Annotated in this window: 124 protein-coding genes, 4 tRNA genes and 2 pseudogenes (2 of these 130 running past the window's edge); 37 read left to right on the forward strand and 93 right to left on the reverse strand. The window is 39.2% G+C overall.

Features of this window, described 5'->3' with window-relative positions:
- Positions 1-183, reverse strand: partial view of a protein-methionine-sulfoxide reductase catalytic subunit MsrP gene (msrP, locus tag NYR60_RS06560; protein ID WP_279466263.1) — the 5' portion only. 774 nt of this gene lie to the left of the window's left edge; 183 of the gene's 957 nt are visible here — the first part of the coding sequence; it begins with the start codon at positions 181-183; its stop codon lies off the left edge, out of view.
- 87 nt (positions 184-270) lie between these two features.
- Here msrP and NYR60_RS06565 point away from each other — a divergent pair, with 87 nt between their 5' ends.
- Entirely contained in the window at positions 271-855 is a 585-nt protein-coding gene (locus NYR60_RS06565; protein ID WP_279466265.1) for a sigma-70 family RNA polymerase sigma factor, read from the forward strand.
- A gap of 257 nt (positions 856-1,112) precedes the next feature.
- Here NYR60_RS06565 and proS read toward each other — a convergent pair whose 3' ends face one another.
- Entirely contained in the window at positions 1,113-2,828 is a 1,716-nt protein-coding gene (gene proS / locus NYR60_RS06575) for a proline--tRNA ligase (RefSeq protein ID WP_279466269.1), read from the reverse strand.
- A 191-nt stretch (positions 2,829-3,019) separates the two neighbouring features.
- On the opposite strand from proS, the gene recG reads away from it, so the two are divergent.
- The 5 genes from recG (at position 3,020) to mrcB (ending at position 10,795) form a co-directional block, all read left to right on the forward strand.
- The gene (gene recG / locus NYR60_RS06580) at positions 3,020-5,101 is read left to right on the forward strand and encodes an ATP-dependent DNA helicase RecG (RefSeq protein WP_279466271.1); all 2,082 of its coding nucleotides are present in this window, start codon (positions 3,020-3,022) and stop codon (positions 5,099-5,101) included.
- Between the two features lie 126 nt (positions 5,102-5,227).
- Positions 5,228-5,509, forward strand: coding sequence for a DNA-directed RNA polymerase subunit omega (rpoZ, locus tag NYR60_RS06585; protein WP_012263402.1), 282 nt, complete (start codon positions 5,228-5,230; stop codon positions 5,507-5,509).
- A gap of 97 nt (positions 5,510-5,606) precedes the next feature.
- Positions 5,607-7,313, forward strand: a complete 1,707-nt coding sequence (locus NYR60_RS06590; RefSeq protein WP_279466274.1) for a RelA/SpoT family protein — start codon at positions 5,607-5,609, stop codon at positions 7,311-7,313.
- A 129-nt stretch (positions 7,314-7,442) separates the two neighbouring features.
- A complete protein-coding gene (gene menB, locus NYR60_RS06595; RefSeq protein WP_279466275.1) occupies positions 7,443-8,300 on the forward strand; it encodes a 1,4-dihydroxy-2-naphthoyl-CoA synthase in 858 nt (285 codons plus the stop codon).
- 86 nt (positions 8,301-8,386) lie between these two features.
- Positions 8,387-10,795, forward strand: coding sequence for a penicillin-binding protein 1B (gene mrcB / locus NYR60_RS06600; RefSeq protein ID WP_279466276.1), 2,409 nt, complete (start codon positions 8,387-8,389; stop codon positions 10,793-10,795).
- A 111-nt stretch (positions 10,796-10,906) separates the two neighbouring features.
- Here mrcB and ykgO read toward each other — a convergent pair whose 3' ends face one another.
- Complete coding sequence (gene ykgO, locus NYR60_RS06605) at positions 10,907-11,032, reverse strand: type B 50S ribosomal protein L36 (protein WP_279466279.1); 126 nt, start codon at positions 11,030-11,032, stop codon at positions 10,907-10,909.
- A gap of 9 nt (positions 11,033-11,041) precedes the next feature.
- A complete protein-coding gene (locus NYR60_RS06610) occupies positions 11,042-11,311 on the reverse strand; it encodes a type B 50S ribosomal protein L31 (RefSeq protein WP_279466281.1) in 270 nt (89 codons plus the stop codon).
- 219 nt (positions 11,312-11,530) lie between these two features.
- Between NYR60_RS06610 and rpe the strand changes: the two genes are divergently transcribed.
- The 16 genes from rpe (at position 11,531) to NYR60_RS06690 (ending at position 20,774) form a co-directional block, all read left to right on the forward strand.
- Positions 11,531-12,205, forward strand: coding sequence for a ribulose-phosphate 3-epimerase (gene rpe, locus NYR60_RS06615; RefSeq protein WP_279466284.1), 675 nt, complete (start codon positions 11,531-11,533; stop codon positions 12,203-12,205).
- Between the two features lie 265 nt (positions 12,206-12,470).
- The gene (gene acpP / locus NYR60_RS06620; protein WP_005599419.1) at positions 12,471-12,704 is read left to right on the forward strand and encodes an acyl carrier protein; all 234 of its coding nucleotides are present in this window, start codon (positions 12,471-12,473) and stop codon (positions 12,702-12,704) included.
- 194 nt (positions 12,705-12,898) lie between these two features.
- Positions 12,899-12,974, forward strand: a tRNA-Lys gene (locus NYR60_RS06625).
- A gap of 23 nt (positions 12,975-12,997) precedes the next feature.
- Positions 12,998-13,073 (forward strand) — tRNA-Lys (locus tag NYR60_RS06630).
- A 34-nt stretch (positions 13,074-13,107) separates the two neighbouring features.
- Positions 13,108-13,183, forward strand: a tRNA-Lys gene (locus NYR60_RS06635).
- Between the two features lie 108 nt (positions 13,184-13,291).
- Positions 13,292-14,326 (forward strand): endolytic transglycosylase MltG, encoded by a 1,035-nt coding sequence (gene mltG / locus NYR60_RS06640; RefSeq protein WP_279466286.1) that lies wholly within the window; start codon positions 13,292-13,294, stop codon positions 14,324-14,326.
- Position 14,327: 1 nt separating this feature from the next.
- On the forward strand, positions 14,328-14,954 hold the full coding sequence (gene tmk, locus NYR60_RS06645) for a dTMP kinase (RefSeq protein ID WP_279466288.1): 627 nt from the start codon (positions 14,328-14,330) through the stop codon (positions 14,952-14,954).
- A gap of 2 nt (positions 14,955-14,956) precedes the next feature.
- Positions 14,957-15,940, forward strand: coding sequence for a DNA polymerase III subunit delta' (locus NYR60_RS06650; RefSeq protein ID WP_279466290.1), 984 nt, complete (start codon positions 14,957-14,959; stop codon positions 15,938-15,940).
- Positions 15,940-16,803 carry a DUF3883 domain-containing protein gene (locus tag NYR60_RS06655; protein ID WP_279457362.1) on the forward strand — a complete coding sequence of 288 codons (864 nt, stop codon included), beginning with the start codon at positions 15,940-15,942 and terminating at the stop codon, positions 16,801-16,803. The genes NYR60_RS06650 and NYR60_RS06655 overlap by 1 nt, the downstream gene beginning before the upstream one ends.
- 94 nt (positions 16,804-16,897) lie before the next feature.
- Positions 16,898-17,140 (forward strand): type II toxin-antitoxin system ParD family antitoxin, encoded by a 243-nt coding sequence (locus NYR60_RS06660; RefSeq protein WP_279466293.1) that lies wholly within the window; start codon positions 16,898-16,900, stop codon positions 17,138-17,140.
- Positions 17,088-17,417 (forward strand): type II toxin-antitoxin system RelE/ParE family toxin, encoded by a 330-nt coding sequence (locus tag NYR60_RS06665; protein ID WP_279466294.1) that lies wholly within the window; start codon positions 17,088-17,090, stop codon positions 17,415-17,417. The genes NYR60_RS06660 and NYR60_RS06665 overlap by 53 nt, the downstream gene beginning before the upstream one ends.
- 9 nt (positions 17,418-17,426) lie before the next feature.
- Positions 17,427-18,215, forward strand: a complete 789-nt coding sequence (locus NYR60_RS06670; RefSeq protein WP_279466295.1) for a TatD family hydrolase — start codon at positions 17,427-17,429, stop codon at positions 18,213-18,215.
- A gap of 29 nt (positions 18,216-18,244) precedes the next feature.
- Positions 18,245-18,769 (forward strand): DUF1523 family protein, encoded by a 525-nt coding sequence (locus NYR60_RS06675; protein WP_279466297.1) that lies wholly within the window; start codon positions 18,245-18,247, stop codon positions 18,767-18,769.
- Positions 18,770-18,834: 65 nt separating this feature from the next.
- Positions 18,835-19,533: a UDP-2,3-diacylglucosamine diphosphatase gene (lpxH, locus tag NYR60_RS06680; RefSeq protein ID WP_431831740.1), complete on the forward strand. Its 699-nt coding sequence runs from the start codon at positions 18,835-18,837 to the stop codon at positions 19,531-19,533.
- Positions 19,530-20,321: a glycosyltransferase family 2 protein gene (locus NYR60_RS06685; RefSeq protein WP_279466299.1), complete on the forward strand. Its 792-nt coding sequence runs from the start codon at positions 19,530-19,532 to the stop codon at positions 20,319-20,321. The genes lpxH and NYR60_RS06685 overlap by 4 nt, the downstream gene beginning before the upstream one ends.
- Positions 20,322-20,384: 63 nt before the next feature.
- Entirely contained in the window at positions 20,385-20,774 is a 390-nt protein-coding gene (locus tag NYR60_RS06690; RefSeq protein WP_279466301.1) for a YbaN family protein, read from the forward strand.
- 3 nt (positions 20,775-20,777) lie between these two features.
- Here the strand turns inward: NYR60_RS06690 and xerC are convergent, their stop codons facing one another.
- The 9 genes from xerC to glyQ form a co-directional block, all read right to left on the reverse strand.
- Positions 20,778-21,695, reverse strand: a complete 918-nt coding sequence (gene xerC, locus NYR60_RS06695; protein WP_279466303.1) for a tyrosine recombinase XerC — start codon at positions 21,693-21,695, stop codon at positions 20,778-20,780.
- A 90-nt stretch (positions 21,696-21,785) separates the two neighbouring features.
- Positions 21,786-22,073 (reverse strand): DUF5377 family protein, encoded by a 288-nt coding sequence (locus NYR60_RS06700; RefSeq protein WP_279445432.1) that lies wholly within the window; start codon positions 22,071-22,073, stop codon positions 21,786-21,788.
- 62 nt (positions 22,074-22,135) lie between these two features.
- A complete protein-coding gene (gene glyS / locus NYR60_RS06705) occupies positions 22,136-24,205 on the reverse strand; it encodes a glycine--tRNA ligase subunit beta (protein WP_279466304.1) in 2,070 nt (689 codons plus the stop codon).
- 3 nt (positions 24,206-24,208) lie between these two features.
- Positions 24,209-24,559: a hypothetical protein gene (locus NYR60_RS06710; RefSeq protein ID WP_279466305.1), complete on the reverse strand. Its 351-nt coding sequence runs from the start codon at positions 24,557-24,559 to the stop codon at positions 24,209-24,211.
- Positions 24,537-24,746, reverse strand: a complete 210-nt coding sequence (locus NYR60_RS06715; RefSeq protein ID WP_279466307.1) for a hypothetical protein — start codon at positions 24,744-24,746, stop codon at positions 24,537-24,539. Before NYR60_RS06715 ends, NYR60_RS06710 begins: the two co-directional genes overlap by 23 nt.
- Before the next feature lie 341 nt (positions 24,747-25,087).
- Positions 25,088-25,459, reverse strand: a complete 372-nt coding sequence (locus NYR60_RS06720; protein WP_279466310.1) for an endonuclease domain-containing protein — start codon at positions 25,457-25,459, stop codon at positions 25,088-25,090.
- Positions 25,435-26,460, reverse strand: a complete 1,026-nt coding sequence (locus NYR60_RS06725) for a PDDEXK nuclease domain-containing protein (RefSeq protein ID WP_279466312.1) — start codon at positions 26,458-26,460, stop codon at positions 25,435-25,437. The genes NYR60_RS06720 and NYR60_RS06725 overlap by 25 nt, the downstream gene beginning before the upstream one ends.
- 23 nt (positions 26,461-26,483) lie before the next feature.
- Complete coding sequence (locus NYR60_RS06730) at positions 26,484-27,095, reverse strand: DUF1349 domain-containing protein (protein WP_279466314.1); 612 nt, start codon at positions 27,093-27,095, stop codon at positions 26,484-26,486.
- A gap of 71 nt (positions 27,096-27,166) precedes the next feature.
- On the reverse strand, positions 27,167-28,075 hold the full coding sequence (gene glyQ, locus NYR60_RS06735; protein WP_275218268.1) for a glycine--tRNA ligase subunit alpha: 909 nt from the start codon (positions 28,073-28,075) through the stop codon (positions 27,167-27,169).
- A 191-nt stretch (positions 28,076-28,266) separates the two neighbouring features.
- On the opposite strand from glyQ, the gene NYR60_RS06740 reads away from it, so the two are divergent.
- From NYR60_RS06740 to torD, 3 genes are read left to right on the forward strand one after another with little or no spacing between them, the layout of a single operon-like run.
- Positions 28,267-28,887: a pentahemic C cytochrome gene (locus tag NYR60_RS06740; protein WP_279466316.1), complete on the forward strand. Its 621-nt coding sequence runs from the start codon at positions 28,267-28,269 to the stop codon at positions 28,885-28,887.
- A gap of 9 nt (positions 28,888-28,896) precedes the next feature.
- A complete protein-coding gene (torA, locus tag NYR60_RS06745) occupies positions 28,897-31,380 on the forward strand; it encodes a trimethylamine-N-oxide reductase TorA (RefSeq protein ID WP_279466317.1) in 2,484 nt (827 codons plus the stop codon).
- Positions 31,380-31,979 (forward strand): molecular chaperone TorD, encoded by a 600-nt coding sequence (gene torD, locus NYR60_RS06750; protein ID WP_279466319.1) that lies wholly within the window; start codon positions 31,380-31,382, stop codon positions 31,977-31,979. Before torA ends, torD begins: the two co-directional genes overlap by 1 nt.
- Before the next feature lie 42 nt (positions 31,980-32,021).
- On the opposite strand, the gene NYR60_RS06755 is transcribed toward torD, so the two are convergent.
- The 6 genes from NYR60_RS06755 to NYR60_RS06780 are packed head-to-tail and all read right to left on the reverse strand — an operon-like array spanning position 32,022 to position 37,423.
- Positions 32,022-32,873 (reverse strand): ATP-grasp domain-containing protein, encoded by an 852-nt coding sequence (locus NYR60_RS06755; RefSeq protein ID WP_279466321.1) that lies wholly within the window; start codon positions 32,871-32,873, stop codon positions 32,022-32,024.
- Between the two features lie 55 nt (positions 32,874-32,928).
- Positions 32,929-34,035 (reverse strand): ABC transporter substrate-binding protein, encoded by a 1,107-nt coding sequence (locus NYR60_RS06760; protein WP_279466322.1) that lies wholly within the window; start codon positions 34,033-34,035, stop codon positions 32,929-32,931.
- Positions 34,036-34,043: 8 nt separating this feature from the next.
- A complete protein-coding gene (locus tag NYR60_RS06765; RefSeq protein WP_279466323.1) occupies positions 34,044-34,475 on the reverse strand; it encodes a pseudoazurin in 432 nt (143 codons plus the stop codon).
- Positions 34,476-34,484: 9 nt separating this feature from the next.
- Positions 34,485-35,252, reverse strand: coding sequence for an ABC transporter ATP-binding protein (locus tag NYR60_RS06770; protein WP_279466324.1), 768 nt, complete (start codon positions 35,250-35,252; stop codon positions 34,485-34,487).
- Between the two features lie 15 nt (positions 35,253-35,267).
- Positions 35,268-36,305, reverse strand: a complete 1,038-nt coding sequence (locus tag NYR60_RS06775; RefSeq protein WP_279466325.1) for a FecCD family ABC transporter permease — start codon at positions 36,303-36,305, stop codon at positions 35,268-35,270.
- Positions 36,306-36,307: 2 nt separating this feature from the next.
- Positions 36,308-37,423 (reverse strand): ABC transporter substrate-binding protein, encoded by a 1,116-nt coding sequence (locus NYR60_RS06780; RefSeq protein ID WP_279466326.1) that lies wholly within the window; start codon positions 37,421-37,423, stop codon positions 36,308-36,310.
- A gap of 215 nt (positions 37,424-37,638) precedes the next feature.
- Here NYR60_RS06780 and NYR60_RS06785 point away from each other — a divergent pair, with 215 nt between their 5' ends.
- Positions 37,639-38,832 (forward strand): cupin domain-containing protein, encoded by a 1,194-nt coding sequence (locus tag NYR60_RS06785; protein ID WP_279466327.1) that lies wholly within the window; start codon positions 37,639-37,641, stop codon positions 38,830-38,832.
- Between the two features lie 187 nt (positions 38,833-39,019).
- Here the strand turns inward: NYR60_RS06785 and rplS are convergent, their stop codons facing one another.
- From rplS to rpsJ, 33 genes are all read right to left on the reverse strand, one after another.
- The gene (rplS, locus tag NYR60_RS06790; protein WP_111748911.1) at positions 39,020-39,370 is read right to left on the reverse strand and encodes a 50S ribosomal protein L19; all 351 of its coding nucleotides are present in this window, start codon (positions 39,368-39,370) and stop codon (positions 39,020-39,022) included.
- A 25-nt stretch (positions 39,371-39,395) separates the two neighbouring features.
- On the reverse strand, positions 39,396-40,151 hold the full coding sequence (gene trmD, locus NYR60_RS06795; RefSeq protein WP_279466331.1) for a tRNA (guanosine(37)-N1)-methyltransferase TrmD: 756 nt from the start codon (positions 40,149-40,151) through the stop codon (positions 39,396-39,398).
- Positions 40,152-40,207: 56 nt separating this feature from the next.
- Positions 40,208-40,735 carry a ribosome maturation factor RimM gene (gene rimM / locus NYR60_RS06800; RefSeq protein WP_279466333.1) on the reverse strand — a complete coding sequence of 176 codons (528 nt, stop codon included), beginning with the start codon at positions 40,733-40,735 and terminating at the stop codon, positions 40,208-40,210.
- A 33-nt stretch (positions 40,736-40,768) separates the two neighbouring features.
- Positions 40,769-41,017, reverse strand: coding sequence for a 30S ribosomal protein S16 (rpsP, locus tag NYR60_RS06805; protein WP_005625134.1), 249 nt, complete (start codon positions 41,015-41,017; stop codon positions 40,769-40,771).
- A gap of 240 nt (positions 41,018-41,257) precedes the next feature.
- Entirely contained in the window at positions 41,258-41,641 is a 384-nt protein-coding gene (gene rplQ, locus NYR60_RS06810) for a 50S ribosomal protein L17 (protein ID WP_115587763.1), read from the reverse strand.
- Between the two features lie 35 nt (positions 41,642-41,676).
- The gene (locus NYR60_RS06815) at positions 41,677-42,666 is read right to left on the reverse strand and encodes a DNA-directed RNA polymerase subunit alpha (RefSeq protein WP_279466335.1); all 990 of its coding nucleotides are present in this window, start codon (positions 42,664-42,666) and stop codon (positions 41,677-41,679) included.
- A gap of 67 nt (positions 42,667-42,733) precedes the next feature.
- Complete coding sequence (rpsD, locus tag NYR60_RS06820) at positions 42,734-43,360, reverse strand: 30S ribosomal protein S4 (protein WP_279466338.1); 627 nt, start codon at positions 43,358-43,360, stop codon at positions 42,734-42,736.
- A 28-nt stretch (positions 43,361-43,388) separates the two neighbouring features.
- Positions 43,389-43,778: a 30S ribosomal protein S11 gene (rpsK, locus tag NYR60_RS06825; protein ID WP_005599323.1), complete on the reverse strand. Its 390-nt coding sequence runs from the start codon at positions 43,776-43,778 to the stop codon at positions 43,389-43,391.
- Between the two features lie 16 nt (positions 43,779-43,794).
- Positions 43,795-44,151 (reverse strand): 30S ribosomal protein S13, encoded by a 357-nt coding sequence (gene rpsM / locus NYR60_RS06830; RefSeq protein WP_005599322.1) that lies wholly within the window; start codon positions 44,149-44,151, stop codon positions 43,795-43,797.
- A gap of 136 nt (positions 44,152-44,287) precedes the next feature.
- The gene (gene rpmJ / locus NYR60_RS06835; RefSeq protein ID WP_005599318.1) at positions 44,288-44,401 is read right to left on the reverse strand and encodes a 50S ribosomal protein L36; all 114 of its coding nucleotides are present in this window, start codon (positions 44,399-44,401) and stop codon (positions 44,288-44,290) included.
- A 25-nt stretch (positions 44,402-44,426) separates the two neighbouring features.
- Positions 44,427-45,749, reverse strand: coding sequence for a preprotein translocase subunit SecY (secY, locus tag NYR60_RS06840; protein ID WP_279445451.1), 1,323 nt, complete (start codon positions 45,747-45,749; stop codon positions 44,427-44,429).
- 3 nt (positions 45,750-45,752) lie between these two features.
- Positions 45,753-46,187, reverse strand: coding sequence for a 50S ribosomal protein L15 (gene rplO, locus NYR60_RS06845; RefSeq protein ID WP_279466340.1), 435 nt, complete (start codon positions 46,185-46,187; stop codon positions 45,753-45,755).
- Positions 46,188-46,191: 4 nt separating this feature from the next.
- Positions 46,192-46,371, reverse strand: coding sequence for a 50S ribosomal protein L30 (gene rpmD / locus NYR60_RS06850; RefSeq protein ID WP_005599315.1), 180 nt, complete (start codon positions 46,369-46,371; stop codon positions 46,192-46,194).
- A 6-nt stretch (positions 46,372-46,377) separates the two neighbouring features.
- Complete coding sequence (gene rpsE, locus NYR60_RS06855) at positions 46,378-46,878, reverse strand: 30S ribosomal protein S5 (protein ID WP_005625147.1); 501 nt, start codon at positions 46,876-46,878, stop codon at positions 46,378-46,380.
- A gap of 14 nt (positions 46,879-46,892) precedes the next feature.
- Positions 46,893-47,246, reverse strand: coding sequence for a 50S ribosomal protein L18 (gene rplR / locus NYR60_RS06860; RefSeq protein WP_005625149.1), 354 nt, complete (start codon positions 47,244-47,246; stop codon positions 46,893-46,895).
- A gap of 14 nt (positions 47,247-47,260) precedes the next feature.
- Positions 47,261-47,794 (reverse strand): 50S ribosomal protein L6, encoded by a 534-nt coding sequence (rplF, locus tag NYR60_RS06865; protein WP_279466341.1) that lies wholly within the window; start codon positions 47,792-47,794, stop codon positions 47,261-47,263.
- A 16-nt stretch (positions 47,795-47,810) separates the two neighbouring features.
- Positions 47,811-48,203 (reverse strand): 30S ribosomal protein S8, encoded by a 393-nt coding sequence (gene rpsH, locus NYR60_RS06870; protein WP_005619408.1) that lies wholly within the window; start codon positions 48,201-48,203, stop codon positions 47,811-47,813.
- Between the two features lie 36 nt (positions 48,204-48,239).
- Positions 48,240-48,545, reverse strand: a complete 306-nt coding sequence (gene rpsN, locus NYR60_RS06875) for a 30S ribosomal protein S14 (RefSeq protein WP_005625153.1) — start codon at positions 48,543-48,545, stop codon at positions 48,240-48,242.
- An 11-nt stretch (positions 48,546-48,556) separates the two neighbouring features.
- Positions 48,557-49,096, reverse strand: coding sequence for a 50S ribosomal protein L5 (gene rplE, locus NYR60_RS06880; protein WP_047977345.1), 540 nt, complete (start codon positions 49,094-49,096; stop codon positions 48,557-48,559).
- A 17-nt stretch (positions 49,097-49,113) separates the two neighbouring features.
- Entirely contained in the window at positions 49,114-49,425 is a 312-nt protein-coding gene (rplX, locus tag NYR60_RS06885) for a 50S ribosomal protein L24 (protein WP_005599300.1), read from the reverse strand.
- A 10-nt stretch (positions 49,426-49,435) separates the two neighbouring features.
- A complete protein-coding gene (rplN, locus tag NYR60_RS06890) occupies positions 49,436-49,807 on the reverse strand; it encodes a 50S ribosomal protein L14 (RefSeq protein WP_005619403.1) in 372 nt (123 codons plus the stop codon).
- Positions 49,808-50,072: 265 nt separating this feature from the next.
- Positions 50,073-52,043 carry a leucine-rich repeat domain-containing protein gene (locus NYR60_RS06895; protein WP_279466343.1) on the reverse strand — a complete coding sequence of 657 codons (1,971 nt, stop codon included), beginning with the start codon at positions 52,041-52,043 and terminating at the stop codon, positions 50,073-50,075.
- Between the two features lie 457 nt (positions 52,044-52,500).
- Positions 52,501-52,755 (reverse strand): 30S ribosomal protein S17, encoded by a 255-nt coding sequence (gene rpsQ, locus NYR60_RS06900; protein ID WP_010945713.1) that lies wholly within the window; start codon positions 52,753-52,755, stop codon positions 52,501-52,503.
- Complete coding sequence (gene rpmC, locus NYR60_RS06905) at positions 52,755-52,946, reverse strand: 50S ribosomal protein L29 (protein ID WP_005599295.1); 192 nt, start codon at positions 52,944-52,946, stop codon at positions 52,755-52,757. Before rpmC ends, rpsQ begins: the two co-directional genes overlap by 1 nt.
- Positions 52,946-53,356 carry a 50S ribosomal protein L16 gene (rplP, locus tag NYR60_RS06910; protein WP_005599294.1) on the reverse strand — a complete coding sequence of 137 codons (411 nt, stop codon included), beginning with the start codon at positions 53,354-53,356 and terminating at the stop codon, positions 52,946-52,948. The genes rpmC and rplP overlap by 1 nt, the downstream gene beginning before the upstream one ends.
- Positions 53,357-53,369: 13 nt before the next feature.
- Positions 53,370-54,077 (reverse strand): 30S ribosomal protein S3, encoded by a 708-nt coding sequence (gene rpsC, locus NYR60_RS06915; RefSeq protein ID WP_005599293.1) that lies wholly within the window; start codon positions 54,075-54,077, stop codon positions 53,370-53,372.
- Positions 54,078-54,095: 18 nt separating this feature from the next.
- A complete protein-coding gene (gene rplV / locus NYR60_RS06920; protein ID WP_005599292.1) occupies positions 54,096-54,428 on the reverse strand; it encodes a 50S ribosomal protein L22 in 333 nt (110 codons plus the stop codon).
- Between the two features lie 10 nt (positions 54,429-54,438).
- Positions 54,439-54,714 carry a 30S ribosomal protein S19 gene (gene rpsS, locus NYR60_RS06925; RefSeq protein WP_005539416.1) on the reverse strand — a complete coding sequence of 92 codons (276 nt, stop codon included), beginning with the start codon at positions 54,712-54,714 and terminating at the stop codon, positions 54,439-54,441.
- A 27-nt stretch (positions 54,715-54,741) separates the two neighbouring features.
- Positions 54,742-55,563 carry a 50S ribosomal protein L2 gene (gene rplB, locus NYR60_RS06930; protein ID WP_279466346.1) on the reverse strand — a complete coding sequence of 274 codons (822 nt, stop codon included), beginning with the start codon at positions 55,561-55,563 and terminating at the stop codon, positions 54,742-54,744.
- Positions 55,564-55,583: 20 nt separating this feature from the next.
- Positions 55,584-55,889 carry a 50S ribosomal protein L23 gene (gene rplW / locus NYR60_RS06935; RefSeq protein WP_279445462.1) on the reverse strand — a complete coding sequence of 102 codons (306 nt, stop codon included), beginning with the start codon at positions 55,887-55,889 and terminating at the stop codon, positions 55,584-55,586.
- Positions 55,886-56,488 carry a 50S ribosomal protein L4 gene (gene rplD, locus NYR60_RS06940; RefSeq protein ID WP_005599282.1) on the reverse strand — a complete coding sequence of 201 codons (603 nt, stop codon included), beginning with the start codon at positions 56,486-56,488 and terminating at the stop codon, positions 55,886-55,888. Before rplD ends, rplW begins: the two co-directional genes overlap by 4 nt.
- A gap of 15 nt (positions 56,489-56,503) precedes the next feature.
- The gene (gene rplC / locus NYR60_RS06945; RefSeq protein ID WP_005599280.1) at positions 56,504-57,130 is read right to left on the reverse strand and encodes a 50S ribosomal protein L3; all 627 of its coding nucleotides are present in this window, start codon (positions 57,128-57,130) and stop codon (positions 56,504-56,506) included.
- Positions 57,131-57,155: 25 nt separating this feature from the next.
- Positions 57,156-57,467, reverse strand: coding sequence for a 30S ribosomal protein S10 (gene rpsJ / locus NYR60_RS06950; protein WP_001181005.1), 312 nt, complete (start codon positions 57,465-57,467; stop codon positions 57,156-57,158).
- Between the two features lie 416 nt (positions 57,468-57,883).
- Here rpsJ and NYR60_RS06955 point away from each other — a divergent pair, with 416 nt between their 5' ends.
- Both NYR60_RS06955 and fumC read left to right on the forward strand, forming a co-directional pair.
- A complete protein-coding gene (locus NYR60_RS06955) occupies positions 57,884-58,528 on the forward strand; it encodes a TfoX/Sxy family DNA transformation protein (protein ID WP_279466347.1) in 645 nt (214 codons plus the stop codon).
- Positions 58,529-58,692: 164 nt separating this feature from the next.
- A complete protein-coding gene (gene fumC / locus NYR60_RS06960) occupies positions 58,693-60,087 on the forward strand; it encodes a class II fumarate hydratase (protein ID WP_279466348.1) in 1,395 nt (464 codons plus the stop codon).
- Between the two features lie 113 nt (positions 60,088-60,200).
- Here the strand turns inward: fumC and NYR60_RS06965 are convergent, their stop codons facing one another.
- Entirely contained in the window at positions 60,201-61,268 is a 1,068-nt protein-coding gene (locus NYR60_RS06965; protein ID WP_279466350.1) for an MFS transporter, read from the reverse strand.
- Positions 61,269-61,287: 19 nt separating this feature from the next.
- Entirely contained in the window at positions 61,288-62,856 is a 1,569-nt protein-coding gene (gene murJ, locus NYR60_RS06970; RefSeq protein ID WP_279466351.1) for a murein biosynthesis integral membrane protein MurJ, read from the reverse strand.
- Between the two features lie 372 nt (positions 62,857-63,228).
- On the opposite strand from murJ, the gene rpsT reads away from it, so the two are divergent.
- Complete coding sequence (rpsT, locus tag NYR60_RS06975) at positions 63,229-63,492, forward strand: 30S ribosomal protein S20 (protein WP_005619152.1); 264 nt, start codon at positions 63,229-63,231, stop codon at positions 63,490-63,492.
- A 57-nt stretch (positions 63,493-63,549) separates the two neighbouring features.
- Here the strand turns inward: rpsT and trkA are convergent, their stop codons facing one another.
- The 4 genes from trkA to selA are packed head-to-tail and all read right to left on the reverse strand — an operon-like array spanning position 63,550 to position 69,504.
- Entirely contained in the window at positions 63,550-64,926 is a 1,377-nt protein-coding gene (gene trkA, locus NYR60_RS06980; RefSeq protein ID WP_279466352.1) for a Trk system potassium transporter TrkA, read from the reverse strand.
- A 48-nt stretch (positions 64,927-64,974) separates the two neighbouring features.
- The gene (rsmB, locus tag NYR60_RS06985) at positions 64,975-66,273 is read right to left on the reverse strand and encodes a 16S rRNA (cytosine(967)-C(5))-methyltransferase RsmB (RefSeq protein ID WP_279466353.1); all 1,299 of its coding nucleotides are present in this window, start codon (positions 66,271-66,273) and stop codon (positions 64,975-64,977) included.
- Positions 66,274-66,286: 13 nt separating this feature from the next.
- Positions 66,287-68,122, reverse strand: a complete 1,836-nt coding sequence (selB, locus tag NYR60_RS06990; protein ID WP_279466355.1) for a selenocysteine-specific translation elongation factor — start codon at positions 68,120-68,122, stop codon at positions 66,287-66,289.
- Positions 68,119-69,504 carry an L-seryl-tRNA(Sec) selenium transferase gene (gene selA, locus NYR60_RS06995; protein WP_279466357.1) on the reverse strand — a complete coding sequence of 462 codons (1,386 nt, stop codon included), beginning with the start codon at positions 69,502-69,504 and terminating at the stop codon, positions 68,119-68,121. Before selA ends, selB begins: the two co-directional genes overlap by 4 nt.
- A 66-nt stretch (positions 69,505-69,570) precedes the next feature.
- Here selA and NYR60_RS07000 point away from each other — a divergent pair.
- Both NYR60_RS07000 and mioC read left to right on the forward strand, forming a co-directional pair.
- Positions 69,571-69,665: transfer RNA gene (locus NYR60_RS07000), tRNA-Sec, on the forward strand.
- A gap of 15 nt (positions 69,666-69,680) precedes the next feature.
- Positions 69,681-70,124 (forward strand): FMN-binding protein MioC, encoded by a 444-nt coding sequence (mioC, locus tag NYR60_RS07005; protein ID WP_279466359.1) that lies wholly within the window; start codon positions 69,681-69,683, stop codon positions 70,122-70,124.
- A 69-nt stretch (positions 70,125-70,193) separates the two neighbouring features.
- On the opposite strand, the gene NYR60_RS07010 is transcribed toward mioC, so the two are convergent.
- From NYR60_RS07010 to yiaK, 6 genes are all read right to left on the reverse strand, one after another.
- Positions 70,194-71,651, reverse strand: a complete 1,458-nt coding sequence (locus NYR60_RS07010) for an FGGY-family carbohydrate kinase (RefSeq protein WP_279466361.1) — start codon at positions 71,649-71,651, stop codon at positions 70,194-70,196.
- A 143-nt stretch (positions 71,652-71,794) separates the two neighbouring features.
- Positions 71,795-72,781, reverse strand: coding sequence for a TRAP transporter substrate-binding protein (locus NYR60_RS07015; protein WP_279466362.1), 987 nt, complete (start codon positions 72,779-72,781; stop codon positions 71,795-71,797).
- A 71-nt stretch (positions 72,782-72,852) separates the two neighbouring features.
- Complete coding sequence (locus tag NYR60_RS07020; RefSeq protein ID WP_279466364.1) at positions 72,853-74,130, reverse strand: TRAP transporter large permease subunit; 1,278 nt, start codon at positions 74,128-74,130, stop codon at positions 72,853-72,855.
- Positions 74,127-74,609: a TRAP transporter small permease gene (locus tag NYR60_RS07025; protein WP_279466366.1), complete on the reverse strand. Its 483-nt coding sequence runs from the start codon at positions 74,607-74,609 to the stop codon at positions 74,127-74,129. The genes NYR60_RS07020 and NYR60_RS07025 overlap by 4 nt, the downstream gene beginning before the upstream one ends.
- 70 nt (positions 74,610-74,679) lie before the next feature.
- Positions 74,680-75,141 carry a YhcH/YjgK/YiaL family protein gene (locus NYR60_RS07030; protein WP_279466367.1) on the reverse strand — a complete coding sequence of 154 codons (462 nt, stop codon included), beginning with the start codon at positions 75,139-75,141 and terminating at the stop codon, positions 74,680-74,682.
- Positions 75,142-75,222: 81 nt separating this feature from the next.
- Positions 75,223-76,221 carry a 3-dehydro-L-gulonate 2-dehydrogenase gene (gene yiaK / locus NYR60_RS07035; protein WP_279466368.1) on the reverse strand — a complete coding sequence of 333 codons (999 nt, stop codon included), beginning with the start codon at positions 76,219-76,221 and terminating at the stop codon, positions 75,223-75,225.
- A 229-nt stretch (positions 76,222-76,450) separates the two neighbouring features.
- On the opposite strand from yiaK, the gene NYR60_RS07040 reads away from it, so the two are divergent.
- On the forward strand, positions 76,451-77,002 hold the full coding sequence (locus NYR60_RS07040; RefSeq protein ID WP_279466369.1) for an RBBP9/YdeN family alpha/beta hydrolase: 552 nt from the start codon (positions 76,451-76,453) through the stop codon (positions 77,000-77,002).
- 65 nt (positions 77,003-77,067) lie between these two features.
- Here NYR60_RS07040 and nagA read toward each other — a convergent pair whose 3' ends face one another.
- The 6 genes from nagA to NYR60_RS07070 are packed head-to-tail and all read right to left on the reverse strand — an operon-like array spanning position 77,068 to position 82,218.
- Positions 77,068-78,213 carry an N-acetylglucosamine-6-phosphate deacetylase gene (gene nagA, locus NYR60_RS07045; RefSeq protein ID WP_279467976.1) on the reverse strand — a complete coding sequence of 382 codons (1,146 nt, stop codon included), beginning with the start codon at positions 78,211-78,213 and terminating at the stop codon, positions 77,068-77,070.
- 50 nt (positions 78,214-78,263) lie between these two features.
- Entirely contained in the window at positions 78,264-79,067 is an 804-nt protein-coding gene (gene nagB / locus NYR60_RS07050) for a glucosamine-6-phosphate deaminase (protein WP_279466370.1), read from the reverse strand.
- A gap of 49 nt (positions 79,068-79,116) precedes the next feature.
- Positions 79,117-79,995 (reverse strand): N-acetylneuraminate lyase, encoded by an 879-nt coding sequence (gene nanA / locus NYR60_RS07055; protein ID WP_039198256.1) that lies wholly within the window; start codon positions 79,993-79,995, stop codon positions 79,117-79,119.
- A gap of 20 nt (positions 79,996-80,015) precedes the next feature.
- Positions 80,016-80,888: an N-acetylmannosamine kinase gene (locus NYR60_RS07060; protein WP_279466371.1), complete on the reverse strand. Its 873-nt coding sequence runs from the start codon at positions 80,886-80,888 to the stop codon at positions 80,016-80,018.
- 9 nt (positions 80,889-80,897) lie between these two features.
- Complete coding sequence (locus NYR60_RS07065; RefSeq protein WP_279466372.1) at positions 80,898-81,587, reverse strand: N-acetylmannosamine-6-phosphate 2-epimerase; 690 nt, start codon at positions 81,585-81,587, stop codon at positions 80,898-80,900.
- A gap of 37 nt (positions 81,588-81,624) precedes the next feature.
- Complete coding sequence (locus NYR60_RS07070) at positions 81,625-82,218, reverse strand: SGNH/GDSL hydrolase family protein (protein ID WP_279466374.1); 594 nt, start codon at positions 82,216-82,218, stop codon at positions 81,625-81,627.
- Positions 82,219-82,469: 251 nt separating this feature from the next.
- Between NYR60_RS07070 and menD the strand changes: the two genes are divergently transcribed.
- Positions 82,470-84,176, forward strand: a complete 1,707-nt coding sequence (menD, locus tag NYR60_RS07075) for a 2-succinyl-5-enolpyruvyl-6-hydroxy-3-cyclohexene-1-carboxylic-acid synthase (RefSeq protein ID WP_279466376.1) — start codon at positions 82,470-82,472, stop codon at positions 84,174-84,176.
- Positions 84,176-84,949, forward strand: coding sequence for a 2-succinyl-6-hydroxy-2,4-cyclohexadiene-1-carboxylate synthase (menH, locus tag NYR60_RS07080; protein WP_279466378.1), 774 nt, complete (start codon positions 84,176-84,178; stop codon positions 84,947-84,949). Before menD ends, menH begins: the two co-directional genes overlap by 1 nt.
- Before the next feature lie 61 nt (positions 84,950-85,010).
- Here menH and NYR60_RS07085 read toward each other — a convergent pair whose 3' ends face one another.
- Positions 85,011-86,123 carry a transferrin-binding protein-like solute binding protein gene (locus tag NYR60_RS07085; RefSeq protein ID WP_279466379.1) on the reverse strand — a complete coding sequence of 371 codons (1,113 nt, stop codon included), beginning with the start codon at positions 86,121-86,123 and terminating at the stop codon, positions 85,011-85,013.
- 120 nt (positions 86,124-86,243) lie between these two features.
- Positions 86,244-87,773 (reverse strand): YifB family Mg chelatase-like AAA ATPase, encoded by a 1,530-nt coding sequence (locus NYR60_RS07090; RefSeq protein WP_279466381.1) that lies wholly within the window; start codon positions 87,771-87,773, stop codon positions 86,244-86,246.
- A 205-nt stretch (positions 87,774-87,978) separates the two neighbouring features.
- Here NYR60_RS07090 and NYR60_RS07095 point away from each other — a divergent pair, with 205 nt between their 5' ends.
- Complete coding sequence (locus tag NYR60_RS07095) at positions 87,979-89,145, forward strand: FAD-dependent oxidoreductase (RefSeq protein ID WP_279466382.1); 1,167 nt, start codon at positions 87,979-87,981, stop codon at positions 89,143-89,145.
- A 104-nt stretch (positions 89,146-89,249) separates the two neighbouring features.
- Here the strand turns inward: NYR60_RS07095 and NYR60_RS07100 are convergent, their stop codons facing one another.
- From NYR60_RS07100 to NYR60_RS07135, 8 genes are all read right to left on the reverse strand, one after another.
- The gene (locus NYR60_RS07100; RefSeq protein WP_279466383.1) at positions 89,250-89,807 is read right to left on the reverse strand and encodes a DUF5358 domain-containing protein; all 558 of its coding nucleotides are present in this window, start codon (positions 89,805-89,807) and stop codon (positions 89,250-89,252) included.
- A gap of 22 nt (positions 89,808-89,829) precedes the next feature.
- Positions 89,830-90,984: a UDP-N-acetylglucosamine 2-epimerase gene (gene neuC, locus NYR60_RS07105; protein WP_279466384.1), complete on the reverse strand. Its 1,155-nt coding sequence runs from the start codon at positions 90,982-90,984 to the stop codon at positions 89,830-89,832.
- The gene (locus NYR60_RS07110; protein ID WP_279466385.1) at positions 90,984-92,246 is read right to left on the reverse strand and encodes a cytidylyltransferase domain-containing protein; all 1,263 of its coding nucleotides are present in this window, start codon (positions 92,244-92,246) and stop codon (positions 90,984-90,986) included. The genes neuC and NYR60_RS07110 overlap by 1 nt, the downstream gene beginning before the upstream one ends.
- A 51-nt stretch (positions 92,247-92,297) precedes the next feature.
- Entirely contained in the window at positions 92,298-93,335 is a 1,038-nt protein-coding gene (neuB, locus tag NYR60_RS07115) for an N-acetylneuraminate synthase (protein WP_279466386.1), read from the reverse strand.
- A complete protein-coding gene (locus NYR60_RS07120; RefSeq protein WP_279466387.1) occupies positions 93,328-93,960 on the reverse strand; it encodes an acetyltransferase in 633 nt (210 codons plus the stop codon). Before NYR60_RS07120 ends, neuB begins: the two co-directional genes overlap by 8 nt.
- Positions 93,961-94,070: 110 nt before the next feature.
- Entirely contained in the window at positions 94,071-95,417 is a 1,347-nt protein-coding gene (locus tag NYR60_RS07125) for a hypothetical protein (RefSeq protein WP_279466389.1), read from the reverse strand.
- A 5-nt stretch (positions 95,418-95,422) separates the two neighbouring features.
- Complete coding sequence (locus tag NYR60_RS07130) at positions 95,423-96,598, reverse strand: DUF6716 putative glycosyltransferase (protein WP_279466390.1); 1,176 nt, start codon at positions 96,596-96,598, stop codon at positions 95,423-95,425.
- Positions 96,599-96,600: 2 nt separating this feature from the next.
- Entirely contained in the window at positions 96,601-97,812 is a 1,212-nt protein-coding gene (locus NYR60_RS07135; protein WP_279466392.1) for an alpha-2,8-polysialyltransferase family protein, read from the reverse strand.
- A gap of 379 nt (positions 97,813-98,191) precedes the next feature.
- Here NYR60_RS07135 and NYR60_RS07140 point away from each other — a divergent pair, with 379 nt between their 5' ends.
- Entirely contained in the window at positions 98,192-99,856 is a 1,665-nt protein-coding gene (locus NYR60_RS07140) for a bifunctional metallophosphatase/5'-nucleotidase (protein WP_279466395.1), read from the forward strand.
- 355 nt (positions 99,857-100,211) lie between these two features.
- On the opposite strand, the gene vapC is transcribed toward NYR60_RS07140, so the two are convergent.
- On the reverse strand, positions 100,212-100,610 hold the full coding sequence (gene vapC / locus NYR60_RS07145; RefSeq protein ID WP_279466397.1) for a type II toxin-antitoxin system tRNA(fMet)-specific endonuclease VapC: 399 nt from the start codon (positions 100,608-100,610) through the stop codon (positions 100,212-100,214).
- Positions 100,610-100,840 (reverse strand): type II toxin-antitoxin system VapB family antitoxin, encoded by a 231-nt coding sequence (gene vapB, locus NYR60_RS07150; protein WP_279466398.1) that lies wholly within the window; start codon positions 100,838-100,840, stop codon positions 100,610-100,612. Before vapB ends, vapC begins: the two co-directional genes overlap by 1 nt.
- A gap of 74 nt (positions 100,841-100,914) precedes the next feature.
- On the opposite strand from vapB, the pseudogene NYR60_RS07155 reads away from it, so the two are divergent.
- Positions 100,915-101,088 (forward strand): annotated as a pseudogene (locus tag NYR60_RS07155) (HigA family addiction module antitoxin); the annotation flags it as partial.
- A gap of 389 nt (positions 101,089-101,477) precedes the next feature.
- On the opposite strand, the gene NYR60_RS07160 reads toward NYR60_RS07155, so the two are convergent.
- From NYR60_RS07160 to rplL, 11 genes and pseudogenes are all read right to left on the reverse strand, one after another.
- Entirely contained in the window at positions 101,478-102,842 is a 1,365-nt protein-coding gene (locus NYR60_RS07160) for a nuclease-related domain-containing protein (protein WP_279466400.1), read from the reverse strand.
- 75 nt (positions 102,843-102,917) lie between these two features.
- Positions 102,918-103,196: a hypothetical protein gene (locus NYR60_RS07165; protein WP_279466402.1), complete on the reverse strand. Its 279-nt coding sequence runs from the start codon at positions 103,194-103,196 to the stop codon at positions 102,918-102,920.
- A 14-nt stretch (positions 103,197-103,210) separates the two neighbouring features.
- The gene (locus tag NYR60_RS07170; RefSeq protein WP_279466404.1) at positions 103,211-103,435 is read right to left on the reverse strand and encodes a hypothetical protein; all 225 of its coding nucleotides are present in this window, start codon (positions 103,433-103,435) and stop codon (positions 103,211-103,213) included.
- Positions 103,425-104,393, reverse strand: a complete 969-nt coding sequence (locus tag NYR60_RS07175; RefSeq protein ID WP_279466405.1) for an ATP-grasp domain-containing protein — start codon at positions 104,391-104,393, stop codon at positions 103,425-103,427. Before NYR60_RS07175 ends, NYR60_RS07170 begins: the two co-directional genes overlap by 11 nt.
- A gap of 57 nt (positions 104,394-104,450) precedes the next feature.
- The gene (locus tag NYR60_RS07180; protein ID WP_279466406.1) at positions 104,451-104,609 is read right to left on the reverse strand and encodes a hypothetical protein; all 159 of its coding nucleotides are present in this window, start codon (positions 104,607-104,609) and stop codon (positions 104,451-104,453) included.
- Positions 104,610-104,875: 266 nt separating this feature from the next.
- A complete protein-coding gene (rpoC, locus tag NYR60_RS07185) occupies positions 104,876-109,147 on the reverse strand; it encodes a DNA-directed RNA polymerase subunit beta' (protein WP_279466407.1) in 4,272 nt (1,423 codons plus the stop codon).
- Positions 109,148-109,273: 126 nt separating this feature from the next.
- Positions 109,274-113,302, reverse strand: a complete 4,029-nt coding sequence (rpoB, locus tag NYR60_RS07190) for a DNA-directed RNA polymerase subunit beta (protein WP_279466408.1) — start codon at positions 113,300-113,302, stop codon at positions 109,274-109,276.
- A gap of 295 nt (positions 113,303-113,597) precedes the next feature.
- A complete protein-coding gene (locus NYR60_RS07195; RefSeq protein WP_279466410.1) occupies positions 113,598-114,023 on the reverse strand; it encodes a hypothetical protein in 426 nt (141 codons plus the stop codon).
- Positions 114,024-114,204: 181 nt separating this feature from the next.
- Positions 114,205-114,615: pseudogene (locus tag NYR60_RS07200) on the reverse strand (HipA N-terminal domain-containing protein); the annotation flags it as partial.
- Between the two features lie 4 nt (positions 114,616-114,619).
- On the reverse strand, positions 114,620-114,892 hold the full coding sequence (locus tag NYR60_RS07205) for a helix-turn-helix domain-containing protein (RefSeq protein WP_279466412.1): 273 nt from the start codon (positions 114,890-114,892) through the stop codon (positions 114,620-114,622).
- A gap of 164 nt (positions 114,893-115,056) precedes the next feature.
- Positions 115,057-115,343 carry the 3' portion of a 50S ribosomal protein L7/L12 gene (gene rplL / locus NYR60_RS07210; RefSeq protein ID WP_015674252.1) on the reverse strand. The gene runs 82 nt beyond the window's last position, so only the last 287 of its 369 coding nucleotides appear in the window; its start codon lies beyond the right edge, outside the window; its stop codon occupies positions 115,057-115,059.

Raw genomic sequence — 115,343 nt, forward strand, 5'->3', positions numbered from 1 at the left:
TGTTAAATTCGTTTTGGCAACAGCTTTGAAATCAAGTTTTTTTGACTGAGCGGACTGTTCAGCTGAGAAAGCGATTTGGGGCAAACTTAAACCGGCAATACCAAGCCCCATTGCTTTGATAATTTGACGACGCTGATTAAAAATATCTTCCGGCGTAACATCATTGTGGGTTAATCTCTTCATAATCATCTCCTTTGTTGTATAATCGTTTGTCCTAAAAACCATAAAAATAATTACACAAAAATAAATTTTTTTATAAAAGGAAAAACAATGTCAAAAATTGAACAATTAAATTCAATTTCTCCACAAAGAATTGAAGAAATTCGTTTACAAATGCTTAAATTTGCCACACTTCAAATAAAGGACCCTGATCTTGCTGAGGATGTCGTGCAAGAATCACTTGCGAGTGCTTATAAAAATGCACACTCATTTCGTGGTGAAGCGGCTTTAAAAACTTGGATTTTTGCAATTTTAAAAAATAAGATAGTTGATTTAATTAAATATCGAAAACGTACTGTTAATGTTTCTGAGCTTGTTGAAGAAGAAAGTCCTAATCAATTTTTTGACCATACCGGTTATTGGGTTTCAGAAACCTACGAGCCAAAAGAATGGGAAGATGTAAATCAGATAAGTTATAAGAAAGAATTTTGGGCGATCTTCGACATTTGTTTAAATAACCTACCTGCACAACAGGCTCGCGTATTTATGATGCGAGAACATTTGGAAATGAGCAGTGAGCAAATCTGCTTAGAATGTGATATCAGTATTACCAATTTACATGTTATTTTGCACCGAGCGAGGCTACAGCTACAGGCTTGTTTAGCAAAAAATTGGTTTGAAGGAGAAAAATTATAATGAATTGCGAGCATGCCTCCGAATTAATTTCACTAAGCTGTGAAAAAAAGTTAAATGTGAAAGACAGTGTTCAGCTACAAGTCCATCTATGGCTTTGCCCTAAATGCCGTTATTTTAAACAAAACAATGATCAATTAAGAAAAATAGTAAAAGACTACTGCCAATATACCGGAACAGAAACAAAAAACGATAAAGACTCCTAACAAAAAGACCGCTTGCATCAACACAAGCGGTCTTTTTTCATCTATTTTTGCTCATTATGCTTTTACATTTTCTTTTAAGAAAGCTAAAAGCTGATCTTTAGCAATCATTTGTTTCTCACCGGTGCGGCGATTCTTATATTCAATTTCGCCGTTTGCGAGATTTTTCTCACCGATAACCACCATATGTGGTACACCGATTAATTCCATATCGGCAAACATTACACCCGGACGCTCTTTACGATCATCGAAAATCACATCCACACCTTGAGCTTTTAAGGTACGATATAACTCTTCCGAGAATTGTTGTACGATTTCCGATTTGTGCATATTCATCGGCACAATTGCTACTGTGAACGGTGCGATTTCATCTGATGGCCAAATAATACCGCGATCATCGTGGTGCTGTTCGATTGCCGCTGCCACCACACGTGTTACACCGATACCGTAGCAACCCATGGTCATCACAAGCGGTTTACCGTCTTCACCTTGAACGGTCGCTTTCATTGCTTCCGAGTATTTGGTACCAAGTTGGAAAATATGCCCTACTTCAATACCTCGTTTGATTTGTAGCACGCCTTTTCCGTCTGGGCTTGGGTCGCCTTCCACTACGTTACGTAAATCCGCTACTTCTGGCATTGCCGCATCACGTTCCCAGTTCACATTGAAGTAATGTTTACCGTCAATGTTTGCACCACAACCAAAATCTGACATAACCGCTACTGAACGGTCGATAATCGCAGGAATGTTAAGGTTAATCACGCCAAGCGAGCCTACACTTGCACCGATTTTCGCTTTGATTTCTGCTTCATCTGCAAATTCAAGCGGATCAGCCACTAACGGATGTTTTTGTGCTTTGATTTCATTTAATTCGTGGTCGCCACGTAACACTAACGCCACAAGCGGTTGTTCTTCGGTTGCGCCTTTTACGATTAACGTTTTTACCGTTTTTTCAATCGGTAAATTGAATTGCTCAACTAATTCGTTAATCGTTTTCGCATTCGGCGTATCGACTAACTGCATTTCTGCCGTTGGTGCTTGACGCTCGCCCACGGCTACCGCTTCCGCTAATTCGATATTCGCTGCGAAATCCGATTCAGTTGAAAACACCACATCGTCTTCACCGCTTGACGCTAACACTTGGAATTCGTGTGAAGCTGAACCACCGATTGACCCTGTATCCGCCTGTACCGCACGGAAATCTAAACCAAGACGAGTGAAAATATTGCTATACACTTGGTACATTACATCATAAGTTTCTTGTAATGACGCCTTGTCCACATGGAAAGAATAGGCATCTTTCATCACAAATTCACGTGAACGCATCACACCGAAACGTGGACGCACTTCATCACGGAATTTAGTTTGAATTTGGTATAAATTTAACGGAAGTTGTTTGTAAGAAGACACTTCACGGCGAACTAAGTCGGTAATTACTTCTTCGTGAGTTGGTCCTAATACGAAATCACGGCTACCACGATCAACAAAACGCAATAATTCCGCACCGTAATCGTTCCAACGACCTGATTCTTGCCATAATTCCGCCGGTTGCACCACAGGCATTAACACCTCGATAGCACCACCTTTATTCATTTCTTCACGAATAATGTTTTCTACTTTTTTCAACACCTTGATCCCGGTCGGCAACCAGTTATATAAACCTGAAGCCATCGGACGAATCATACCGGCACGTAGCATTAATTGATGGCTTACCACCTGTGCATCATTCGGCGTTTCTTTAAGGGTCGAAAATAAATACTGACTTGTACGCATTGTTATTCCTATTGTTATTTTAAATATCGAAAAATGGGATCTATTTTAAAACAAAAGCGGTCGAATTTTTAGAGATTTTCGCCATTTGCAAAAAATTAATGAAATCCGACCGCTTGATTTGTACATAAAAACAGTATTTGTTATATTAGCCCAATCGAAAACAAGCGGTCGGATTTAATCAAAATTTTACTATGAGCGAACAATTACTAGACGGTGTGCCACTTACCGCCCTCTCCGGGGTGGGTGCGGCAATTGCGGAAAAACTTAGCCGAATCGGCATTAATAACGTGCAAGATCTGTTATTTCATTTGCCTTATCGCTATGAAGATCGCACCCGAATTACACCAATTATTGATGTACGTCCGGAAAGTTTTTCAACCATCGAAGGCATCGTGCAACTCACCGAAGTGCAATTCGGTCGCCGTCCAATTTTATCCACCGTGCTTTCTGACGGCACCAGTAAAATTACGCTGAAATTTTTTAATTTTAATGCGGGAATGAAAAACAGCCTGACCGCCGGCACACGTGTAAAAGCTTTTGGCGAAATCAAACGTGGGCGTTTTATGGCGGAAATTCATCACCCTGAATATCAAATTATTCGCAATAATCAACCGCTTGAACTTGCCGAAACGTTAACACCGATTTACTCCACAACAGAAGGTTTAAAGCAAAATTCGTTACGTAAACTCACCGAACAAGCGTTAGCGTTATTGGATAAAATCAAGGTTGGTGAGCTGTTACCGGACGAATACAATCCGCATAAATACAGCTTAAAACAGGCATTGCAATTATTACACCGCCCGCCACCAAGTGTTTCTGCCGAACAGTTGGAAAAAGGTGATCATCCGGCACAAAAACGACTGATTTTTGAAGAATTATTGGCACACAACTTGGCGATGCAGCAAGTGCGAGTCGGAGTCAATCAGCTTACGGCTACGCCGCTACGTTATCAAACCGATCTCAAAAGTCGTTTTTTGGCGAGTTTGCCGTTTAAACCGACCAACGCTCAAAGCCGTGTGACGGCGGATATCGAGCAAGATTTAGCCAAATCTTCGCCAATGATGCGTTTAGTACAAGGCGATGTTGGCTCGGGTAAAACGTTAGTCGCGGCACTTGCCGCCTTGCTTGTAATTGATAATGGCAAACAGGTGGCGTTAATGGCACCGACTGAAATCCTTGCCGAGCAGCACGCCAATAATTTTGCCAACTGGCTACGCCCGTTCGGGATTGAAGTCGGTTGGCTTGCCGGTAAAGTGAAAGGCAAAGCTCGTACTGCACAGCTGGAAGCGATTAAAAACGGCGAAGTACAGATGATTATCGGCACGCACGCCCTCTTCCAAGAAAGCGTGGAGTTTCATAACCTTGCATTAGTGATTATTGATGAACAACACCGTTTCGGTGTACATCAACGCTTAACCCTACGTGAAAAAGGGGCAAAAGACGGCATTTATCCGCACCAGCTGATTATGACCGCTACACCAATTCCTCGTACTTTAGCGATGACGGTCTATGCTGATCTGGATACTTCGATTATTGATGAGCTACCACCAGGGCGAACGCCGATTACCACCGTGGCGATTTCGGAAGACAGACGCGATGAAATTGTCCGCCGTGTGTATGCCGCCTGCAAAAATGAAAAACGCCAAGCCTATTGGGTTTGTACCCTAATTGATGAATCGGAAGTCTTGGAAGCACAAGCGGCGGCAGCGATTGCCGAAGATTTACAACGAGCCTTGCCGGATTTACGTATCGGCTTGGTACACGGACGAATGAAACCGCAAGAAAAGCAAGCGATTATGGCGGAATTTAAAGCGGCAAACATTGATTTATTGGTTGCCACAACGGTAATTGAAGTGGGGGTTGATGTGCCGAATGCCAGTCTAATGATTATCGAAAACTCCGAGCGTTTAGGGCTTGCTCAACTACATCAGTTACGAGGTCGTGTCGGACGTGGTGCAACCGCTTCGCATTGCGTGTTACTTTATAAACCACCGCTTGGCAAAATCTCAAGTAAACGCTTACAAGTGTTACGTGACAGCCAAGACGGTTTCTATATTGCCGAAAAAGATTTGGAAATTCGTGGCACCGGTGAAATTCTCGGCACAAAACAAACCGGTATGGCGGAATTTAAAGTAGCGAATTTAATGCGAGATCGCAAAATGATTCCATTGGTACAAAACTATGCCAAGCAAATTATTCAGCAAAACCCACCGCTTGCAGAAGCCCTAATTCGCCGCTGGCTTAGCGAGCGTACCGAATATAGTAATGCTTAACCACAGGCGGTTTGATTTAACAAAGTTTTTGCAAATCTAACCGCTTGCATTGTAAGCAGATACGAATTTCTGTATAATCTGTCGTCTTTTTATAAACGAAATTCGCAAAAACTCTGGAGTAATAAAATGGCTCGTGTAACCGTACAAGAAGCAGCAGATAAAATCGGCAACCGTTTCGACTTAATTTTGACCGCGGCACGCCGTGCAAGACAATTACAACTTCACGTTCGTGAACCACTTGTGCCTGAAGAAAATGATAAACCTACCGTTATCGCATTACGTGAAATCGAAAAAGGTTTAATCAATGGTCAGATTATGGATCAATTAGAAAATAATGATGCGATCCAACAAGAAGTTGCTGAACAAGAAGCGATCTCTTTCTTAGCAGATGTACAAGCTAACGCTTAATATTTAATTGAAAATTTGAAATGGATAATTGAAAATGGGATATAAATCTCTCATTATTAATTATCCATTTTTTAATTCTATTTTCTCGAGGTGTATTGTGTATCTTTTTCAACCGCTAGATAACATAATTCAGGGCTATTTACCTGCTGATAAAATCGAGTTGGTAAAACGTGCTTTTGTGATCGCTCGTGATGCACACGAGGGGCAAACTCGTTCGAGTGGTGAGCCTTATATTACTCATCCTGTGGCAGTCGCATCAATTATTGCAGAAATGAAACTTGACCACGAAGCGGTCATGGCTGCACTTTTACACGATGTGATTGAAGATACACCTTACACGGAAGAACAACTTGCCGCCGAATTTGGGGCGAGTGTAGCGGAAATCGTGCAAGGCGTTTCCAAGCTGGATAAATTAAAATTCCGTACTCGCCAAGAAGCACAAGTTGAGAACTTCCGCAAAATGATTTTGGCGATGACCAAAGATATTCGGGTGGTGCTAATCAAACTGGCTGACCGTACTCATAATATGCGTACGTTGGGTGCGTTACGTCCGGACAAACGTCGCCGCATTGCCAAAGAAACCCTTGAGATTTATAGTCCGTTAGCACATCGTTTAGGCATTGAGCATCTTAAAAATGAATTAGAAGATCTCTGTTTCCAAGCGATGCACCCTCATCGCTATCGTGTGTTACGTATGGCGATTGATATGGCGCGTGGTACTCGCCAAGATCTGATTTCAACCATTTCACACGAAATTCAATCACGTTTAGACGAAGCCGGTATCAAAGGACGTGTGTATGGGCGAGAAAAACACCTCTACTCGCTTTATGAAAAAATGCGTCAACGTGACCAACATTTCCATTCCATTTTAGATATTTATGCGTTTAGAGTGGTAGTCGAAAGTGTAGATAATTGCTACCGTGTGTTGGGGCAAATGCATTCACTTTATAAGCCACGTCCGTACAAAATTCGTGACTATATTGCTGTACCGAAAAGTAACGGTTATCAGTCTTTACATACCTCAATGATTGGACATAAAGGCGTGCCGATTGAGGTACAGATTCGTACCGAAGATATGGATTTAATGGCGGAACTCGGCGTGGCGGCACACTGGCGTTATACCGAAGATCAAGCGACTGCAACCAGCGTACAGCAAAAAGCACAACAATGGCTGCGCAGTATTATCGAGCTGCAACAAAGCGCCGGTAACTCGGATGAATTTATTGAGAACGTTAAATCCGACCTTTTCTCCGATGATATTTATGTGTTTACACCTAAAGGTCGTATTGTAGAATTGCCGGCAAAAGCAACCGCTATCGACTTTGCTTATGCGGTTCACTCGGACATTGGCGACCGTTGTGTCGGTGCGATTGTGGATCGCAATCCGTATCCGATTTCACAGCCATTACAATCCGGACAAACCGTTGAAATTATTACTGAACAAGGCAAACGCCCGAGTCCGTCTTGGTTAACATTTGCCGTCAGTTCAAAAGCCCGTTCGAAAATACGTTCTGCACTTAAACATTTAGAAAATGTGGAGCATATTGCAGACGAATCAGAAAAACCTGAATATTTAGAAGTTGATATCGAGTTAGAAATCAAAGATCAGCCAGGTGTATTGGCAAGTTTAACTAATGCAATTGCTTCAATGAATAGCAATATCGGCACAGTAGAAAGTCGTCCGAACGGCACAGGTAATTATCAGGTTAAAATGCGTATTTCCGTCACAGATAATGCCCATCTCTATGTCGTTATTCAGAAATTAACGAAAGTAAACGGCGTTGTTCGTGTGGCAAAATCCTAACTATCTCTAAACATAAGCGGTAGATTTTTGTAAATTTTTTACAAAATTTGACCGCTTATTTTCTCGTTAATCCCTCTCAATTCGGCTATAATTGCCCGAATTTTTTATATACATTAAAAAGGAACTCCAATGTTATATCCAAGTGAAGAATTTCTTTATGCACCAGTTACATGGGTAGATCATAGCGAAGGTTACACTGACATTCGTTACCACAAATCAACCGATGGTATTGCTAAAATTACCATTAATCGTCCTGAAGTCCGTAACGCATTCCGTCCACAAACAGTTAAAGAAATGATCCACGCATTTGCTGATGCTCGTTATGATGAGAAAATTGGTGTAATCGTTCTAACTGGAGAAGGCGAATATGCTTTCTGTGCGGGTGGCGACCAAAAAATTCGTGGCGACTACGGCGGTTATAAAGATGACAGTGGTGTACATCACTTAAACGTGTTGGAGTTCCAACGTGATATTCGTACTTGCCCGAAACCGGTTGTGGCAATGGTCGCAGGTTATGCGGTAGGTGGCGGCCACGTATTACATATGATGTGTGACTTAACCATTGCGGCAGATAATGCAAAATTCGGTCAAACCGGTCCGAAAGTGGGTTCATTCGACGGCGGCTGGGGTGCAAGCTATATGGCGCGTATCGTAGGTCAGAAGAAAGCACGTGAAATCTGGTTCTTATGTCGTATGTACGATGCGCAAGAAGCGTTAAATATGGGCTTAGTAAACACGGTTGTGCCTTATGCGGATCTTGAAAAAGAAACGGTGCGTTGGTGTCGTGAAATGTTACAAAACAGCCCGATTGCATTACGTTGCTTAAAAGCAGCATTAAATGCAGACTGTGACGGTCAAGCCGGTCTTCAAGAATTAGCAGGCAACGCAACGATGTTGTTCTATATGACGGAAGAAGGTCAAGAAGGTCGTAACGCTTTCAACGAAAAACGTGAACCTGACTTTAGTAAATTTAAACGTAATCCATAATAATTATATAATTTATAGCCTCTCTCAAAAATGAGAGGGGCTTTACCAGCGGTCTAATTCGCTCACTTTTTTGCAAAGAATTTTCTATGTCAAATACCCAAACTGAACCTCAAACGTCAGAACAAGAAGATATACAACCAAAGAAAAAACCTTTCTTTATTCCGACTTGCCTCAAATTAGGTCTTATTGGTGCTTGCTTTGCAGCATTTTATGGGATCTACCTTGATGGGCGTATTCGCACCAAAATGGACGGTCAGGTTTGGCAATTACCGGCTGAAGTATATAGCCGAATTGAAAGTATCAGTATTGACGATAAACTCTCTCTTGAAGCAACCAAACAAGCGTTGCTTGATAACGGCTACCGCCAAGTTTCTCAAATCGCAACGCCTGGCGATTTTAAAATCGAAGACAATAAATTAGTCTTATTACGCCGTGCATTTCCATTTCCCGAAACACCGGAAGCACAACGTATTTTACGTTTACACTTTGAAAATAATAAATTAGCGCATATTGAAGACTTAGTACAAAGTAAGCTGATTGATGAGTTTCGTCTTGATCCGAAATTAATTGCGATGCTACATTCGGGCAATGATGAAGAACGTCAGGCATTACGTTTACAGCAATATCCGTACTTCCTCATTCAAGCATTAATCCTGACAGAAGATAAACGATTCTATCAACACGATGGTATCAGCCCGTTGGGTATTGCACGTGCATTAATGGCTAATTATCAAGCTGGCAGAACCGTGCAAGGTGCGAGTACGTTAACGCAACAATTGGTTAAAAACTTATTTTTAACCAGTGAAAAAACCATTGTCCGTAAAGTGAATGAAGCATTAATGTCGCTGATTTTAGATTTCCGCTATGATAAAAACCGTATTCTTGAAACCTATTTAAACGAAATTTATCTAGGTCAAAACGGAAGTTATCAGGTACATGGATTTGCCTTAGCGAGCCAATTCTATTTCGGTCGCCCAATCCAAGAAATTACCCCGTCACAAATGGCGTTATTAGTTGGTATGGTAAAAGGACCTTCCCTCTATAACCCTTGGCGTCATCCTGAGGCAGCTTTGGAACGCCGTAATGTGGTATTAAAATTATTACTGGAAAACCAAGCAATTACCCAACCAGAATATGAATTACTGGTCAAACAACCGCTTGGCGTTAAAGAGAAAGGGACAATTTATCGCCAACAACCAGCATTTATGCAGGCATTAAACCTTGACCTTAAAGCGGAGTTAGGCGAAACCAAATATGCACAGCTTTCCGGTGCAAAAATTTTTACCACTTTAGATAGAAAGCAGCAACGTTCTGCTGAACAAGCAGTCATTGACGGATTAGAAAAATTAGAAGAATCTGATAGTAAAATCAAAGACTTACAGTCTGCGATTGTAGTTGCAGAATATAAAACCGGGAAAGTTCGTGCAATTGTGGGTGACCGTTTAACCCAATTTGCCGGCTTTAACCGAGCAATTCAGACTAAACGCCAAATTGGTTCATTGGTTAAACCGTCAATTTATGCGATTGCCCTTTCTGATCCAAAGAATTTTCGCCTGAATACACCAATTCAGAATAGACCTATTACCATTTATACCAAAGGTTCTGCACCTTGGACACCGAGAAACTACGATAAACGCTTTAGTGGATCAGTCATGTTAATGGATGCGTTAGTTCGCTCGTTGAATATTCCAACCGTGAATATCGGTATGAAAGTCGGTTTAAAGAAAGTGATTGCGAAGCAAAAAGAAATGGGCTGGGATAAAGCGGATATTCCGGCATATCCATCAATGTTATTAGGGTCGTATTCAATCTCGCCTTATGACGTGACAAAATCATATCAAGTTTTGGCAAATAACGGTTTAAAAACGCCATTAACCACAATTGAAGCGATTATGTCACACGATGGTAGTCCACTCTATCAACGTAATATTGAAGAAGTTAGCCAGCAAGTGTTGCCTCAGGAAGCGACTATCCAGACCTTGTATGCGATGCAACAAGTAGTAGAACGAGGTACGGCACGTAGCTTACAAAATGAATTTGCACATTTACGTTTAGCCGGTAAAACCGGGACAACCAATAATGCACGTGATACGTGGTTTGTTGGAGTGGATGGCGAAAACGTGACAACCGTATGGCTAGGTAAGGATAATAATACCGATACCAACTTAACCGGTTCAAGCGGTGCATTATTTGTCTATAAACAATATTTGGAACGAGCATTACCGACCGCCTTTAAATTACCAAAAGCAAACACAATGCAATGGGTAGGGATTAATGGCTACGGTACAATTAATTGTGATCCGAATCGCCAAATTCCAATGTGGCGTGATCGTGGGCAACATTACTGTACTAACGCCGGCAATGTTGTAGAAGCAACTAAACCAACGGTATTAGAGGCAATTTCACTCGATAAATCCAAAACGGAAAATACCAAAGCAGAAGTTGCTGAAGATCAACAAGCCATTCCAACTGAAGAAGTAGCACCAACTGAATAATAAGCGGTTAGAAAATTAAAGTTTTTGCTACATTTAAATTAAAAAACGCATATTCAATTCTTATTGAATATGCGTTTTTCGTTTTCTGATTTCAAAGTAATCCAATATAAATTAACGCTGACGAGCTTTGAAACGTGGATTGGCTTTGCAGATCACATAAAGTTTGCCTTTACGACGTACAATCTGGCAATCCGGATGACGGCTTTTTGCCGTTTTCAATGAGTTTAAAATTTTCATTCCATTTTCCTATTTTTTTGCAGTTAAGCCAGCCATACCTTTAAAGCGTTCATTAAAGCGACTTGCTCTACCTTCCGTATTCGCTTCTCGGCGTTTACCCGTATACACAGGATGTGAAGCAGATGAAGTATCTAGCGGATAAAATGGGTATTCTTTACCATCTTCCCAAACCATTGTCTTAGTTGTAACCGCACAAGAACGAATAACCCAACCGATTTGTACTGAACCGTCATAAAACAATACTTCACGATAATTTTCAGGGTGAATCCCTTTTTTCATAATAAAAATCCTCCAGTAACTTTATTTATTCCCACAAATAAAAAGTGGGTATATCCTATATGATAAATAATTTAATTTCTATAATTTTTTTATGGATATATCTCTTTTGCCTAAATTTTAGGCTAAATAATAAAAGTGAGAGCTAGATCGCCTTTTATTTTTATGTTTTATGATACGCTATCAAACATAGTTCATTGATCATTCCATAAGGACAATTATATGGCTCAACAACCATTCTTAATCGCCCCTTCTATTCTATCTGCTGATCTTGCTCGTCTAGGTGACGATGTTTTAGAAGTCCTCAAAGCCGGTGGCGATATTATTCATTTTGATGTCATGGATAACCATTTTGTACCCAACCTGACATTTGGTCCGGCAATTTGCAAAGCACTACGTGATTACGGGATTACAGCGGACATTGATGTACATTTAATGGCAAAACCGGTCGAACGTTTAATTCCGGATTTTGCAAAAGCCGGAGCTAACTATATTACGTTCCACCCAGAAGCAACGGATCATATTGATCGTACATTGCAAATGATTCGAGATCACGGCTGTAAAGCCGGTTTAGTGTTTAATCCTGCCACGCCACTCCACTATCTTGATTATGTAATGGATAAAGTGGATATGATTTTATTAATGGGGGTTAATCCTGGTTTCGGTGGACAAAAATTTATTCCGGCTACACTGAATAAATTAAGAGAAGTACGTCATCGTATTGATGCTACTGGCAGAAGTATTCGTTTAGAAATTGATGGCGGTGTAAAAATAGATAACATTGCAGAAATAGCCGAAGCAGGTGCAGATACCTTTGTTGCCGGTTCCGCTATTTTTGATCAGCCTGATTATAAAGCCGTTATCGACCAAATGCGTGCGGAACTAGCTAAAATTTAATTTATCGAGTGGTATTTTTTGTAAAAAATCAGCAAATTTTGACCGCTATCCGTAGATAAATTACTGAACGAGTCAAAATCTGCTATGGATAAACCCTATACATAATGTTAGAATATCCGCCGCTTTTCGCTGTTATAAGCGAACTATTTATACTTGTGTGAGAAATTCGCTGGTTTGACCTTCCTAAAAAACGTTGAATTTAGCATTTTTTTCTCTACACTATTCAACTCTCGCATTTAGGCGAATTTCACATAGGAAAAACAAAATGAGCATTGAAGAACGCGTAAAAAAAATTATCGTTGATCAATTAGGTGTTAAAGCTGAAGACGTTAAACCAGAAGCTTCATTCATTGAAGATTTAGGTGCAGACTCTTTAGATACCGTTGAGTTAGTGATGGCTTTAGAAGAAGAATTCGATATCGAAATTCCAGATGAAGAAGCTGAAAAAATCACAACAGTTCAATCAGCGATTGACTACGTGACAAAAGCTAACGCATAATTTCAAGAATAAGGCGGTTAATTGACCGCCTTATTTTTTGCTACAAATCTAATCACTTCCATATTTTAATTAAACTTACCTGCTCAAAAATCCGTAAAATCGTTTACAAACCATTCAAATAAGCTAAATTTACCAAAAAGCACTTGATCATTTTTTTTAAATCCGTATTATACACGCCTGTTACACAACGTTATGGGTCGTTAGCTCAGTCGGTAGAGCAGCGGACTTTTAATCCGTTGGTCGAAGGTTCGAATCCTTCACGACCCACCATTTAACTTGTAACACCCTCTAAAGGGTCGTTAGCTCAGTCGGTAGAGCAGCGGACTTTTAATCCGTTGGTCGAAGGTTCGAATCCTTCACGACCCACCACTTTAGAACTTACCAAATCAGTCCAATCTGAAATGGGTCGTTAGCTCAGTCGGTAGAGCAGCGGACTTTTAATCCGTTGGTCGAAGGTTCGAATCCTTCACGACCCACCACTTTTATCTCCTTACAAATTTTATTGAAAAAATCGCCGCTTATTCTGTGTTTATAGTGTAAAATTCATTTGTTTTCAATTCACGTATTTATATAGCGAATTTTCTTTAATGATCAAAAAACTTTTTATTTCACTCGGCTTCATCGGGGCTATCACTTTAGGCTGTGTATTCTATGGTTATCAAAAACTTAATGATTTAGCACAACATCCAATTACTACCAAAGCAGATCAATTCTTTCTATTAGAAAAAGGCACATCTAGCCAAAAACTAGCACAATTATTAGAAGAACAAAATATCGTTAATCACGATGACGTGAGCTTACTCCCCTACTTAATGCGTTTTAAGCCGGAACTCAGCAAGTTTAAAGCAGGAACTTACTCACTAAACGGACTGAATACAGTTGAAGATTTGTTGAAACATTTCAGTTCCGGCAAAGAAGTTCAACTTAACGTACAGTTTATCGAAGGAAAAACCTTTAAGGTTTGGCGTGAGCAACTGGAAAAAGCAAATTATATGCAACACACGCTAACCGGAAAATCCGAAGCGGAAATTGCTCAACTGCTTGGGGTTGAACACGATAAACTTGAGGGATGGATTGCACCGGATACTTACAGCTATGTACCGAACTCAAGCGATTTAGCCTTACTTAAACGTGCTTATCAAAAACAACAAAAAGCATTGGATAACGCTTGGCAAAATCGTGTGGAAAATCTACCGCTTGCCACCCCGTATGAAATGTTAACTTTAGCTTCTATTGTAGAAAAAGAAACAGCGGTTGCGAGTGAACGCCCACAAGTGGCTTCTGTGTTTATTAATCGCCTCAGATTAAAAATGAAATTGCAAACCGACCCGACTGTGATTTATGGTATGGGTGATCGGTATAACGGTAATATTCGTAAAAAAGATTTGGAAGAAGCAACGCCTTATAATACTTATGTGATTGACGGCTTACCGCCAACACCGATTGCAATGCCAAGTGAAGCAGCATTAAAAGCGGTTTCACAACCGGATAATACGCCATATCTCTATTTTGTGGCAGACGGGAGTGGCGGACATAAATTTAGCAAAAGTCTAGACGAACACAACCAAGCGGTTCGTGACTGGATTAAAATCGAACGAAATAAAAAACTTGAGAAGAAATAAGATGCGTGGAAAATTTATTGTTCTGGAAGGTTTAGAGGGTGCGGGCAAAACTACTGCACACCAAGTGATTTTAGCTCAGTTGGAAAAAGCGGGCAAAAATGTGGTACAAACCCGTGAACCTGGTGGTACACCGCTTGCAGAAAAATTACGTCATTTAATCAAACACGAAACCGAAGAAGCGGTTAGTGATAAAGCCGAATTATTGATGTTATATGCAGCACGTATTCAACTAGTCGAAAACGTAATTAAACCGGCATTAGCAGAAGGCAAATGGGTGTTAGGCGATCGTCACGATATGTCTTCTCAGGCTTATCAAGGTGGTGGCCGCCAAATCGATCGTCACTTACTCGAAACTTTGAAAGAAACCGTATTAGGCAAATTTGAGCCGGATTTGACCATTTATCTTGATATCGATCCTGCGGTCGGCTTAGCTCGCGCACGAGGTCGCGGTGAACTGGATCGTATCGAACAGCAAAGCCTCGATTTCTTTTATCGCACACGCCAACGTTATTTGGAACTGACACAAAATAATGAGAAAGCGGTAATTATCAATGCGGAACAACCGATTGAAAAAGTAACGGCAGATATTCAACAAGCGGTCGAAAACTTCTTAAACATTGCAAAATAAATATGCTATATCCTTGGCTTCAACCTACTTATCAACAACTAACCGAATCCTTTTTACACGGGCGTGGTCATCACGCCCTGTTATTTAAAACCGATTCAGGTTTAGGCACGGAAACGCTGATTCGTCATTTTGCACATTGGCTACTCTGCCAAAATCCGCTCGGCGAACAGGCTTGCCAGCAATGTAAAAGTTGTTTATTGACTACTGCCGGAAACCATCCCGATTTTCATATCTTAGAACCGATTGACGGTAAAGATATCGGGATTGATCAAGTACGTGAAACCAATGCCAAATTGCAAAACTTCTCGCAACAAGGTGGCAATGCGGTGGTATATATCCGAGGTGCGGAACGCTTAACCGAAGCAAGTAGCAATGCACTCTTAAAAACGCTTGAAGAACCGCATAACAGCGTTTATTTTCTACTTGAAGCACCATTGCAAGGTGCAATGCTCCCGACCATTCAAAGTCGCTGTCAAACGTGGTTAATTCATCCACCGGAAACGGATATTGCGTTAGATTGGTTGCAAGCAAACTGTAGCGGAGTTGATTTTACCTCCTGTGAAATTGCGATGCGTCTGTGTCATCAACGTCCGTTAATTTGCAAAACTTTTTTAGAAAACGACCGCTTGCAAGCCCGTAAAACCTTTTTACAAACCTTTTGGCGCTTCTTTAAAAGTCGAGATGTGTTGCTACTCTTCACGGCATTCGATAAAGAAAAAGAATTGGTATTGCAGCAGTTAGAATGGTTGGATAGTTTTTTCGCCGATGCGTTAAAAGCCAAAATGGATATTTCAATCGGTTGGACAAACCCCGATTTACAAGCCGGTATTCTGCCGTTTAGCCAACAACTCTCCGCCCAAGCACTGCTAAAAGGTCACCAAATCCTGCAACAAACCCGCCAAGACTTACAGCAAGTGAATGCGGTGAATTTAGAATTGATGTTATTAGATTGTTTAACTAAACTTATTTTAGAGGTATTTGAATAATGGACAAGATCTTTGTAGAAACAGAAAACGATATTTATCAGAATGTCATTAATTTTCCCCAATCATCAGATGAAATTAGAATTCTATTAGGGGATAATCCAAAATATTTTCTCTATACTGAAATAGATAAAAAGTATTATTTTGCAGTTTCTAAATTCTCTGCTTTTAAAAACAATACTTTTTCGATATATCGAGATAATCTCTACTATTGTAATAATGGTAAAACAACAAGAGAATTAATTAGTAAAGTATTAAATAGAGAATGGAAAGCAGGTCGTAATCTTGATAAGGAAATTATTGAGCAATTTAAACAATGGATTAAGGATAATACTAATCTAAAATCGGTATTAAATAATATTGATGAAATTCATTTTTTAGAAGTTAATGCTCAAGAAGAATTAATTAAGCCAAAACATATCGTTACATCATTTGATGGTAAAAGTTATAAAAGAAAAATTTCAAAACATGATTTCTCAAAGTTACTTGAGAAAAGAGCTTTAATCGGCAATATTGGCGAAGAAATCGCATATCAATATGAAAAACAACGCAATCCTAATGCTAAGATAAAACGATGTTATTTAGATGATGTTGGAGCTGGTTACGATTTATATTCTAAATCAGAAGATGGAGAACGATTTATAGAAGTTAAATCTAATTTAATCTCTAAAAATAACGTATTTTACCTTTCAAAAAATGAATGGGATGTTTTAGAAAGTAAAGGGGATAATGCTTTCATTTATTTGATTAGACTAACTGATTTAGAAAACAAGCAAGGAGAAATTGAGGAAATTCAAAATCCTATTTCCTATATAAAGTCTATCAACTATACGAAAGAAATTACATACAAAGTAAAAATAAAATAAAATTTGAGATAAGGCGATAACAATTTATCGCCTTTCGTTTACTTATCTTCTAGAAACTGCTATTGTGTGAATAATTCACACAACAGGAGAATTTATGGCAAGAACAACCAGTGTTACTTTAGGCGAGCCATTAAATGATTTCGTTAATCAAATGGTAGAAAGTGGACGTTACGGTTCAACAAGTGAAGTGGTGCGTACTGCCTTACGTTTGTTAGAAGAAAAAGAGCAATATCTCGTGCAATTACGTCATTCTATTCAAGAAGGTATTGATAGTGGCGAATGTAATGATTCTTTTGATGAAATCGTTACAGAAGCAAGAGGTAGTGCTAATGTATAAGTTTTCGGTAAAAGCTAAGCAAGATCTAACCGCTATTACCCATTATACAACGGAACAATTTGGACGTAAGCAATCAGATGAATACTTACACCATCTAAAAAAGACGCTAGAGAATATCGCTTCCTTTCCTCAAATGGGTATTTCTCGAAGTGAAATTGGTTTAAATATTTTTAGTTTTGTTTGCCAATCTCATACTATTTATTATCAAATTAAATCAAACTATATTTTAGTGGTTCGTATTCTAAACAATAGAATGGATCATAAACATTATATGTAGGAAAAAACATTGAAAGACTTATTTATTATCGACTCACATTGTCATTTAGATTCCTTAGATTACGAAACTCGCCATAAAAATGTGGACGAAGTGATCGAAAATGCTAAAGCACGTGGCGTTCATCATTTTATCTCAATTTGTACTACTATCGGGCGTTTCGAGGCGATGAAAGCCTTAACAGCACATCGTAATGATGTTTCACTATCTTGTGGCGTGCATCCATTAAATGTCGAAGATGAACCGTTTGATTACGACAAATTACTTGCCTTTGCACAAGATGAAAAAGTGGTTGCGATTGGCGAAACCGGCTTAGATTACCACTACACGCCGGAAACGAAAGCGTTACAACAATCGTTGTTTTCGCAACAAATTGAAATTGCCAATAAAGTGAATAAACCGCTGATTATTCACACTCGTTCCGCTCGTCAAGATACAATGGATATGCTGATTGCAGGCAAAGCAGAAAATTGCGGTGGCGTGCTGCATTGCTTTACCGAAGATTGGGATATGGCAAAACGTGCATTAGATATTGGTTTCTATATCTCGATTTCAGGGATTATCACCTTCCGTAATGCGGAAGAATTACGTGATGTAGTACGTAAAGTGCCACTTGACCGTTTATTGGTTGAAACCGATTCGCCTTACCTTGCACCGATCCCGTATCGTGGTAAGCCGAATCAGCCGGCTTATGTGCGTGAAACTTGTGAGTATCTTGCCACGCTAAAAGGCGTTTCAACGGAAGAATTAGCTCGCATTACCACTAAAAATGTGCAAAACTTATTCAAAATTACACTCTAAATCTATAAAAGTTAAATAAAGGAATCCTAATGAAAGCGATTTTAAAATATTTTCTCATCCTCGTCTCACTCTCATTTTTTATTGTGTTAGGTGGTGCGGTCAATTATGCGATGCCAAGCTATGAAACTACCACAGTAACCGGTATGGAAGTACGTCGTATGGATAAAGACGGTATCATCAGTAAAGCTAACCCAGCAGACGGTGAAGTACGTGATGTCTATTTCTTGTTTACCGAGAATCCGGAAACGAAAAAAGTGATGGTATATCGTAATGAAGATACCGGTTGGGGCTTACCGCCTTATTTCAAATTCGGTTCTGCCGATATTCAAGCCAAAGCCCAAGCGTATGCAAATGAAAAACAACTGGTGCAAATTAAATATTACGGCTGGCGTATTAACTTCTTAAACGAGTTTAGAAACATTGTGTCAATCAAACCATTATCAGAAGGCGAAAGCAGCTCAATGCCGATTTTCAGTTATATTCTCTACGGCGTATTAGCATTGCTGTTCTTCCTCTCCGTTCAATTTATTCGTGGCATCTTCCGTAACGAATAACCTATTCCAAGCGGTTCAATTTTGCTAAAATTTTGCAAATTGAACCGTTTTTTATTGCGAGCAAAATGATTTATTTTATTGCAGATCTGCACCTCAACGAGGCACAGCCTCAGATCACCGAACACTTTTTGCAATTTATGCAACAAAAAGCACCGCTTGCAGAAAGTGTGTATATCCTAGGTGATTTCTTTGATTTTTGGATTGGCGACGACGAACAATCCGAGCTTATCAACCAAGTGAAAAACGCCCTAAAAACCCTCACTACAAGCGGTGTAAAATGCTATTTTATTTGCGGAAACCGTGACTTCTTATTGGGCAAACGCTTCGCGCAAGAAACCGGTATTGAAATTCTGCCCGATTATTACCTGCTTGATTTATACGGCAATAAAACACTAATTTGCCACGGTGATACGCTTTGCATTGACGATGTGAAATACCAACAATTTCGCCGTAAAGTACATCAGAAATGGCTGCAGTGGCTCTTTTTACGTTTACCGCTCTCTCTGCGAATTCGTATTGCTCAGAAAATTCGTGCCAAAAGCAAACAAGATAAACAATCTAAATCCGCTGATATTATGGATGTGAATCCGGCATTTACCGCCGAAATGGTAAAACGCTTTGACGCAACTTATCTGATTCATGGCCACACCCACCGCCAAGCGGTACATTCTGAAGCAAAATTTACTCGTATCGTCCTCGGAGATTGGAACGTAGATTATGCTTCCATTTTAAAATTTGATGAACAGGGATTTGAGTTTGTATGATAGATGTGATCATTCCTTGCTATAACGCCGAACACACATTAGTGCGTGCAGTACAAAGCGTGTTAAACCAACCGCAATTAGGCAAATTATGGTTAATTGATGATTGTTCTACCGACGGCACTTTTGCTCTTGCTGAATATTTACAAGCACAATTACCACACAAAATCCAAGTAGAACGTATGCCGAAGAATAGCGGTGCGGCTAAGGCTCGAAATTGGGGTGCCTTACAAAGTGAAGCCGACTTTATCGCTTTTTTAGATGCGGACGATGCTTATGAAGATTATGCGTTACAAATTGCAGAAGGGATTTTCACTTTTAGGTCGGAAACTGCTGTTGTTCGTTTGGCTCTTAAACCGGTTGGATTAGCTGAACGTTATACCACTCACGCTAACTTTGAATACGCTTGGCAACATATGCGAATGACCGGAGCAGGAAATACTGTATTCCGTCGCTCATTTTTTCTCGCTTGTGGTGGCTTTCCACAGCATCAACTTTTCCGAGAACTAGGCGGCGAAGACGGAGCTTTAGGCATTGCCACTACGCAAATTAGTGCGGTTGCTACCGCATTTAATGATGCCGGCGTGTTACATTATTGCCATGAAGGTATGTATGCGGAACGCCTATTGGACGCTATCTTATTCAATAAAACGCCAAAGGGTATCACCGCGGAGAAAATAACAGAAGCACAAGCCGTCACAGATAAAATCTGCCAACAAGTTCAGCAACTAAAAGAATGTCTAACAACGAAAAAAATCGGAATAAAACCACTCAATATTCAGTGGAATTAGTTGAAAAAGAGACAAAATCCATCTAACATCTCTAATTGAGATTAATTATCAACTTTAATTACTATGAAACTCTTTTATATCATCACCGGATTTTTATGTATTGGACTTGGCATTTTAGGTGCGATTTTACCCGGTTTACCGACCACACCGTTTTTATTACTGGCACTTTTCTGTTTTGGCAAAAGCTCTCCTCGCTTACAAATGTGGTTTATGCGAACCAAGCTCTATCAAAAATATTTAAAAGAATATGATGAAAAACGTGCAATGACCATGAAGCAAAAAATTACGATTTTGTTAATTTCTGCACCGTTTTGCATCATTTCATTTTTCGCTTTGCCTAATATTTGGGGAAAATTGACTTTAATCGCCGTAGTTATTTGCCAATATTGGTATTTCTTCTGCAAAATCGCCACAATTCCTACGGCTGAAAAGAGTAGCCGTTCCAATGCCTAACCTTTAATCATCTTGTTTTTTACGTCTTGCTCTCGGATGAGCCGCATCATAAATCTTGGCAAGATGTTGGAAATCTAAATGCGTATAAATTTGGGTAGTGGAAAGATTACTATGCCCGAGTAATTCTTGTACCGCACGTAAATCTCCGCTCGCTTCCAGCATATGTGTCGCAAACGAGTGGCGTAATTTATGCGGATGCAAATGACTTTCCAATCCCTGTTTCTCACCCCATTTTTGCATGACCAGTTGGATTGAGCGGTGCGATAATCTTCCACCTCGTTTATTTAAAAATACCGCATTATCTTGCGGTTTAAATTGCCCTCTTACCGCTAACCAACGATTTAACGCTTCAAGGGCTTTCGAACCAATCGGTACAATACGTTCTTTATTCCCTTTACCCAATAAACGCACTTCCCGTCCGGCTAAATCCATATCGCCTAAATCAAGCCCTTGTAACTCCGATAAACGTAAGCCGGAACTATACATGAGTTCCATCATGGCTAAATCACGTAAATCACTCGGATCATTGCTATCACTCGTTAAGAGCTGACCTACCTGTTCTGCATCAATGTTTTTCGGTAATCGCTTATTTGCTTTCGGTGCTTTTATACCAACTGCCGGATTGACCGACATCTGCTCTTGTCGAATTAAATAATTAAACCATTGACGTAATGCGACTAAACGTAAAGCGATACTTTTTGCTCCCAAGCCCTGTTTATTACTTTGCGTGATAATCCAACGTACCGTAGCACTATTTACTTCTTGCCATTGTAAAATACCTGCTTGATTAAGCATTTCACTCACCGCTAATAGCTGTCGCTGATAATTACTCAATGTATGTTGGCTGGCTTGTTTTTCGATACGAAGAAAATCCCAATAAGGTTTAGTTTGCAGATAAAGGATATTTTGTGAATTGAGCATAATAATAAAATGTGGAAAGGCATTTAATAGGTAAGAAAAACAAGCGGTCAAATTTGCAAAATGCTTCGCAAAAACAACCGCTTCTATGTATTAAGCTAGATTCAGTTGACCGATACGCACACCGACATTGCCTAATGCCACAGGGCTTAAATAATCGCCTAAAAATTCAAAAAGTTCGTTTACATCGGTAAAGCTACGTTGAATTTTGACATCATCTTCCACTTTACGAGTAAATTCGTATTGCACTTGTGAATCACCAATTTTCGCTTCTAAGGTAATAAACACCGTTTCAAAGAAATGGTTTACATTACCCTCTTCGCCCGGATCGCTCACACGGACATTCCAATGATTACTAAATAAAACTTCGGTTTTTGACATTGTGCTTTTCCTCTTATAAAAATACCCCCTCTTGGCAAAGAGGGGGATTGGGGGGATTTTAATTATTGTAAAACGGAAATATCCGCTACTTGTAAGAATAAGTTACGTAAATTATTTAAAATCGCTTGGCGGTTACGGCGAAGATTTTCCTCTTCTGCATTAACCATTACTTTCTCAAAGAAATTATCCACTGTTTCACGTAAGCTTGCTAAACGATCCAACGCTGTTTGGTATTCACCGTTTGCAAATTTCGGTGCAAGTTCCGTTTGTAAGCTAATTACTTGTTCTGCAAGGGCTTTTTCTTCCGCTTCAACTAATAATGAACGATCAATTTCTGTTGAAATTTCACCTTCCACTTTCGCTAAAATATTGCTTACACGTTTATTCGCTGCTGCTAACGCTTCCGCAGAGTCTAAAGTACGGAAATGCGACACCGCACGCACACGAGCATCAAAGTCCGCTGGGCGAGTTGGACGGCGAGCTAATACCGCTTGGATAACGTCCACCGCAATACCTTCGTCTTGATACCACGCACGGAAACGACCGAGCATAAAGTCGACCACGTCATCAACCACATTTGCGTTTGTTAATTTATCGCCAAACAATGCTGCTGATTTACGTACTAAATCTTCTAAATCAAGCGGTAAGTTTTTCTCTACGATAATACGGAGCGAGCCTAATGCCGCACGACGTAGTGCGAATGGGTCAGCACTGCCTTTCGGTGCTTGACCGATACCGAAAATCCCTGTGAGTGTATCAAATTTGTCCGCCAACGCCACTGAGCAAGCCACCAACGATTTCGGTAATTCATCGCCAGCAAAACGTGGCATATATTGTTCGTTTAACGCTACTGCGACTTCTTCGTCCTCACCATCGTGGCGTGCGTAGTGCATACCCATCACACCTTGTGTGTCGGTAAACTCAAACACCATATTGGTCATTAAGTCACATTTAGAAAGTAAGCCCGCACGCTCGGCTTTCGCTTTATCCGCACCGATTTGTGCTGCGATTTCGCCCGCTAAGGCTTCGATACGAGCGGTTTTGTCACGCAATGTGCCTAATTGTTGTTGGAACAACACGGTTTCAAGGCGTGGCAAGCGGTCTTCCAAACGCTGTTTTAAGTCGGTTTTGAAGAAGAATTCCGCATCGGTTAAACGTGGACGAACCACTTTTTCATTACCTTCGATAATCGCAGTTGGATCTTCTGGGTTGATGTTTGAAACAAAGATAAAGTGCGGTAATAATTTGCCATCTTTATCGTAGATCGGGAAGTATTTTTGGTCGCCTTTCATTGTGTAAACCAATGCTTCCGCAGGCACAGCAAGGAAACGCTCTTCAAATTTTGCGGTTAATACGTTCGGGAACTCAACGAGTGAAGTCACTTCATCTAATAAGTCTTCTTCGATGTCTGCTACGCCACCTAAAGCGGTCGCTTTTTCTTGCGATTTTGCAAGAATCAACGCCTTACGCTCGTTGAAGTCGGCAACTACCATACCTTTTTCACGTAATGCCGTAAGGTATTCGTCTGCGTGTGAAATAGTAAATTCGCGCTCGCCTAAGAAACGGTGTCCACGTACCACGTTAGCGATTTTCACACCTAAAATTTCGCCTTCGATTAGCTCACCACCAAAGAATAAAGTAACCGTATGCACAGGACGCACAAATTGTTCAGTTTTATCGCCCCAACGCATCATTTTGGGAATCGGTAAATTCGCTAAAGAACGAGAGATAATATCCACCAATAAATTTTTAGTCGGCTGACCTTCAATCACCGCACGGTGAACTAACCATTCGCCTTTGTCGGTCGCCAAACGTTCCGCCTGTTCCACAGAAATGCCACAGCCTCTCGCCCAGCCTTCTGCCGCTTTGGTCGGTTTTCCGTCTGCGTCAAACGCTGCCGATACCGCAGGACCACGTTTTTCAATCTCTTTGCTTGGTTGAGCCGTTGCCAAACCTAACACCTTCACCGCCAAACGGCGTGGTGCAGCAAACCATTCCACTTTCTCGAATGATAAACCCGCTTGGTTTAATTCGTTTTCTACATTCTCCGCAAATGCGGTCGCTAATTTTTTGAGTGCCTTCGGTGGCAACTCTTCAGTGCCGATCTCGGCGAGGAAGTTTTGTGTTGTCATTGTTTATGATCCATAAGGGGTATAACATTCAATAAATGGCACAGAATTTTCATCATATTCAAGTAAACAATATTTATCTTCTTTGGCATAAATATATTCGTTAAGTCTTAAATTGATAATTTTTGCTAATCTTTTGCCATTTTCATAAAAATCAATCACGATTATCTCATCATCATCTTTCCAATATCTAAAGTTGTAGTTTTCAAGAGAGTGCCATATTGTTTTATTATGCCTTTCCGCAATAACAACCGTATCGGATGTATATATTTCATCATAGTATTTATCTGCATACGATTGATTAGAAAAAGAGAATAAAATTAAGTAAAAAAAACTACGGAAAAGTTTTAACATCATCTATACCCGTATACATTATTTTTTGATATGGAATATTCATAGAATACTTATGTCTAAGATATTCTGAAATTATTTTGTCTGCATCTAAATTTACAGAATGTATATCATCAGAACATACATCTATTTTTGATGTTTCTAATTCTTTAGTAAATGGATTCTCGAATGAAAAAGTTACAATAAATTCCATATTATTAGCTCCAATTAATATCTTACTCCGTTTTTACCTCTGCCAAATCTCCCCTTCCCCTCTTTGCTAAAGAGGGGAACTGGGTTTGTGCAGAAATTAAGTTTTGTGGACTAATCTACATTTTAAAATTTCTATTGTTGATGAAGAACATAAATCTCAACATTTTGGGAGATCCGATCCCCCTCTTTAGTAAAGAGGGGCTAGGGGAGATTTGTGCGATCTCAAATTTGCAAAAAATCTACAAATCCCCACCGCTTATATTTCAAACTTTCAATCATCGATTAAGGACGCAAACCTAAAAATTCTTGGAGATCCGATCCCTCCTCTTTAGCAAAGAGGGACTAGGGGAGATTTGTCTTCACATTCTCCAAAAACAAATAAATCTGCTCCACCACCGATTCAATTTCAAAATATACTTCATCATTACTAAACCGCATTACGGTAAAACCGAGCGAATTTAACTCCGCATCACGCAAGCGGTCTTTTTCCTGATAATCAGCTTCATAATGCTGACTGCCGTCTAGTTCAATAATCAACTTCGCTTTTGGGCAGTAAAAATCCACAATGTAATTGAGCAACGGCTTCTGGCGATTAAAACGAAAGCCCAAAAGCTGATCTCGGTTTATCCGTTGCCATAATTTCCGCTCTGCGTCCGTTTGATCGGAACGCAATTTTTGTGAAAGTGTTTTTAGCGATTTTGAGTAGGGTTGCATAAATCTCTCGCCCTTTCCACCTGCTCTTTCAACTCTAACTCTGTCGGTAAATAAGGCAAATATTTAGCACTAAAAATCTGTTTACGATCGGCTAATACCGAGTATTTTGCAACAGCTTCGCTTTGTTCGCTACACAGCACTAAACCAATGGTTGGGTTATCATCGTCGCCTTTAAATTGTTCATCATATAGGCGAACGTAAGTATCCATTTGCCCAATGTCTTGATGTTTGAGCTTGCCGATTTTCAGGTCAATCAACAGAAAGCATTTGAGCTTAAAGTTGTAAAACACCAAGTCGATATAAAAATCTTCATCATCAAACCGCAAGCGTTTTTGACGTTCAACAAAGGCAAACCCTTTACCAAGTTCCAGCAAAAACTGTTGAAGATTACTGATTATTGCTTGTTCTACATCAGTTTCTTGGTAGGTTTTATCCTGTAAATTCAAGAAATCTAAAATGTATGGATCTCGCAAATAATCTTGGATTGTTTCTTTTAGCGGTTCAGTTTTCTCGCTCGCTTCTTGTACTACCAAAGCCTTGTTTTGGCTTGCCAATAAACGTTCGTAGTACAAAACAGAAATTTGGCGATCTAAGGCTCTTACTGACCAATTTTGGCTGATAGCTTCTTTTAAATACCAATCACGAGCAGATTGATTTTCAATCTGTACAAGACGGCGATAATGAGACCAACTTAATTCGGAACACAGTGTGTTCCGAATTGGGAATGCCAAATAAAATGAACGCATATAACGCAAGTTTCTTACATCAAACCCTTTACCATACATTGCGGTTAAACGTTCTGAAACATTCTGCAAAATTGCTTTGCCGTACTTCGCACGCTCTTCGCCTTGCTGTTCATCTTCCACCAATAATCGCCCAATTTCCCAATAACTCTGAACCATTGCTGTATTAACTGTTTGGCGAACTTGGCTTTTGGTTTGTTCGATAATTTGGGCAATGTTTTGAATTAAGTTGTCATTCGCTGTGATTTGCTTACTCATTCGTTTGCTCCACACACTTCCACTTAATCATCATCAGGCAATTGCCCCACGTGGGCTTGCCACTCACAAGCAGTTATTTTTAAATCGGTAAACACCGCTTTAAATGAGGAATCTTCAGGACTACAGGCATAAACACCGAAGTGGATTTTCCCTGTGGCGTTTGCCATATGGCAAATTCGCATTTGGCTGAAATTCACGCCGTCTAGCGAACATTCAATACGAAAATCTTGTCCCCTACGGCTAAGACGATACCACATTGTTTTTACACTTGCGGGAATTTCGGTAGTTGCCCAATCGGAATAACCTTGATTGGTTACCACCGAACCTAAATGCTGAAAATCGCCATTTTCATATTCCACCGAGGCTTTGAGCCAATTTTCGCTGTTGAGATACATTACCACACCGCATTGGTCGAAACGGTGTTGGCTACCTGAAAAATCGGTTTTTACCACAAAGGAAAAGTATTGCTCTTCCGTGTCGATTTGTAGCATTGGGGCATTATCATTTTTGAAATGATAGTACGTTTTCTGCCACAAATCAGTATGCGGTTCGGTGGTGATTTCGATTTTTTCTTCGGTAATGAAATAAGATTTCGGTTCATTCCACCACTTAAATCGACTATTCTTAAATTGCATTTTGGGGCTCATTTGCAAAATCTCCGAGAAATTTCACCGCTTGTAACGGTGCGTTAGCAACGCACCCTACATTATTTTTTACACCCCGGGAAACCAAGAACTTCACGGCTTGCGTAATACGCTTCTGCCACGCCTTTAGTTAAGGTGCGAATGCGTAAGATGTAGCGTTGGCGTTCGGTTACGGAAATCGCTTTGCGAGCGTCTAGCATATTGAAGCTGTGTGCCGCTTTTAAAATGCGTTCGTAAGCCGGTAATGGTAACGGTTTTTCTAATGCTAATAATTCGGTTGCTTCTTTTTCGTATTGTTCAAACGCTTTGAATAAGAAATCCACGTCTGCATATTCAAAGTTGTAGGTTGATTGCTCTACTTCGTTTTGGTGGAACACGTCGCCGTAAGTAGTTTTTCCAAGTGGACCGTCTGACCATACTAAGTCGTACACGCTGTCCACGCCTTGAATATACATCGCTAAACGCTCTAAACCGTAGGTAACTTCGCCAGTGACCGGTTTACACTCTAAACCACCCACTTGTTGGAAGTAAGTGAATTGGGTCACTTCCATACCGTTTAGCCACACTTCCCAGCCTAAGCCCCACGCACCTAACGTTGGGTTTTCCCAGTTGTCTTCCACGAAACGAATATCGTGTTGAGTCGGGTCGAAACCTAACATTTTAAGTGAGCCTAAATAGAGTTCTTGAATGTTATCCGGAGACGGTTTGATCACCACTTGGAATTGGTAGTAGTGTTGTAAACGGTTTGGGTTTTCGCCATAGCGACCGTCAGTCGGGCGGCGTGAAGGTTGAACGTAAGCGAATGCCATTGGCTCAGGGCCTAAGGCACGAAGTGCGGTCATCGGATGAGAAGTACCTGCGCCCACTTCCATATCAAACGGCTGAACAATAGTGCAACCTACGTTTGCCCAGTAATCTTGTAGGGCTAAAATCATACCTTGGAATGTTTTTACATTAAATTTTGTTGTCATTTTGCTATTCCTAAAAAATTCGTTCAAAAATACTGGTTATTATAGCCTGTAAGCGGTCTAATTTTGGAAATTTTTTGCAAATTTCTTTCCGAATAAGAATAGTTATTATTTTATGACTTATATCAATATAGTTTTTGCCCTATTTTTGCTAAACTGGTCGAATAATTGAACATTCTTCTATGAGGTATGCTATGAAATCCGTTTGGCTGCTTGGTATAAGTTTGCTGACATTCTGTTCTGCAAGTTTCGCCCAAAATTCAACCGCTTACACTCCCTCCGAATTAGCTCTTTTCGCTGACGAATCACTTAAGCAATCCATTGGACAAATTGAAGCTGGTGTGCCAATTAAACTGTTGCAATCCAAACAAGATGCTTCACAAATTGAGTTGGAAATGTGGCGTAAAACTAAAGGTTTCGGGCGTATTTGGTATAACCAATTTTCCAAACAAATTACCGATGCAGTAATGGATAAAAACTTTATGCAAAATAATCCGACGTTTGAAGTGCTTGAGAAGAAAGAAGATCCGCTTACCGGTTTAGTGTGGCAGAAAGTCAAATTACAAGCGTGGGTAAAAAATTCTAAATTCACTGATAGCCTGACTGATTTTTGGGCGAATGCGGAGCAAACCTTTAAGACCGAATGTAGTGTTTGCCACAAACAACGTGATACCAAAATGCACGATGCGAATGAATGGGTTGCCGTATTTAACGGTATGGTTGGCTTTACCGATATGGACGAACCTACCCGTAAACAAGTGCTACGTTATTTGCAAATGCACGCTTCAGACAGCCAACCGAAAGCCGCTAAATAAGGAGTTTGTATGTCATCATCACTTTCAACTTCACGCCGTCAATTTTTAAAAAATATGTCGCTGATGGCGGCTTCTATGGCGATGCCGAATTTCCTTGTGCCGAGAGCAAATGCCGAGGCTTCACAAGCGGTCGAAAACGGCTGGAAAATTACCGGTGCGCAATGGGGCGCGGTGCGAGCTAAAATTGAAAACGGTCGCATTGCCGAAATTAAGCCGTTCGAGCTGGATAAACACCCGACCGAAATGATTAACGGCATCAAAGACTTGGTGTACGGCGAAGCACGTATTCGTTATCCAATGGTGCGCTTGGATTGGCTCAAAAACCGTCACAACAGCAACAGAACACAACGTGGCGATAACCGTTTTGTACGTGTCAGTTGGGACGAAGCGCTTGACCTGTTCTATGAAGAACTTGAGCGTATTCAGCAAAATTACGGCCCTTGGGCATTACATACCGCCAATGTCGGCTGGCGTTCTTCCGGTCAATTCCATAGTTGCGGTAACCATATGATCCGTGCCATTGCGATGCACGGCTCGAGTGTTGGCACGGTCGGTGATTACTCCACCGGTGCGGGGCAAACCATTTTGCCTTATGTGTTAGGTTCAACCGAAGTGTATTCACAAGGGACATCATGGGAAGTCATTCTTAAAGAAACCGAGAATTTAATTTTCTGGGCAAGCGATCCGGTCAAAAACTTACAAGTCGGCTGGAACTGCGAAACGCACGAATCTTACGGCTATTTAGAACAGCTTGAACAGAAAGTGGCGGAACAAAAAATCAATGTGATTAGCATTGATCCGGTGAAAAGCAAAACGCAAAACTTCCTTGGTTGTAAACAGCTTTATATCAATCCGCAAGCGGACGTGCCGTTTATGTTGGCTATTGCTCACACCTTATATCGTGAGAATTTATACGATAAAGCGTTTATTGATATGTATACACTCGGTTTTGAACAATTTGTGCCTTACTTACTCGGCGAAACCGAAGATAAAATTGAGAAAACTGCCGAATGGGCGGCACCGATTTGCGGTATTGAAGCGGAAGAAATCCGCAAATTTGCCCGTATGTTAGCCGGCAAACGTACCCAGTTGATTTTCGGTTGGGCGATTCAGCGCCAACAACACGGCGAACAGCCTTATTGGATGGGTGCGGTTTTAGCCGCAATGCTCGGACAAATCGGGCTTGCCGGCGGTGGTATCAGTTATGCACACCATTACAGTTCTATCGGTGTATCCAGTTCCGGCGCGGCAATGCCGGGTTCCTTCCCGTCTAATTTAGACGAAGGACAAACCGCTAAATATACCAATAAAGATTACCAAGGTTATAGTGAGGTGATTCCGGTCGCTCGTACTACCGATTCTTTACTTCACTCCGGCGAAACCATTGATTACAACGGCAGAAAAATTACCTATGCACCATATAAAATGGCGATTTTCTCCGGTTGTAACCAATGGAGCCGCCAGTCCGATTTAAATAAGATGAAACGCGCCTTCCAAAAATTGGAAACCGTGGTGTCGATTAACTATAGCTGGACCGCAACCTGTCGTTTCTCCGATATTGTTCTACCGGCTTGTACGCCGTTTGAACGTAACGATATTGATGCCTACGGTTCTTATAGCAACCGAGGCGTTTTGGCCATGCAAAAATTGGTTGAGCCGTTATATGAATCCCGCCCTGATTTTGAAATTTTCAAAGACTTATGCCGCCGATTCGGTAAAGAAAAAGAATATTGCCGTGGTATGGACGAAATGGCGTGGTTAGAACGTTTATACAAAGACTGTCGCAATGAAAACCGTGGTAAGTTTGAGATGCCGTCTTTCGCTGAATTTTGGCAAAAAGGCTATGTGCTATTCCCTGAAGGCAAACCTTGGGTACGTCACGCAGATTTCCGTGAAGATCCGGAATTACACGCACTCGGCACACCTTCCGGCTTTATCGAAATCTTTAGCCGTAAAATAGCGAGTTTCGGTTATGCCGACTGTAAAGGCCACCCGATGTGGTTTGAAAAAGCGGAACGTTCGCACGGTGGGCCGAAATCGGATAAATATCCGTTCTGGCTACAATCCGTACATCCGGATAAACGCTTACATTCACAACTGTGTGAAGCCAAATCGTTACGTGAAACCTACAGTGTGCAAGGACGAGAACCGTTTTATATGAACCCGCAAGACGCAGAAAAGTTAGGCATTAAAGACGGCGATTTAGTGCGTGTCTATAACGAACGTGGGCAAGTGTTAGTGGGTGCGGTGTTATCCGATAACTTCCCAAGCGGTGTCGTGCGTTTACAAGAAGGAGCTTGGTTCTCACCGCTTGATGAAAGTGTGGGTGCAATTGATACTTACGGCTGCCCGAATACGCTAACACTCGATATTGGTGCTTCAAGTTTATCGCAAGCGACTTCTGTCAGTACCTGTTTAGTGAATGTGGAAAAATGGCAAGGCGATGCACCGGCAGCGAACGGTTTCAGCGGCCCGACAGAGGTAGCTCGTTAATGGCACACTCGCAATTACTCAGTTCGGAAGAACGACTATTCTGTTACCGTTGGTTCCATTCGTTACTCGCCAAAGAACTATCGGAACTGCAGTTACAGGCATTACAAGCGGGTCAATTTGCCTCATTTTTTGCATTTCTTGCCGAGCTTGGCTTTCAGCCACAGGTTGCCGACTTGCAAAATGAATTGGCAAAATTGACCGCTTACGATTCACCTAACTTAGAACTGGCGGCGGATTTTGCGCAATGCTTTTTATTGGAGGGCAAATTAAGTGCGTTGCCTTACGCCTCTTACTATTTAGATGCACGAGATCTCAGCACAAATCTTGCAGTAATGGATCAATGGCTAACGAAATTTCAGCTTAAAATCAATCGGTTACATAATGAACCGAGCGATCACCTCTGCATTTATTTAGAAGTGTTGATAAAACTGATTGAAACGGAACAGCCTAGCCAAATTCAGCAACAATTTATCCGACAACAATTACTCAGCTGGCTACCGCAATGGGCGGAGAAAACCGCCCAAATTCAGAGTAGTACCGCGTTTTATCAAATAATTAGTAATTTGTTACTTGTTTTTCTACAACAAGATATTGCTTAACCATAAAGCTTAACGGACGCTAATTTAGCATCCGTTAAGCGGTCAAATTTCTATTATTTTTTGCATAAGTACCTGTGCAAATCGTGTCACCGCTTGCGGATCCGTATGCAGGTACAATGCCGGCTCGATCAATTCCAATTCATTCAGCAAAAATCGATCACCAATAATCGTGCCATCCACCCGTGCATAGCTTGGCATTTCAGGCAATCTCATCAAAACATCTCGTGCTTGTCGAATAATATTTTGTGGAGGGATTGTCGGTAAGATTGCTACGCCATAAGCTGAATTTGCCCGCCATTCGCCTTTCGGCGGTTGGCGTCTTACCGCATGACTAAACTCACCGGCAAAGAAAATCAAACTGGTTTCGCCATACTCCGCCACTTCCTTAATATAGGGTTGTAACACGATTTGTTGTCCTAAATAGGGGCTAAAATCCGGGATCGGTTGATCCGCTTGCCATTTGATGACCGCATTACCACTCTGCCCGATCGCCGGTTTGATCACCACAGCTTGTCCGTTTTGGTGGTATGGCTGACAAGCGGTCTGAATTTGGGCGAGATCCGCCAATAATAGTTGGCTTGGAATCACATCTACACCCATTTGTTGTAAATCCAGTAAATAGCTTTTGTGCATATTCCAATCCATTAACCGAACGGAATTTGCAAATTTTTGCCCGAATTCGACCGCTTGTTGCAGCCATTCGCGGAAGCGTTCCGGCTGTTGGGCGTAATCCCACGCGCAAAGCGGTAAGATAACATCGGCTTGCGGCTGATTTTGCCAACAATCCACTTTGACTTGCAGTCCGTTAGCCTGTAGTAAGCGAACCAGTGGTTGTAAATTATCAGGAAGATTAGGGTAAGTTTGGCAGGTAGTAATGGCTATCGAATGTGACATAATCGACTCAAAAAAGGCAAGTGAGCCAAAGCCCGCTTGCCACTAAATTGATGGGTTATTTTAACTTAATAAAAAATGTGCCTTGCGGTACAATCGGCAAATATTGACGGTGAAAATCCAAATAGGTTTTCTCCGGATCAATATCTTTAAACTGTTCCGGATAAAGCGTTTTCGCCATAAATTGCGCACTAGCTAAGTCGGTAATAGAACGAGATGCGGTGTGATAAATACCGTACACATTGCCTTTTTTCACCGCCGGTACGTTCGACCAACCGGCACGCTGAGTAAAACCGGCAAGGCGTTTTTGTGCATCCGCTTCACTGATATTAATCCCCATCGCCATAATTTCGGCATTTTTATCAGTACCCATTTCCGTACCGGAAATAATTACTACTTCCGGATTAGACGATAAGAATTGTTCCGGATTAATCGGTCCCCAGTTTTCAATAAACGGTGCGGCAATATTATCGCCTCCGACCGTATTCGCAATCGCTCCCCACATATTTTTACCGAAAGTGAAGCTATATTCCGCTGGACCTTTGTTACCAAATTCAACGTAAATTTTCGGTGGCTTTTGACCGCTTGTCGCGACACGTTTTTGAATCTCTTTGATACCTTGTTCATATTCGTTGGCGATCTGATTTGCACGTGTTTCCGTACCGGCTAGTTGCCCGAAAAGTTGGATACTTTTCGTGTGTTTCTCTACGGTTTGTGCATTAAAATCCACCACAACAATCGGAATACCGGCTTGTTCGATACGAGGAATATCAGCGGCAATCGTTTGATATTGCCAATCAGCTAACACCAATACGTCCGGTTTTAACGCTAAGGTTTTTTCCAACGAGAACGTTCCGGTATTGATATTACCGATATCCGCCATTTCCGCTAAATTCGGTAACGCTTTACTAAACAATGCCCAACTACCAGGATTAAATTTTTCCCAAAACTCACGTGAAATGCCGACAACATTTTTAAAATTCTCCGAACCGGTTGCGGCAATATAATCAGGATAATAAAAACCAAGCACGATACGTTTCGCCGGTACATCAACTTTCACTTGGCGATCCAATACGTCTTGTAACACTTTTACTTCCGCTTGTGCTGAAACGCCGGCAAATAGTAATGTGCTAGCAATAAGATGTTTAAAATACTGCTTTTTCATTGTCATCCTTATTTCACTTGATCAAGATATTCAAATAAACGGCCTTTATGCTCTGTGGTACGCTTTTCAATTTTCTCAACTTCTTTGGTTGCATTTTCTAAATTGGTCGGTTTGCCTACTTGGATAATACCGCTCATATTCATCATACGATGTGGAGGGCAAACATATACGTAAACCCCCTCATGAGTAAGCGTTAAGCTAAATTGTTCATCTTCTTTCGAGAGGAATTTCTCAGCCCCTTCCGGTACCGCTTTACTCTGAACCCAATGCCCTTTATTCGTCGGCACGAAAGTCACCGTATCACCGACTTCCGCTTTTAAAAAGCCCGGTTCAAACACCATACCGCCGTCTTTACCGTTATCTAACATTTGAACTTCGTGATTTGCGGCTAAAACACTACCTGAAAAAGCGAGCAAGGTCGCTAATAATACTTTTTTCATATTCTGCTCCTAATGTAATTGACGTAACGGACGAATGACGGGTTGTCCGGTACTATCATATAAAATTTCAATCTCAACATTATATAGCTGACGAATAAGATCAGCTTGTAATACTTGTTTAGCCTCACCAAATCCTTGTAATTTGCCGTTTCCTAATAACACAATATGATCAGAAAATTGAGCCGCAAGGCTAAGATCATGTAACACCATAACTGTAATCAAATTATTTTGTTGTGTATATTGGCAGACGTGTTCCAATAAATTGATCTGGTGGTGCATATCCAACGCACTAACCGGTTCATCTAATAATAAGATTTCCGGCTGGCGTAATAATACTTGAGCAAACATCACCATTTGTCGTTGTCCGCCACTTAATTGCATCACATCTTGATGAGCAAGATGTGCAATACCGAGTTTCTGCATAATGGTGGCAACTTCTGTTAACAATTCATCACTAACACGCATATTAAGCGAATCCATTCTACCAAGTAAAATTACTTCCAATGCGGTCAACGAAGCATCAACTTGCGTATCTTGCGGCATATAGCCGATACGTTTACGCCATGTTGAAATAGCTCGCTTATTCAGCGTTTGATCAGCATAATGAATTTGCCCTTTACAGCCGATTTCACCGAAAATCGTTTTTAATAACGAAGACTTACCTGCACCATTTGGACCTAATACCGTATAGACTTTACCTTTTTCAAGCGATAAATCTAATTGATCAGCGATAACGAGAGAACCTCGTTTAATATGAACATTTGCAAGTTTTAACATAAATTCTACCGCCTGTTATCTCTTTGTAAGTACAATCCAAAAGAAGAAAGGTACGCCGACAAACGAGGTAATAATCCCCACCGGAAATAATGCACCAGGGATAATTACCTTTGACAATACTGACGCAACCGATAAAAATGCCGCACCGATTAACATTGCACCGGGTAGAAAAAAGCGTTGGTCTTCGCCCAATAACATACGTGCCACGTGCGGTGCAACCAAGCCAATAAAACCGATAATCCCAACAAAACTAATCGCAGTAGCGGTCATAATTGCTACTAAGACGAGCGTTTTTAAGCGTAGATGTTGTAAATTAATGCCTAAGCTCAACGCACGAGCTTCACCCAAGCGTAAAGCGGTCAATTTCCATAAATCTTTTGCAAGTAAGCTAACGCACACAATCGTAACCACAGTTGCAATCGAGAGATTTTCCCAAGTCGCTTTAGTTAAACTGCCGAATAACCAGAACAAAATTTGTTGGGAAATTTCCGGAGCCGCAATAAATTGAATCAACGACAGTAGTGATTGAAATAAAAACAATAACGCAATACCGACTAACACCAACATCGCTGAACTAAAACGACGCATTGAAGCAAACACAAACAAAATACCGGATGCTAGCATCGTCATCACAAAAGCACCTAATGGCACGGCAAATGCCGAAGGCAAACCGAAACCACCAAATGCAATAACCGTTGAAGCACCTAAACCTGCCGCTGCCGCTAAACCTAAGGTATAAGGGCTTGCCATTGGGTTATTCAGTAAGGTTTGAATCTCTGCACCGCCAACACCTAATGCCGCCCCAACGACTAACGCCATTAATGCCATGGGTAAACGTAAATCGTAAACAATGACATTTGTCGTTGTTTCAACATCCTCAACACGTAACAATGCTCTGACTACTTCATCAATCGGTAACATCGAAGGGCCCGTTACAATATCGAATACTAAACTGATTAGGCTAATCGCAAGAAAAATAAGAACGATAAGCCAACGCTTGCGTACCAGCTTGCGTTGGTTTTGAACGATGTTTTCAATCGTTGTCTGACTCATGACTATTTACTCTCTGGATAGAGGTAGAAAGTCCCTTGCGGCACGAGAGGTAAGTTTTTACGGTAAAACTCTTGATAAGTTTTAGTCGGGTCTAAATCTTTGAATAGTTCCGGATAAATCGCTTTCGCCACAAATTGAATTGAAGCACTATCGGAAAGCGTACGAGAATTGGCATGATACACACCGTATAAGCGATGGTTTTTAATTGCCGGTAATTCAGACCAACCCGGGCGTTTAGCAAAACCAGCTAAGCGTTTTTGCGCTTCTTGTTTATCAATATTAAAGCCGGCTACCATTGCTTCGGGATTTTTCTTCAACTCGGTTTCGCGTCCGGAAATAATGACCACATCCGGTTTAGCTGCAACTACCAATTCAGGATTGATCGGGCTATAAAATTCCACCGCATTTTTAGCAATATTTTCTGCACCGACTAAGTCAATCATCGCCCCCCACATACTTTTACCGAAGGTAAAACTATGCTCCGCAGGTCCTTTATTGCCAAACTCCACATACACTTTCGGTTTCGGTAAATTTGCCTTCGCAACACGATCTTGAATCTCTTTCACAATCGCTTTGTATTCGTTATTTAACTGTTTTGCTTTAGCTTCTTGTCCGGTTAATTGACCGATAATCTCGGTGGATTTAACGTGTTTATCGACCGTTTGCGCTAAATAATCCACTACCACGACCGGAATCCCGGCTGTTTCTAACGGTTCTAAATCGGAATCTAACGCTTTAAATTGCCAATCCGCCATCAGTACGAAATCCGGTTTAAGTGCTAAAATTTTCTCGATTGAGAAAGTCCCGACTTCTACTTCACCAATATCTTCCAATTGATTTAATTTTGGTACTGCTTTACTAAATTCCGCCCAACTTGCCGGTGCCCAATCAGACCAAACCGCTTTAGAAAAGCCCACCACATTATCTAACGCTTTTTCACCGCCAACAGCCATATAATCTTGATAGTTAAACGCCAAGACAACTCTTTTCGCTGGCAGATCAACTGTCACTTTACGCTCAAGTACGTCGGTAATTTCCGTTGGTTTAGCATTAGCGAAACCGGATAATGCAAATAATGTTGCTAATGTAGCGACTGTTAATTTCATTGTTCTTAACATAAACACATACCTTAAAACTTAAACTATATTCTTTATTAATTCTAACCTATTTTAAGCAAATACAAATCATTATTAATTGTTTTCTGTCAAGTTTTGTGATCTTTATCACAAAAGAGAAACATTTTCCTAACGAATAAGCAGATATAACACAAGATATTCCAACAGTTATCAGGTAGAATAGTTTTAATCAAAGAGAAAATACATGAGGAGCATCTATGAACATTCCATTCTGCTTACCTGAAAATATTAGCCCGGAAACTTTTTTGCGAGATTATTGGCAAAAACGACCGCTGTTAATCCGTAACGGCTTACCACAAATTGTCAGTTTATTCGAGCCAGAAGATATTATGGAGCTAGCACTAGAAGAGGAAATCACTGCTCGCTTAATCAAATGTGAAAATGAGCAATGGTCGGTTAAAACCAGTCCATTTACGGAAAGTGATTTACAAAATCTGCCGGCTCAATTCTCTGTAATGGTACAAAACTTGGAACAATGGTCACCGGAACTGGGAGCATTGTGGCAAGCATTTGGATTCTTACCACAATGGCAACGTGATGATATTATGGTTTCTTGTTCGCCTAAAGATGGTACAGTCGGTAAGCATTATGACGAATACGATGTATTCCTCGTACAAGGTTACGGACAACGCCGCTGGCAGCTTGGCAAATGGTGTGATCCTTCTACAGAATTTAAACCGAATCAGCCGATCCGTATTTTTGATGATATGGGTGAATTAGTATTGGATGAAGTAATGAATCCGGGCGATGTACTTTATGTTCCTTCTCGTATGGCTCACTATGGTGTATCGGAAACAGACGGACTCACTTTCTCATTCGGCTTACGTTATCCGAATGCAGCCGATTTACTCGAAAATTTCTGCAAAACCTTAGAACATCATTCGGAAGTGATTACCAGCTCAGAATTTAATATCCCGTTCCGTCTTGCACCACATGAACAACCGAATGCATTACTTGATCCGAAAATGGTAAAAGTGCTTAAACATCAATTAATCGACTTATTACAAAACTCTGATCAATTTGATGAAATCTTTACTCACAGCGTTGCGACTGCGGTAAGTTCTCGTCGTTATGATTTGCTACAAACGGATAATGAATACTATCCGGATGAAGTCCAAGAAGTTTTAGAAGAAGGTGGTTGGATTCAACAAGATGCGAATGTCAAAATCCTTTATACCGAAAATCCACAACGCATCTATGTAAATGGTGAGTGGATTGATGAGCTAAATGAAGCAGAACAAAACTTGTTAATTCGTATTGCTAACGGTGATGCAATTTCTTGGAATAAATTAGCCTCTAAGGTTAAAGATCAAGAAGAACTTGAGTTATTACTAGACACCCTATGTGATTGGTTAGATAACGGCTGGGTTATTTTAGAAGAATCGGAATAGTTCATTCATTTTATTTGGTAATCCGTAAAGGCAGGTAAGTACCTGCCTTTATTTTTACAAGCGATCTGATTTCTACAAACTTTTACAACAGATTAGCTAAAATTAGGTCGCTTGTTATATTACATACATAAAAGAAAGGCTTGGGTTCCCCCAAGCCTTTTCATGTTTCACATTAAGCGTGTACGAATTATTCGCCAAGACGCTCTTTGATACGTGCAGATTTACCTGAACGCTCACGTAAGTAGTAAAGTTTAGCTTTACGTACCGCACCTTTACGTTTAACAGAAATGCTGTCAATTACTGGTGAGTGAGTTTGGAATACACGTTCAACACCTACGCCGTTTGATACTTTACGTAGAGTGAATGCAGAGTGCAAGCCACGGTTACGAATTGCAATAACCACGCCTTCGAACGCTTGCAAACGTTTTTTACTACCTTCTACTACCCATACCTTAACTTCTAATGTGTCACCTGGACGAAAGCTAGGTACGTTTTGTTTTAACTGTTCTTGTTCGATTTGTTTGATGATGTTACTCATTTTAAAAACCTTCTAAATCCTAGAATTAACTGATTTTGTGTTGTTTCTTAATTTTAGCTAACAACACGCGTTGTTCGTCAGTCAGAGCTAGGCCATCCAATAGCTCAGGGCGTCTTAACCACGTACGTTCAAGCGATTGTTCTAATCGCCATGTACGAATATTTTCGTGGTGACCCGACATCAGCACTTCAGGAACAGGAATACTGTCTAACATTTCCGGACGAGTATAATGTGGACAATCCAATAAACCTGTCGCAAATGAATCTTCATCTGCAGAGGCCTGTTTGCCTAACACTCCGGGTACAAATCTTGCAACAGCGTCAATTAACGTCATTGCAGGCAATTCGCCCCCTGTAAGCACATAATCACCGATTGACCATTCTTCATCAACTTCCGTTTGAATCAATCGTTCATCAACCCCTTCATATCGTCCACAAATTAAAATTAGTTTCTGATTTGAAGCCAGTATTTTCACACCTTGTTGATCCAACTTACGCCCTTGTGGTGAGAGATAAATAACTTTTGCCTCTACACCGTCTTCTGCTTTTGCTGCTTCCTTTGCCGCATGAATTGCATCACGCAAAGGCTGCACCATCATTAACATCCCTGGTCCACCGCCATAAGGACGATCATCAACCGTTTTATGTTTATCAAAAGTGAAATCACGAGGATTCCAACATTGAAGTTGCAGAAGTTTTTGTTTTACCGCACGTCCTGTTACCCCAAAATCGGTAATTGCTTTAAACATTTCAGGGAACAGTGAAATGATACCAATCCACATAATTTATCCTCAAATGTCCTTACTACTTAAAGCCAAAGCGCACCGCATACCTGAGGTTAGAAACCAGCGTCCCAATCCACCATAATTGTTTTGGTGGCGAGATCTACTCTTTTAACTACTTGTTCATATAAGAACGGAATTAATCGTTCTTGCTTACCGAAAGCATCTTTACTGTTAGCACGTACAACCAATACATCATTTGAACCTGTTTCCATTAATTCAGTCACAACGCCCATAGTATAGCCTTCGAGATTTACCACTTGGCAGCCGATTAAATCGTGCCAGTAATAATTCCCTTCTTCCAATTCAGGAAACACAGATAAATCCACACCGATTTCGGCATTCGTTAGTAACTGCGCGCTTTCACGATCGTCGGTACCTTTTAATTTCACAATCAAATCATTGCTGTGGTAACGCCAACTTTCTAATTCGATTGGCTGCCATTGCCCCTTAATTTTTAAGAACCAAGGCTGATAATCGAAAATGCTTTCAGTTTCTTCAGTTGATGAATAGAGGCGTAACCAGCCACGAATCCCATAGGTTGCCCCCAGTTTTCCGACAACTTCGATTTTTTGTTCGCTCATGCTACTCACCTACTTTGCAAAATTTTTAATAAATTAAGCCGCTTTACGAGCTTCTTTCACTAAAGATGCAACACGATCTGAAAGCTCAGCACCTTTAGCAACCCAAGCATCAACTTTAGCCACATCTAAACGTAAACGTTCAGCTTGACCAGCCGCTAATGGATTGAAGAAACCGATACGCTCGATGAAACGACCGTCACGTGGTGAACGGCTGTCAGCTACCACGATTTGATAGAATGGGCGTTTTTTAGCTCCGCCACGAGTTAAACGAATGGTTACCATAACCTTCCTCTAAAATGTTGATAGTAAAAATAAAACCCTCGTTCGAGGTGAGGGTACTGATATACTTTAACTATCTAAAAAAGATAGAAAAAGCGGATAGATTATACTGATTTTTAGCGAAATTACAAGAAAAGATCTTCTCTGTAATCATTCAAATATAACAAAGAAACTACTCAGATTATTCTTGGTAAAAAAGAAAAGCCCGAGAAGTACTCGGGCTTTTACTAAGCTATTTAGCTATTATTCCGCAGCTGCTTCAGCAACTTCTGGACGATCAACTAATTCAATGTAAGCCATTGGCGCGTTGTCGCCTGCACGGAAACCACATTTTAAGATACGAGTATAACCACCCGCACGTTGTGCAAAACGTGGACCTAATTCATTGAATAATTTAGCAACTGTTTCTACGTTGCGTGTACGAGCAAAAGCTAAGCGACGATTTGCAACGCTATCTTCTTTTGCTAAAGTAATTAATGGTTCAACTACACGACGTAACTCTTTAGCTTTAGGTAAAGTTGTTTTAATGATCTCATGACCGATTAAAGCACTTGCCATATTACGGAACATCGCTTGGCGATGGCTACTGTTACGGTTTAATTGACGTCCACTCTTACGATGGCGCATAACCTATTCCTTCTTAGAAAATCTAATACCTAAAATTAGTCTTCAGCAATACTTGCCGGAGGCCAATTCTCAAGGCGCATACCCAGTGATAAGCCACGAGAAGCAAGTACATCCTTAATCTCAGTAAGTGATTTCTTACCAAGGTTAGGCGTTTTTAATAACTCAACTTCTGTACGTTGTACTAAATCACCGATATAGTGAATTGTCTCTGCTTTCAAACAGTTAGCAGAACGAACCGTCAACTCTAAATCATCTACTGGACGGAGTAAAATCGGATCAAATTCCGGTTTCTCTTCCTTAATCTCAGGTTGACGAACATCACGTAAATCAACGAATGCATCTAATTGTTCTGCTAAAATTGTAGCAGCACGACGAATGGCTTCTTCTGGATCGATTGTGCCATTTGTTTCCATCTCAATAATGAGTTTATCTAAGTCTGTACGCTGTTCAACACGCGCCGCTTCAACATTATAAGCAATGCGATCTACCGGACTGAAACGAGCATCGACTAATAAACGACCAATCGGTCGATCTTCATCTTGAGAATGTACACGAGCAGACGCTGGTACATAACCACGACCACGTTGAATACGGATACGCATACTAATTGATGCGTCCTTATCTGTTAAATGACAGATAACATGGTGTGGATTTACAATTTCTACGTCACCATCATGCGTAATGTCGGCTGCAGTTACAGGGCCAATTCCAGACTTATTTAGTGTCAAAATAATATCATCTTTACCTGACACTTTTACCGCTAGACCTTTAAGGTTTAACAATACTTCAAGAATATCTTCTTGTACGCCTTCTTTGCTGCTGTATTCATGTAATACACCATCAATTTCAACTTCTGTAACGGCACAACCCGGCATAGACGAAAGTAAAATGCGACGAAGTGCGTTACCTAATGTATGGCCAAAACCACGTTCTAACGGTTCTAAGGTCACTTTTGCGTGAGTTGAACTAATTTGCTCAATATTCACTAAGTGCGGCTTTAAAAATTCTGTCACAGAACCCTGCATTTTATCCTCTCTTTGTTTTTAAGCCTTATTTACTAATTTAATAATATAATTTTTAAAAAATTAACTATTATTTAGAGTAAAGCTCAACGATCAGATGTTCGTTAATATCTGCTGATAAGTCAGAGCGTTCAGGAGTACGTTTAAATACACCTTCCATTTTAGTTACATCAACTTCTAACCAAGTCGGTTTTTCACGTTGAGTTGCTAATTCTAATGATGCTTTAATACGTGCTTGTTTTTTAGATTTCTCACGAACAGCAACTACATCATCAACAGAAACTTGATAAGAAGGAATATTCACTACACGACCGTTTACTACGATAGATTTGTGGCTTACAAGTTGACGTGCTTCTGCACGAGTTGCAGCAAAACCCATACGGTAAACTACGTTGTCTAAACGACCTTCTAATAATACTAATAAGTTCTCACCTGTATTACCTTTTAAGCGGTTTGCTTCTGCATAGTAATTACGGAATTGACGTTCTAAGATACCATAGATACGGCGAACTTTTTGTTTTTCACGTAACTGACTACCATAGTCAGATAAACGTGGCTTGCGTGCACCGTGTTGACCTGGTGCTACATCAAGACGATTTCTACATTTTGATTCAATCGCACGAACGCCTGATTTAAGGAATAAATCAGTACCTTCACGACGGCTTAGCTTGAGCTTAGGACCCAAATATCTTGCCATTTTCTTTCTCCAATTATTCTAACGTCAATTATACACGACGTTTTTTCGGTGGACGACAACCGTTATGAGGAATCGGAGTCACGTCAGTAATATTCGTGATACGGAAACCTGCAGCATTTAATGCACGGATTGTTGATTCACGACCTGGACCCGGACCTTTAACCATAACTTCCAAGTTCTTTAAGCCGAATTCTTTAACAGCTTCAGCACAACGTTCTGCAGCAACTTGTGCAGCAAACGGAGTTGATTTACGAGAACCACGGAAACCTGAACCACCTGCAGTTGCCCATGCTAGAGCGTTACCTTGACGGTCAGTAATAGTCACGATTGTGTTATTGAAAGATGCGTGGATATGAGCTACGCCATCTGCAATCTGTTTTTTAACGCGCTTACGTGCGCGAACTGGTGTTTTAGCCATTATTTATCTACTCCGATTATTTTTTGATCGGTTTGCGTGGACCCTTACGAGTACGCGCATTAGTCTTAGTACGTTGACCACGTACCGGTAAACTACGACGATGACGTAAACCACGATAACAACCTAAGTCTAAAAGACGTTTGATGCTTAATGTTACTTCACGACGTAAATCACCTTCGACAGTAAATTTACCAACTTCTTCACGCAGTTTTTCAATCTGCTCTTCAGACAATTCTCTGATCTTTACATCTTCAGCAATACCCGTTGCTGCACAGATAGCTTTAGCACGAGTTTTACCGATACCGTAAATTGCAGTTAATGCGATTACAGTGTGTTTTTGATCAGGAATGTTAATGCCTGCAATACGGGCCACTATGCACTCCTATTATTTAAGTTTATTGATATGCTGATCTTGAAAAGCCCGTTTCAGGATACTCAAACAGCATATCAGGACGAATGAGCTGAGCAGTATAACTGCTCAGCGGGTTCTTTGCAAGAAAGAATACTAATTAACCTTGACGTTGTTTGTGTTTAGGATCGCTACAAATTACGCGAACAACACCTTCACGTTTAACAACTTTACAGTTACGGCATAATTTCTTAACTGAAGCACGAACTTTCATTGCTTATCCTTTTTGATCTAAGGGACTATTGCCCTAAGCCTTTCAAATTGGCTTTCTTCAACACAGAATCATATTGTAATGACATTAAATGACTCTGAACCTGTGCGATGAAATCCATAATAACTACCACTACGATTAATAAAGAAGTTCCGCCTAATTGAAACGGTACTTTCCATAAAGATGTAATGATATAAGGAACCAAACAAACAAAAGCAATATACAACGCACCAATTAAGGTCAAACGTGTCATTACTTTATCAATATAACGAGATGTTTGTTCGCCTGGTCGATAACCTGGTACAAACGCACCTGATTTCTTCAAATTATCCGCTGTATCACGTGGATTATACTGCATTCCAGTATAAAAGAATGCAAAGAAAATTACTGCCATTGTGAATAACACAATATATAAAGGTTGTCCTGGCTGTAATAATTGGGATAAATCAAATAACCACTCAAGCCCTTCGCTCTGACCAAACCACTGCGTAATACTTGCAGGGAATAAAATGATACTAGATGCAAAAATCGCAGGAATTACACCTGCCATATTAACTTTCAAAGGTAAATGAGATGTTCTAGCAGGTGCCATCATTCTACCTTGTTGGCGACTTGCATAATTTACCACAATTCTTCTTTGTCCGCGTTCAACAAAGACAACAAAATATGTTACTGCAAATGCGATTACAGCTACTAATAAAAGTACAAGTAGAGAAATTTCGCCTTGACGAGCTTGCTCAATTGTCTGCCCAATTGTTGCTGGTAAATCAGCAACAATACCTGCAAAGATAATCAAAGAGATACCGTTACCGATACCACGCTCAGTGATTTGTTCACCTAACCACATTAGAAACATTGTTCCAGTGACTAAGCTAATTACAGAAGTTACATAGAATAAGATACTTGGATTAGGAACTAATCCCTGTAACATATTCGGTAGGGCAATAGAAATACCAATAGACTGAATAAATGCTAATAACAATGTGCCATAGCGAGTATATTTACTAATTTTACGACGACCTGCTTCACCTTCTTTTTTCAATTCAGCTAAAGGAGGGTGAATTGCAGTCAATAATTGAACAATAATTGACGCCGAGATATAAGGCATAATACCTAGAGCAAATATAGATGCTCGGCTTAAAGCACCACCAGAGAACATATTAAACATATCAATGATGGTGCCTTGCTGTTGTCGAACTAATTCGGATAATACAGAAGCATCAATGCCAGGAACAGGTATAAAAGAACCGATACGGAAAACGATTAACGCACCTAAAACAAATAATAATCTTGATTTAAGCTCGCCAGTCCCTTTTTGTGTACTACCTTGGTACCCTGGTTGCTTTGCCATCTATTATTCCTCGATAGAACCGCCAGCAGCTTCGATAGCAGCTTTAGCACCTTTAGTTACACGTAAGCCTTTAACAACAACCGCTTTTTCAACTTTACCTGCTAAGATTACTTTAGCAGATAAAATATCTTTAGTGATTACGTTAGCCGCTTTAAGTGCTTCTAAAGTAACTTCGTTACCATCTACTTTAGCTAAGTCGTTTAAACGAATTTCAGCAACGTGGAACGATTTTAATGAAGTAAAACCAAATTTTGGTAAACGACGGTATAAAGGCATTTGACCACCCTCGAAACCACGACGAACACCGCCGCCTGTACGAGATTTTTGACCTTTATGACCGCGACCACCAGTTTTACCTAAACCTGAACCGATACCACGACCTAAACGTTTAGCACTGTGCTTAGCACCTTCAGCTGGAGAAAGAGAATTTAAACGCATTCTATTATTCCTCCACTTTAACCATATATGACACTTGATTAATCATACCGCGAACTGCTGGAGTATCGATTAATTCAACTGTATGACGAATATGACGAAGACCTAAGCCTTTTAACGTTGCTTTATGTTTCGGTAAACGAGCGATAGAGCTACGAGTTTGAGTTACTTTAATTGTTTTTGCCATATTCAATTACCCCAAAATTTCTTCAACAGTTTTACCACGTTTAGCGGCAACCATTTCAGGTGATTTCATATTTGCAAGTGCATCAATTGTTGCACGAACAACGTTGATTGGGTTGGTTGAACCGTATGCTTTAGAAAGAACGTTGTGAACGCCTGCTACTTCTAACACAGCACGCATTGCACCACCAGCGATGATACCAGTACCTTCGCTAGCTGGCTGCATGAATACGCGTGAACCAGTGTGTGAACCTTTAACAGGGTGTTGTAATGTACCTTCGTTTAAAGCTACGTTAATCATATTGCGACGAGCTTTTTCCATCGCTTTTTGGATCGCTGCTGGAACTTCACGTGCTTTACCGTAACCAAAACCAACACGACCGTTACCATCGCCTACTACTGTTAAAGCAGTGAAGCTCATGATACGACCACCTTTTACGGTTTTTGATACACGGTTAACCGCGATTAGCTTTTCCTGCAGTTCACCAGCTTGTTTTTCGATGTTTGACATCTCAAATTCCTCTATTAGAACTGTAGACCAGCTTCACGAGCAGCGTCTGCTAATACTTGCACACGACCATGGTATTTGAAACCTGAACGATCAAATGCAACTGCTTGAATACCTTTAGCTAAAGCACGCTCTGCAACTAATTTACCAACTACTGCAGCTGCGTCTTTATTACCAGTGTATTTAACTTGCTCTTTAATTACTTTCTCAACAGTTGAAGCTGCTGCTAGTACTTCTGAGCCATTAGGTGCAATAACCTGCGCATAAATATGGCGAGGTGTGCGATGCACAACCAAACGGGTCGCACCTTGCTCTCTCATTAAATGACGTGCACGGCTTGCACGACGGATACGAGCTACTTTCTTATCCATAGTGTTACCTTACTTTACTTTTTCTTCGCTTCTTTTGTACGAACTACTTCATCAGAGTAACGTACACCTTTGCCTTTGTAAGGCTCTGGACGGCGATATGCACGAATATCAGCTGCTACTTGGCCAATTAACTGTTTGTCCGCACTCTTAAGAATGATTTCTGTTTGAGATGGACATTCACCAGTCACGCCAGCTGGCAACGCATGTTCAATTGGGTGTGAATAGCCTAAACTTAAAGCAACTACGTTACCTTTCATTTGTGCTCTATAACCAACACCTACTAATTGCAATTTCTTAGTAAAGCCTTCAGTAACACCGATAACCATAGCATTAACAAGTGCACGAGCAGTACCTGCTTGAGCATCTGCATTTGCAACACCAGCACGTGGTGCGAAAGTTAATGCGTTAGCATCTTGATTTACTTCAACTGCATTATGAATTTCACGAGATAACTCGCCGTTTTTACCTTTAACTGTTAATAGCTGACCGTTGAGTTTTACTTCAACACCGGCAGGAATATTAACAGGTGCTTTTGCAACACGAGACATTCTTCCTACCTCTCTATTATGCTACGTAACAGATAATTTCACCGCCGAGACCTGCTTGACGCGCTGCACGGTCGGTCATTACACCTTTAGATGTAGAAACAACTGCGATACCTAAACCACCCATAACTTTTGGTAATTCGTCTTTACGTTTGTAAATACGAAGACCTGGACGGCTTACACGTTGGATACTTTCTACAACTGGTTTATTTTGGAAATATTTTAAAGTGATTTCCAATTCAGGTTTTGAACCTTCAACAATTTTGAAGCTCTCAACATAACCTTCTTCAGCTAAAACGCTTGCAATAGCAACTTTTAACTTAGATGAAGGCATACTGATTGCAACTTTATTCGCAGCTTGACCGTTACGAATACGGGTCAGCATATCTGCGATTGGATCTTGCATGCTCATGTATTTACTCCCATGATTCCAAATTAAAAGAGGTTATTACCAGCTTGCTTTCTTAAGGCCTGGAATTTCACCGCGCATTGCAGCTTCACGTACCTTAATACGGCTTAAACCAAACTTACGAAGTACACCGTGTGGACGACCAGTTTGGCGGCAACGGTTACGCTGACGGCTAGGACTTGAATCGCGTGGAAGTGTTTGTAATTTTAACACTGCTGCCCAACGATCTTCGTCTGAAGAATTTACATCAGAGATGATTTTCTTTAATTCTTCACGTTTAGCGTAGAATTTATCAGCTAATTTAGCACGTTTAACATCACGTGCAATCATTGATTGTTTTGCCACGATAACCTACCTTATTTACGGAATGGGAAATTGAAAGCCGCTAATAAAGCTTGGCCTTCTTCATCGCTTTTCGCAGTTGTGGTAATAGTAATATCTAAACCACGTACACGATCTACTTTATCATAGTCGATTTCTGGGAAAATGATTTGTTCACGAACACCCATACTGTAATTACCACGACCATCGAATGACTTCGCATTTAAACCGCGGAAGTCACGGATACGTGGAACAGCGATAGTAATCAATCTTTCAAAGAATTCCCACATACGTTCGCCACGTAGGGTTACTTTGCATCCGATTGGATATCCCTGACGGATTTTAAAGCCTGCAACAGATTTGCGTGCTTTAGTAATTAAAGGTTTCTGACCGCTAATTGCTGTTAGATCCGCTACTGCGTTATCTAAAAGTTTTTTATCGGTCAATGCTTCACCCACACCCATATTCAGGGTAATCTTTTCGATTCGTGGGACTTGCATGACAGATGAGTAGTTGAATTTCGCTTTCAATTCATTAACTACTGTATCTCTGTAGTAATCATGCAGTTTCGCCATCGCATTACTCCAGTTAATTAAATAATTTCATTATTAGATTTGAAGAAACGTACTTTTTTACCATCTTCGAATCTAAAACCTACACGGTCAGCTTTATTTGTTTTCGGGTTGAAAATTGCAATGTTTGACGCATCAATTGCAGCTTCTTTCTTCACTAAGCCACCAGCTTTACCTAAAGCAGGAACTGGTTTTTCATGTTTAGTGATGATTTTAACACCTTCAACAATCACTTTACCGTTTGGTAACACTTGAGTTACCTTACCACGTTTGCCCTTATCTTTACCGGTAAGAACAATTACTTCATCATTTTGACGGATTTTAGCAGCCATTACATTCCCCTTACAGTACTTCTGGAGCTAATGAAATGATCTTCATAAACTTCTCAGAACGAAGTTCACGAGTCACAGGTCCAAAAATACGAGTACCGATTGGTTGCTCAGTGTTATTGTTTAAAATTACACAAGCATTACCATCGAAACGAATAACTGAGCCATCTGGGCGACGAACACCCTTCTTGGTGCGCACAACAACTGCTTTTAACACATCACCTTTTTTAACTTTACCGCGTGGAATTGCTTCTTTCACAGTAACTTTGATGATATCGCCGATAGCAGCGTAACGACGGTGCGATCCACCTAGAACCTTGATACACATTACGCTACGAGCCCCTGAGTTATCAGCAACATCCAGCATAGTCTGTTCTTGGATCATATTAGTGCTCCGTTAAATAAAAAAACACCCTTTCGGGACGAAAACCTACCTACCCTATGTAAGTAGGTGGTGGATTATACCCCAACAGCTCGTCATAAATCAAACAAAATTTACTAACAAGCGGTAATATTTCGCCAAATTATTGCAAATTAGCACAATGCCATATTGTGATAAATTTGCAAAATACAAGCAATTTTAGACTGCTTGTTTGTTTTGTGCCTAAATGAAAAAACCGAACCAGTTTACTGATGCGGTTTGGGTTATACTAATATAAGCTTTTACCTTCTTCTGCAAATCGCTCTTTTAGTTTCTTAAATACCTCACTATCTCTCGAATACATCAAATCTATTGAAATATCGCCTTCTCGATTAATAAAGCCTTCTAAAATCTCTAGTTGATCTTCAGAAATATTATTACCCTTAATATCCAAAAAATCTAAGTTAGGCGATTGTGTTAATAAAGCGAACTCATCCCAACTAATATTGATAGACGTTTTTTCCAAGTAAAGACCTTTTAAGTTTGGTAATGTCGCTATTTGAGCTAACGCATCAGCTGTTACTTGTCTTTCATTAAGATCTAACCATTTCAGTTTAACCAGTTTCCCACAGTCAAATGCCTCAATCGCATTACAGTTATATTTCTCATCAAAATAACTACCGCTTAAAGAAAGCTTTTCTAGATTTGAGAGTTGGCTAATTTCTGCCAATAAATGTGCAGACATATTGAGATCGTCTAACGTTAAATTTTTGAGTTGCGTTAATTTGCTCAATGCAACATTTTTAAATGCTTTATCTTGCTTCACTGCTTCCCCATAAGAACCTCTAAAAAACAATTTTTCTAAATTTGGAATCGTCACGATTGCCGATAACAATTCCGCACTTACAGATTTATAATCTAGATGAAGTGTTTTGAGTGAAGTCAGGTTACTTAAATCAATACCCGATTCTTTTACTGCTACTTCATTGTGAGATAAATTCAGCTCTTCTAGGCTTGATAATGAAGAAAGTGCTTTCAACACCTCATCGGTAATCGTTACACAGCTAGTAAGATCTAATTCAATTAAGTTTGTTAGCTTACTTAATACTGAAAAATCGTGTCCATTAAAATCATTAGCGCTTAAATTAAGAGTATCTAAATTCGTTAGCTGGGCAATTTTTTCTAAAACCCCAACATCTTCTTTAGTAATCCTATTACAACTTAAGTTTAGAACTTCCAAACTAACCAATTTAGTTAATGGCTCAAAAGTATCCACCCCGCTTAGTAAATTGATTTCTAAATTAAGGCTACGCAAATTAGTCAGCGTTGATAATTCATTTAAACCACCTAAATCCTTAGAGATCTCATTACGAGATAGATTTAACCCGTTGAGTTGGGTAAGCTTACCTATGCCTTTCGGAACCAGCTCAAGATAATTGTAATAGAATGATAAATTATCTAGCTGTTTTAGATAAGCCAATTTGTCAAGATCTTCTAAACCAAACAAATCGTCAGGTACCGTAATATATTCTAGCGATCCATCTGTAAAGTCACCTTCTTCATCGTAGTAGCCTGTGAAATTAATCGCAACGAAGTTACCCATTATTGCTCTATCGTTCAGATCGACTTCACATTCCAATTTGTCGTTGTCGTCCCAAGTAGGGAATTTATCACAAATCTCATCTTCAAATTGCCACTCGCCATTACTTTTTAATAAAAGGAATTTTACAGAATCAGATAAGCTAACCCACCAATTCCAATCAGCGTCAGAAATAAGATTATCTTCATCGAAGGGTTTACTGGGCGTAATGGTTTGTTGAATATTTTGCACTTCATCGCCTTGCGAATCTTCATTCAAGAAATTGATTAAACGGCTACCGAATTGTTGTGTCGTCCAGCCATTGTCATACGTCATTCCGATTTTCTCAGCAATTTGGCGTAGCCCCGCTTTGGTGTTATCGCAGGTAATCGCAATGCTATTATCTTCCGCTTGCTCAATCACAAAGTTACCGTGCTTGGCAGACTTTTTCACACCGCTTTCATCTTCAACTCGCACGTTGCGTTCTACGCCATTAAGATGATTAATCAATTTACTACCCAAAGATCGCGTATTTTCTTCATCATAAACCATTCCGACTTCATTAGCGATTTGACGTAACCCTTCTTTGGTGTTATCACAAGTGATAGAAATTGCGTTGTTTTTATCTTGTGCAATGACAAAATTGCCGTGTTTGGCAGATTTTTTAATATTTGTTGCCATAATTTTCTCCATTGTTGGCTAATTAAATAAAAAGGTACGAATTAAATAACTTGATTAAATATGAAAAACTTTCGTAAAAAGAAATTTTGTGCTATTTAAGCAAATAATTCATCGGTGATGACCTCAACGCCTCTTTGTCTATTCATCAGCCTAGCAACAAAATCAAAAAACTCCTTGGAGGGATAATCAATGAAATGGATTTTACAGTTGTTGTTTTTTTGCACAATATTTTATCATAAAATCGCCAAACAACTGATTGAATGCCAAGCAATCGATTACTTTTGGCAATAATGTTGATAGTAAAAATAAAGGCTAAGATTGAAAAATCTTAGCCTTTTCACGATTAAATCACAAAAATACAAGCGGTCTAATTTAGGAAAAAATTGACAAATGAAAGGGAATACAAAAACAAAACCCCCAGCATTGCTGCTGAGGGTTTTTTAATTAATTTTGTTGATTAAGCTACTGCTTTTTCAACAACACGAACTAATTTATGTGATTTAGTTTTAGAAACAGGACGACATTCCTGAATTTCTACTACATCACCTAATTTAGCTTCGTTGTTTTCATCGTGTACGTGTAATTTAGTAGTACGACGAATGAATTTACCGTATAAAGGGTGTTTCACTGTACGTTCGATAGCAACTACAAATGATTTGTCCATTTTGTCGCTAACTACTTTACCTTGTACTGTACGAATTTTATCAGTCATTACTCACCCGCCTTTTCGGTTAATACAGTTTTAACTTGTGCAATACTACGACGCACTTGTTTTAACTGATGGGTTTGTTGAAGCTGACCGGTGGCTGCTTGCATACGCAATTTGAATTGTTCACCTAAAAGGTTGATTAATTCAGCATTCAGCTCTTCAACATTTTTGTTACGTAGTTCTTGAGCTTTCATTACATCACCGTCTTAGTTACAAATGTGGTTTTAACTGGTAATTTCGCTGCCGCTAACGCAAATGCGTGACGTGCGATTTCTTCAGAAACACCATCCATTTCATATAAAACTTTACCCGGTTGGATTAAAGCTACCCAGTACTCAACGTTACCTTTACCTTTACCCATACGGACTTCTAATGGTTTTTCAGTAATTGGTTTGTCTGGGAACACACGGATCCAGATTTTACCTTGACGTTTAACTGCACGAGTCATTGCACGACGTGCTGCTTCGATTTGACGAGCTGTTAAACGGCAGCGACCAACTGCTTTTAAACCGAATGTACCGAAGCTCACTTCTGTACCGCCCGCGATACCACGGTTACGGCCTTTGTGTACTTTACGGAATTTTGTGCGTTTTGGTTGTAACATTCAGTGATTCTCCTTATTTACGACCTTTGCCACGTGGCGCCTTTTTAGGCTGTGCCGCTGGTTCTTTTTCAGATTCAATCACTGCAGCCATACCACCGAGGATTTCACCTTTGAAGATCCACACTTTAACGCCGATTACGCCGTAAGTTGTGTGAGCTTCTGCAGTGTTATAGTCGATGTCTGCACGAAGTGTATGTAATGGCACACGGCCTTCACGATACCACTCTGAGCGAGCGATTTCTGCACCACCTAAACGACCGCTAACTTCAACTTTGATACCTTTAGCACCTAAACGCATTGCGTTTTGTACTGCACGTTTCATTGCACGACGGAACATTACACGACGTTCAAGTTGAGAAGCGATGCTATCTGCTACTAATTTCGCATCTAGCTCAGGTTTTTTCACTTCAGCGATGTTGATTTGAGCAGGAACGCCAGCAATTTGAGATACTGCGTTACGTAATTTTTCAACATCTTCGCCTTTTTTACCGATAACGATACCAGGACGAGCTGTGTGGATAGTTACACGAATGCTTTTTGCAGGACGTTCAATAGTGATACGTGATACTGAAGCGTTCGCTAACTCTTTATTTAAGAATTTACGTACTTTGAAATCGCCGTCTAAGTTATCAGCGAAATCTTGTGTATTCGCGAACCAAGTAGAGTTCCATGGTTTAACAATACCAAGGCGAATACCATTAGGATGTACTTTCTGACCCATTTGTTATTCTCCTACCGATTAACGATCTGACACAACCACAGTAATGTGGCTTGTACGTTTTAAGATACGATCTGCACGACCTTTAGCACGTGGCATAACACGTTTCATGCTTGGACCTTCATCTACGAAGATTTTAGCAACTTTAAGATCGTCTACATCTGCACCATCATTGTGCTCTGCGTTTGCAATAGCTGACTCTAATACTTTCTTAACTAAAGCAGCTGCTTTTTTGTTAGTGAAAGTTAAAATTTCTAATGCTTGCGCAACTTTTTTACCGCGAATTAGGTCAGCAACTAAGCGAGCTTTTTGTGCAGAGGTACGAGCGTAACGATGTTTAGCAATAGTTTCCATCTTTTACCTCTTATTTTTTAGCTTTCTTATCTGCGGCATGACCGCGGTATGTACGAGTCGGTGCAAATTCACCTAATTTATGACCGATCATTTCGTCTGATACATAAACTGGAACGTGCTGACGACCATTATGGACTGCGATGGTCAAACCAATCATTGATGGAATGATCATTGAACGACGGGACCAAGTTTTAATTGGTTTTTTATCCCCGCTTTCCACCGCCTTCTCTACCTTCTTCAACAAGTGTAGGTCAAGGAAAGGACCTTTCTTGAGGGAACGTGGCATTGGACTATCCTATATTATTGAATAAAATTATTTGCCACGACGACGTACGATGTATTTATCAGTACGTTTGTTGTGACGAGTTTTCTTACCTTTGGTTTGAACGCCCCAAGGTGTAACAGGGTGTTTACCGAAGTTACGACCTTCACCACCACCGTGTGGGTGGTCTACCAGGTTCATCGCAGTACCACGAACTGTAGGGCGAACGCCTCTCCAGCGGTTAGCACCAGCTTTACCAAGAACGCGAAGCATATGCTCTGAGTTACCTACTTCACCGATGGTTGCAGTACACTCAGCTAATACTTTACGCATTTCGCCTGAACGAAGACGTAAAGTTACATAGTTACCTTCACGAGCGATAATTTGTACGTAAGCACCAGCAGAACGTGCAATTTGACCACCTTTACCAGGTTTTAATTCAACGTTATGAACTGTAGTACCTACTGGGATATTACGCATTGGTAACGCATTACCTGCTTTAATCGGAGCTGAAGCACCTGCTTGAATCGTATCACCAACAGATAAACCTTTTGGTGCTAAGATATAACGGCGTTCACCATCTTTATAAAGCACTAATGCAATGTTCGCAGAACGGTTTGGATCGTATTCTAAACGCTCAACTACTGCTGGGATATCTAACTTATTACGTTTGAAATCCACTAAACGGTAGTGTTGTTTGTGACCGCCACCAATGTGACGAGTTGTGATACGACCTAAATTGTTACGACCACCAGTTTTAGATTTGCTATCTAATAAAGGTGCATAAGGTTTACCCTTATGTAATTCTGCGTTAACAACTTTAACTACGTGACGACGACCAGCGGAGGTCGGCTTACATTTAACGATAGCCATTTATAAATTCTCCTCCGTAATTACTCTGCCGCACCTTCAACGAAGTCAAGCGATTGACCTTCTTGAAGAGTAACATAAGCTTTTTTCCAGTCACTACGACGACCTGATTTAGCACCGTGACGTTTAGTTTTACCTTTAACAACAACAGTACGTACAGAATCCACTTTCACTTCAAATAGTTGTTCAACTGCGTTAGCAATTTCAACTTTGTTAGCATCTAATGCCACTTTGAAAACGATAGTGTTGCCTTTTTCAGCATTATTCGTCGCTTTTTCAGAGATATGTGGTGCTTTAAGCACTCTTAGCAAACGTTCTTGTTGAATCATGCTAACATCTCCTCAATTTGTTTTACCGCATCAGCTGTGATAACCACTTTATCGAAAGCGATTAAACTTACTGGATCGATACCTTGAACATCACGAACGTCTACTTTGTATAAGTTACGTGCTGCTAAGAATAGATTCTCATCTAAGTTTGCAGTAATGATTAAAGCGTCGTTTAACGCTAAATCTTTTAATTTTTGTACTAATACTTTAGTTTTTGGTGCTTCGATTTCGAATTTCTCAACAACCACTAAACGTTCTTGACGAACTAATTCAGAAAGGATGCTTTTGATTGCACCACGGTACATTTTTTTGTTCACTTTTTGGCTGTGATCTTGTGGTTTCGCAGCGAATGTGATACCACCTGAACGCCAGATTGGTGATTTGATATCACCTGAACGTGCGCGACCTGTACCTTTTTGACGCCAAGGTTTTTTACCTGAACCAGACACTTCAGCACGAGTTTTTTGAGCACGTGAACCTTGACGAGCACCTGCTGCATACGCAACAACTACTTGGTGGATTAACGCTTCGTTAAACTCACGTCCGAAGGTAGTTTCAGAAACAGTTAGTGCGTTTGCACCTACAACTTGTAATTCCATCTCTATCTCCTAGACTTATGCTTTAACTGCTGGTTTTACGATAACATCACTATTAGTTGCACCTGGAACAGCACCTTTAACTAATAATAATTTACGCTCAGCATCTACACGAACAACTTCAAGTGATTGAACGGTTACACGCTCAGCACCTAAGTGTCCTGCCATTTTTTTACCTTTAAACACACGACCCGGAGTTTGGTTTTGACCAATAGAACCAAGTACACGATGTGATAAAGAGTTACCGTGGGTAGCATCTTGGGTACGGAAGTTCCAACGTTTAACACCACCTTGGAAACCTTTACCTTTAGAAGTACCAGTAACATCTACTTTTTTAACATCTGTGAAGATGTCAACATTGATTTCTTGACCTAAAGTGAATTCTTCACCTTCAGTACGAAATTCCCATAAACCGCGACCAGCTTCAACACCTGCTTTCACGAAATGGCCTGCTTCCGGCTTAGTTACACGATTCGCTTTTTTCGAACCTGTAGTAACTTGAATTGCAGAATAGCCATCGTTTTCAAGGGTTTTAACTTGAGTAACACGGTTGGCTTCGATTTCGATAACGGTAACTGGAATTGACACGCCGTCTTCAGTGAAAACGCGGGTCATACCAACTTTACGACCGACTAAACCAATCATTGTAATAACCTCTTAAAATTCCCAATTAACCTAGACTAATCTGAACGTCAACGCCAGCAGCTAGATCTAAACGCATTAATGCATCAACAGTTTTTTCTGTTGGTTCAACGATATCAACTAAACGTTTGTGAGTACGGATTTCATATTGGTCACGTGCATCTTTGTTCACGTGTGGAGAAATCAATACAGTAAAACGTTCTTTACGAGTTGGTAAAGGAATTGGACCACGAACTTGTGCACCAGTACGTTTAGCTGTTTCTACGATCTCCGCAGTAGATTGATCAATTAAACGATGATCAAATGCTTTTAAGCGGATACGGATTCTTTGGTTCTGCATTAGACCAGAGCTCCAATTAAAATTTAGCTAATAAAAAAACCGAACTACCACTTAAGCCACAAAGCATAAGGGAGCACAGTTATACCTATATAGTTTCCAAATCGGAAACATTGTATGTACTACAATATCTGTAGTACCGCTTGATAAATGATTACACCAAGCGACTTTAAAATCTTCGTATCTACATCGTAAATACGATGAGCGTTAAAGTGTGCGTATTCTATGCGAATCTATTTTAAAAAGCAAGCATTGATGTTGAATTTTTTAAATCAGAGGACTGACCTCGCGACCACACACATTTACAATATTGACAATAATTGATTTTATTTGCAATAATACTCCACACAAGCTATCACTCATAACCTACTTATTCAATCAAGATAGCCGTTTTATTTTTGTGTATTAAGGAGATGATAATGGCAATATCAACAAAAAAATTACAAAATTTAAAAGATCTGTTTTCTGCACTTGGACATATCAGTTTTAGAAACTATTTTTCCTATATCGGTATTTTTAAAGACAATACGATGTTTGCACTTTACGATCAGAAAAATGAGGCAATTTATATCCGAAAATCGATAAAATATTATCCTGAAATTTCTCAGACGATTCCGGTTCATTTTTTAGTAGACCGCCGTATAGGTTCACAACAATCACGTATTTTCTACCTTCTTCCTAAAATCATTATAAATGCTATTGATACATACTTACATTGGATTCAGTCGGCTATTGAAGAATATCAAGCAACAAAAACGAAATTAGAAGACCAAAATAAGAATAAAATTCGGTTATTACCGAATATGAATATTAATATAGAGAGACTGCTCTCTCGTATTGAAATTTATACTGTTGATGATCTAAATAGTGTAGGTATTATCAACGTCTTCGTTAAGCTTATTTCGCAAGGTGTAGAAGTCGGTGAATTATTACTCTTTAAACTTTACGGAGCGATTAAGCATAAATATGTTTATATGATTTCTGAGCAAGAAAAACGCACATTGTTACTAGAAGCAGATTCAGCATTATATAGTGCTGGTTTACGTAAACGCTTTACTATCTAAATTCCCTCTAACTTTTATCAATTTATGATCCATATCACAAAACCAATAAAAAACCAGAAAGGAATGTTTTAAGTCTGTTCCTTTCTTCCGATCTCAATGCTACCATCCTACCTATAAATCATTAGTTTTTTAATTAAATCTATTTTTATCCATAGGAGAACACAATGGAATTCCGTATTGAAAAAGATACCATGGGCGAAGTTCAAGTACCGGCTAATCGTTATTGGGCAGCACAAACCGAACGTTCACGCAATAACTTTAAAATTGGCCCTGAAGCGTCAATGCCAAAAGAAATTATTGAAGCATTCGGATACTTGAAAAAAGCCGCCGCATTTGCAAATACAGATTTAGGTGTTTTGCCTGCAGAAAAACGTGATTTAATTGCTCAGGCTTGTGATGAAATCCTTGCCGGTAAATTAGATGACGAATTTCCACTCGTAATTTGGCAAACTGGTTCAGGTACACAATCTAATATGAACCTAAACGAAGTGATTGCAAATCGAGCACATGTTATTCACGGTGGTAAATTAGGTGAGAAATCAGTTATTCACCCAAATGATGACGTAAATAAATCACAATCATCAAATGATACTTATCCAACAGCGATGCATATTGCGGCTTATAAAAAAGTTGTTGAACAAACGATTCCTGCAGTAGAACGCTTACAAAAAACTTTTGCAGCAAAATCAGAAGCCTTCAAAGATGTCGTAAAAATTGGTCGTACTCACTTAATGGATGCGACACCGTTAACTTTAGGTCAAGAATTTTCTGCTTATGCAGCCCAATTACATTTCGGTTTAATCGCATTAAAAAATACCTTACCGCATTTACGTCAAATGGCATTAGGCGGTACAGCAGTAGGTACTGGCTTAAATACTCCGAAAGGTTATGACGTAAAAGTTGCGGAATATATTGCCAAATTTACCGGTTTACCATTTATTACTGCAGAAAATAAATTTGAAGCATTAGCAACACACGATGCTATTGTTGAAACACATGGTGCGTTAAAACAGATTGCAATGTCTTTATTCAAAATTGCAAACGACATTCGTTTATTGGCTTCAGGTCCTCGTTCTGGTATCGGTGAAATCTTAATTCCTGAAAATGAACCAGGTTCATCAATTATGCCAGGTAAAGTAAACCCAACCCAATGTGAAGCTATGACAATGGTAGCAGCACAAGTATTAGGTAACGATACCACTATTTCATTTGCAGGTAGCCAAGGTCACTTCCAATTAAATGTGTTTAAACCGGTGATGGCAGCTAACTTCTTACAATCCGCTCAACTTTTAGCAGATGTTTGTATTTCATTTGATGAACATTGCGCGACTGGTATCGAACCGAACTATCAACGTATTAAACAACAACTTGATCAATCATTAATGTTAGTGACTGCATTAAATACGCATATCGGTTATGAAAATGCAGCTAAAATTGCAAAAACTGCACATAAAAATGGTACAACCTTAAAAGAGGAAGCAATTAACTTAGGTTTAGTGACTGCTGAACAATTCGATGAGTGGGTTCGTCCTGAAGATATGGTGGGTAGCTTAAAATAAGCGATACATTTTTAAAGATATTAAGGGCTATCAAATGATAGCCCTTTTTTACGTCTTACAAGCGGTCTAATTTCGCCAAAATTTTGCAAATTTTTACCTAAAACGACCGCTTGTTACACGAGGAATATATAAGGCAATATATTCATTACCCTGGCAGTCGTAATTGCCAAAATGAGCTTAGATAAACCGAACATTAATCCTTGGTTTTCACCTTTATCCAGTTTAACCAACATATTCGCTAATGCGGTATTGGCGAATAAACTGACCAATGCAAAGATAATCAGATATAAGAAAGCAGTCACTTCTGAAATATATTCCAGCGCATAAAACCACGGCACAATCAGTAATGCGATAAGTATCGGTGCAATATAATTTAGTTTGACCACACCGAAATTTACCTTGCGAGAGAACTGTGCTTGTAGCAGTACCGCAATCAGATTATTAATAAAAAATGCGATCGGTACCAATTCTTGCTGATCCAAAAGCTCGGTAAAAATGTAAGGGAAAATCACATAAAATGCCGAACCCATGCCTAATGGAATAAATAGCAATAAATGTACAAAAATAAACCGCTTGTTAATCACTTCGCTAAACTGAGCAAAGCGGAAAGGAGTAAATCGGAAATTGCACTTTCTTCTCGGCATAGTTTGCCACATAAAAAGTAACATCGTCACTTCAATTGCACAGCTACACCAAATCAACCATTCCGCTTTTTGATAATGAATAAACGGGATAGAAACTAATGGTGCAACCATTGATGCCATACTGGAAATTTTGAGAAATTTACCTTGTGCTTTGGTTTTAGACGCATAGCTATCCTCAGCAGAAGAAAGTAAAAATGCTCTGGCATTGGTACTAAATAGTGTGCTACCTAAACCGAAACAGAATGTCGCAAGTAGCAGTAACGCATAATGATCGGTCGTCAGTAATAAAATATAGGCTAATGAATCAAGTAAACATCCGAACAGCATAATCGGCATTCGCCCGAAACGATCGCCCCACGAGCCGGCAAATAAAGAAAAGGCTTGGCTGGCAAATACCAATAATGAGAATGCACTGGCAATCTGTGTTGTATCAAACCCTTTATACTTTGTGAGATAAATAAAAAATACGCTCTGCATTGCGGTATAGGCGAGTCCGGAAAAGAACCTACGCCATAAAATAATATTTTGCATATTCATATTATTTACCTTCTGTTTTTTATGCTCTGAAATCTCGCTTACGAACCCCAAGCACAAATAATGAACTAAAATAAACAATCGCTGCTAGTACGATTAGCCAAACTAGCCAGTATACTTTTACCCAAGTTGTCATCGCATGCCACCCTTCTAAACTTGGTGAGAAATAAGCAACTAATGCCCCCATTAAGCAAGCCGAAATAGCGACTTTTAATACAAAGAGCGCAGTTTTTACGGTAATACGATAAGCTCCTTCTTTAGCAAGACCAAGATAAAGTAACGAAGCATTTACCGCTGCCGAAAGTGCTGATGCCATTGCCAGGCCTAGATAGCCAAACGGAATGGCTAACACACCAAAGCAAATATTACAAATGGTGGCAATAATGCCGATTTTCACTGGTGTTTTGGTATTTTGGCGAGCATAGAAGCCATTTGCCAAAATACTGATTAACATATAACTGTTTAAACCTAGGCACATAATCCATAATGCGTGAGAGGTAGCAACCACATCTGATAAACCGAATTTGCCTCGCATAAAGATAGTCATCATTAACGGCTGTGCTAATACCGCGATACCAATCATCGCAGGAATACCGAGTAATAACACCATTCTCACGCCCCAATCCATTGTGCCTTGGAATTCTACCGCACGTTGTGCTTCGTCAATTTCTTTCTTCTTCGCAATACGGGATAAACTCGGTAACACCACCGTAGAAATTGCAATACCGAATAGCCCAAGTGGAAACTCAATTAAACGGTCAGAATAATATAACCAGGTAATCGAACCTGTCACTAAAAAGCTAGCGATCACTTGATTGATTAATAGGTTGAGTTGGGTAACGGAAACTCCGAACAATGCCGGAAGCATTAAGTTACGAACTTTAGTGACCCCTTCATCTTTCCATGCCCATTTCGGTTTAACCAGTAAACCTTCTTTTTTCATAAAGGGAATTTGGAATAGGAATTGCAACAAACCACCGAGGAAGATCCCCCAAGCTAAAGCAACATCAGGTTGTTCAAAGTAATCTGCACCGAATAACGCCATACTGATCATCGCAATATTCAGTAATACCGGCGAAAATGCCATTACCCCAAACTTACCAATCGTATTTAATACTGCCCCCGAAAGTGCAACAAAGGTAATAAACCACAAGTAAGGAAAAGTGATTTTCAGCAGTAATGAAGCTTGAGTGAATTTCTGTGTGTCTGGACCGTCATTGACCCAATCCATAAACCAACCAGTACCGAATAAAGCGGCAACTACCGGTGAGCCAATCATTGCTACTAAGGTAACAATTGTGACCAAACCACCTAATGTGCCAGATACTTTGGCTACAAATTCACGGGTTTTATCCAAATCGTTATCGGCATTATATTCGGCAAGTACCGGCACAAATGCCTTTGAAAAAGCCCCTTCTGCAAATAAACGGCGTAAAAAGTTCGGGATACGATTGGCAAAGAGAAAGACATCCGACATTGCACCGGCACCAAGTAAGCCGGCAATAACCACATCACGCACTAATCCGAGAATACGAGAAATCAGCGTCATTGAACTGACGATCATTCCTGACTTTAAAAGTTTTTTGCTCATAGCGTTAAATTAAAATAAATTAAAGAGTGACAGTTTAACAAAACCGTTTGGATAACAGGAAATAAGTTAAACTTTTTTGATCTTTATCGGATTTAATACAAGAGATTTACTTTAATAACTTTTTGCAAAATTCTTCGTAGATCCGACCGCTTATATTAAGATCCTTATATAAATTGCATAGAATTTTATCAGTTTGTTATAGGAAAATCAGAAAAAAACTGTTAAAATCTCCGCCTATCGTTTTCTTACTAGCAAAACGGTGTTATTTTCAAGCACGTGTCTCGTTGAAAATGAATTTAAACTATCGATAGCTAAACATAAACCAAAGTTTATGTTTTTTAATTTTTACACAGATATTTTAGGAGTTTGACCTTGGCTAATATCAAGTCAGCAAAAAAACGTGCGGTTCAATCTGAAAAACGCCGCCAACACAACGCAAGCCAACGCTCAATGATGCGTACATTCATCAAGAAAGTATACGCAGCAGTAGCAGCAGGCGATAAAGCAGCTTCACAAGCAGCTTTCGTTGAAATGCAAAAAGTAGTGGACCGTATGGCATCTAAAGGCTTAATCCACGCTAACAAAGCAGCTAACCACAAAGCAAAATTAGCAGCTCAAATCAAAAAATTAGCGTAATTGCTTTTTGTATAAAAGAACCGACCAAATGGTCGGTTTTTTTATCTCTGTTTTCCGCTACAGGAAGAACGTACCTAATTGGAATAATTTCTCAATTTCCCCAACTTGTTTTTTATCGTTCACAAAAATAATCACGCTATCATTTTCCTCAATTTCCGTAGATTTATGTGCAATCAGCACCTCATCACGGCGTACTATCGCTCCAACTACCGCACCTTGCGGCAATTTTAACTCTCTTACTAATCTGCCGACTACTTTTGACGATTCCTTATCGCCGTGCGCTATCACTTCGATACATTCCGCTTGTCCCTGTTTGAGCGAAGCGACTTGTATAATATCACCTTTACGGACATGACTAGATAAGGCGGAAATCGTCGCTTGTTTCGGAGAAAGCGCAATATCAATCGTGCCACCTTGGATCAGATGAAGATATGCATTACGCTGTACTAATACAATCGCTTTCTTTGCCCCCAAGCGTTTTGCCAATAGTGCCGACATAATATTCGCTTCATCATCACCGCTTAATGCAAGGAATAAATCAATATTTTCAATATGCTCTTCAAACAATAGTTCTTGATCGGAAGCATCACCACATAGGACTAAGGTTTTTTCTAACTTCTCAGCTAACTTCTCAGCTCGTTTCGGATCTCGTTCGATCATTTTCACACTATATTGTTCTTCAAGATCCTTCGCTAGCCCCATACCGATACTACCGCCACCGACAATCATGACTCGCTTATGCGGTTTATCCAAACGTTGCAATTCGCTCATCACCGCTTTTATATTATGGGTCGCACAGATAAAGAACACTTCATCACCGGCTTCAATAATCGTTGAACCTTGTGGCAAAATCGCACGTTCTTGACGGAAAATCGCAACAACACGTGCTTCGATATAAGGTAAATGATCACGTAATGCCGAAATCGGATAACCGACCAATGGTCCGCCATAATAGGCTTTTACACTAACCAAACTCACTAATTCATTAGCAAAGTGTGCAACCTGCAATGCACCAGGATAGTTAATCAGACGCAAGATCTCTTTTTTAACCAAGACTTCCGGAGCAATAATATGATCAATAGGTAATGCCGCATCATTAAACAGCTGTTCCTTCTCACGCACATAATCCGAATTACGAATACGGGCAATTTTAGTTGGGACATGAAACAATGTATGTGCGATTTGGCAAGCAATCATATTTGTTTCATCACTTTCAGTTACTGCCACTAATAAATCCGCATCACTTGCCCCCGCATCACGTAAAATGCTCGGCGATGCGCCATTTCCTTTTAGAACCTGTAAATCGTGCTTATCTTGCAGCGTGTTCAAACGACTTTGATCGTCATCGATCAACGTAATATCGTTATCTTCACTCACTAAATTTTCCGCAAGCGTTGAACCAACCTGGCCTGCACCTAAAATAATAATTTTCATCTTAAAATCCAATCACCCCAAATAGCTTAATCCGCTACTTCCCGTGATTTATCGTTTAATTAATTTGGCATAAAAGAAGCCGTCACCACCCTGCTCTTGAGGGAAAAATTGCTTCATTGAAGTTTTTTCACCATTGAAATCCATCTCCGCTAACACAGCATCCGTATGACTTTCAATAAAGCGGTTAATTTGCTCACTATTTTCTTCCGGCAAAACCGAACAAGTCGCATAAACTAATACGCCATTCGTTTTCAACCTGTCCCATAACGCCTCAAGAATTTTTGCCTGCAAGGCGACTAATTCAGCGATATCGTTTTCTTTACGTAGCCATTTGATATCCGGATGACGGCGAATAACGCCGGTCGCAGAACAAGGTGCATCCAGCAAAATACGATCAAACATCACACCATCCTCCAACCATTCTGTCGGTTTGGAAGCATCGCCACAAATTACTTTTGCCGTTTGCCCAAGACGAGCTAAATTCTCACGCACACGTTTTAGGCGGCTTTCCTCAATATCCAATGCAATCACATTTGCCTGCGGAGCGACTTCTAGAATATGTGTGGTTTTACCGCCCGGTGCGGCACAGGCATCCAAAATTAATTCACCATTTTGGGCTTCCAATAAGGTTGCCGACCACTGAGCGTGTGCATCTTGTACCGTTGTCCAACCCTGTTCAAAATTCATCAATTTATGCACCGCTACCGGCTCTGCTAATAAGATTGCTGATTCAGGCACGCAAGCGGTCGTATTTTCTGGATTTTTTGCCACTAAATCACCTAATAACACGCGGTAATCTTGTGGTTTAATCTGCTGAATATTGCTACGAATCCACATTGGTGGACGCTGATTATTTGCTTCAATAATCTCTCGCCAATTCGGATAAGCTTTTTTTAGTTTATTCACAAACCATTCCGGATGAAGCGTTTGCCAATTTTTATCAAATTTAGCTAACAGAGCCTCTTTTTCACGTAAAAAACGGCGTAATACCCCATTGATAAGTGCTTTAAAATTATCCAATTTAAGCGATTTTGCCGCATTAACCACTTCATCAACCGCCGCAAATTCCGGCACGCGCATATAAAGTAACTGATAAAGCCCTACTAATAATAGGCAATGCACCAAACGTATTTTACCTTTTAACGGTTTTTCCACCGCTTGTGCAATGACCGCCTCAAGGCGTGGTAATGTTCGGCACACACCAAAGCTAATCTCTTGCACTAACGGTAAATCTTTCGCTTCTAATTTCGCCTGTGCTTCGGGAATTAAGGTGGCAAGTGATTTCCCTTGATCGAGAACTTGTAAAATAATTTGTGCGGCAACCGCACGAGCATTTTGTTTTTTCATTAATATATTCTTGTTAGAAAGTGTCTTGATCACGTAATAAATGAATATTACCTTTTCGTCTTAAAAAGCCCGAACGGTCAAAATATTCAATCAGCTGAACGGTTAGCTTACGTCCCCACTGAATCTCATCACGAAGCTGATTTACTGAAACAGAGCCGTTTCGTTCTACAATCCCTTTTACTAATTGAGCCAATTCAGTCATTCTCTCACTGAGTAAGAAACGATCTTTTACAATCGGAATTAAATAACCTAATTTACCGGCTTTATATAGCAAGTTTCGCATTTCGGTTTCATCACAACATAATTCCGTGGCAATATCTCGGACCCAAAGTGCTTCGCTTTTGTTTTCAAATAGCGGTCGAATTTGTTGCCAAAGTTGCAATTCCTCTGCAGAAAATTCAATACGATGACTCGGTAAATGGATCCAGCCTCGAGTTTGTGCCAGTTGTTTGCTTTCGATTAAATCATCAATAAATTGGTAAGCTAACTGCTCCGGCTGATCTAATACGGCAATGCGATACAATCTCGCTTTAGTCACGCCTAATTGATCATTGTGATTCTGATGATATTCAGACAGTTTTTCGATAATATTTTGTTGAATTTGTTGCTTAAATTCAGCGGTAAAAATCCATTTCGACTGCACGTCGAAACCCTGTTCAGCTAATTCTTGTACGAAACATTGCTCACGCCATAATAACGAATCAAGCTGTTCCGCACGATTTTTTAAGTAAAGCGAAATACGTTGCGAACAAGCGGTCGTTTTTGCCAAATTTTTTACCAAAGCAAGGCGTTTCTCCGTTCGCTTATGGCGTTTCGGCGAATCAATTTCTAAAACTTCCGCTCCAGCTAAGGTTTGGCTGTCATCGCCGCTACGAATAATCAGTTTATCCGTGACCGCCATTGCTAACGGCTCATCTAAAATCATTTCTGCAAACGTTTCGCTGTTTTTGACCGCTTGTTTTTCGGTTAAGAGATTCAGCTTACCGGTCACGTGTGAAGCAAAATGATATAAATGCACAATATGATTTTCTTTTAGATTTTGTGCCGTATGAATTTTAACCGTAATTCTATCGGTGAAGTACGGCTTCAGTTCGGTAATCCAATCACCACGCTGAATATGCTCTTTTTCCGCATTGGCAAGATTCAAAGCTAAACGTTGCCCTACCGTACCGATTTCCGCCGACTGATTTTGTGCGTGAATTTGCTTAATTCTAACTTTTTGACCGTTGGATAAATAAAACTCATCGCCGATTTTAACTGTTCCTGCTACCGCTGTTCCGGTCACAACCAAACCTGCACCTTTAATACTAAATACTCGATCAATCGCATATCGAAACGGTTTTTCCAGATACGACTGTTGTCGGCTTAACTGAATTAATTGATTTCTTAATGCTTCTATACCTTGCCCGGTAACTGCGGAAGTAAGGAAGAACGGTGCATCAGCTAAAAACGGATATGTGTTCTTCATTATCGTGATAAGCTGTTCCGCTTGACTTGCCTCCACACGATCCACTTTAGTTAATACCACTAAAATATTAGTAAAATTCAATAAACGCAGGATCTCTAAATGTTCCGCCGTTTGCGGTTTAATTCCTTCTTCAGCCGACACAATTAATAAGGCATTTTGTACACCGCCCAGTCCGGCAAGCATATTCGACAAGAATTTCTGATGCCCTGGCACATCAATAAAACCTAACACATCATCTTTAATCGGCAAGTAAGCATAGCCCAAATCAATCGTTAAACCGCGTTTTTTCTCTTCCGGTAAATGAGCGGTATTTGTACCGGTTAAGGCTTGTAACAAGGTTGTTTTTCCGTGGTCAACGTGTCCGCTTGTAACAAAAATCATGCTTCCTCCAACATATTCAGCAACGTCTCAAACTGTGCGACCGAACGCACATCCAGCCAAAATTTTTGCTGAGCAAATCGTCCGATTATCGGGCTTGGCAAGACTTTAAATTTTTTCTCTAACTCAAGTAAATCACTCTGCTTATCCGCAAAAATCGTAACCGCAACCGAAGCTAAAGTTTCCGTCGGCAATGCTCCGCTGCCGATTTGTGCAAGGCTCGGTTCCACTTGCAAAATATAACGAGAATCCAACCGCTTACTCAGCACCGCTTTTAGACGTTCCGCTTTAGTTTGCAAGGTCGCAAGCGATTGGGTTAAGAAATTAAACGTCGGTAATTCATCGGTTAATTTTTCCGGAAACAGATAATTGCGAAGTGTCGCTTCCAATGCTGATAAAATCACTTTATCGCAACGTAATACACGCTTGAGCGGATGAGATTGAAGTTCATCAATCAAAGATTTTTTCCCGACAATAATACCGGCTTGCGGTCCACCTAATAATTTATCGCCGGAAAATGACACCAAATCAACCCCTGCAGCAACCTTCTGCTGTACCATAGGCTCCGGCGGTAAGCCAAGTGCAGTCATATCCGTCAGCGAACCGCTGCCTAAATCACTCATCACCGGCAAATTAAATTCTTTCGCTAATTCAACCAATTCCTCTTCAGATACCGATTTAGTAAAACCTTGAATATGGAAATTACTGGTATGCACTTTCATTAAAAAAGCAGTATTTTCATTAATCGCATTGCGATAATCACGTAAATGAGTGCGATTGGTCGTGCCGACTTCAACTAATTTACAACCTGCTTGAGCCATAATATCCGGAATGCGAAACGCACCGCCGATTTCTACCAATTCGCCACGAGAAACAATCACTTCTTTACCCTGTGCAAACGTCGCTAACATCAGCAATACTGCCGCAGCATTATTATTCACAACGCAAGCGGCTTCCGCTCCGGTAAGTTGCTGAATCAATTGAGAAATATAAATATCTCGATGACTACGCTTCCCTTCATCAATATCAAACTCCAACGCAACATTATTTCGCATCGCATTAGTCGCTGCTTGAACCGCATTTTCTGACCACAAACCACGTCCTAAATTGGTATGTAACACCGTACCGGTCAAATTAAAGACAGTTTTGCTGGATACCATACGTTTTTTTTGTAAGTTTTGCTCAATTACACTAAAAATCGAAGACTGCTCAGTAATAAAATCCGGTAAACATTGTTGTTTAACAATCTGATCACGCACGTGTTCTATTAGCTGTCTTGCCTCTTGAACAAAGGCCTGATGACCGAATTGTTCAATTAAATCAATACCTTGAGTACTTTTGACCAATTTATCTATAGAAGGGATAACTCGAAATAATGTTTGCATAGTAAAAAGCGTTAAGAAATTTTGAACAATTTTAATAAATAAAGTAGAATATCGCCACTCTTTAAAGGAAGCGAGTCATCTCCGGTGAGGTGGCAGGACTTCAAATCCTGTTGAGGACGCCAGCGTTCTTGGGTGGGTTCGACTCCCATTCGCTTCCGCCAATTATTTCCAATTCTATGACAAAATCTATTTGTATCATCACAGGCAGTACCCTCGGTGGAGCGGAATACGTTGCCGATCATCTTGAAAGTTGTTTAAAAACACAAGGTTTTGCTGTCGAACTCTTTAATCAAGCAACCTTAGCAAATATTCAACATCAAACCCATTTAATTGTCGTCACTTCAACTCACGGAGCAGGCGAGTTACCGGATAACATCAAACCGTTATTTGACGAACTGGCGGCAAGCGATTTAGATCTTAGCGGTATGAAATTCGGTGTGGTCGGTTTAGGCAGCACTGATTACGATACTTTCTGCCATTCGGTTGATATTGTTGAAAACGGACTAACCGCCAAAGGTGCGAAACAGATATGTGAATCAGTTCGCATTGATGTGGCAAACAATTTTGACCACGACAGTACGGCGGAAGAATGGTTGCCAAGTTTTGTTGAGCAGTTATAACGAACAGTTCGAAATAACAAGCGGTCGGAATTTGCAAAAAATTTGCAGATTTCGACCGCTTTTTTATATTTAAAGCATCGCTTTTAACGCTTCGGTGAGTTGTTGATAACGCTGATATTTTTGTTGGTAAACAGCGAAATTTGCCTGATTTGGTTGCACTTTCAACATTTCTGTTTTCAATGCTTGTACTTGTGAAAGTTCTGCACCGGTGCCCTGCATAGCCATTAATGCCGCACCTAAACAACCGGTTTCTTCCACTTGCGGAATTTCCAATTGCATACCGGTTAAATCGGCGAGCATTTGTAGCCAAATCGGTGATTTAGTTGGTCCACCAGTTACACGTAATACATTTGCATTTGGAAAACGTTGCTTCATACGGTTGAGGTGGTGCATAAGACTAAACAGCACGCCTTCATAAATTGCCTGCAATAAATGTGCTTGGCTATGGTGCGCTTGCAAGCCGTAGAAGCCCGCTTGCATACCTAAGCCGGCATTCGAGCCATATAAAAACGGCACAAATAACACGGAACTGGCCGCCGGCGGTAAACTCGCCACTTGTTGATTAATTTCCGCATAGTCTAATTTCCATTGCTTCACAAACCATTCCAAATTACCGGCGGAAGTCGGGCTGGCCTCATGAATGATAAATTTGCCTTCGTCCGTATAACGACCATAGACAAATGGTAAGGTTTGAGTCAAGTCGATATTATCAGTGATACCGCTGACAACTGACCACGTACCTAATACCGCATTCAGTTTACTTTCGTCATCTAAATTGGCACAACGTGCAGTGGAAACTACATCAAATAAACCGCCGACCACCGGCGTTCCTACCGCTAAGCCGGTTAGTTTGGCTGCTGCTTCGGTAACATAGCCGGCAATTTGATTCGGTTTAATCACAGGCGGTAGCTTTTCTAAAATATTTTGCAAACCGAGCAGATCGGCAAGCGCTTGGTCATATTCGCCGGTTGCCATATTGTAGAGATTGCTTTCAGAAATATTGGTTTCTTCGGCAAATAATTCACCAGTTAAACAGAATCGTAAATAGTCGTGTGACATCAGTATCGAGCCGATTTGCGCATAACGTTCCGGCTCGTTGTCTTGTACCCAACGCAAAATCGAAACAGGGTGTCCGGTCCATAACGTCTGGCGGGTAATCGGATAAAGTTTTTCCGGAATACCGTTCGCCTGCCACTGTTTCACAATCGATAGAGAACGTTGGTCAGAAGACAAAATCGCTCTGCCAAGCGGTTGGTTTTGCTGATCAAGTAAAAATGCACCTTTGCCTTGTGCCGAAATGCCCACCCCTTTGATAGCGGTCGGATTTATCCCACTTTTTGCAATAGTTTGAAGTACTACCTCGGCACACACTTGCCAGAGTTGTTGCATATCTCGCTCGGCATAACCCGCCTGTTCGCTGATAACCGCCACATTCTCACGATGAATACCGTGTAACTCACCGGTTTGGTCAAAAAGTGCGGCTTTGACAAAAGTACCGCCACAGTCTATGCCTAGGTAGTAGTTCATTTTTTGCTCCAATTATTCAAATAACATAGGGGACGATCAATGTTGAATATAATGGACGAACACCGTTCGCCCCTAAAAAGAACTTTTTATGCAGTTTGTTACATAATACAGAAAATGCTACGAATCAAACCGCTTGTTATTGTTTATTTCGCTAAAGCATCTACTTTTTCGATTAATTCTTTACCGTGTTTTTCGATAAAGTCTTTGCGAACTTCAGCTTCAATTACCGCTTTAAATGGTGCGTTATCCACTTGTTCAATCACTTCTACACCAGCTTTGCGAAGTTTTTCAATAATCTCTTTTTCGTTTTTCACGTTGAGATCACGTTGGAATTGACCCGCTTCTTTCGCTGCATCTAACACCGCTTTTTGCAGTTCTGGGGTTAAGCCGTCAAATTTGGCTTTGTTCATTACTACAATTAATGGTGTGTAACCGTGGTTGGTTAAGCTTAAGTGTTTTTGTACTTCATATAATTTTGCTGACCAGAAAATACCGATTGGATGTTCTTGTGCATCTACCGCACGGGTTTCAAGTGCAGTATAAAGCTCAGAAAGCGGCATCGGCACTGGGTTACCACCTAAAATACTAAATGCTTTTATATACATTGGGTTTTGGTTAGTACGAACTTTTAAGCCTTTGATGTCTTCCGGTTTATTAACAGCGTGTTTTGAGTTAGAGAAGGCACGGAAGCCAACATCCCAGAATGCCAAGCCTTTTAAGCCTTGTTTTTCAAGATCTTGTAATAAACCTTGACCGATTTCACCGTCTAATACTTTGTAAACGTGTTCACGATCTTTAAAGATAAACGGGATATCAATCACGTTTAATTTAGGTTCTAAACCAGTGAAGTTTGGTGAACCTGACATTTCAATATCAATCGTACCGCCACGCACACCACTGATCATGGTTTGTGCATTACCTAATGTACTATCAGGGAACAATTTGAGTTTAATTTCCCCTTTGGTTTTGTCTTTCAATAATTCATCAAATTTTTTCGCCGCAACGTGCTGGCTGTCGGAACGAGGTGCCTCATAACCGAAGCGAAGCGAAATTTCCGCATTTGCTACACCTGAAAATGCTACTGCACTAGCAACGAAAGCTGATAAAGTTTTTAGATTAAAAAATTTCATAGGGGTCTCCTAAGTAGGTTGGGAATTTGTTGTCTAGTTCCCCTCTTTAGTAAAGAGGGGGAGCTAATTTTTTACTGCATCCAGCTTAACGGCACTAAAATTAAATCCGGTACGAATACGAAGAGCAGTAATAAACCAATCATCATCATAAGGTAAGGGAATACCCCTTTTGCTGCTTGGTCAAACGGTAGTTTTGACACACCGGTAATTACGTTTAATACATTACCGACCGGTGGAGTAATTAAGCCAATTGAGGTGTTAAGAATAAATAACACACCGAAGTAAACCGGGTCAATTCCCGCTTCTTCAATTAACGGCATTAACACCAGGGTTAAGATTAAAACGGTCGGAGTTAAGTCCATCACCATACCGATCACGAATACCGCTAACATCACCACTAATAATAACGTTGTCGGGCTTTCGATTAACGGCTCAAGCAATTCGGTTAACATGGTCGGTAATTCCGCCACGGTAATTAACCAGCCGGTGACGTTTGCCGCTGCCACTAAGAACATCACTACCGCAGTGGTTTTTGCCGCCGCTAAAATCACTTTGTAGAGGTCTTTGAATTTCAATTCACGATAAACGAACAGTGAAACCACTAACGCATAGAAAGTTGCTACCGCACCGGCTTCTGTTGGGGTGAACATACCTGAACGGAAACCACCGATAATAATCACTGGCAACATTAACGCCCAAATACTGTTTTTAAATGAAATACAAAGTTCTTGTTTAGTCGCTTTTGAGAAGGTCATTAAATCAAGGCGTTTGGCTTGCCACCACCAGAGTGCGGCTAAACAGATACCCATCATAACGCCTGGGAAAATCCCTGCTAAGAATAATTTAGTGATAGATACTCCACTCGCTACCCCAAATACGATAAACGGAATGCTTGGCGGAATAATCGGTGCGATAATACCCGCAGTACCGATTAAACCTGCTGAACGGTCAATCGGGTAACCGGTAGTTTTCATCATTGGTAATAGCATTGCTGCTACTGCTGCAGTGTCCGCTACTGCCGAACCGGAAAGGCTCGCCATAATCATCGCAGCAAGAATCGCTACAAAACCTAAACCACCGCGTTTATGACCGACTAATTTCATCGGTAAGTCGATAATACGTTTAGAAAGTCCGCCTTCATTCATTATTTCACCAGCGAGAATAAAGAACGGAATCGCCATGAGCGAAAAGCTATCTGCACCGCTAACAATTTGTTGGGCAAGAATTTGTGCATCAAATAAATCTAAGTGAAGCATTAATGCTACGCCACAAATCAATAAAGCAAACGCAACCGGAATCCCTAAAATAATTGCACCAAGTAATACCGAAAGGAAAATTACGACAGTCATTGTGCTTCTCCTTTAACTAAAGCGGTCACATTTGTCACCATTCTTGCAATAATCAAAATACCGATTAACACACCTGAAACCACACTTGCAAGGAAAGTAATACCTTGTGGTAAACCTGAGATAGGTGCAAGATTTTCAAGATTGAGTTGGAATTGAATCCAACTACCATCAACGATGAGGTAGCAACAGAATAACATTGCCGCATCGGTAAACAATTTTAAAACATTACGTGCAATGGGAGAGAGTTTCTCAGTTAACACGGTAACACTAACGTGTTGATTTTCACTAAATGCCAATACTGCCCCTAAAAAGGCAAGCCATACAAACATATAGCGAGAAACTTCTTCTGTTACATTAATACTGCTGTTAAAGCCATAACGCAGTACCACATTAAGGAAAACTAAAATTGACATTGCCGATAAAATAATCACGGCAAAGGCTTCAATCGCTTTTCCAACGAATTGAGCGATGGGTTTCATCTGTTGCTCCTTGTCTTATCCTAGGACTTACACCCTAGGTTACGCATATTTGAGCTGCTCTGTAGCTCGTCTAGATTTCTGTCATTGCAATTTTAACGACCACTTTTCTAATCGTCTCAGTACCGTTAAAAATTGCAGTTCTATGGCAATCTTCTGGGAAAAACACGGCAAAATTACCAACTTCACAGGTAAAAATTTGCTCATTTTCGACCGTTTGATAATACTGAATATCTCGTTCCGGTAGATAAGCAGTGTGAATCGGATTCTTACCACTATCTACTGCAAATGCCATTTTCTCTTTACCTTTGTGAAGATATTGCACATCTAAGTAATTACGGTGGACTTCAGGTTGAAATGCTGAAATATCTTTGGTTTCCAAATCTAATACTTGGACGTAAATATCTCTGCCTTTCAGCTCGTAAACCCCGGCTTCCATCGCATCAAAATCAGTGTTTTTTAAATAATGCAATGCATATTGAATCGCTTCAGGATATTGTTTTGGATTGTAGTTTGAAATGTGTCCGAAAAACATCGTTTGTTCCTCGTAAAAAATTAAATAATTTGACCGATTGTATTAGTTCCTCTCTCCCTCAAGGGGAGAGAGTTATGCCATTTACAATGATTGCAATTTTGCCCATACAGTTTCATCAACCGGAATACCGTTGGCAATGTTATCAGCAAGAATAGTAGTGAACTCGTGACCTGGTAAACGTACAGGTACATTCGGATCTGCTGGTTCTGCCGTTCTTACATAATCCATAATACGGTTCAATTTTTCGTCTTTGGTTTTACCGTCGATTAAACGATCCACTTCAATCGCAATGAATACTTGTGAAACACAATATTCGTCATCTTTATCTTCGGTTACCGCCGCAGTAGATTCACCGTTAGAAAGTAAGGTTGCAATCATATCTAACACGATTGATAGGCCAGAACCTTTCCAGAAGCCCATCGGCATTAAACGGCGGTTTTTCTCAACGGTTGCTGGATCACGGGTCGGATTACCATCATCATCAAAACCAGCATCAACAAAAGTCTGACGGCCTTGTAAGCGATGAACTTCCAACATACCGTAGGAATACATTGAGCAAGACATATCCACCATAGTGATTGGCGTGGTCGGTACGGCAACGATTAACGGGTTGGTTCCAACACGGCATTCTTTTGCCCCCCAAGGTGGCATTACTGCTAACGCATTGGTCCAACAAATACCAATATAGCCTTTCTCCGCCGCTTGCCAGCCGTAAGAACCACCTCTCATCCAGTGGTTCGCATTACGCAACGCCACCACACCGATACCGTTTTGTGAAGCGAGTTCCATCGCTCTATCCATCATTTTTTTCGCAGTTAAGTTACCAATAGCTTGATGAGCATCCCATTGTTCGATAGCCCCCAATGAAAGTACCTTAGTCGGAACGGCTTCCGGTACAATATCTCCGTTTTCTAACTGCTGAATAAAACGTGGAAAACGGTTTACCCCGTGTGAATATGCACCCGCTTGAGTGGTATCAGCAAATACGGTTGCACACTCTTCTGCAATTTCTTCACGTACATTACGTGCTAATAACACACGTTTAAATTCAGCTTTTAAATCTTGATAAGAAACTCTCATTGGACACCCCTAATTTATTAGCGTTTCAAATAGTAAAATGATATTTCATAAATTACGCTTAGTAACCGCTGAAGTCAACCAAACCTTAAAAATAAAAATCATTTAAAATCAATAAGTTAAAAACTTTTTTGCCAATTTGTGACAGAGATCTCACTTTTCAAAGTAAATTTTTTTGGCTAAATTAGGCCCAAAGCAAACGTTTTCTAATAAAAAATAAGAAGGATAAGTAATGCAAAAAATATACATAACCCACGGTTATACTGCGAATCCGGGGAGGAATTGGTTTCCGTGGTTAAAACAAGAATTGGAAAAATTAGGGGTAGCGTGTGAGTGTTTAGCAATGCCGGACTCCGATAATCCGAATCCGCGAGTGTGGTTAGAACATCATAAAAATACACTTACCTTAGACGAAAATACGATTTTAATCGGGCACAGTTTAGGTTGTATTGCGTTACTGAATTATCTTGCGGTGACACAACAAAAAGTGGATACGGCGATTTTTGTATCCGGCTTTTATGAAAAACTGTCAACTTTGCCAGAATTAGATAGTTTTGCGGAATTTTATTCAAATAAGACCGCTTGTTTGCCGACAAAATCTTATGTAATTTCTGCCTTAGATGATGAGATTGTGCCGCATTTATTTAGCGATAGATTGGCACAATATTTACAGGCGGACTATATTCGTTTGGCACAAGGTGGGCATTTTATTGACCGACAAGGTGTAACCGAGCTACCGGTTTTATTGGATTTACTCAAAAAGGTGTTAATCCTTGAAGCGTAAGCGGTCAAATTTCTCTTATTATTTACCAGCTAAAAATGACCTTCTCAATTGAGAAGGTCACTCATTTAATTAAAGGCTTGCCATTCGCCATTTACCGCACAACCAATTACCTCAAAACGGTTGGTAAAAACGGTCAGATTCGCAATTTTGCCCACTTCAATCGAACCTAAACGATCATCAACACCAATCGCTTTCGCCGGATAATAATTACACATTCTCAGCGTTTCATCTAACGGAATCCCAACTTCCTGCACCGCATTTTTAACCGATTCGATCATCGTAATGGATGCACCGCCTAAAGTGCCGTTAGCGTCATAGCATTTGCCGTCACGCACATAAACCGTAGTGCCGACAAAATCAAATTGTTCGATATTCGCACCTGCCGCTGCAGTGGCATCGGTGACGATACAAAGTTTGTCACCTTTAGCTCGTTTAGCGATTTTGACATTACCAAATTCGACGTGTAAACCGTCCACAATAATACCGGTATAAACCTCATCGCTGTCTAACACAGCGCCGACAACGCCCATTGCACGTCCGGAACTGATAGGCGACATAGCATTGTGTAAATGGGTAGCAAAGGTTGCACCATTGGCAAACGCTTGTTTTGCCACTTCATAAGTGGCGTTCGAGTGTCCGACCGACACAATAATGCCACTTTTCACAAATTCAGGAATTGCTTTTGCGGTCGGGTTCTCCGCCGCTAAAGTAATTTTGGTGATCACATCAGCGTTATCACATAGAAACTGTTGCATTTCAGGGCTGATTTCACGCACATATTCGGCACGATGTACACCTTTTTTCTCAAGGCTGAGATAAGGGCCTTCCAAGTGCAAACCGAGTGCTTGGTTTTGATATTTCTGCAAATAATCACGCATCGCTGCGACTACTTGTTTCATACCCTCATCAGGTGCAGTAATAAAGGTCGGTAAATAACTTGTTGTGCCTGAACGTAAATTGGTTTGCTGCATAATTTCAAAAGTGTGAACTGTCGGTTCACTGTTTACCATGACACCACCGCAACCATTTAGCTGTAAATCAATAAAACCAGCGGTAAGATTATGTCCTTGTAAATCAATACATTGGATATCATCCGCTAATTGTTCTTCACGTACAATCGCTTGAATTTTGTCATTCTCAATAACTACAGCGTATCCGTATAACACCTCTTTGGCGGTATAAATTACACTGTTTGTGAAAGCATATTTCATCATTTTCTCCAAATAAAAAGGTCTGTTAATAGTGTAACAGACCTTAAAACTTACAACACGCTTTGAATTGCATTAGCTTCTAATTGGGTGAAATATTTCACGGTTTTCACTTTGAGTTCTTGGGTTGCTGATTCGTCACACACCACAACTCCTCGCTCATGCAGTTGCAAAGCACTAACCGTCCACATATGGTTTACTGCCCCTTCCACACAAGCCTGTAATGCCAACGCTTTATTGTAGCCGGTAATCAGTAACATCACTTCTTCCGCATCAAGTAATGTTGCCACACCGATGGTTAACGCATATTTTGGCACTTTGGTAACATCATTCTCAAAAAAGCGGGAATTTGCGATCAAAGTATCTTCGGTTAAGGTTTTAATCCGAGTACGTGAACGCAAAGAAGAAGCCGGTTCGTTAAACGCAATATGACCGTCCACACCGACACCACCCATAAACAGGTGAATTTTGCCGTATGACTGAATTTTCTGTTCATAACGGCGACATTCAGCATCGTGATCCTCGGTATTACCATTCAAAATATTGATATTTTGTGGCTGAATATCAATATGATCAAAGAAGTTACAGTGCATAAAGGTATGGTAACTCTGCGGATGTTCCTTAGGTAAGCCGACATATTCATCCATATTAAACGTAACTACATATTTAAAGCTCACTTCACCGGCTTGGTATAAACGAATCAATTCCTGATAGGTTTGTAGTGGCGTACTGCCGGTCGGCAAACCTAACACAAAAGGGCGATCAGCCGTCGGCTGAAATTGATTGATACGTTCAACAATATGACGAGCAGCCCAGCGACTTACTTGCTCACTCGTTTGTAAAGGGATAAGACGCATAATATTTCCTCATTATTATTGTTATATGTGTACAACAAGCTGTCAAATTTTATAAAAATTTTGCATAAAGTGCTTTTGCCACTTCAAGTTGTTTGTCGGTTGCTTTAGCGGTCATCGGTTCACGGCAATAACCGGCTTCTACACCTTGTAATTTAAGTAATTCTTTAATAGTGAGATATAAACCGTTCGCTAAAATGCCTTCAATCAAATCATTGGTCACGTGTTGTACCGCTAACGCTTCCGCCAATTTACCTTGTTTGGTCAATTCAAAAATTTGACGAGCGCGCGGTGCGTTCACGTTGAAGGTCGAACCGATTGCACCGTCCACACCTAGTGCCACCGCCGGTAACATCATTTCATCAAAGCCCGCCCAAATTAAATGGTTCGGATAGGCTTTTTTCAAGCGTTCCAATAAATAGAAATCGCCGGCGGTAAATTTCACCCCTAAGATTTTCGGATTTTTATACAATTCGCCGAACTGCTCTACACCGATATTCACACCGGTTAAGAACGGAATCGAATAGACGATCATATTGTTGCCGGTTTCGGCAATAATGGTGTCGTAATAATGTTTGATTTCGGCAAAGCTGAATTTGTAATAGAACGGTGTCACCGCTGATAAACAATCATAACCTAATTCGGTGGCATATTTACCTAATTCGACCGCTTCTTGTAAATTCACGCTACCCACTTGAGCAATCAGTGCAATTTGATCTTTCGCTTCGTCTTTTGCGATACGGAAAATTTCTTTTTTCTCTGCGGTGGAAAGCATAAAGTTTTCTCCGGTTGAACCGCCGACATATAAACCGTCCACTTTCATTTTGTCGATATTATGACGAATAATTTGGCGTAAGCCCTTTTCATTAATTGAGCCGTCTTCATTAAATGCTACGAGTAACGCACTAAAAATACCGGTTAAATTTTTCATATTATGTTCCTTAAATTTAATTAAAAATGTTGTTCCGCCCATGCTGCCGCACCGATTAAACCGGCATCGCCGCCATATTTCGCCGCTTCCAATTCACAATGATAGAAATGCGGCATTTCGGCTAAATATTGTCGTACAAGCGGTAAATAGCCTTCCGCCAAGCCGATACTACCGCCGATCACCACTTTTTGCGTATCTAAACCAATGGTTAAATCCGCCACTAAATTGGCGATCACTTTTGCAGATTTTTCGACTAATTCGACCGCTTGTACGTTGCCCGCTCGGAATTGCTCAAATACTTGTTTCGGGGTACAAGGTTCTGCCCATTGGCTTGAAACTGCTTCGATAGCTCGCCCTGAAGCAATCGCTTCCACACAACCTCGGCGACCACAACCACAGACTGGCCCGTTCGGATCCGCTAAAGTATGTCCAATATGCCCTGCTACGCCATTTGGTTGGGTTAGCAATTTGCCGTTTTGGATAATGCCGCCGCCAACGCCGGTTGAAACGGTAATAAATACAAAATTTTCGATCGCTTGTTTATCTTGATGTTGATATTCGGCACAAGCTGCCGCTTGCACGTCATTGAGTAAGAAAATCGGTTTGTCAGTATGATGTGCAATACTTTCTTGCAATGGAAAGAAAGCTAATCCGCCTAAATTTTTTGGGTTTAATGCGGTTAAAATGCCGTTATTGATAATACCGGTCGAAGCTACTGAAACTGCATCAAACTGCCCTTGGTACTGTCGAAAAATGTCCGCTAAAGTGTGGTGCATCGCTTCCGCCGCATCTTGTTGTGGCGTGCTGATTTGTCGGCGTTGGGAAATTACACCGTTTTCGACTAATGCCGAGGCAATCTTAGTACCGCCAATATCTAATGCTAAACAACGCATACATTCCCCTTAGACTTTTGCAGCTTTTATCTCATCAGCAAACCAGCTGACAATATGCTCCAAACGCGTTAATGCCGAACCAACCGTAACACAATCCGCACCGATCTCAATCGCGGTTTTAGCCAGTTGAGGGGAGTTATAACGCCCTTCCGCCATCACAAAACAACCTGCCGCTTTTAAGTCTTTAACTAACTGATAATCCGGTTCATTTGGTACTTCTCCACCGGTATAACCCGACATCGTACTACCGACAATATCAAAACCGAGTTGCTGGCAATATAAGCCTTCTACCAATGTCGAACAGTCCGCCATTGCCAAACAACCTAATTCGTGAATACGTTTCAACGCCGCTTCAATCGTGACCGGTCGTACCCGATCCGTACCGTCAACTGCAATAATATCCGCACCGGCTGCCGCTAAATCTTCAATATCTTGTAAAAATGGGGTGATGCGTATCGGGCTATCCGGTAAATCACGTTTGACAATCGCAATGATCGGTGCTTTTACTGTCGGACGCGTTGCTTTTAAATTATCTACTCCTTCAATACGTAATCCTGCCGCCCCACCGATAATTGAGGCTTGTGCCATTGCTGCCACAATCTCCGGCTTGTCCATCGGACCGTCATCAACCGGCTGACACGAAGCAATCAAACCATTTTGAATCGTATTCAATACTTCTGTATGAGATAATTTTGACATATAAACTCCTTGAGTCTGTTATGCTTTCCGACACATATTACACATACGCCTCTAATAAGCGACGCAAAATCGCATAACCCTGTAAATTGAAGTGCAAACCGTCCGTTGTAAATGCCGCATTGAGATTTCCCTCTGAATCCGCAAATGCCTCAAAGGTTTTAACAAAAGTCAGATTTGCCGGACAATGTTCGCTGAAATAGGCATTAAGCTGCTGAATTTGGCTGTTCGTAACCGTATTTATATGACGAACTGGCGTAGCTTCTAGTAAGAAATAATGGGTATTTGGCATTGCAAGCGGTTGAATTTGTTCAATTATTTGCAATAACCAATGCAAGACTTGGGCAGGAGAATAGTCAGGCTCTTTCACAATATCGTTTACGCCTAAGAACAAGAAAACCTTTTGTCCTAATGAAGTAATACGCTGCGGTTTCGCTATCACATCTAAATATTGACGAGTACTCACGCCAGAAATGCCTAAATTTGCTACTGATTTACCGTTAAAGGTAATTTCATTTTGCCAATCATTCCACATATCGAACAAAGAATGTCCTAACAAACTCACTTCCGTAACACGTTGAAATTCTTGGCTTTTAGCTTGATAACGTAGGAAAATATCCTCATCTGACAACATTTCTCCAAACCTCACACCAGTTATGAATAAATACGCCATTTATTATAAACTTAATGGAGTAATTTTCATTTATAATGTTTAAAATATGTGAAGTACTTCTCATTAATTTTGTTATCAAGCCAAAAAACAATTTAATAAAAATGAAATAAAATGGCTAGCAAATGGTAATTTTCCAACTATTTTTCGTAGATTTTGCTACAATTCTTTTATTTAATGATAATTAAACCCGTTATAAAGCACAGAGAAGAGATATGACAGTAAGCACCTTTAACCGTTCTTGGGCAAAAGTGATTGTGAACGCCTTATTACGTTATGGCGTAAAACATTTTTGTATTGCACCGGGATCACGTTCCACCCCATTGACACTTGAAGCAATCCAACTACAGCAAAGCCAATTAGCTCAATGTCATAGCCACTTTGACGAACGCGGATTAGGCTTCTTTGCCTTAGGGATTGCCAAGTCAACTAATGATCCTGTGGCTATTATCGTGACATCAGGAACGGCAGTTGCTAATCTTTATCCGGCAGTTATTGAGGCAAGTCTTACTCACCATAAACTTATTGTTCTATCTGCAGACCGACCGCCGGAATTAATCGGTTGCGGTGCAAATCAAGCAATTCCGCAACAGGGTATTTTTGCGAATTATCCGGTAGCAAGCGTTAACTTACCAAAACCAGCAGAGCATTATAATGCAGCTTGGCTAGCCGCAACGATTGAACAGGCTTGCGTAACCCAAAACCAACAAGGTGGTGTGGTACATATCAACGCACCTTTCGCAGAACCGTTATATGAAGCGGATGAAAATGCAATTAGCACTCACCCGTGGTTAAAACCGATTCAAAGTTGGTTAATCAATCCACACACCAAATGGATTAACAGCCAAACGATTCAAAGTGAAGTATCTATGCACGAGAATTGGGATTACTGGCGTACCAAACGTGGCGTAATTGTGGTGGGTAAATTACCGGTTGAACAAGGTATCGGCATTAAAGCATGGGCGGAAACGCTCGGTTGGTGCTTACTTACTGATGTGCAATCTTGTGTAGATGCGAGTTTACCATACGCAGATATTTGGCTGTCGAACAATACTGTTCACCAACGCTTATTACAAGCAGATATCGTGATTCAATTCGGTAGCCAAATTGTCAGCAAACGTGTCAATAAATTCCTTGAAGCCTTCAAAGGTGAATTTTGGCAAGTAGATGAATATAGCGATTATTTAAATCCGTTCGCACATCATCAAACACGCTTTATCGCAAAAGCACATCATTTCTTACGTGTGCATCCGCCACTTCGCCAAAAACCATGGCTATTAGAACCATTAGCACTTTCACAATTCTGTGCCGGTTTTATTGAACAACAGGTAGGCGGTAGCTTAAATGAAGCATCATTAGCACATCATATCGAAGAAGTTTTAGCGACTAACGGTAATTTATTTATCGGTAACAGTTTATTTGTACGTTTAGTTGATGCACTATGCAAATTGCCAGAGGGTTATCCGGTTTATACCAATCGTGGTGCTAGTGGTATTGACGGTTTAATTGCAACCATGGCAGGTGTCGCACAAGGTAGTGGTCAACCGACCGTAGGTGTCATTGGCGATATTTCCGCTCTACACGATTTGAACTCTGTCGCATTGCTTAACAAAATTAATCACCCTTGTATTTTATTCGTGATTAATAATAGTGGTGGTGCAATTTTCGATATGTTACCGGTGGAAGCAAAAGCGAAAGAGCAATTCTATCGTTTAGCACATAACTATGAATTTGCACCGATTGCAACAATGTTCGGCATTGAATATATCCGTCCATTTACTTGGGCTGATTTAAAAGCCAAACTAAAACTTGCTTACGGACGTAAAGGCGTGACTATCGTTGAAATTAAGGTAAATGATCAGGACGGTAGTAACCTGTATAAATCATTAATCAAACAAATCTCTCAAGCGGAAATTGCCTAATGCTCCATGCAACATGGCACAGTGAAACGGGTACACCGGTGGTTTTTCTGCACGGTTTACTCGGTTCACAGCAGGATTGGCAAGCGGTATTAGACCGCTTGCAAAATTTTCCGGAAATTCGACCGCTTACCATAGATCTTCCCTTACATGGTGCAAGCGAACATATCGCCTGCCATGGTTTTACTCACGCTAGAGAGCTCATTCATCAAACTATCCTACATTATATTGGCAATCAGCCTTTTTATTTGATCGGCTATTCGTTAGGTGGACGTTTAGCTTTAGACTATACACTCAATTCCCATAATCCTCATCTCAAACATACCATTCTTGAAGGAGCAAATATCGGTTTAGCAACAGATACGGAACGCCAAGCTCGTTGGCAAACCGATCATCAATGGGCGGAACGTTTTCGCCACGAGCCTATGACAACCGTGTTAAATGATTGGTATCAACAAGCGGTTTTTGCCAATTTAGACCTACACCAGCGGTCAAATTTGATCCAAAAACGGCAAAATAACCATGGGATAGCCATTGCAACGATGCTTGAAGCAACAAGTCTTGCAAAGCAAACATATTACCAACCCTTATTAATAGAAAAAAATTGGAATATTACCTTTTTAATCGGTGAGAAAGATCAGAAATTCCGAAAAATGGTCTGCGATAATAAACTAAGTCACCACATTATTCCTAATGCAGGACATAATGCACATAACGAAAACCCACAGGGTTTTATACAATGTCTCATTAAATTAATAGAAAAAGAAAAGGACTAAGCTCATAAAACTTAGTCCTTTAATTATGCTAACTCTTAAAAAATTCGTTAGTTAATATATTTTATTTTCCCTCACTATTTTGTACTTGTGTCGCACCGATTACCCCTTTCCATAAGCCTTCTCTTTGGCTCACTGAACCGCTTAATACATCACCATTACTACCATAAATACCCCCACTAAAATTAGCATCATGCTTCTTATCATTAATTAGATGACCAGCTACTGAACCATCAGAATTAACTTGTCCACGAAATGTCCATTGTGGCACATTGTTATAAGAAGTATCTTTGTCCCCGTCTATTTTCATACTTAACATTTTATTTGAACCGTTATATGTTGCGTTAACGATCGCATCGAATTTTGCATTATCACCGCCCTTATCATAGGAATAAATCATTTTCCCTTTATAAGATAAAGAACCGGTTGTATCAGGCAATTTCTTCATCCCTTCATCCATTGCTAAGAGAGGATAACTTTGAAAAGGTAAGTTATGTTCTTCTTTGCTTACATATCTATCTTCATTTCTGATAGATTGATGCACCTGATTTAGTCGAGCATGCCCGTAATATCCTAATAACTTGCCTTGGGAATCTTTTAGAATATGTGTTTCATATGGTTTTAATGTATTCGTAAATTTTTCTGTTGTATGTTGAGTTTTATAAGCGTAATCCTCCACATTTAAAATCACTTTCTGATTATCTTCCAATACAATTTGGATAGGGAAATGATTAGGTAAATGTTCTTGGACCCCTGCTTCTTTAACTAACCCAATACCTAATTCTCGTATTTTTTCTTTATTATAATCCTCTACCGATCGCTTTATTATCTCCTGAACTATATCCTCAGGATGAGAATTTTCTTGTTGCTTGTTATGCTCTTCAGTTTGTAATAAATTATGTTTATTTAACGAGACAATCTGATCTTTCTTAATCGGATCGATACCATGAGCTACATTATTTTGAATTGTTTTAGTTGGTACATCTTCTTTTACTGTAGAACTTAAGGAATCGTTATCTTTTACTTTCTTCCTTTGAATATGCTCTACTTTTTCCGCCTTACTTTTTACGTTTTTTAAATCTGATCGAATATTCGGAGATTTACCATTACTACCTCCACAACCAGATAGAATCGCTCCTATAAGCAACATTAAATTAAATTTAATTATAAATTTCATAATAACTCCTTTTTGATAAATAAAAATAAGCATTAAAACCCCATACAATGCTTACGAAATTTCAGAAACTTAATTATATTACACTTATTTACAAAGATCACAAAATATAAAATTATTTACTTAATGTTCACCTTGTAATCTCTGCAACAGTCTATCCATAGCCCGATAGCCAAGTGCTTCAGCAAGATGAATTTGCTGAATATTCGGCTCATTAGCGAGATCAGCAATTGTTCGGGAAACCTTTAAAATACGATGATAAGCACGTACCGAAAGCCCTAATTTGGTCAAAGCATTTTCTAAAAACAGAGCATCTTTTTCTGCCAAACGGCAATCCCGTTCAATTTCTTTGGTAGTTAATTTAGCATTAATTTTTCCGGCTCTCGCAAGTTGTAATTCTCTTGCTAAAAGTACTCGCTTACGTACTTGTTCTGTAGTTTCACCTCGATTATCACTACTTTGTAATGCACCTTTCGGCAATAACGGCACTTCGATAGACAAATCAAAACGATCTAAAAATGGACCAGATAAACGATTTAGATAACGCATTACTTGTTGCGGAGAAGTACGATTGTGCGTGCCTTGATAATGCCCTGTTGGACTAGGATTCATTGCTGCAATTAATTGAAAACTAGCAGGGAATTGCACCTTAGCATTCGCTCTGGAAATAATAATCTCACCGGCTTCCAGCGGCTGACGTAATGCGTCCAATACTTTTCGTTCAAACTCAGGCAATTCGTCTAAAAAAAGCACACCATTGTGCGCCAAACTGATTTCGCCCGGTTTAGGAATAGAACCGCCACCGACTAACGCCACCATTGAAGCACTATGATGCGGTGCTCGAAACGGGCGCTCTTTCCAGTTGTGAAAATTCAATTCGTTTTGTACCAAACTGGTCACCGAAGCGGTTTCAATCGCTTCATCATCACTCATTGCCGGTAACAAATCCGCTAAACGGCTGGCAAGCATCGTTTTGCCTGTACCAGGAGGACCAAGGAAAAGTAAATTATGTTGTCCAGCAGCCGCAATCATTAACGCTCGTTTAGCGTGTTGTTGCCCGATAATATCAGTCAAATCACGTTTTACAAGCGGTTGAATTTCTTGTGTTTTTTGCGAAATCTGCTGAGCAACCGGCAGACTATCTCGCTTATTCATAAAATTAACCACTTGCAATAAGGAACTGGCAAAATAGGTTTCTGCATTCGACACTAACGAAGCCTCATTCACATTCGGACGAGAAATAATCATCTGTCGCTTGGCTTTTTCAGCGGAAATTACCGCCGGAATCACGCCGTGAACGCCTCGTAACGATCCTGTTAAAGCCAGTTCTCCTAAAAACTCAAACTGTTTTAAGCGATCCGAATCCATCTGCCCTGAAGCGGCTAAGATCCCAATTGCAATCGGTAGATCAAAACGCCCTCCTTCTTTAGGTAGATCCGCCGGTGCAAGGTTAATCGTGATCCGTTGCGGAGGATACATAAAGTTGGCATTCATTAACGCGCTACGCACCCGATCTCCCGCCTCTTTTACCGTGGTTTCCGGTAAGCCAACAATCGTTAGCCCCGGTTTTCCGTTACTCAAATGCACTTCAATCGTTACCAACGGTGCTTCCACACCAATTGATGCACGGCTATAAACAATGGCTAAAGACATCTTCCCTCCTACAAATTGCTAGGAGGGTAAAAGATAAAGTCACATAAGCACAGTAACAAAATCACTTTTCTCGATCAGGATCGCAAAAATAGGTTTCCTCTCTATCAAATCCAAGCTAAAAATCCTAAAAGCACTAAATATTGAGTTAGTTCCGGTAATTAAAACGTTATAATAGGGCATCAACATTCAGTAAATGAGGGGCAAAATGAAAACACAAGATATTATCATTATCGGTGGCGGTATGGTCGGAGCTGCGGTAGCACTCGGCTTGGCAAAACAAGGGTTAAATATCGCATTAATCGAAAAAAATCCGCTTCCTTCATTTGATGCGAATGCTGCTTATGATTTACGTATTTCCGCCATCAGTATTACCTCGGTCAAACTACTTGAAGAACTGGGTGCTTGGCAAGCAATCAGCCAAATGCGAATTTGCCCGTATGACGGTTTGGAAACTTGGGAAATCGAAGGATTTAATACCGCCTTTCATGCAGAGGAAATCGGCTTGGATAAACTCGGTTTTATGGTGGAAAATAATGCAATTCAGCTCGGTTTATGGCAAGCCTTAAAGCAGTATCCAAACTGCCAACAAGCGGTAGGATTTTCGCAAATTTCTGCAAATTATCACGAACAATTATGGACAGTAACCGTTGATGAGCAAACATTTACCGCCCCACTACTGATCGCTGCGGACGGCGCAAACTCACAAGTGCGTAGCTGGGCGAGTATTGGGCTAACCAGCTGGCAATATCGCCAACATTGTTTACTTGCCACGGTGAAAACCGAATTACCGCAACAATCGGTTACCTGGCAACAATTCTTCCCGAGCGGCCCTCGTGCATTTTTACCTCTATCAGATCACAACGGTTGTGTCGTGTGGTATGACGTACCGCAACGCATTGCTCAGCTAAAACAACTGTCTTCAGAAAAACTCACCGCCGAAATTCAACAACATTTCCCTGCCCGTTTAGGCAAAGTGGAAGTAGTCAATGCCGCCAGTTTTCCACTGACTCGCCAACACGCTCAACATTATGTCAAAAACGGCGTGGTATTGATTGGCGATGCGGCGCACACTATTAATCCGCTTGCCGGACAAGGGGTTAATCTCGGTTTTAAAGATGTGCAAGTGTTATTGGAAGTGATTGAACAAGCGGTCAAAAAAGGCGAAAACTTTGCAAATGAAGCGGTGCTTAAACGTTATGAACATAAACGTAAACCCGATAATTTATTGATGCAAACCGGTATGGATGTTTTTTATAAAGCCTTCAAAACCGAGTTATTGCCAGTAAAAATTACCCGAAATTTAGGCTTGGTACTAGCGAAAAAAATTATGCCTCTTAAGAAAAAAGCATTACGCTATGCGATAGGTCTGTAATCTAGGGGATAATGATCGAATAAAAAGGATGGAATTTAACCTTATATCAAATTCCACCCTTTATGACTCAGTTATCGCCGGTAGCGAATACTGTTTTAAAGCAATTACAATAAGAGTGCTGAACCCCACTTGATAATATCAAAAAAGAATTTATTTTGATTAGTCGCCACACCATCGCCATTTTTAGCATCTGATTTGGTTTCCTCAACCATACCACTTTTATACTGACCTTTTACAACGGCTAAATCGGCTTTAGCTTTTTCTCTTAAGATTTGACATTGTTTCTTATCTAATGGCTCAAATTCTTGAGTATTTTTAAACTTTTTAAATTGATATTGAGCATAGCCCATCGCTTTCTCATCATCTTGAATAATTTTTACATATTGCTCGCCAATAAGCTCTTCTAAGGGATAGAAAAATACATATTGTGAGTGAATATATGAATCTTCTTTACTAAAAGCCTGTTGTTGAATCTTTGTTAAATTCGGATAAATACACTGCTCAGCCTGCTGACTGGCAATAACCCAACGCCGAGCATCTGAATCCGAAAGTATATAATCTGCATTCGCAAACTCTCCGGGGAAATTTTCTTGTTGAGAACTAGAAGATGAACAAGCTGTCACTAACCCAACAAAGGCTAATATTAACCACTTATTTCGCATAAAATACCTTTTTTAATTTTTACTATAAATCGTAAAATGTTTTCGGCTGCGAAATCAGTTCCTCTGCCAAAAACGTTTTGATGATTCGATAAGCGTTTTCCATCGCATTATCTTGATAATATGGGTTTATCATTCGTGGTAAACACTGTTGAAAATCAAGTGAAATTAATCGTTCAATCCCTACTTTAATCGCTTCTTTGGTCGTTTCCACATCAATCACACTTTCTCCGCGAACTCGACCTTGCTGACGATTGCCAATATTTACTGTGCCAACACCACAGCTTGGTGCTTCTAATAAACCGGACGAACTGTTACCGATTAAACCTGCGGAATATTTAATTAAGGCTAAATACTCTTCCGGCTTTACCGAAGTAAAAAACTTATAATGATGTTTCGTAGCATAATCTTGCAGACGTTTAAAAATTTGATCAGCATTTGTATCCGAATTTGAGCCGATAAAAACAAATTGATAGTCCGATTTAAATGTCTCTAAGGCAGCTAAAAGCTGCTTTATTTGCTCCGATACCGGCTGTTCGCTTAGTGTTTCTGGGTGAAATACTACCATAAAATAAGATGTATTCGGTATCTCTAGACTTATGATTAATTCTTCTTTAGTCGGTAACGCCAGTAATAAACTATTTTCCGCACCTAATGAACCGATATTATGTACATATTGAGGATCTTCACCTAATTGAATCACCCGTTTTCTATATGTTTCAGTTGCAGTTAAATGTAATTTCGACATTTTCGTAATACAATGACGAATAAATTCATCATAATTACCGAGCGTCTGTTCTCCGCCGTGTAAATGAATCAAAGGAATATTATGTATTGCAGCTGCGGTTGCAACCGCAAGCATCTCATAGCGATCCCCTAATATCATAACCGCATCATATTTATGCTGTTGAAAATGCCTACCAAAATCATCTAAACATTCCGCCATAGAATGAATAATCGTTTGATTATTTTCAGCATTCAAGGTTAATGGTATACGAGCCGCAATATCAAAACCGTCTTTTTCAATGAGTTCTACTGTTTTTCCATATTGTGCGTCCAAATGCATAGCGGTAACTACTAAAGAAAAATCTAGTTCAGTATCTTCATTTAATTTTTTCAGTAAGCGTTTAACAATACCATACTCAGCTCTTGATCCAGTAATATATGCAATTCGTTTCATTATTTGATCTCTTGTTCCAAAATAGCGGTCAATTTTTCATAGCCTTTTGCATTAAAATGTAAACCGTCATGACTATATTCCAAGTTAAGTTTTTGGTATTTATCACTGAAATGCTCAGCTAAATCCACCCAAATCACATCCTTCAAATATTGCTTCAAATACATATTTAATGACTTAATTTCCGTATTATCACGATCTACCCGTAAGGCTGTCGGTATAATCTCAAGGAAATAAACTTCAACCTCCGGATTAATTTGCTTTAAATTTTGAATGATTTCCTGAATATTAGACACGACTTGCTCTTTACTCCAATCAGGATAAACAATGTCATTCGTACCGAGCATTAAAATCACTTTTTTACCCAGTTTTTGAATAAGTTGTTGATTCAGAATAAGAGATAAATACTGCTGTGCAGTAATACCTGAAATTCCTAAATTATTTACTTCCAATCCTCTTAAAGTTCGAATATCCCACTGATCTAAAATAGAATGGCCAATCAAAGTGATTGGTTTAGTCTGATGGAACAATTCAGTTTTGGAAGTAATTTGTTGCTTAATACGATTTAATAAAAGTTCAAAACGTTTTTGTTGCTGAGTAAGAAAATAGAAGTATTCAAAATCCTGTCGATCATCAATATCTACTGCTTTTTCTCGTTCCATAAAATAAGCTAAAGATTTAGTACCAAAGAAGTGTTTTTGTTCTAAATAAGCGGTTGGTTTTGCGATAAAAATCGCACCATTCGGAGAATATTCTTGTCGATATTGTTGACGAGTATAATTGGTATAATCTAACTGTAAATGCTTGAGACTCCCATCTTCATCAATCGGAAAAGTTAATGAAGTTGGTTTATGTACGTCCGATACTGAAACACAAAAATCAAATTGCTCAAAATGACGTTCAAATTTTTTACAGGCTTCTTTGATATGTTTTGCCGTCCGTAACGGAGAGGTCGGCTGTAATAAGACAAAATAATCAAATTTGATTGCATGATACTGTTTTAGTACATCTTCAATCACCACAAATGAACTGGCATTATCACTCGCTAAATGTGCCGCTCGTTTTAGAAATTCAATCGGATAATGAGACAATAAATCAATATATTCTTGCGAATCAGTACTCACAATAATTTTTTCAAACTCACCTGACTGTATTGCCGCCTCAATCGAATAGGCGATTAACGGTTTCCCGTTTACCAATAAAACATTTTTATTCGGCAAGCCTTTTGAGCCTGCACGTGCTGTAATAATGGCTATTTTTTTCATAAATTTTACCGCTTATCTGTTAAATATGCCCCCCAATAGGAGGGTAAAATATTACATTTGATTTTCGAAACGACTGTCAGCAATTAACTGATCTTCTTCAAAATCCTGTTCTGCTGTTTTACCCAATACCTCATACCAAAACATTGGACTAATGCCATTACCCGGACGTTTAGTGGTAAGATTCTCAACGGTAAACACTTCGCCTTTTTTAATCGCTCGAGCGGCAATAATGGATTTACGTGCCACAATTTTATTTTTCATTTCGGAACGTGTTACGACTTTTTTCGAACAACCTAACGACTTCTCAACTGCCCGAATCCCTTCACATAATAATTTTAATTCTTCTGGAGTGACCGAAGCTTTATGGTCAGGTCCCTCAAAATTTTTATCTAAGGTAAAATGTTTTTCAATAAACGTAATACCGTAAGGCACCGCTGCGAGTCCTGCAAAATAACCAGCAGAATGGTCAGAAAAACCTAAGCGATATTCACTAAATTCTTGTTTCAACTGATGAAAAGCATTTAAGTTCACATCCTCATAAGGCGTTGGATATTCGGTATTACAATGTAGTATAGTAATATCTTTTTTTGCCATACCATTCTCTTCCAGCACTTTAAGTGCACATTGAGTTTCTTCAATCGTTGCCATTCCAGTTGAAATGATGACTGTTTTTCCTTCAATCGGTAAACGGGCAATTTTTTCCAAATAGGGTAAGTTAGTTAATTCACCGGACGGAATTTTCCATATTTTTTGTCGCTGACTTGCCAAGAAATCAATTGATTCAAAATCAAATGGCGTAGAAAATACTTCTAAGTCCAATGAACGTGCATAACTGTCTAGTTTGATAAATTCCTCATAAGGTAATTCCAGTTTACGCGTCATCTCCAATTGAGAATCTGTTGTACCGGTCGTGATTTTTTGATATTCCGCTTTCGGTGCATATTTTGAAATTAATTTATCAGCCTTAAAGGTTTGAAATTTTACGGCATCTACACCACATGTTTTGGCTACATCAACCATTTTCTTCGCTAATGCAGGATCGCCGTTATGATTACAGCCAATCTCCGCAACAATAAATACTTTACTCATTTATATTCCTGATGATTCTTGCCGGGACTCCGGCGACCACGGTTTCCGATATGACATTTTTAGTCACTACTGCTCCGGAACCTACTACAGCTCTTTTACCAATATGAAGTTGCCCGTTAATAATCGAAGAACTACCTATAAATGAATATTCGGAAACAAATACATCACCATTTAATGTTGTATTAGTTGAAATATTGCAATGATCTTCAATACAGCAACCATGTTCAATTAATGACTTAGTATTAATAATGACATTATTACCAATCTTAGTTCCCGCATTGACAATAGATAATTTTCCGATAAAAACTCCAATACCTAATTCACTTCTTTCTGAAACAATCGCTGATTTATCTATTACACTAATAATTTTACAATTAAGTTCTTGAAGAGAAATAAATTTTCTTGATCGATTTTCATTTCCTCCAATACTGACAAAATAACAATAATTATCTCTATCGTTAAACTCTCTTATTGTTTTTGCTACTATAGGATATCCTAAATGTGAGCTACCGATAGGCTTTGAGTTATCAATAAATCCATAAAATTCATACTTTTCCTGATCTAACGAATCTAATGCAGATTTAGCGTAACCTCCAGCACCAATAAAAATAACTTTTTGTTTCATTTTTTCTTCCTAAGATAAATTTAGAAATACTTTGATAATATTCATTACTATATTCTAGATATAACACAGATATAAACTAGAAAATTCTTATAGATATGATTGAGTGACAACTATAAAAATTTATATAAGCGCATTTCAGGATTAGTATAAATTGCATAGATTTCATCTAAGATATCTACAATATTTCCATCTAACTCTTGACTATCATTATCTACAACTAATCTCTCATATTTTCCTCTTAACTCTTCCTTAGTTTTATTTTCTGGAATTGTTAGTGGAATACCTGTAGCGTGACCAGAGAAATTTAATTTGATAATATCAACATTCTCACAATCTGATATTTTATTGATCTCATTCACATCCATCAGAAACTTATTTCCGTAAAATATAGATAATAAATTCCCATCTTTAATCTTAAATTTGATATATTCGTTTGATTTCAAAATTAATTTTTCTAAGATAGGATTGCAAGCGATCTTCTCTGCCAAACTTCTATAACTCAAAACTGAAAGATTTTGATTAAATGGCCAAAGTGCTATTTGAGGTGAACAAGCAACTGCCTTAATCACGACTTCTGGAAGATGTTCTTGTAAAAGATTAATCAGCATAATGGCAGCAGTACCACCTTTTGACAGTCCAACAATAGATATTTTTTCATATTGTTTAATCTTTTGTAACTCTATGATTTTCTTAGCAATACTCTCGATAGATAACATATAATAACTCTCTGAGAGATCAACTACATTTAATCTATCGCCTGTAAATGGATACTTAGTTAGAATAAAATCCATATTAGATGATAAAGTGACAAATAAATTATTTTCCTTGTTATCAATAAAATCAGACTTAAATAAGCTGTGATAAAAATATTGTTTATATCGATGAGATGAAGTGAAATTTCCAGCGTTTTTATGTAACTCTGCTAAAACAAGATAGTCTGAAGCAGTATTCTTATCGGAAAGTTCAATAGCATAGGACATATCTTTTAAAAGAGAAGTATTGATACCTTCTTTAAATTTAATACAACATAAAATTTTAAGTAGATCTGCTTTACCATTTTTCTTTGCAATCTCCTCTACTTCTCTGAGTTCAAAAATATCTAATGATTTTCCTAATCTATACTTTAAGATAAAATTTTTATATTTTGCACTTAATAGTTTAGGATTCAGTTCTAATGCTTTCTCAAAATAGAATTGTGAACATTCAAGATCATTTCTCAACCAGTAGCACTCAGCTAACATCTCATAAATAAAATAATCCATTAGATTGGTATGGTTTTCTAAAACCTTACAAACTTTAATACATAATGATAATTTTTTAGTTTTAAATAAACTAATTGATAAATATCTAAGTGACTCAGAGTCTAGCTTTTCTATTTCTACTTTTATTAAGTTATTAATAACTTCTTGATACTTCTGCTCATTAAACAGCCTTTTCATATAATTCTTACGTTTCATATTTATTACCTCCCAAATAAATACTTATTAAATTTAGAATCTATAAAAAAATCTTTAGGTGATCTAACTAATTTCTTTAATTTTTGATACTTGTTAGATTTATTCATATATTGTCTCCCTTTAAAAAATAGAAATCTTTTATGTAATTTTGATGGATGATTTAGAATATTCTCAATAGCTTTTTTCAAGATATCATCTCTATTATTATCAAAATATAAGTTTTTTTCTAACCATAATACTGAAGGTATAGAACGAAGGCCTTTCTCTATTTCATTAAAACTAAGAAAAAGATCACTTCCTAAAAAGTTATCTAAGGCATAATTATCATTAATACCCAAATCAGAAATTATCGCAATAGGGATACCGTAATATAATGCTTCTAACAATACTGTGGATGAAAAAGAAAGACATAAATCCATCTTATGATAAAGATCAGCAATAGGTTCATTTGATATTTGAAAATTAGTCGGTAATTCTTTTTTATTTAGAATATCTATATAACTAATCTTATCCTCATGGACCGTTACTTCACGCTCAATAATTCTTCTTTTAAAGATAACTTCCTTTTCTGGATAATTTTTCGCCAAATTAATTAGCCTATCTACCACAAATTCTTTTTCTTCCTTAGTTTCAGGTATTCTAATTTGCTCAATAAAAACTATTGTTTTTTCAGAATTCCTTTTTGAAAAACTATTTTTCTTATTTATATCAATATTGATTAAACCATAATGTATAACCTCGGTAGTTGAACGATAAACCTTAAGGATTTCATTCACTTTTTCTTTATCTAATAGGCTATTCACTAAGATAATATCTGTATCTATTCTAGATAAAATACTTTCTGTATGTCCAAATATTAACCCTGGAAAAATCGAAATAATAATAGGACGTTTACAAGATAGAGAATGTTTCTCGTAAAAATGAGCAATGAATTTTTTTGTTGCCGTATTACCAACAGACAGAATAATAATATCGTATTGTAAGTAATCTAAATCATAGCTAAATAATATCTGGTGATATTTAATTGCATTACTTTCTAATAATTGTCTGAGAGATATTTGATTCCGTTTTACTGGAAAAATCATTATTTCTATATTTTCATCCCTTGAAATTCTCTCTGCCACCTTAATCCCAGAATTAAGAAAAGAATCATAGGTAGCAACTACTAGTACTTTATACATAATTAAATTTGGCTTATATCACTGATAAAATCTACATTTTTAAATTTATTCAAAATAGTAAAATGGTCCTCTACTTCATAAAAGATCTTATGCTCATAAGCTATACTTTCTAGCATTTTCTCTTTTATTAATAAATAAATGGATTCCGCATTGATATCATCAACCAACAATTTTGAATAAATGAGGCTAGTTGAAGTTAATGCTAAAACTTTCTTTGGTTTTACAGTTTTAATTAAAGATTCAACTAGAAAACCATATTCATCAATTAATATAATGTTTGATGACATTGATAAATTTGCTATTTCCTGTCTTAAAACCTCTTTAAGTTCTTCCGGATCTTTAGGGTGAAGTTTTATAAATACTTTACAATCGTATTTCTCTGCATATGTGGATAATATTTCAACTAAACATTGAGCATATACCTCTTGCGGAAACGGATATCTTTGATTTAAAAAAAGAATATCATCGGTAGATATCTCATATCTATTCTTAATATTTAAAGCTGTTTTACCAATCTCAATATTTTTATAGAGAAAAAATTCCTTACCCTCTTTAAAATTAAATGTATCTTTAAGCAATTCAGGAAAAACTGCATAAACCTTATTAAACCCATTAAAAACTGATAATACCGGTCTTAATTCTCTGAACATAGGTAGCATATTGATGACAAAAGCAGTCTTTTTCTCTTTTATGGATAAACTTGATTTGACTAAAGTATTAGCTTCATTCAAATTTGTATACTTATAGGTTGCAGTACCTTCCTCAATTAAATTAACTTCTATATTTCTTTCACTAGCTCTTTGTGCAAGTAAACAATAATGTTTTTCAAAACTAAACATAAATAGTCTATGCGGTTTAATTTTTGCCAATAAACTTCTATAAGAATTATTAATATAAATGAGATTCTTAATCTGTACTTTATTTGGGAAAGAGGGAATTTTTAATTGCTGAACACGATTAAATAAACTTGGATTTGATGCTTTTTTGACCATTACCGGCATCATTGTATTCTTTTTTGTGTATAAAATAATTAAAACACAATTCAACAATTTTTCTTGTTTAATTAATGCTTCCGCTTGAGATAATTGACCAAGATGAGTAAGAACAAATAAATTTTTCGTCTTTTTAAAATCTTCCAAATGCGCATATTTGCAAACCCAAGAGTCTGCCATAAATCTTAAAGGATTAACTAGAAATTTTCTTATCTTCTTCATAGCCTATATTCTTAATTTTAGTATAAACAAAAATCTTTAATAACTTTACATTAATTAACTAAATTTAATTTTTGATCAAAATAAAAAGAAAAAGCAAATGAATTAGCTATTTATTTTTTATGTAATAACATAAAAATACAACATAAAAGATTATAAAGAATAAAATTCCTACTGATTTATAGTATATAACACTAGTTATAAAGAAAGATTATTCCAAATATCATATTTTAAATTCTCTTTGATAAACCGTTAACCATCATCAGAATTTTACAAAATTGGCTCACATTACAAATAAAAATGTTAGTAATCAGTACAATCTGCAATCAACCTAAGTTAAAATAGAACAAGCTATTCCTACTTATCCTATAAGGAGATCTTTATGAAAAAAGTACTCGGTACTTTATTTGTGCTTTCTGCGGTAAGTGTTGCCGTCGCGAAAGAAGTTAATATTAAATTTTTAGGTACATCAGATGTTCACGGGCGTATAGTACCTTGGAACTATGGCGCGGATATTGAGGACAAATCCGGTTCTTACGCGCAAATTTCCACCTATGTAAAAGAGGTACGCCAAAATAATAAAAATGTAGTGTTAGTCGATATCGGTGATGCGATTCAAGACAACCAAGTGGAAGTTTTTGCTAAAACGAAAAAATACTACAAAGACAACCCGGTTCCTAAAGTATTAAACGAAATGAAATACGACTATTTTATTTTAGGTAACCACGAATTTAACTTCGGTATGACCGCTTTAGATGAAATCATTAAAGACATTAATGCCAAAGTATTAACTGCCAACTTCTACTACAAAAAAGATGGTAAACGTTACGTTACTGCCACCGATATTATTGAAAAAGGCGGTGTAAAACTCGGTTTAATCGGTTTAACTACACCAATGTCGGCAACCTTCGAAAAAGATACCCATCACCTTGATGAGATGAAATTCAGCTCACCAAGCGAAGAAGCGAAGGCACAAATTGCCGAGTTAAAAGCGAAAGGAGTTGATGCGATTATCGTGTTAGCACATATGGGGATTGAAAACGAAAATAATATCCCTGATACCGGCGTGGCGGATTTAGTTAATAATGTGGAAGGCATTGATGTGATTATCGCCGGTCATATGCACAAAAACGTCTCAGCGGAAACGATTAAAAATACTCTGATTACCGAACCACACCGCTACGGTACTGTGGTTTCAGAAGTGGATTTAGCCTTTGATGTCGCGGATGACGGCAAAGTGAAATTACTTTCAAAAAATGCAAAAACCGTACCGGTTAAAGCATTGGCTTCAGATCCTGCAATCGAAAAAATTTATCAACCATATCATGACGAATTACGCCGTTTGAACAATGTGAAAATCGGCGAAACCGTACAAACCATGATTCCGCAAGGTAAAAATCACGGCGTAGCGATTGCCTTCACGCAAGATACCGGTTTATCTTCATTGATTAATGACGTGCAACAACATTACAGTAAAGCGGACGTGGTGTCTTTTGCCTTCGACCACCAAACCGTACGTTTAGACAAAGGCGATATTAAGAAAAAAGATATTATCTATAACTATCGCTATGCGGGTGGTGATGTAAGCGTTTATGAAGTAACAGGCAAACAGCTCAAGGCATATATGAACTGGTCGGCAGATTACTTCGATACAATTCAACCGCAAGATAAAGACTACCGTATAAATGAAAAACGCGGCAAATCGAAATATGTCACCTTTGATATTTTCGGTGGCGTAAAATTCAACATTGATTTACGCAAACCAAGCGGCGAGAAAATTGTTGATCTTAGCCTTGCCAATGGCACAGCAATTACTGATGACAGCAAAATCAAACTCGGTATGAATTCATATCGCTATGAACAACTCATCAAAAAAGGCGGCGTATGGGAAGGACAACAAATCCTGGTATTATGGGAATCTAAAGTCGCAATGGGCAGCGAAGCCGGCACCATTCAAAATATGATGATCGATTACATCTCTAACGTGAAAAAAGGCAAAGTAGAAGGCGTGTCTCACAACCGCTGGAAAATTGTCGGTTTAGAGTAATCAATGCAATACAAGCGGTTAAATTCCTCAAGATTTTTGCAAAAAGTTAGGGGAATTTGACCGCTTGTTTTATTCTCTACACTCTATTCGTTCGCTTCTGACAACAGATGTTTTACACCATAATCTACTAATATTTAAAGAATGTTATTCCCCTCTTTAGCAAAGAGGGGTTAGGGAGATTTGTTCTTTCATTATGATTAAGTAAGTTTATAAAACATAAGCGGTTAAATTTCCCGAATTTTTTACAAAATTATAGGGGAATTTAACCGCTTGATTTTTTCACTTAGATTAGAAATATTTGTTAGGATATAAAAAACGTCCCTCGAGAAACTGGCATTATCGAACGCAACAAAAGCTATACCCAATTAGCTAATCGTAATCCTTCCACACGTTCAAATTCACGCAAGTTATTGGTTACTAATACGAGTCCTTCACTTCTTGCATGTGCGGCAATATGAATATCGTTCTCGCCGATGATCTCACCTTGCTTAGATAAATGTGCTTTGATATTACCAAAGTGAGTAGCCGCCTTATGCGTATAATCAAGAATCGTTAAACGAGAAAGAAAATCCTCAATGACTGCCATATTTCGTTCCGGAAACTGGCTTTTCTCTGCACCATAATATAACTCAGCCGCTGTAATACTACTCACGCAAAGACGAGTGGAATTTAAATTAAACTTATCCAGCACTTCAATAGGTCTGCGTTTAATCACATAAATCGCAATGTTAGTATCAAGCATATAAGTCAGCATTAGAGTTCCTCACGTTCGGCTTGAGTGCTACTTTCACGCTCTGTCATAAAATCATCGCTTACCGTTGCCGAACTCAGAAAGAAGCTATCCCAACTTTGGTTAATCGGTGCCAAAATACGCTCATTACCGACTACTCTTATAGAAAGTTTTTTTACATCACTTGCAAAACGTACTTCTGCCGGCAATCGTACCGCTTGACTGCGATTTGTCATAAATACTGATGCTTCCATTTTGATCTCCTTTAAAACTGATATTGGTATGTACCAAAAGTATATACCATAAAGAAAGGGAACAGAAGTGTTGTTTACTTAATAAAAAGTCAGAAATCAGCACAGAAATGCCAATCAATTTGTACACTTAGTTAGGCGAAAACAGCCCAAGCCCGGAAAGCTGGCTCCACCAACAAGCCAATTATGATTTATGGCAAGCCCAACAAAAACCTATGCCCTTTATTCGGCAAATATCTGTAAGTTTATAAAACATAAGCGGTTAAATTTCCCGAATTTTTTGCAAAATTATAGGGGTTTAGCCGCTTGGCTCTACTTATGCATCTTTAACAAATACACCTATTAATATGAAAATAGCAATTATTGATACTATTCCCCATATCCATCCTAGAAAATAGATTAATATAGATAATATAAACAGTATAAATAAAATTATACCCGTTATTTTAGGCCTCACAGCTAAACCAATTATTGTAAAAAATACCCCTAGCCACACCCAAATTGGAATGTTTACAATAGTTTTTATGCCTTGTTCTATCACTGGAAATGAAAGATATACTGTCAGTCCCAAAAGTAAAATGATACCCAATCTACCTATAAACTTACTTATTTCTTCTTTCCTTAATCTTTTTTCATTTTCCTATCTTAATTTTTTTTCATTTTCTTCTTGTTCTTTTCTTAATTTTTCTAGCTCAAGCTTCCGTTTTTCAGCTTGAATTTTGTTTTCAAATTCTCGTCTTTCTAATTCAATTTTTTGTTTTTTAGCAATTTCCTCATTCTCAAGTCTTTGTTTCTCTGCTTCTGCTTGCCATTTTTCTTGTTGTAACCGCCTCTCTTCCAGTTCTAATTTCGTATAATATCCACTTATTTTCCTCAAAAGTAGTTCTACTTCTGCCCGATATTCTGCTAAATAATCAGGAGATTTCAATATATTTTTAATTGTTTGATACTCTTTACTTTGTTTGATTTTATCAATATCTACTTCTACTTCCTCAATCTTTTCCACTAATACAACTTTGGTATATTCAATATATCCGTATTTTTCTATATTAAAGTCTGGATATTGATAAATAGGCAATTTATACTGAAATAACTTATGAATATTAAAAATATTCTCAAGTTTATCTTTAGGACAAAACTCTTGACGAATCACTAAATCTAAATCTGATAATAAACCTAGAATCCCAGATTCTAAATCACTATTATTTTCTTTAAAATTTTCTATTTCTATGAGAACTTCTTCTAAATATACCTGTTTAGCTCTATATAGTTTTAGTAATTCTTCAATTTCGCTTCTTATTGATGTATCAGCAATATCTTTTTGAGTATTATTTTCTTGATTTTCAGATTTATATATACTATCTGTATCTCTGCCTGGATAATTCGTAAATTCTTGTATTGTAGGAGATAATAATTCCAAAAAATTTAAAATTTCTTTATCTAAAAAGCCTGATGTCCTAGCTATATGATCTAATTCATAAACTGAATTTTCATCTAAAATCTGGAACCAATCTTTCATTTTAGGAGATAATTCATCATAAATATTATTTAAATTAGTAATACTTTTAAATAAAACAACACCACTAATCTTATTCTTAATATCTTTCTCTTTATTAACAATATGAAAGTCTGTCAAATAGTTAATAAGACCATATCTATGTCTACTCATCTGAGAATAAGGATTGGTATAGCGGGTATTTCCCATTATCTTTACGGTTTGAGATTTACCTTTAGGTAAAATATACCAGTTCTCATTTGCATCTAATGGTGTTGTTAAATGACCGCTATATTCTTTAAAATCAATAATTGTAATTTCACCATTCTTAATAAATAATGCATCAATTTCATATTGTTGATTTTCTTTAGTTATAAAAGATATATTTCCTAATAAATAAACCTTATCATCACTATTCTTATATAAATTATTTAACTTCTCACATAAATATGAAAACACCTTATTTTCTTTTGTATATGATGATCTATTTTTATATGCTTTAAATCCCATAATTCAACCCATGGATTAATATTAATTATTATTAAATAGAAAAAAGGCTAATACAACTTTAGCCTTTTAAAACAATTATTTTTTCTTATTTGCTAAAGCTGTTAATGTAAGTACAGCTCCACCAATCATTGTAACCTTATTAGGAAAATCATTAGTACAGCTAGGACATAATTCATCATCCCATACATCCCCACCTTTAGCATAATTATTACAACCCGGAGATCGGCAAATATAAATAACTTTATTACAACTAGGACAAATACACTTATCTCTACGAATATAATTTTCCTCAATAACTTTTGCTATTATAGAATCACTACAATATGGACATATACCTTTCGCTTTAATAGACATTGGACTTTTCTCAACTATAATTCCGATATTTCAACTATCTGAACAACTTTAAAAAATGGCATATTATTTTTACCTAAATTATTGTTAATAAAGTTTTCTACAAATTCATGATTTATAATATCTTGGCTTTCAGCATATAAAAGAAATGCATTTTCTTCATCTATAAAAGTCTTACCAAAATCCTTGCTATACATAAAATTACAAAAAACTCTATAATTAGGATCTATATTATTTTTCATTTACTTTTCTCCCGAGGAAATTGGCAATAGATTTACTAATATTTAACCCAACAGCTAACTCTATCCACATATACTTTCCAAATGGATTTACATCTAAAAGCCAAATATTATCGTTATCATCAACACAAAGATCTAAGCAAGCATAATCTAATCCAAATAGCTTAATTACATTTACTAATTTTAATTGAAACTCCTTAGTAAATTCATATTTTGAGTGTTTTGTATTTGGTAAATCATATACTCGCCAATCCAAATTACCTATACTAGATTTGCTAGCATCGATCTTACAACCAATCACCTCACTACCAATAATTATTGCTCTAATATCAAATTTCTTATCTATTTTTTCTTGTAAAAATACGGGACATTCATTTTTAGTTTCGAATTGTTCAAATTGATACTTACTCACACTATTAACTAATAACATCGCTTGCTTTCCACTATATTCTAAATAAATTTGATGCATAGTTTTTAATACAATATCTGGATGCTTAATAAAAAATGAATTAATCTCATCTTTATTATTACTAATTAATGAATCAGGTGTATTTAATCCAGATTTTCTAGCTTTTGCAAAGAAAGATATTTTACTTTGAGCTGAAAGTGCAGTACGTAAATTACTATTGGTCCAAAATACCCTTTCAGATAGAAAATCATAAAATCCAAATAATGATTCTCTCCAAGTGAAGTGCCAAAAATCTTTTTCATTAGAACTAATAAACCCTTTTCTTGCATATAATGGAGAAAGACAAAATACTACTCTAATCTCAGAAGATTTTAAGATCGCATTATTTTGTTTGATAAGAAAAACATCTGATTCAGAATAATAAGAAAATTCTGTATTTAATAATGCTTCTTTTGATGTATCCAAGATTATAGATTTTTGATTAATCTCATTTAATTCTCTTTGGATTGCAATTAAATGAGGATCATTAGAGCTACCAATAAGCAAAATCAAAAATACCCCCTTATTTATAAGGGCTAAGATATTCCTAGCCCTATTTCTTAAAAAATATTATTCATTCGTATAATCGTCGGATTGATTTTTCCCAGAAAATGTTGCAGTTTTAATTTCTGTATCTTTTAAATAATTTTGAGGTTTCCAAGTCCATTCCTGATTAAAATCAACCTCTGGATTTTCTTTTAAAAAATTTAATGAAAATGATTTTTCCATAATTAGTTTCCTATAATAAAATTTATTAAAATTACCATCCTTCTATAACTTATTGAAAAATAATAAAAAATAGAAAGCTCTATAAATAAAACCACTTGACACTATATAAAATATGGTTTTTCAGCATTCTAGCCTCTAGCCTGTCAATAGGCTAATTCTAGGAATTATATATGCAATACCTAATTTAATTTTTATATGAGATGAAAACAAAAAAGCCCCCAGAACTTTCGTTCTGGGGGCTTTCTATCTATCCGATATACTACGAATTACTCTTCATCACCTGCGTTTAATAACGCTGCTAGGCTTTGAGTTGCATCGTCTGCAACGAATTCGAATTCTGCTTCGATATCAGCATCGGTTGCGAATCCGTTAGCTTTTGCAACCGGAGCTTCAAAAGCGACCGCTTGTTCTGGCTGGTTACGTTTTTTCGCACGGTTTTGGTGATATGCGAAACCTGTACCCGCTGGGATTAAACGACCTACGATTACGTTCTCTTTCAAGCCTCGTAATTCATCACGTTTACCAGCAACCGCTGCTTCAGTAAGAACACGTGTGGTTTCTTGGAACGACGCTGCTGAGATAAATGACTCAGTTGCAAGCGACGCTTTGGTAATACCAAGTAATTCACGTTCGAACTCAACAAGCGGTTTGCCTTCTTCTGCACGTTTACGGTTAGCAATTTTCACGCGTGAAACTTCAACTTGTTCCCCTTCGAGGAATTCGCTGTCGTATGCGTTAGTAATAACCGCTTTACGTAACATTTGGCGAACGATAACTTCGATGTGTTTATCGTTAATTTTTACCCCTTGTAAGCGGTAAACTTCTTGTACTTCGTTTACGATGTAATCTGTTACAGCGTGAACGCCACGTAAACGTAAGATATCGTGCGGCGTTTCTGCACCATCAGAGATTACGTCACCACGTTGTACCATCTCGCCTTCGAATACGTTGAGCTGACGCCATTTTGGAATCATTTCTTCGAATGCTTCGCCTTCCGCCGGCGTGATAACTAAACGACGTTTACCTTTAGTTTCTTTACCGAATGACACGATACCTGAAATTTCAGCAAGGATTGCCGGCTCTTTCGGTTTACGTGCTTCGAATAAGTCTGCTACGCGTGGAAGACCACCGGTAATATCTTTTGTACCCACAGATTCTTGTGGAATACGTGCTAATGCTTCACCGACTTCGATTTCCGCACCGTCATCTAAGGTTACGATTGCTTTACCCGGTAAGAAGTATTGTGCTGCAACGTCTGTGCCTGGAATTAAGATATCGTTACCTTGTGCATCTACTAAACGTAATGCCGGACGTAAATCTTTACCTGCTGTTGCACGCTCACCCACATCTTGCACCACGATAGATGATAAACCGGTTAATTCGTCGGTTTGACGAGTAACGGTTAAGCCATCTACGATGTCGCTGAATTGGATGCGACCGCTTACCTCTGAGATGACTGGCATTGTATGCGGATCCCAGTTCGCAACGACTTCACCTACTGCAACTTCTGCACCGTCGTTTTTAGAAAGCACTGCACCGTAAGGTACTTTATAGTTTTCTTTGGTACGGCCGAATGTGTCGATTACAGTTAATTCTGTGTTACGTGAAGTTAATACGATTTTGCCTTCTTTGTTAGTTACAAATTTAGCGTTAGTTAACTTAATCGTACCTGCGTTTTTCACTTGGATGCTAGATTCTTTTGCTGCCGCAGAAGCCGCACCACCGATATGGAACGTACGCATGGTTAACTGTGTACCTGGTTCACCGATTGATTGTGCCGCGATAACACCCACTGCTTCACCTTGGTTGATAAGGTGACCGCGAGCAAGGTCACGGCCGTAACATTTCGCACACACACCGAAGTCTGTGTTACAAGTTACCACCGAACGTACTTTGATTACGTCCACAGATTCCGCATCAATCACATCACACCATTTCTCATCGATTAAGGTGTTACGTGGAATTAATACTTCTTCCGTACCCGGTTTTAATACGTCTTCTGCAACCACACGACCTAATACACGATCACGTAATGCTTCTTTAACGTCACCACCTTCGATTAACGGAGTCATCACGATACCTTCGTGTGTACCACAGTCATCTTCAGTGATTACTAAGTCTTGTGCTACGTCTACTAAACGACGTGTTAAGTAACCTGAGTTCGCTGTTTTTAATGCGGTATCCGCAAGACCTTTACGCGCACCGTGGGTTGAAATAAAGTACTGAAGAACGTTCAGACCTTCACGGAAGTTTGCGGTAATTGGTGTTTCGATGATCGAGCCGTCCGGACGAGCCATAAGACCACGCATACCTGCTAACTGACGAATCTGAGCTGCAGAACCACGCGCACCCGAGTCAGCCATCATAAAGATACTGTTGAATGACGCTTGTTTTTCCGGGTTACCTTCACGGTTGATCACTTCTTCCGTTGAAAGGTTTTCCATCATTGCTTTTGCAACACGTTCGTTTGCCGCTGCCCAAATATCGATTACTTTATTATAACGTTCGCCTGCAGTTACAAGACCTGAGTTAAATTGTTCTTGGATCTCTGCCACTTCTGCTTCTGCCGCACGAATAATTTCGTGTTTTTGCGCCGGAATAACCATATCATCGATACCAACTGATGCACCTGAACGCGCAGCGTATGCGAAACCGGTATACATGATTTGGTCAGCAAGAATTACAGATTCTTTTAAACCTAAACGACGGTAACTTTCATTGATTAATTTTGAAATCGCTTTTTTACCTAACGTTTGGTTGAATACTTTAAACGGCATACCTTTCGGTGCGATCATCCATAAGATTGCACGACCGATTGTGGTATCTAATAATTTAGTTTCTGGAACTAATTCACTCGCTTCATTTTTCACGTATTCAGTAATACGAACTTTAACACGTGCGTGTAATTCAGCTTGACCTGTACGGTATGCTTTTTCTGCTTCACGTGGGTCAAGGAAATACATTCCTTCACCTTTCGCATTCACTTTCTCACGAGTCATATAGTAAAGACCTAATACAACGTCCTGAGAAGGTACGATAATCGGGTCACCACTCGCCGGTGAAAGTACGTTATTGGTTGACATCATTAACGCACGAGCTTCTAACTGAGCTTCAAGTGTTAATGGTACGTGTACCGCCATTTGGTCACCATCGAAGTCCGCATTGAACGCCGCACAAACGAGTGGGTGTAACTGGATTGCTTTACCTTCGATTAAGATTGGCTCAAACGCTTGGATACCTAAACGGTGAAGTGTTGGCGCACGGTTTAATAAAATTGGGTGTTCACGAATAACTTCCGCAAGGATATCCCATACGATCGGTTCTTCACGTTCAACCATTTTCTTCGCAGCTTTGATTGTTGAAGCTATGCCACGAGATTCTAATTTAGAGTAAATAAACGGACGGAATAATTCCAATGCCATTTTTTTCGGTAAACCACATTGGTGTAGGTGTAAGTAAGGACCTACGGTGATTACCGAACGACCTGAATAGTCCACACGTTTACCTAATAAGTTCTGACGGAAACGACCTTGTTTACCCTTGATCATATCTGCAAGAGATTTTAATGGACGTTTGTTAGAACCTGTAATCGCACGACCACGGCGACCGTTATCTAATAACGCATCAACAGACTCTTGTAACATACGTTTTTCGTTACGTACGATGATGTCCGGTGCGACTAAATCTAATAAGCGTTTTAAACGGTTGTTACGGTTGATCACGCGACGATATAAATCGTTCAGATCTGAAGTCGCAAAACGACCACCATCAAGTGGTACTAATGGACGTAAATCTGGTGGAAGCACTGGTAATACGGTCATTACCATCCACTCCGGTTTGTTGCCAGATTGTTGGAATGCTTCTAATAATTTTAAGCGTTTTGTGATTTTTTTACGTTTTGTTTCAGAGTTAGTTTCTTGTAACTCTTCACGCATCATTTCACATTGATGCTCTAAATCCATATCACGTAAAAGTGCTTGGATACCTTCCGCACCCATTTTCGCTTCAAACTCATCGCCCCAACGCTCTTCTGCGTCTAAGAACTGTTCTTCGGTTAATAACTGATTTTTTTCTAAATCGGTCATACCCGGCTCAGTAACCACATAAGATTCGAAGTAAAGTACACGTTCGATATCACGTAATGGCATATCTAAGATTAAACCGATACGGGACGGAAGTGATTTTAAGAACCAAATGTGTGCCACCGGACAAGCAAGTTCGATATGACCCATACGGTCACGACGTACTTTAGTTTGAGTAACTTCAACGCCACATTTTTCACAGATTACGCCACGGTGTTTTAAACGTTTATATTTACCGCATAAACATTCGTAATCTTTTACCGGTCCGAAAATACGTGCACAGAAAAGACCATCACGCTCAGGTTTAAAGGTACGGTAGTTAATGGTTTCCGGTTTTTTTACTTCACCGAAAGACCAAGAACGGATTTTATCCGGTGATGCTAAACCAATTTTAATTACATCAAAATCGTCATTTGATTTCGATTGTGCTTTTAAAAACTTTACTAAGTCTTTCACTTTTTGCCCCTAGTGAGGAATTAAAGTTTTGCTTAGAACACGAGGTTCTAAACGAGGAAATTTGGTTTTACAAGCGGTCAAATTTTGCAAATTTTTGACCAAATCTGACCGCTTGAGGGCTGACGACTAGTCTTCGTCTAACTCCATATCGATACCTAAGGCACGAATCTCTTTCAACAATACGTTGAATGATTCCGGCATACCCGGTTCCATTTGGTGTGTGCCGTCTACGATGTTTTTATACATCTTCGTACGACCGTTCACGTCATCCGATTTAACCGTTAACATTTCTTGTAAGGTGTAAGCAGCACCGTATGCTTCTAATGCCCAAACCTCCATCTCACCGAAACGCTGACCACCGAATTGTGCTTTACCACCAAGCGGTTGTTGAGTAACAAGACTATAAGAGCCGGTTGAACGCGCGTGCATTTTGTCGTCAACTAAGTGGTTCAATTTGAGCATATACATATAACCTACGGTTACAGGACGCTCGAATTTCTCACCGGTACGACCGTCAAATAAAGTAATTTGACCTGAAGTTGGTAAGCCACCTAATTCTAATAAGCCTTTGATTTCGCTTTCATGCGCACCATCGAATACCGGCGTTGCAAGCGGTAAACCTTTACGTAAGTTCTCTGCTAAACGTAATACTTCTTCATCGGTAAAGGTGCTTAAGTCTACTGACTGTGAACCATGACCTAAGTCGTACGCTTTTTGGATATACTCACGCAATTTCGCAACAGATTGTTGTTGTTTGATCATTGCATTAATTTGGTCACCGATACCTTTTGCAGCTAAACCTAAGTGCGTTTCTAAGATCTGACCGATGTTCATACGTGAAGGTACGCCCAGCGGGTTCAATACGATCTCAACCGGTTGACCGTTTTCATCGTACGGCATATCTTCAACTGGGTTAATTTTCGAGATAACCCCTTTGTTACCGTGACGACCCGCCATTTTATCACCCGGTTGGATTTGACGACGAACCGCTAAGTAAACTTTAACCACTTTTAACACGCCCGGTGCTAAATCGTCACCTTGAATGATCTTGTTGCGTTTAATTTCAAGTTTACGTTCAAACTCTTTACGTAATTCTTCGTGTTGTTCCGCAAGCTGTTCTAATTGATTTTGTTTCGCTTCGTCATCTAAGGTTTGTTCTAACCATTTCTCACGAGAAACTTTATCTAATTCAGCTTCAGATACGCCACCTTCGATTAATAAGTTGCGAACACGGGTAAATAAGCCAGCTTCTAAAATCTCTAACTCTTCAGTTAAATCTTTTTTCGCTTCTTTAAGCTGCATTTCCTCGATTTCTAATGCACGTTTATCTTTTTCAACGCCATCACGAGTAAATACTTGAACGTCAATAACCGTACCTGAAGTACCGTTTGGTACGCGTAATGAAGAATCTTTAACGTCAGATGCTTTCTCACCGAAGATTGCACGTAAAAGTTTTTCTTCTGGTGTTAATTGGGTTTCACCTTTAGGCGTTACTTTACCAACTAAAATGTCGCCACCTTTAACTTCCGCACCCACGTAAACGATACCTGATTCATCAAGTTTGCTTAATGCTGATTCACCTACGTTTGGAATATCCGCAGTAATTTCTTCCGCACCAAGTTTGGTATCACGTGCCACGCAAGATAATTCTTGGATGTGGATTGTTGTGAAACGGTCTTCTTGTACTACACGCTCAGAAACTAACATTGAGTCTTCGAAGTTATAACCATTCCATGGCATGAATGCCACACGAATGTTTTGACCTAACGCTAATTCACCTAAATCTGTTGAAGGACCGTCTGCTAAGATCTCACCACGTGCTACCGGCTCACCTAAATTCACACAAGGAATTTGGTTGATACAGGTATTTTGGTTTGAACGGGTATATTTAATTAAGTTATAGATGTCGATACCTGCTTCGCCCGGAATCGTTTCATCTTCATTTACTTTCACTACGATACGAGAAGCATCAACACGTTGTACGATACCACCACGTTTCGCCACAATCGCTACACCAGAGTCAAGTGCGATTGGTTTTTCCATACCAGTACCAACAAGTGGTTTATCCGCACGTAATGTCGGAACAGCCTGACGTTGCATGTTCGCACCCATTAACGCACGGTTCGCATCGTCATGCTCAAGGAACGGAATTAACGCTGCCGCAACAGAAACTACTTGTTGTGTTGAGATATCCATATAGTGAATATCTTCCGGTTTGTATAAACCTGACTCACCGTGTTCGCCACGACAAGTTACGTAAGTATCAGTAAAACGGAAGTTCTCATCTAAGTTTGAGTTAGCCTGAGCGATAACATAGTTACCTTCTTCGATTGCCGATAAATACTCGATATCTTCGGTTACTTGACCGTTCACTACTTTACGGAATGGCGTTTCTAAGAAACCGTAGTTATTAGTACGTGCATATACCGAAAGTGAGTTGATCAAACCGATGTTCGGACCTTCAGGGGTTTCGATCGGACATAAACGACCATAGTGAGTAGTATGTACGTCTCGAACCTCAAAGCCTGCACGTTCACGGGTTAAACCGCCCGGACCTAATGCCGAAATACGACGTTTATGGGTAACCTCTGAAAGCGGGTTATTTTGGTCCATAAATTGCGAAAGTTGTGAAGAACCGAAGAACTCTTTCACTGCCGCTGAAATTGGTTTTGCATTGATTAAATCTTGCGGAGTAATGCCGTCTAAATCGCCTAATGATAAACGCTCACGCACAGCACGCTCTACACGCACTAAACCAATACGGAATTGGTTTTCAGCCATTTCACCTACTGAACGAATACGACGGTTACCTAAGTGGTCAATATCATCCACTTCGCCACGACCGTTACGGATTTCGATTAATTTCTTCATCACGCCGGTAATGTCGTCATTACTTAAAATACCTGAACCTACACCTTCTTCAAGGTTAAGCGAACGATTGAACTTCATACGACCAACCGCAGATAAGTCATAACGGTCTGCTGAGAAGAACATATTGTCGAATAACGCTTCCGCCGCTTCTTTTGTCGGTGGCTCACCCGGACGCATCATACGATAGATTTCTACTAATGCACTTAAGCGGTCATAAGTTGGATCAACACGTAAGGTTTCAGAAATATACGGACCGTGATCTAAGTCGTTAGTAAATAATACTTCGATCTCTTTGTAACCTGCTTGCGATAATTTCGCTAACATCTCCATTGAGATTTCCATATTCGCCGGACAAACTAATTCGCCAGTTGAAAGATCAATATAATCTTTCGCTGCAACTTTACCTACGATGTACTCTACCGGCACTTCGATTTGTTTAATTTCGTCTTTTTCTAATGTACGAATATGACGTGCGGTAATACGACGACCACGTTCAACATACACTTTACCGTTCGCTTCAATATCAAACGCAGCAGTTTCACCACGTAAGCGTTCCGGCACCAACGTCATTAATAATTTATTATCTTGGATTTCAAAGTTCACTTTATCGAAGAACATCGATAAGATTTCTTCGGTCGTGTAACCTAAAGCACGTAAAATAATCGTTGCCGGTAATTTACGGCGGCGGTCGATACGTGCATAAAGATTGTCTTTCGGGTCAAACTCGAAGTCTAACCAAGAACCACGGTAAGGAATAATACGTGCGTTATAAAGCACTTTACCTGATGAGTGGGTTTTACCTTTGTCAGAATCGAAGAATACGCCCGGACTACGGTGTAACTGAGACACGATTACACGCTCAGTACCGTTAATCACGAATGTACCGTTATCGGTCATTAATGGGATTTCGCCCATATACACGTTTTGTTCTTTAATGTCTTTTACCGTACCGGCTGCCGCTTCACGGTCAAAAGTCACTAAACGTAATTTTACGCGTAATGGTGCTGCATAGGTTGTACCACGAATTTGACATTCACGAACGTCAAATACCGGCTCACCTAATTCGTAAGAAACGTATTGTAATTCGGTGCTTCCGTTATTGCTTACAATCGGGAACACAGAACGGAATGCCGCTTCTAAACCTTGTTGTCCATCTGAATCTCTTTGAATGAATTTTTCGTAAGAATCAAGCTGAATTGTTAATAGATAAGGTACGTTAAGAACTTGTGGACGTTTACCAAAGCTCTTACGAATACGCTTTTTCTCGGAATATGAATATGCCATTGCTAGATAGCCTTCTGATTTTCTTATTTGGTTGAGGTTACACAATCCGACCGTCATTTGAACGGGCTGGAAGTGGCATTAAATTTGTACGAGGTGTCATTTTCCAATCGCCTTACTTGAGTCAAAAATCACTACTGCAAGCGGTCAAATTGGGTGGGATTTTTACAAATTTAGCTTATTAAAATGACAAAATAAGCTAATACTTCCAAGCACAAAAGGCTGACGAATTTTCATCGTCAGCCGTAAATGCAAAAATGGGTTCGAATTATAGCAAATTGTTTAATTTCTATCAACGCTACCAAGCGAAATTATCATCATTGAAATTTGATTGTGCCGTTTCAGGTGTACAATTAACTTGGGTAAGAAGTTTTCCTTTACGCTCAACAATTACACTACTTTCTACAGTATGCTCGATCGAGTCAAGGCTTGTATTCACACTATAAAGATATTCTCCTTGTTGGAAAGCCATTGTTGCCCATCTATACCTACCTATTCCATCCCATTTCGCAGATCTACCAAGTAAATCAGCCTGCTTGTTACGAATAGTTAATTCATTTTTAGAAGCAGAGCCAAATTTATACTCGTAAAAATTATTAGAAACTTTCTGTACCTCAATATATTTATTATTTGTTGTTTTACACGAAAATATAACTTGCTGAGCTTGTACATTTTGTATAAATCCGAATAATCCAAATGAAACTACTAATACTAATTTTCTCATTCTCAACTCCTCTACACTTATAAACATTGCCAATACTGAAAGAAGTATAGATTAATCCTAGGTAAAAATATATTATCTTAAAATACAACAAACCTAATGCTTCCATCGGGGCTTACTTAACTACAAAGTAGCTTATTTTCTTGCCAAACTAAATTTAAATGTCGTTGAATTTTCGTTACCGTCTGCCTAACTCAAACAAATTTATTTCTTCTTCGTATTGAAATTGATGATTAACCGGCTCGAAGGATAAAGCACCAATACCTGTATCGCCAACAAACGCAAGGCGATCAAGCGGTGATATTTGATATAAATTTAACTGATTTGCTTCGAAAAAACGATCTTGTAATAGTAATCCCCAACCATCAGGTAAACTATCTGCAAATACACCATGCAAACCATCGTGAGGTGAAACAGGTGCGAGCTGCAACGCTGTATTTTTTTCTAATTTAAAAGGGGAAAGATTTGGATAGTCGGATAAATAATTTGTATCGTAAGCAAAAAATATACCTTGTTTATTTTCTGCAAGCTCACCTACTCGGATTTTCCTCCCATTCATTAATGTTCGATAAACAGTAAGTTGTTTCGTTGGCATAATTTTAACCACGTAATACCTCTGCTATTGTTTTTGGCAACTTAGGTTGTTCCTTAGTTAATTCAACTAATCTATCCATTTTATCTAATACTAACCATAATGCTAAAAATTGACGTAAAGAGATTTGGTAAGTTATTTCAAAATGGCGAATAGTTGCTTCCGGTACAGCTGATCTTTCTGCAAGTTTTTTACGAGATAATTTTGCTTGCTTACGTTTCTTTTTAAGATGTTCCGCAAGTAACCTTTGCGTATCCACATCATCATAAAGCGATAACATGTTATCAAAAATAAACCTTTTACATTAAAAATTGATAAAATCATATCAAATCATTAAATACTTATCAATTTAAGTACTTAAACATATCTCTAAAATGCAAAAAACCCCGATGTTTCCATCGGGGTTTCTCTGAACTTGAAGTTCTGGAAAAGTTAAATCAAAAATTATTTGATTTCTACTTGTGCGCCAGCTTCTTCTAATTCTTTTTTAAGTGCATCAGCTTCAGCTTTAGAGATGCCTTCTTTTAATGCTGCTGGTGCAGATTCAACTAAGTCTTTAGCTTCTTTTAAGCCTAAACCAGTTGCACCACGTACTGCTTTGATTACAGCAACTTTGTTTGCACCTGCGTTAGCAAGGATTACGTCGAATTCAGTTTTCTCTTCTGCTGCCGCTGCGCCTGCTGCTGGAGCTGCTGCTACTGCTGCCGCTGCTGAAACACCGAATTTTTCTT

The organism is Actinobacillus genomosp. 2, assembly GCF_029773605.1.
Classification (GTDB): Bacteria; Pseudomonadota; Gammaproteobacteria; order Enterobacterales; family Pasteurellaceae; genus Actinobacillus.

Coding starts and splice junctions, on each gene's coding strand:
- rpoB (WP_279466408.1), bottom strand. CDS start 113,302: ATGGCATATTCATATTCCGAGAAAAAGCGTATTCGTAAGAGCTTTGGT.
- NYR60_RS07195 (WP_279466410.1), bottom strand. CDS start 114,023: ATGAGAAAATTAGTATTAGTAGTTTCATTTGGATTATTCGGATTTATA.
- neuB (WP_279466386.1), bottom strand. CDS start 93,335: ATGAGTAAAGTATTTATTGTTGCGGAGATTGGCTGTAATCATAACGGC.
- nagB (WP_279466370.1), bottom strand. CDS start 79,067: ATGCGTCTTATCCCTTTACAAACGAGTGAGCAAGTAAGTCGCTGGGCT.
- NYR60_RS06715 (WP_279466307.1), bottom strand. CDS start 24,746: ATGGAATTTATTGTAACTTTTTCATTCGAGAATCCATTTACTAAAGAA.
- rplX (WP_005599300.1), bottom strand. CDS start 49,425: ATGGCTGCTAAAATCCGTCAAAATGATGAAGTAATTGTTCTTACCGGT.
- vapC (WP_279466397.1), bottom strand. CDS start 100,610: ATGCTGACTTATATGCTTGATACTAACATTGCGATTTATGTGATTAAA.
- NYR60_RS06650 (WP_279466290.1), top strand. CDS start 14,957: ATGCTATATCCTTGGCTTCAACCTACTTATCAACAACTAACCGAATCC.
- NYR60_RS07110 (WP_279466385.1), bottom strand. CDS start 92,246: ATGAAAAAAATAGCCATTATTACAGCACGTGCAGGCTCAAAAGGCTTG.
- yiaK (WP_279466368.1), bottom strand. CDS start 76,221: ATGAGAGTTTCTTATCAAGATTTAAAAGCTGAATTTAAACGTGTGTTA.
- NYR60_RS07015 (WP_279466362.1), bottom strand. CDS start 72,781: ATGAAATTTTTTAATCTAAAAACTTTATCAGCTTTCGTTGCTAGTGCA.
- rpsP (WP_005625134.1), bottom strand. CDS start 41,017: ATGGTAACCATTCGTTTAACTCGTGGCGGAGCTAAAAAACGCCCATTC.
- ykgO (WP_279466279.1), bottom strand. CDS start 11,032: ATGAAAATTTTAAACTCATTGAAAACGGCAAAAAGCCGTCATCCGGAT.
- NYR60_RS06725 (WP_279466312.1), bottom strand. CDS start 26,460: ATGAGTAAGCAAATCACAGCGAATGACAACTTAATTCAAAACATTGCC.
- NYR60_RS06765 (WP_279466323.1), bottom strand. CDS start 34,475: ATGAAAAAAGTATTATTAGCGACCTTGCTCGCTTTTTCAGGTAGTGTT.
- NYR60_RS07165 (WP_279466402.1), bottom strand. CDS start 103,196: ATGTCTATTAAAGCGAAAGGTATATGTCCATATTGTAGTGATTCTATA.
- mrcB (WP_279466276.1), top strand. CDS start 8,387: ATGTCAAATACCCAAACTGAACCTCAAACGTCAGAACAAGAAGATATA.
- rpsD (WP_279466338.1), bottom strand. CDS start 43,360: ATGGCAAGATATTTGGGTCCTAAGCTCAAGCTAAGCCGTCGTGAAGGT.
- fumC (WP_279466348.1), top strand. CDS start 58,693: ATGGAATTCCGTATTGAAAAAGATACCATGGGCGAAGTTCAAGTACCG.
- rsmB (WP_279466353.1), bottom strand. CDS start 66,273: ATGAAAAAACAAAATGCTCGTGCGGTTGCCGCACAAATTATTTTACAA.
- NYR60_RS07095 (WP_279466382.1), top strand. CDS start 87,979: ATGAAAACACAAGATATTATCATTATCGGTGGCGGTATGGTCGGAGCT.
- NYR60_RS06610 (WP_279466281.1), bottom strand. CDS start 11,311: ATGAAAAAAGGGATTCACCCTGAAAATTATCGTGAAGTATTGTTTTAT.
- NYR60_RS06965 (WP_279466350.1), bottom strand. CDS start 61,268: ATGAATATGCAAAATATTATTTTATGGCGTAGGTTCTTTTCCGGACTC.
- selB (WP_279466355.1), bottom strand. CDS start 68,122: ATGATTTTTGTTACAAGCGGACACGTTGACCACGGAAAAACAACCTTG.
- mioC (WP_279466359.1), top strand. CDS start 69,681: ATGACAAAATCTATTTGTATCATCACAGGCAGTACCCTCGGTGGAGCG.
- NYR60_RS07085 (WP_279466379.1), bottom strand. CDS start 86,123: ATGAAATTTATAATTAAATTTAATTTAATGTTGCTTATAGGAGCGATT.
- rplN (WP_005619403.1), bottom strand. CDS start 49,807: ATGATCCAAGAACAGACTATGCTGGATGTTGCTGATAACTCAGGGGCT.
- rplC (WP_005599280.1), bottom strand. CDS start 57,130: ATGATTGGTTTAGTCGGTCGTAAAGTTGGTATGACCCGCGTTTTCACT.
- NYR60_RS07205 (WP_279466412.1), bottom strand. CDS start 114,892: ATGTTATCGCTTTATGATGATGTGGATACGCAAAGGTTACTTGCGGAA.
- torA (WP_279466317.1), top strand. CDS start 28,897: ATGTCATCATCACTTTCAACTTCACGCCGTCAATTTTTAAAAAATATG.
- rplE (WP_047977345.1), bottom strand. CDS start 49,096: ATGGCGAAACTGCATGATTACTACAGAGATACAGTAGTTAATGAATTG.
- NYR60_RS07160 (WP_279466400.1), bottom strand. CDS start 102,842: ATGGGATTTAAAGCATATAAAAATAGATCATCATATACAAAAGAAAAT.
- rpsH (WP_005619408.1), bottom strand. CDS start 48,203: ATGAGCATGCAAGATCCAATCGCAGATATGCTGACCCGTATTCGTAAC.
- NYR60_RS06720 (WP_279466310.1), bottom strand. CDS start 25,459: ATGCAACCCTACTCAAAATCGCTAAAAACACTTTCACAAAAATTGCGT.
- NYR60_RS07130 (WP_279466390.1), bottom strand. CDS start 96,598: ATGTATAAAGTACTAGTAGTTGCTACCTATGATTCTTTTCTTAATTCT.
- NYR60_RS07030 (WP_279466367.1), bottom strand. CDS start 75,141: ATGTTTTTCGGACACATTTCAAACTACAATCCAAAACAATATCCTGAA.
- rplF (WP_279466341.1), bottom strand. CDS start 47,794: ATGTCTCGTGTTGCAAAAGCACCTGTTAATATTCCTGCCGGTGTTGAA.
- xerC (WP_279466303.1), bottom strand. CDS start 21,695: ATGCTCAATTCACAAAATATCCTTTATCTGCAAACTAAACCTTATTGG.
- NYR60_RS06730 (WP_279466314.1), bottom strand. CDS start 27,095: ATGCAATTTAAGAATAGTCGATTTAAGTGGTGGAATGAACCGAAATCT.
- mltG (WP_279466286.1), top strand. CDS start 13,292: ATGATCAAAAAACTTTTTATTTCACTCGGCTTCATCGGGGCTATCACT.
- proS (WP_279466269.1), bottom strand. CDS start 2,828: ATGCGTACAAGTCAGTATTTATTTTCGACCCTTAAAGAAACGCCGAAT.
- selA (WP_279466357.1), bottom strand. CDS start 69,504: ATGCAAACATTATTTCGAGTTATCCCTTCTATAGATAAATTGGTCAAA.
- NYR60_RS06770 (WP_279466324.1), bottom strand. CDS start 35,252: ATGTTAAAACTTGCAAATGTTCATATTAAACGAGGTTCTCTCGTTATC.
- NYR60_RS06660 (WP_279466293.1), top strand. CDS start 16,898: ATGGCAAGAACAACCAGTGTTACTTTAGGCGAGCCATTAAATGATTTC.
- NYR60_RS06700 (WP_279445432.1), bottom strand. CDS start 22,073: ATGTCAAAAACCGAAGTTTTATTTAGTAATCATTGGAATGTCCGTGTG.
- acpP (WP_005599419.1), top strand. CDS start 12,471: ATGAGCATTGAAGAACGCGTAAAAAAAATTATCGTTGATCAATTAGGT.
- NYR60_RS07125 (WP_279466389.1), bottom strand. CDS start 95,417: ATGAAACGTAAGAATTATATGAAAAGGCTGTTTAATGAGCAGAAGTAT.
- NYR60_RS06685 (WP_279466299.1), top strand. CDS start 19,530: ATGATAGATGTGATCATTCCTTGCTATAACGCCGAACACACATTAGTG.
- NYR60_RS07060 (WP_279466371.1), bottom strand. CDS start 80,888: ATGCGTTGTTTAGCATTAGATATTGGCGGTACTAAGATTGCCTCGGCA.
- rpe (WP_279466284.1), top strand. CDS start 11,531: ATGGCTCAACAACCATTCTTAATCGCCCCTTCTATTCTATCTGCTGAT.
- secY (WP_279445451.1), bottom strand. CDS start 45,749: ATGGCAAAGCAACCAGGGTACCAAGGTAGTACACAAAAAGGGACTGGC.
- rplQ (WP_115587763.1), bottom strand. CDS start 41,641: ATGCGCCATCGTAAGAGTGGACGTCAATTAAACCGTAACAGTAGCCAT.
- rplO (WP_279466340.1), bottom strand. CDS start 46,187: ATGCGTTTAAATTCTCTTTCTCCAGCTGAAGGTGCTAAGCACAGTGCT.
- rpsC (WP_005599293.1), bottom strand. CDS start 54,077: ATGGGTCAGAAAGTACATCCTAATGGTATTCGCCTTGGTATTGTTAAA.
- rplP (WP_005599294.1), bottom strand. CDS start 53,356: ATGTTACAACCAAAACGCACAAAATTCCGTAAAGTACACAAAGGCCGT.
- rplB (WP_279466346.1), bottom strand. CDS start 55,563: ATGGCTATCGTTAAATGTAAGCCGACCTCCGCTGGTCGTCGTCACGTA.
- rpsE (WP_005625147.1), bottom strand. CDS start 46,878: ATGTCAAACATCGAAAAACAAGCTGGTGAACTGCAGGAAAAGCTAATC.
- rpoZ (WP_012263402.1), top strand. CDS start 5,228: ATGGCTCGTGTAACCGTACAAGAAGCAGCAGATAAAATCGGCAACCGT.
- NYR60_RS06775 (WP_279466325.1), bottom strand. CDS start 36,305: ATGAGTCAGACAACGATTGAAAACATCGTTCAAAACCAACGCAAGCTG.
- NYR60_RS07070 (WP_279466374.1), bottom strand. CDS start 82,218: ATGTTGTCAGATGAGGATATTTTCCTACGTTATCAAGCTAAAAGCCAA.
- NYR60_RS06815 (WP_279466335.1), bottom strand. CDS start 42,666: ATGCAGGGTTCTGTGACAGAATTTTTAAAGCCGCACTTAGTGAATATT.
- menD (WP_279466376.1), top strand. CDS start 82,470: ATGACAGTAAGCACCTTTAACCGTTCTTGGGCAAAAGTGATTGTGAAC.
- rpsQ (WP_010945713.1), bottom strand. CDS start 52,755: ATGACTGATAAAATTCGTACAGTACAAGGTAAAGTAGTTAGCGACAAA.
- NYR60_RS06780 (WP_279466326.1), bottom strand. CDS start 37,423: ATGTTAAGAACAATGAAATTAACAGTCGCTACATTAGCAACATTATTT.
- trmD (WP_279466331.1), bottom strand. CDS start 40,151: ATGTGGATTGGTATCATTTCACTGTTCCCTGAAATGTTTAAAGCAATT.
- neuC (WP_279466384.1), bottom strand. CDS start 90,984: ATGAAACGAATTGCATATATTACTGGATCAAGAGCTGAGTATGGTATT.
- NYR60_RS07140 (WP_279466395.1), top strand. CDS start 98,192: ATGAAAAAAGTACTCGGTACTTTATTTGTGCTTTCTGCGGTAAGTGTT.
- NYR60_RS07040 (WP_279466369.1), top strand. CDS start 76,451: ATGCAAAAAATATACATAACCCACGGTTATACTGCGAATCCGGGGAGG.
- NYR60_RS06710 (WP_279466305.1), bottom strand. CDS start 24,559: ATGATGTTAAAACTTTTCCGTAGTTTTTTTTACTTAATTTTATTCTCT.
- NYR60_RS07090 (WP_279466381.1), bottom strand. CDS start 87,773: ATGTCTTTAGCCATTGTTTATAGCCGTGCATCAATTGGTGTGGAAGCA.
- rpmJ (WP_005599318.1), bottom strand. CDS start 44,401: ATGAAAGTTCGTGCTTCAGTTAAGAAATTATGCCGTAACTGTAAAGTT.
- rplR (WP_005625149.1), bottom strand. CDS start 47,246: ATGGATAAGAAAGTAGCTCGTATCCGTCGTGCAAGCCGTGCACGTCAT.
- rplD (WP_005599282.1), bottom strand. CDS start 56,488: ATGGAATTACAAGTTGTAGGTGCAAACGCACTAACTGTTTCTGAAACT.
- NYR60_RS07180 (WP_279466406.1), bottom strand. CDS start 104,609: ATGGAAAAATCATTTTCATTAAATTTTTTAAAAGAAAATCCAGAGGTT.
- rplW (WP_279445462.1), bottom strand. CDS start 55,889: ATGATTCAACAAGAACGTTTGCTAAGAGTGCTTAAAGCACCACATATC.
- rplV (WP_005599292.1), bottom strand. CDS start 54,428: ATGGAAACTATTGCTAAACATCGTTACGCTCGTACCTCTGCACAAAAA.
- rplS (WP_111748911.1), bottom strand. CDS start 39,370: ATGAGTAACATCATCAAACAAATCGAACAAGAACAGTTAAAACAAAAC.
- NYR60_RS06655 (WP_279457362.1), top strand. CDS start 15,940: ATGGACAAGATCTTTGTAGAAACAGAAAACGATATTTATCAGAATGTC.
- NYR60_RS06690 (WP_279466301.1), top strand. CDS start 20,385: ATGAAACTCTTTTATATCATCACCGGATTTTTATGTATTGGACTTGGC.
- menB (WP_279466275.1), top strand. CDS start 7,443: ATGTTATATCCAAGTGAAGAATTTCTTTATGCACCAGTTACATGGGTA.
- NYR60_RS06740 (WP_279466316.1), top strand. CDS start 28,267: ATGAAATCCGTTTGGCTGCTTGGTATAAGTTTGCTGACATTCTGTTCT.
- rpsK (WP_005599323.1), bottom strand. CDS start 43,778: ATGGCTAAAACACCAGTTCGCGCACGTAAGCGCGTTAAAAAACAGATT.
- glyS (WP_279466304.1), bottom strand. CDS start 24,205: ATGACAACACAAAACTTCCTCGCCGAGATCGGCACTGAAGAGTTGCCA.
- glyQ (WP_275218268.1), bottom strand. CDS start 28,075: ATGACAACAAAATTTAATGTAAAAACATTCCAAGGTATGATTTTAGCC.
- NYR60_RS07020 (WP_279466364.1), bottom strand. CDS start 74,130: ATGACTGTCGTAATTTTCCTTTCGGTATTACTTGGTGCAATTATTTTA.
- nanA (WP_039198256.1), bottom strand. CDS start 79,995: ATGAAAAATTTAACCGGTATTTTTAGTGCGTTACTCGTAGCATTTAAT.
- NYR60_RS06675 (WP_279466297.1), top strand. CDS start 18,245: ATGAAAGCGATTTTAAAATATTTTCTCATCCTCGTCTCACTCTCATTT.
- NYR60_RS06565 (WP_279466265.1), top strand. CDS start 271: ATGTCAAAAATTGAACAATTAAATTCAATTTCTCCACAAAGAATTGAA.
- rpmD (WP_005599315.1), bottom strand. CDS start 46,371: ATGGCAAAAACAATTAAAGTAACTCAAACTCGTAGCTCTATCGCTCGT.
- NYR60_RS06895 (WP_279466343.1), bottom strand. CDS start 52,043: ATGGCAACAAATATTAAAAAATCTGCCAAACACGGCAATTTTGTCATT.
- NYR60_RS06760 (WP_279466322.1), bottom strand. CDS start 34,035: ATGAAAAAGCAGTATTTTAAACATCTTATTGCTAGCACATTACTATTT.
- NYR60_RS06755 (WP_279466321.1), bottom strand. CDS start 32,873: ATGTCACATTCGATAGCCATTACTACCTGCCAAACTTACCCTAATCTT.
- vapB (WP_279466398.1), bottom strand. CDS start 100,840: ATGGAAGCATCAGTATTTATGACAAATCGCAGTCAAGCGGTACGATTG.
- NYR60_RS07065 (WP_279466372.1), bottom strand. CDS start 81,587: ATGTCAAAATTATCTCATACAGAAGTATTGAATACGATTCAAAATGGT.
- rimM (WP_279466333.1), bottom strand. CDS start 40,735: ATGAGCGAACAAAAAATCGAAGTTGTCGGAAAACTGGGGGCAACCTAT.
- murJ (WP_279466351.1), bottom strand. CDS start 62,856: ATGAGCAAAAAACTTTTAAAGTCAGGAATGATCGTCAGTTCAATGACG.
- NYR60_RS07025 (WP_279466366.1), bottom strand. CDS start 74,609: ATGAAACCCATCGCTCAATTCGTTGGAAAAGCGATTGAAGCCTTTGCC.
- NYR60_RS07120 (WP_279466387.1), bottom strand. CDS start 93,960: ATGAAACAAAAAGTTATTTTTATTGGTGCTGGAGGTTACGCTAAATCT.
- NYR60_RS06785 (WP_279466327.1), top strand. CDS start 37,639: ATGAACATTCCATTCTGCTTACCTGAAAATATTAGCCCGGAAACTTTT.
- nagA (WP_279467976.1), bottom strand. CDS start 78,213: ATGAAATATGCTTTCACAAACAGTGTAATTTATACCGCCAAAGAGGTG.
- rpmC (WP_005599295.1), bottom strand. CDS start 52,946: ATGAAAGCTCAAGAACTACGTAACAAAAATGTTGAAGAGCTGAATGCT.
- recG (WP_279466271.1), top strand. CDS start 3,020: ATGAGCGAACAATTACTAGACGGTGTGCCACTTACCGCCCTCTCCGGG.
- NYR60_RS07170 (WP_279466404.1), bottom strand. CDS start 103,435: ATGAAAAATAATATAGATCCTAATTATAGAGTTTTTTGTAATTTTATG.
- NYR60_RS07135 (WP_279466392.1), bottom strand. CDS start 97,812: ATGAAGAAGATAAGAAAATTTCTAGTTAATCCTTTAAGATTTATGGCA.
- NYR60_RS06665 (WP_279466294.1), top strand. CDS start 17,088: ATGATTCTTTTGATGAAATCGTTACAGAAGCAAGAGGTAGTGCTAATG.
- NYR60_RS06955 (WP_279466347.1), top strand. CDS start 57,884: ATGGCAATATCAACAAAAAAATTACAAAATTTAAAAGATCTGTTTTCT.
- menH (WP_279466378.1), top strand. CDS start 84,176: ATGCTCCATGCAACATGGCACAGTGAAACGGGTACACCGGTGGTTTTT.
- rpsS (WP_005539416.1), bottom strand. CDS start 54,714: ATGCCACGTTCCCTCAAGAAAGGTCCTTTCCTTGACCTACACTTGTTG.
- tmk (WP_279466288.1), top strand. CDS start 14,328: ATGCGTGGAAAATTTATTGTTCTGGAAGGTTTAGAGGGTGCGGGCAAA.
- trkA (WP_279466352.1), bottom strand. CDS start 64,926: ATGAAAATTATTATTTTAGGTGCAGGCCAGGTTGGTTCAACGCTTGCG.
- NYR60_RS07100 (WP_279466383.1), bottom strand. CDS start 89,807: ATGCGAAATAAGTGGTTAATATTAGCCTTTGTTGGGTTAGTGACAGCT.
- rpsJ (WP_001181005.1), bottom strand. CDS start 57,467: ATGCAGAACCAAAGAATCCGTATCCGCTTAAAAGCATTTGATCATCGT.
- torD (WP_279466319.1), top strand. CDS start 31,380: ATGGCACACTCGCAATTACTCAGTTCGGAAGAACGACTATTCTGTTAC.
- lpxH (WP_431831740.1), top strand. CDS start 18,835: ATGATTTATTTTATTGCAGATCTGCACCTCAACGAGGCACAGCCTCAG.
- NYR60_RS07010 (WP_279466361.1), bottom strand. CDS start 71,651: ATGAACTACTACCTAGGCATAGACTGTGGCGGTACTTTTGTCAAAGCC.